Source organism: Streptomyces sp. NPDC000941 (assembly GCF_053599555.1).
Genome location: NZ_JBSFMM010000006.1, coordinates 1 through 110,399, shown reverse-complemented (window position 1 = coordinate 110,399; position 110,399 = coordinate 1). Strand labels below are relative to the sequence as shown.

Below are 110,399 nucleotides of genomic sequence, written 5' to 3'. Positions count from 1 at the left end.
TGGCGGGTGTTGCTGTGTGACCGTGCCCCGCTGCCGAGTCCCGCTGTCTCGACCCACTTCTTCGGCCCGTCTGTCCTGGCCTTCCTCGATGACGAACTCGGGGTTCGGGAGGACGTCGAGGCCAGCGGCGCCCCCCGGCTCGCGCACTGGCATCTGCAACTGGGGGACAACTACTACGGCGGGCCGATGCTGCCGCGTGCCCGACATCCGTACAACCTGTGCGTACGGCGCGAGACCCTGGACGGGATCCTGTTGCGACGGGCCGCCACCGAGCGGCAGGTGGAGATCCGCGACCGCTGCTCGGTCAAGCGCCTGCTGGTCGAGGGCGGCCAGGTCGTCGGCGTAGCAGGCCATGGTTGGCAGGAGAAAGCGCGGGTCGTCGTCGGAGCCGACGGTCGTGGGTCGCTCGTCGCCCAGCAGGCTGGAGCCGCCACGCTGTTCGACGCCGGGGTCCTGCGCGCCACCTTCCACGCATACTGGCGCGGCGTGCGCCCTCTCCCCGAACCCTCGTTGGAACTGTGGCACGACAACGGCGACATCATCCAGGCAGGGCCCTGCGACGACGGCCAGTGGGTGATCATGCTGTCCTGCCCTCCCGACACCTTCGGACCGCTCCGCCACGACGGCGTCGCCGGATACGAACAGCGGCTGCGCTCCCTGTCCTCAATGGCCGCACGGCTGCGCGACGCGGACCGCATCTCTCCGGTCTACGGCTGTGGCACGCTGCGCAACTACCACCGCACCGCCGCAGGCCCCGGCTGGCGGCTCGTCGGCGATGCGCTGTGCCACAAGGATCCCCTCTTCGGAGCGGGCATCGGCGACGCCCTCACCGGAGCGCGGGCCCTGGCCGACACCCTGGACGCTGCGCTGAGTGGAACCAGCGGCTGGGAGGAGTCAGCCATCGCGTACGGCGCGCGGGTGGAGGAGAAGATCGCCGGAAGGATGCGCGCGGGGCTGGAGGAGGTGACGATCCAGCCGCCGGAACCCGGCCAACTGGCTTGGATCCGGGCAGTGCTCAGCCACCCGGGCCTCGCCTTCGACCTCGCTCGCTACTGCTCTCAGCTCTTCGCCGGGCTGCCCGAGGACCGGCAGGCGTTCTGGCAGCGGGCAGCCGACACCACCGCGGACGTGCTCGGTCTCCCTGCCCCGGCCAGGCTGGGGGAGTGAGACGGTGAACACGGTGCTGCCGGACTACCTGACCGACCACGCTGCCGACCTGGCCGCTCTGCAACGGCAGGTCGCGCACGACCGCTGGCTCGCCGCCACAGGCCAGGACAACGGCACCGACGCCGTGGCCCTCAACCGGTACGAACGCTTCCGGCACGTCACCGACGGCCACCTCTTCCACACCGCGCTGGACCGGGGAGACGTGGCTTTCGCCCAAGAGCTGGCCTTGTGGTACTTCCGCACCAACCTCGCCGCGCCCACCCTCTCGTTGCGGCAGGCGCAGCGCGCCACCACGGCCCCATGGCGCGGCAACGAGCTCAGCCACTCCCAGCTGCTCGCCGCCCACCGAGCTGCGGACTCCCCACAGGACCGGGAAATACTCGGGCAGGCTCTGGCTGCGGTCAGCGCACAGCTGGGTGAGCATCGGCTGCGCTGGCTTGACGCATACGCCGAGGCCCGGCAGCGACTCGGCTTCCCCACCCACGGCCACCTGGTGCGCGCCCTGCACCCGGACGTCGACCTGTGGGTGGCCGACGCCCGTGGCTGGCTGGCCAAGACCCGCGAGGACTTCTTGCGGCGCTGGCGCGACTGGCAGCGGACCGACGGTCTGGTCGAGCCACGCCTGCTGGATACCAGGCTGGTCGCTGAACGGGCCGGATCGGCTGGACTCACCAGGGACCCGATGGCCGCCGTCGTGGACACCGTCGCGTCATGGGGCATGTCCGGCGCCCTGCGACGGGTCACGATCGACACCACGGCCCGGGCGGGGAAGCTCAGCTTCTCCTTCTGCTCGCCGGTCGACCCTCCGAGGGACGTACGCGTGTCGGTGGGCACCGGCCGCTCGCTTCGCGATCTGCCAGTCCTGCTGCACGAGTTCGGGCACGCCTTGCACTTCACCGTGGGAGTGAACGGGCCCGCCGACTTGTGGCGGACGTCGCCCGCGCTGACTGAGGGATTCGGCTTCGCCCTCGAGCAGATCGCGCATCAACCCTCGTGGCAAAGAGAGTTCCTTGGCCGGGAGGTGCCGCAGGAAGCCCTGGCGCGGCTGCGGTTCAGCCGGGAAGCCGTACAGCGCCTGGTCGCTGCGGGCCTGTGTTACGAGATGGCGGTCCACGACGGATGCCCGGACCCGGAGGGCGAATACACACGTGTCTTCAGCGCCGAGTTCGAGGTGGCAGCGCCCGGGGCGGAAGCGTTCAGCCGGATGCAGTCATACCTTGAAGGGCAGCCGTGCTACCCCCTCGTCTACCACCAGGCCTTCCGACTGCGGGCGCCGCTATGGGAGTTTCTCTGCCAGCGCGGAGGCGGGGAGTGGTACTCGACGACCCACGCGAACAGCGCGTTGCAGGCACTGTTCCGGCAACTGGAAGCCACCACCTTGGAGGACTGGACGACTGAACTGCCAACCTCGTGAACTGTCGACCTGACCGTATACACATGGGACCATCAGGCGATGGGGACCAACGAGCTTTACATCGTGGACGAGGTCGCGGACCGCCGCCCCCCGATGGCAGGTATCCCGCTGTCCGAGGAACGGTGCAACGAACTCGCGCGCCGTTACAAGGCCATCGGCGACCCGGTACGGCTACGGCTACTCTCCTTGATCGCCTCCCATCTCGATGGCGAGGTATGTGTCTGCGAACTGGTCGGCGCTTTCGATCTTTCACAGTCCACCATCAGCCACCACTTGAAAATCCTGCGCGACGTGGGATTGGTGGAGTCCGAGCGGCGCGCCTCATGGGTGTACTACCGCATTAGCCCGGCTGCACGTGAATCGCTCGGGTGCCTACTGGAACATCCCCAGGCCGCAGAAGCACAGTGAAATGATATTGAAACGCACTTCACGAAGGCACCATTGACCGCAGTCCGCCACGCGCCCTACCGTCAATGGCATGATTCGATTCATAGCACTGAGTGGTTTCCTGGGGGCAGGTAAGACGACGACACTTCTGGCCGCGTCCAGGGAACTGGAGAAACGAGGCCGTCGGGTCGCTGTCATCACCAACGACCAGGGCGCTGACTTAGTGGACACCCAGCTCATGAAGTCGCAGATGGGAGCCGTCGGGGAGGTGACCGGCGGCTGTTTTTGCTGCCGGTTCGAGGATTTAATGGAGGTCGCCCAGGACCTCATCGACAGGGGTGCCGCCGACACCTTGCTCGCGGAGTCGGTGGGCAGCTGCACGGACCTCCAGGCCACAGTGGTCCTGCCGTTAAAGAGATATTACGGAGATCGTTTTCTGGTCTCACCGCTCACCACCGTCGTCGAACCCGACCGCTATCAGGCATTCACCTCGTCGCTGCCTGTGGGAGAGAAGAACGCCGACCTTTCCTACCTCTTCGGAAAGCAGCTCGAAGAAGCCGACATCATCGCCCTGAACAAGACCGACCAGCTGCCACCGAACGCCCCTGAAAAGATCACGTCTCAGCTCGGCCTGCGCTTTCCAGAGGCAACGGCGATCATCCCCTATTCCGCGACAACCGGAAGCGGAATTCCAGATTTAGTAGACGCCTGGCTGAGCACCCCCGCTGCTTCCGCCCCCGTCCTCAGCATCGACTACGACCGCTACGCCAGCGCCGAGGCCCATCTCGCATGGCTGAACCAGCGGTTCGACACTGCCGCAGTCAAGGACGCACACGGCTTCGCCTCGGAGACATGGGCGACCACGGCCCTGACACACCTGTCGGCGGCAGCCGCCGAGCACGGCTGGACCGTGGGACACGCCAAGGTCACTCTGACCTCCGGCGCCGCCCTGGCCAAAGCGAGCCTTGTCGCGGCGGGCGCAGAGCCCATCGCCTACAGCACGGCGACCGACACCATGCGGTCGGCCGAGGTCCGGTTCAACGCCCGGGTGGCGTGCGATCCGTTGGAACTGGACGAGGCAGTCCGGGCGGCCGTGCGCACAGCGGACGAGGCATGCGGCTGCGCCTCGGTGGCCACAGCTGCCGCCACCGCTTTCCGCCCCGGCTATCCGCGCCCGGTGCACAGGCTGGAAGCGTAGTCCGGCCCTGGCGAGAGCCGAGGAGGACCCCGACGAGGTAGCTGCCCCTGCTGGTATTTGATCTCTCCCGAGAGCCTTGATGTGGGGTGTGATCCGGTCGTCGGCCAGGGGGAGAGGAAGCCGCCAGCTATCTGTGAGCGCCCGGCGTTATGGACGCACACGAGCAACACGGATCCTGTGGGAGCGGTGGCGGACATCGTTCTTCTCTCTGTCGGCCGGACTTCCGATGACGCAGTCCATCCAGCCCGGCGTAGAGGCAAACGGATGCACCAGCAGGCTCATGCGGCGTTACCGGCTCAAGCTCAGCATCATCACCCACACTGGCGGCGCGCACCCTCGCCGTTGCCCGTGCCACCGCTGGGAGCGGGATCACCTGATCCTTCCTGAATGAGGAGCCCCTTTGAAGATCGACACCGGATCCCAGTCCACGGACGCCGTTCCCCAACCCGTGGTTGGCGCGACGCCGTCACGCGCCCCGCTGGCCCGCCGGGCCGCCGCTGAGCTGGTGGGGACTGCCGCGCTGGTGGCCGTCGTGGTCGGCTCCGGCATCCAGGCGACCGAACTGAGCCGGGACGTTGGCGTGCAGTTGCTGGCCAACTCGACTGCCACGGTCTTAGGTCTCGGCGTGCTGATAGCTCTGCTCGGCCCGGTTTCCGGCGCGCACTTCAACCCCGTGGTCACACTTGCCGAGTGGTGGACCGCCCGGCGTGGCGGCCCAGGTGCCACCGGCCGCGATGTCTTCGCGTACATTCCCGCCCAGGCTGCGGGAGCCATTGCGGGTGCCGTCCTGGCCAATGTCATGTTCGCCGAGCCGGTGGTGAAGTGGTCTGCCCACGACCGGGCGACCGGCCACCTGCTGGTCGGCGAGGTGGTCGCGACCACCGGGCTCATCCTGCTGGTCTTCGGACTCCTCCGCACCGGCCGGACGCATATCGCGCCGGTGGCCGTGGCCTCGTACATCGGTGCCGCCTACTGGTTCACCTCCTCCACGTCCTTCGCCAACCCGGCGGTCACGGTCGGCCGGGCGTTCTCCGACACCTTCGCAGGCATCGCCCCCGGTTCGGTGCCTGGCTTCATCGGCGTGCAACTGATCGGCGCCATCGTCGGCTTGGCCCTGGTGGCGCTCCTCTTCGGGCGAGGCCAGGGTCCGTCCTCGGCGGACGGCTGATCCAGGAGCGAGGCAGCCCTGAGCGACCCCTCGCCGCGCGACTCCAGTGTGAGCGCCCGCCGCCTACTGACCGACCGACGGGGCCATGACCGGTCCCCCAATCCGGTTGCGGCCCCGCGTGCGCAAGCGTTGAGGCTGGTCACGAGCCGCAGCAGCCTCCCGTCGGAGCTTCCTCGGAGACGGCTGGTGCGCCGAGCTGGACGAGCTGCGGTTCGGGGGCGACGCAGCAGCCTCCGCTGGACGCCTCTTCGGCTTCGGGCGCGTCGAAGAGGCCGGCGCCTCCGCAGACCCCGGTTTCGGGCAGGGTGAGCTCGACACGGTCGGCCGCTTCGAGGTCGCCTGCGATGGCGGCGACGACGGAGCGGACCTGTTCGTAGCCGGTCATGGCCAGGAAGGTCGGGGCGCGTCCGTAGGACTTCATGCCGACCAGGTAGATGCCCTGCTCAGGGTGGGACAGTTCGCGGTGGCCGTGAGGGTAGACGGTGCCGCAGGAGTGCTGGTTGGGGTCGATCAGCGGCGCGAGCTCGGTCGGCGCCTGGAGGCGCTCGTCCAGGCCGAGGCGGATCTCGGAGAGGAAGGACAGGTCGGGTCGGAAGCCCGTCAGCACGATCACCTCGTCGACCGGCTCCAGCCGTCGGCCGTCCTCCCCGACCAGTACCAGGTGTCCGGCGCTGTCGCGTTCGATCGCCTCGGTACGGAACCCGGTGACCGCGTCGGCGTGGCCCTCGTCGACCGCGGCCTTCGCAGCGAGGCCGAGAGCACCGCGGGCGGGCAGCTGATCGGCGGTACCGCCGCCGAAGGTGGAACCGGAGATTCCCCGACGCAGAATCCAGATGGCCCTCGTGCCGGTGTCACCGTCGGACTTGGCGAGGTCGGCCAGGCAGGCGAGCGCCGTGAAGGCGGAAACGCCGGAGCCGATCACAGCGGTGCGCTTGCCGGCATACCGGGCCCTGGCGGCGGGGTCCTTGAGGTCGGGGATGCGGTAGGTGATGCCGTCGGCAGCCGCCTTCTCGCCGAGCGCGGGCAGCCCGCAGCCGCCAGCCGGGCTCGGGGTGGTCCAAGTTCCGGAGGCGTCGATCACAGCGCGGGCGAAGACGCGCTGCTCGGTGCCGTTGTCGTACTGAACATGGACGACGAACGGCTGGGCCTCACGGTCGGCATCCACGATCCGGTCGCGGCCGGATCGGGACACCCCGGTCACCCGGGCGCCGAAGCGCACCTGGTCGCCGAGGGCATCGGCGAGTGGCTGCAGGTACTGCTCGGCCCAGTCCCCGCCGGAGGGGTAGGTGCTCGCGTCGGGCTTGGTCCAGCCGGTCGGGGCGAGCAGCTTCTCCGCGGCCGGGTCGGTGAGCTCACCCCAGGTGGAGAACAGCCGCACGTGCGACCACTCGCGCACCGCCGCCCCTGCAGCGTCACCGGCCTCCAGGACCAGCGGCTCGAGGCCGCGGTCGACCAGGTGGGCAGCGGCGGCCAGACCGGCGGGTCCGGCTCCGATCACGACGACGGGCAGTTCGGTGGTGGCGGGCGCGTTCACGGCGACTCCTTGCGTGTTTCGACGTCTGTCGATGTCTTGCGCAGCCAGCATCCCAGCTGATTCGATAAGCGTCAACATAGACATTTATCGAATCGAGGTTCGTTTATGGAACACGTTGACGTGGTGGTCATTGGCGGCGGTCAGTCGGGGCTGGCTGCGGCGCACATGCTGTTGCGGGAGGGGTTGAGCCCGGTAGTTCTGGAGGCATCGAAGCGGGCAGCAGGGTCGTGGTCGCGGTACTACGACAGCCTCACCTTGTTCTCGCCCGCCCGGTACAGCTCCCTGCCTGGGATGCCGTTCCCCGGTCAGGATCCGGACCGATACCCCCACCGGGATGAGGTAGTCGCCTACCTCACCGCTTACGCAGCCCGCCTGGACGTCGACATCCGCACCAGCAGCCGCGTCACGGACGTGCGTGCGGACGGATCGGGGTTCGTCGTGGATCGGGAGGGTGGCGGGAGCCTTGCGACGCCGGCCGTGGTCGCGGCGTCCGGCACCTTCGGTCACCCCTACCGCCCGGCGCTGCCGGGCCTGGACCGGTTCGCCGGCCAGGTGCTCCACGCCGCCCACTACCGGAGTCCCGAGTCATTCGCCGGGCAGCGGATCGTCGTGGTCGGCGCGGGAAACTCCGCGATACAGATCGCCACCGAACTCGCCGCCGTGGCTCGGGTGTCCCTGGCCAGCCGGGGGCCGGTGAAGTTCGCGCACCAGCGCCCCCTCGGCCGCGATCTGCACTTCTGGTTCAAGTGGACTGGCATTGACTCGGCGCCGGTCGGCCACTTCCTGCGTACCCCGCCGACCCAGCTGGTCATCGACGAGGGCCGCTACCGCGCCGCCCTCGCCGCGGAGGCGCCGGACCGCCGGGAGCTGTTCACCGGCATCGAGGACGGCAAAGTCACCTGGGTGGACGGGAGCGTGGAGCAGGTCGACACGATCCTGTTGGCCACCGGCTACCGGCCGGACCTGCCCTACCTCGGAGGCCTCGGCGCCCTCGATGCCGCAGGGCACCCACTCCATCGCGACGGCGCTTCCTCCACGCATCCGGGCCTGGCCTTCGTCGGGCTGGAGTGGCAGCGCAGCCTGTCCTCCAACTCCCTGCGCGGAGTGGGCCGGGACGCCGCCCGTGCAGCCCGCCGCCTGGCCGCTCACGTGTCCCGGAGCTGACTCCGCACGCGGCCCTCGCCGCACTGCTTCGACATGTGTCAACATAGACGCATGTCGAATGCCAAGGTGCTGCCGCTGCTGGACGCCGCCCCTGAGGCCGTGGTGCCCTGCTGCCCGCCCCTGACCGAGCGCCCCATGACCGCCGAGGAGGCCGGGACGGCCGCGCGGATGTTCAAGGCGCTCGGCGACCCGGTACGGCTGCGGCTGTTCTCCGCCGTCGCCTCGCACAAGGGCGGCGAGGCGTGCGTGTGCGACATCTCCGACGTCGGCGTCTCCCAGCCCACCGTCTCCCACCACCTGAAGAAGCTTAAGGAGGCCGGGCTGCTGACCTCCGAGCGGCGCGGCACCTGGGTGTACTACCGCGTTGAGCCGTCCGTGCTGGCTGCGATGGGCAAGCTCCTGACGGCCGCTGCCGCCTGACAGCCGCACTCAAGGGGATCCAGCGCATACCCAGCACCACAGGCCCATCGAGCGCGACCGTTGGCCCGCTGACCGCCGAGCACGCCAATCAGGTCCTGGCGATCTACCAAGCGGGCATCGACGAGGGCAACGCCACGTTCGAGACCGCCGCCCCGACCTGGGAGACGTTCGATGCGGCCAAGCTGCCCGAGCACCACTTTGCCGCCCTCGGCGAGAGGGGCGGTGCTCGGGTGGGTCGCGGCGACCAAGGTCTCCGACAGGTGCGCGTACGACAGGCGTCGTCGAGTACTCCGTCTACGTCCACCTCGCTGCCCGGGGGATCGCTTCCGCCTGCTCAAAGCCCGCATCGAATCCGCCGAGGCGGCCGGGATCTGAGCCATCCAGACCGGGATCTTCCCGGAGAACACCGTCAGCCTTGCCGTCCACGCGCGCGCCGGGTTCCGTGTCATCGGCACTCGGGAGCGCATCGGCCACCGCCACGGCCGCTGGTGTGACGTCGTCCTGGTCGAGCGACGCAGCGGGGCCACCCGCTACCGGGTGGGATGGGCTTTCACAGCAGTTCGGCGATCTGGCGTGCCGCTTGGCGAGCCGGGCGGCCTACCCCGATCAGCGTGGCTGAGGCGGGGCCGGTCCAGTCCCCGTAGCCGAGCAGGTGTAGCCGCGGCTCGCCGATCGCCCGTGTGCCGACTGTGGCGATGTGGCCGCGCGCTCCACGCAGTCCGAGCGGGGCGAGGTGGGCCAGGGCGGGCCGGAAGCCGGTGCACCAGATGATCGTGTCCGTCTCGGCGCGGGTGCCGTCAGCCCATGCGACACCGGTCGCACTGAGCCGGTTGAACATCGGCTTCGCCGTGAGTAGCCCGGCGTCCCGGGCGGCGCGCACCGGCGGCACGGCGACGATGTCGCCAAGCGAGGCCACGCCGCCGGTGTCGGTGCGGCCTTCGTCGAGGGCACGGCGTCGGGCGGTCGCGGCATCGAACAAGGCCCGGCCGTCGATGTCGTCGGCCAGGAACCGCGGCGGACGCCGGGTCACCCACGTCAGCTCGGTGTCGTGCGCAAGGTCGGTGGCGATCTGCGCGCCGGAATTGCCACCGCCGACGATGATGACGCGCTGGCCGGCGAAGTCGGCTGGGCGTCGGTAGTCCACGGTGTGCAGCTGACGGCCGGTGAAGGTGTTGCGGCCGGGGACGGCGGGCAGGAAGGGGCGTGACCAGGTGCCGGTGGCACTGATGACCGCATGTGCCTGCCAGGCGCCGGAGTCTGTCTCCACCCGAAGCCACGCACCGTCGCGGTACACGGCCTGGACTTGGACGCCGTGCTGGACCGGCAGCTCATACCGCTTCTCGTAGTCGGCGAGGTATTCCACCACGTGTCCGGCGTCCGGGTAGGTCTCGCCGGGCTGGGGTGGCATGAGGCGGCCGGGCAGCGAGGAGTGGGCGGCCGGGGAGAACAGGTGCAGGGAGTCCCACATGTGCTGCCAGGCCCCGCCAGGCGTGGACTGGGCGTCGAGGATGACGAAATCCACGCCGTGGCGGCGCAGGTGGTATCCGGCGGCGAGCCCTGACTGGCCGCCGCCGATCACCACCACATCTGTCTGCTGCGTCACCGCGCGGCCGTGAACTTCTTGCGCCAGGCCAAGGAGACGTACACCAGCGCGACCAGGACGGGAACCTCGATGAGCGGGCCGACGACGCCGGACAGGGCCTGGCCGCTCGTGACGCCGAAGGTGGCGATGGCGACCGCGATGGCCAGCTCGAAGTTGTTGCCCGCGGCGGTGAAGGCCAGTGTGGCGGTGCGGTCGTAGTTCAGGCCGATCGCTTTGCCGAGCGCGAAGGTGCCGAACCACATCAGCGCGAAGTAGACCAGCAGCGGCACCGCGATCCGCACGACGTCCAGAGGCTGCGAGGTGATCGTCTTTCCCTGCAGGGCGAAGAGGATGACGATCGTGAACAGCAGCCCGTACAGGGCCCAGGGGCCGATCTTGGGCAGGAACTTCTGCTCGTACGTCTCGCGGCCGAGTTTCTTCTCGCCGGTGCGGCGGGTGAGGAAGCCCGCGAGGAGCGGGATGCCGAGGAAGATGACGACGTTCAGGGCGATCTTCCACATGGAGATGTCCAGGTGTTCGCCGTCGCCCAGGCCCAGCCAGCCGGGCAGCAGGTCGAGGTAGAACCAGCCGAGCAGGCCGAAGGCCAGGACCTGGAACACGGAGTTCAAGGCGACGAGTACGGCGGCGGCTTCGCGGTCGCCGCACGCGAGGTCGTTCCAGATGATCACCATGGCGATGCAGCGGGCGAGGCCGACGATGATCAGGCCGGTGCGGTACTCGGGTAGCTCGGGCAGGAAGATCCACGCCAGGGCGAACATCACCGCAGGTCCCAGGATCCAGTTGATGACAAGTGAGGAGATCATCAGCTTCCGGTCGCCTGTGACGGCATCCAGCTTGTCGTAGCGGACCTTCGCCAGCACCGGGTACATCATGATCAGCAGGCCGAGCGCGATCGGCAGCGAGATGCCGCCGATCTCTACCTTGGCCAGAGTGTCGTTCAGGCCGGGGATCAGGCGGCCGAGCCCGAGGCCCAGAGCCATCGCAGCGAGGATCCATACGGCGAGGTAGCGGTCGAGCGTGGAGAGCTTGGCGACGACGGAGGTTTCGTCGGTGGTCGCGGCTGCTTCGGTGCGGGTCACGGGCAGGCCCTCTTGGTGTCGGCGGCCGCGGTGGCGCGGGCGGTGGCTGCCAGGTCGGCGAACTGACCGGCCAGGGTTTCGATGACGTCGGGCTTGAGCCGGTAGTAGGTGAACCGGCCGCACGGCTCGGTCTCCACCACCCCGGCCTCGCGCAGCACCCTGAGGTGGTTGGAGAGGTTCGTCTGGCGCGCGCCGGTCTCCTCCACCAGGTGCGTGGTGCACAGCGTTTCGCGGGCCAGCAGGGTCACGATCTGGAGCCTGAGCGGGTCGGCCAGCACCCGGATCAGGTCAGTGTCGACTGACGTCATCATGGGCTGATACTGTCACATCACCTGGAGCTGATACCAGTCCAGGCTGACCTATAGGCCCCGTCGGAAGGGTCTCGCCATGTCCGCCTCCCCGCTCGCCCTCCCCGACGAGCGCCTTGCCGCCGGGGCAGCCCGGCTCGCCACCCGGCACGCCGGCCGTTTCGCAGCCGAGACCGTACAGACCCTGCTCGCCGACTCCTACCGGCGCCTCGCTGCGACCGCCCGAGTGCACACGCACCTCGTCGTGCTGGCCGAACGCCTGACTGCCGAGCGCCTGGACGCCCTGTCACACGTCCAGGGCGCCCCGGGTCCCGGGCTGCCGCGCGTGCTGTTCGTCTGCAGCCACAACGCCGGACGCTCCCAGCTGGCTGCGGCTCTCCTCGAGCACCGTGCCGCTGGTCGGGTGACCGTCTCCTCGGCGGGGACACACCCGGTGGCCGAGGTCGAGCCGCATATCGCGCAGGTCCTTGGTGAAGCGGGCGTTGAAGTGGCCGGGGCCTTCCCCAAGCCGCTGACCGACGAGGTCGTCCAGGCCGCCGACATCGTGATCACCATGGGCTGTGGGGACGCCTGCCCTGTCGTGCCCGGCCGCCGCTACCTGGACTGGCCCGTCGCCGATCCCGACGGCGCGCCGATCGCAGAGGTGCGGGCCGTCCGCGACGACATCGACGCCCGCATCACCGACCTGCTGACCTCCCCGGCCACCTGAACCACCCCGCGCCCCCGCTGCTGATCCATTTCGCGAAGGAAGAACCCATGCCTGCCGCCCCGCTCGCCTCCGTGCTGTTCGTCTGTGTCCACAACGCAGGCCGATCCCAGATGGCCGCCGGTTTCCTCAACCACCTCGCGGGCGACCGGATCGAGGTCCGCTCCGCGGGCTCTCTGCCCGCCGATCAGGTCAACCCGGCCGCTGCCGAGGCGATGGACGAGGTCGGCATCGACATCGCAGCCCAGAAGCCGAAGGTCCTGACCACCGAGGCGGTACAGGCGTCCGACTACGTGATCACCATGGGCTGCGGCGACGCCTGCCCGATCTTCCCCGGCAAGAAGTACCTCGACTGGGCCCTGGAAGACCCCGCGGGCAAGGGCGTTGAGGCTGTGCGCCCGATCCGCGACGAGATCAAGACCCGCATCGAAGCCCTCATCGCCGAGATCGACGCCAAGCAGGAGGCATGACCCCCATGCCGCAGACCGACGACGTCCGCGACGTCATCGTCATAGGCTCCGGCCCCGCCGGATACACCGCCGCCCTCTACACCGCACGAGCTCAGCTCGAGCCGCTGCTGTTCGGCAGCTCCATCTTCGTCGGCGGCTCGCTCACCACCACCACCGAAGTCGAGAACTTCCCCGGCTTCCCCGAGGGCGTCGACGGCCCGGTCCTCATGGAGAACATGCGGGCCCAAGCGGAGAAGTTCGGCGCCGAGATGATCGACGACGACATCACAGCCGTCGATCTCACCGGCGACATCAAACTGCTGACCGACTCGTCCGGCATCGTCCACCGTGCGCGGACCGTGATCGTGGCGACCGGTTCCGGCTATCGCAAACTCGGCCTGTCGCGCGAGGACGAACTGTCCGGGCGCGGGGTGTCCTGGTGCGCGACGTGCGACGGTTTCTTCTTCCGTGACCGGGACATCGTCGTGGTCGGCGGCGGGGACACCGCCATGGAGGAAGCGACCTTCCTCACCCGCTTTGCCCGCTCCGTCACCATCGTGCACCGCCGCTCTACCCTCCGGGCGTCGAAGGTCATGCAGAACCGGGCCTTCGCCGACGACAAGATCTCCTTCGCCTTCGACAGCGAGATCGCCGAAATCAAGGAGAAAGACGGCATGCTCGCCGGCATCGTCCTGCGGGACGTCTTCACCGGCACTACCCGCAACCTGGACGTCACGGGGCTGTTCATCGCGATCGGCCACGACCCGCGCACCGAGCTGTTCCGCGGCCAACTCGACCTGGACGACCAGGGCTACATCAAGGTCGCTTCCCCGTCCACGCGGACGAACCTTCCCGGCGTCTTCGCGGCCGGGGACGTCGTCGACCACACCTACCGGCAGGCCATCACCGCTGCGGGCACCGGTGCGGCCGCGGCTCTGGACGCCGAGCGCGACCTTGCCGCGCGGAAGTCCGCGGAGGCCAAGCAGGAGCAAGCGACCGTCTTGCTGCCCTGAGTACGCGACACCGCGCGGGCTCGCCCCGAGGCAGTTCCTTGCCTCCGGCTCGGGCCCGCGCCGGTGTTGGCCAGCGCCCGCAGGCCGTTGTGGCGGGCCGGGCGGTGCTTTCGGGGGCGTGGACGCCGATGCAGATACAGGCCACCTCCCTCAAGGGTGATTCCCCTGGTCGCTGGTGGATCAACGCTGAGCTCATTGAAGATATAGGTGACATTATTTCAAGTGTCTATGCTTTTCGTGTTGGCCTCCAGCACAGCGCCCGGCCTGGCACTTGTCAGGTCGGTCGCTGTTGTTCCGAACGGCCGCGCATCTAGGAGGCGAGAGATGTTCCAGGGCACCATTCCGGGCCCCATGCGCTCTATCGTGAGGGAGACCGCCAGCAGCTGGCCGCGCGGTGAGGTGTACGTCCCGTGTTGCGGCAACTTCACCATCGAACGCAGCGTGGCTGGCATGGGCTTCGAGCTGCACTCCTCGGACGTTTCCATCTACACCAGCGCCGTCGGCCGATGGCTCACAAAGCAGCCCGTCGGCATCCGCCTCCGCGAGGAGAGTGCGGAGCAACTTCATTGGCTCGCACGCTCATTGGACGACGGAGTAGGAACCGTGGCCACATTGATGCTCGGCACGCGGTTCCTTGCAAGTGTCGGTCGCGAAGGACTCTGGAACGCACGAGTCGTGCGTTCCTACCGGGACCAGTGGAAGGTCAAGCACGCCGAGACTGTCCAGCGACTGTCCGCCGCCGACGTCGAGCTGGCCTCGTACACCGTTGAGGACGTTCGCTCCTGGCTGCTGAGGGTACCTCGCGAGGCTCCGGTCTGTTCCTTTCCTCCCTTCTACGGCGGCGGATACGAGAAGCTCTATGAGCCGCTGGATACGCACTTCACCTGGGACGCACCTGAGTACGAGCCACTGTCCGACGCTGACGTCGTCGACGTCCTCGGCGCGATCACCGACCGTCCGTACTGGCTCACCGCCTCGAACCACGATTTACCTGAGCTGCACCGATACCTGCGCGGCGTAATCAAGGCCACCCCGCGCGCAGCACCCTTCTACGTCTACGCCAGCGATGCGCCGACGCGCATCGTGGCTCCACGCCAGCCGATAGAGCCGGTCAAGGCGCCACGGCTGCGCGTCGGTGATGAACTGGTCGGGCCGCTGAAGCTCGCGATGCTCAAGCCCGGCCAGTTCAACGCCCTGCGGTCGCAGTACTTGAACCCGCGCATTACCCCGGGGGCAGCCAACCTCGCCGTCGCGGTCAAGGACGGTGCAGGCAGAGTGCTCGGCGTCTTCGCGATGGCGCCGAGCAGCTACACGCCCGACGAGGCTTACCTGCTCTCCGACTTCGCAGTTGCGCCGACGGACTACCCGCGGTTGTCGAAGCTCATCGTGCTCGCGGCAACGTCCAGCGAGGCGCGACTGCTGTGCCAGAGGGCCTTTTCGCGGCGCATCAGGGCGGTGTCCACCACGGCATTCAGCAACAACCCAGTGTCCATGAAGTACCGCGGGCTGCTCCGGCTGACGAAGCGCGGCCCGTCGAACGAGGGCGGCTGGAAGTACCAGCTCCAGTACCAAGGGGCCATGGGTGAGCACACGCTTGCCGAGGCCTTGGAGAAGTGGGCGAAGCGGTGGGGCGCCCGAGTGTCGACGATGAAGACGGGAGTCTGACCATGGAGGAGACGACGCAGCTTGCCCCGCCGCAGATGGTGCAGGGCGACCCGCGCGCGCTGACCCTGCTGGACCTGAACGCCAGGTTCCTGCCGCACGAGCAGTTCCAGCAGCTGGTCGCCAACATCAAGCGGGACGGGTGCCTCACCTCGACGCCCCTGGTATGGAACGACGCTGAGAACGGGCGGCTGATCGTGCTGTCCGGAAATCACCGGACGCTCGCAGCGATTGAGGCCGGCCTGACGTCGATCTGGTGGATGCAGATGGACGAGCCGCTTCCCCGGCAGCGGCAGATTGCGCTCCAGCTCTCGCATAACGCCATCGCAGGCCAGGACGATCCGGCGATCCTCAAGGAGCTGTACGAGGAGCTGGAGTCGGTGGAGTGGCGCCAGTACACGGGCCTGGACGACAAGGCTCTGGACCTGCTGGAGAAGGTCGACGTTTCCAGCCTCGGTGAGGCGAACCTCGACTTCGCCAGTGTGCAGCTGATGTTCCTGCCCGACGAGTTGGAGCGCGCGGAGGCGGCCTTCGATGCTGCTCGGGCCACGGGCTCGGCGGACCAACGGTGGCTGGCGGGGCTGGAACAATGCGCTGGAGACCTCCCGGGCCACGTACAAGATCGGCAACAGCGCGACGGCGCTGGGCGTGATTCTCACCGTGTTCGAACGGCACCTGGGCGAACTGGCCGAGGGTTGGTTCGACGCAGCCTCGGGTGAGCCGAACCGCAAGGGCACAGCGCCGCTGGAGACGGTGTTTGGCGTACGGGAGATCCCGGTGGAGACGGCGGCCGTCGTACGAGCTGCGATCGACCGGCTCGTGCAGGACGGCACCGTGCCAGAGAACGAGCCGTGGCGGGCGTTGGACGTGTTTGCTGCTCGGGTCCACTAGAGCCGGCCGTTGGCAGGAGGTGAGCGGTGGCTGAGGGCCCCGTGGAGCCCTGGGAGCGGCAGGCAGCAGAGTCGGTCCAGGCGTTCGAGGCGTTCGCTGTGTATCGCGATCTCGGCCCTGTGCGCAGTGTCACGAAGGCGGCACAGGAGTTGCATAAATCGCGCACTCTCCTGGGGCGGTGGTCGCGGCAGTACGCGTGGGTGATGCGGGCGACGGCCTACGACCGCGAGCTGGACCGTGTGTTCCTCGCCGAACAGCATCAGGCCCGCCGCGACATCGCCCGTCGGCACGCCAAGCTGGCGCAGGCGTTCCTGGGCAAGGCTGTGGCACGGCTCCAGGCCCTCGACCCCCGCGAACTGTCCCCCCCGACCTGCTGCGCTACTTCCAGGTCGCGGCCGAGATCGAGCGGCGGGCGGTCGGTGAGGTCCCAGTGGTGGCCGACGCGGCGGTGGAGGGGCAAGGGGCTGATGTAGCTGCCCTGACGGATGAGGAGCGTCGCGCTCGGATGAATCAGCTGCGGCGTGAACTGGAGCGGCGGCTGACGGAGGAGGGGCCGTGAGTCGGGGCCGGGCGAAGCGGCGGCTGATCGAGAACTTCGCCGATCCGAGGATGATGACCCTGGAGCAGCTGAAGACCGAGGTGGCTGATCTGGTACATGCCGATGAGCTGTCGGCGCGACGCTGGGCGTGCGGAGTGCCGGAATGCGATGGGTTGCCGCACGAAGGGTGGCTGCATCACCACGCACGTGCGGCACAGCGGCAGCCATTGTGGCTGTGGACGGTGTGGATGCTGCTCACCGGGCGCGGGTGGGGTAAGTCGCGGACGGCGGCCGAGATGGTGCGGGAGTGGGCCAAGGCACCGGGGTTGCAGATCGCGGTAGTGGCGAGGAACGCCACGCTGGTGCGTGACATCTGTTTCGAATCCCCGAAGTCTGGTCTGTTGTCGGTGATCCCGCCGGAAGAGGTGGCGAAGTACAACTCCTCGCTGGGTGAGACCACGCTCCGGCTGAAGAACGGCACGTTGTTTCGTGGGTTCGGTGCAGAGACGCCGGACAATCTGCGCGGTTGGGCCTTCGACAAGGCGTGGTGCGACGAGTACGCGGCTTGGTCGCGGCACACCGCACAGGAGGTCTACGACATGCTGTGGTTCTGTCTGCGCGAGGCGGAAACCCCGCAGGTCGTGATCTCTACGACGCCGAAGCCACTGCCGCACGTGAAGCGTCTCGTGGAGCGCGGTCGGGCACAGGAGAAGGCGCACCGGGAGGGCGGCGAACCGCCGCGGATGGTGCTCACGCGGGGGCACATGCGGGAGAACGACGCCAACTTGTCCGCGGCGGCGCGTGCGGAGTTGGAGGAGGAGTACGCCGGCACTCGGCTCGGGCGACAGGAACTGTCGGGCGAGCTACTGGAGGATGTCGAGGGCGCGCTGTGGCAGGGCTGGATGCTTGAGGTCGAGGGCTTCCGGCCTCGGCCGGAGCACCTGCCCGACCTTCAGCGCCTGGTGGTGGCCGTGGACCCGGCGACCAAGAGCCACGAGAACGCAGACATGACGGCCTTCACCGTGGCCGGGCGCGGGTATCCGGTGGAGTCGATGTTCGGAGACGATCGGCCGCGTGGCTACCTTCTGCACTGCGAACAGGCTCGGCACACGCCCACACAGGCCATGCAGCGTGCGGCGAAGCTATACCACGAGCACCGGGCGGACTGCGTGGTCATCGAGGCGAACAACGGTGGCGACTACCTGCCGGCGTTGTTAGAGCAGGTGGACCCGACAGTGAACTGGCGAATCGTCCATGCGACCCGCGGGAAGCGGGCACGGGCGGCTCCGGCTGCGCAGCTCTACGAGCAGGCTCGCGTTCACCACGTCGGCCCGGCTCGGGCGTTCGCCGAGCTGGAGGAGCAGATGACGACGTTCGTTGGCCAAGGGGAGACGGAGGACTCGCCGGACTTGCTGGACTCGGCGGTGTGGGCGCTGTGGGACCTGTTCCTTGACCCGACGATGCCACCTCCTCGTGGGGGCGATGACAAGCGACTCAGCGGTCGGCGGTGAGCGCGCCACCCGCTGGTGGGAATCGGTATCTGGACTGTGGTCTGGCGGAGCCTTCCGTTTGCCGGGGCCCGATCCGGAAATGGGCCCCGGCATCGCGGTTCAGACGGAGGTGGGGTCGTCAGGGTCGCGCATCAGGTGGTGCAGGGTGCGGCGGAGCCGCGCGCGTACGCGCCGTTTCAGGGCTCGCCATGCGGTCCGCATCTTGCGGATGTATCGCCTTCTGTACCAGTCGGCGATTGGGATGAGTACCACGATGGCCAGCAGGATCGCGAGCGGGAGATGCCAACGCGGTGGAAGCGGCAGGTGCACTTCTTGGGTACCTCGCTGAGTGATGGCGGCAGCCTGCCGCCTCTTACTCGGTGAGGTCAGGCGGCAGACACACGCGTGTGGGGTAGGGCCAGGGGATCGCTGGCCAATGTGGGAGCACGAGGAACCCGCGGCGCCGCGAGGCGGATCACTCCGCATGGTGACGTATCTACGCGGGGGATGGTGCTGGTGAACTCGTAGTGGACCACGCCCAGAATCAGGTCCAACAGATCGCGCAAACGGACGATCCGCTTACTGAGGGCTACTTCCTGCTTCCACAACAGTGGATCGATGCATTGGCCCTCATCGACTGGCCGCAGACGTGGTTGTCGACGGTTGAGGGTGGTAGTGATGCCGGGAAGCCCTGAATCGGCCTCTAGCCTGGCAAGCAGGCGTTCAGTCAGTTCGTCGACAGAGATGCCGTAGTTTCGCTGCGTCTTGATCTGCTGCCAGACCCCGCTGCGCTTTCGGTCGGCGTCAAGCAGCTGAAGTATCACTTGGCCAGCAACTGCGGTCTTCCCCAACCCGGTGGCCATGGTCAGGGTGCTGTGGGGATCGATGCCAACATCCATGAGCGCGGTTGTGGCTAGGACGTTGTTCGAACGGGCGCTGACCTTGGCCAGGGAGTCCGAGTATCGGAGTCTCGGGGGGTGCGCAGGCGGCTCACCCGAGACGGTCACGGCCGCCCCACGACCGCTCCAGTGGTGGAGTGATCGTGTCGGAACGGTCTCATCGGACATGTGCGTCATGGTACTGCAGGGCTCACATGCTGCCTGGCGCGTTCGATGTCACTGATGGTTCCGGCGTTGTACAGCGTGAACGAGTGCTGATCACCTTTTGGTTCGGAGCTACGCTGTGCGGTGGCGTGGGGGCCGAACTTCCTGGAGCGGACGTGGGCCTGCGCCAATTCGTTATCGACGCCTGGTCATGGCTGAACTACAAGCCGGTCATGGCCGATGCCAGCCGCCAAGCGAGCCGATCATTTCCCGAACTTGCGGCATCGTGGCTACCCCCGCATGAGATGCGACGGCTCGCGGCGTACAAGGTCTTGGCGAGTTATGACAACAACCAGGCCGGGCAGCTCGCGGCGGCCTCGGGGGACGAATTGGCGCTGGAGCGGCGCGAGCTCGGCGACGCGGCGAACTTGGTCGATACGGCGCTCGGCTACCTGCTCGGCTCGGACCAGCAGATTGCCGTGGCGGGAGCTGAGCGCGCCGACGAGGAGGTCCCCGAGCCGGGCGCGACAGAGGCCGCGGCCGCGCAGGAGCGGTTGCGGAAGTGGGCAGATCAGGAGCTGCTGACGCTCCGGGTACAGCAGGCGGAGCGCGCTGCTGTGCTGCTGGGCGACAGCGTGTACGCGCGGGCATGGAACCCGGAGAAGCAGCGTCCAACACTGAGGGTGTACGACCCCGGTTTCTACTTCCCGCAGTGGGAGGACGACCGGGACCAGGACTTTCCGAGCAGGGTTCATCTGGCGTGGGAGCTACCGGAGGACGAGGAAGCGGGGCTGAAGGCCAGGGTGCGCCGTGTGACGTACGAGCTGGGGCCAATCTCTGAGGGCGACGTGCATGTTGTGCGTGAGTACCCATGGCAGCCGGGCCAGTCGTCGAACATGACGTGTTTCCTGACGGATGCCGAGTGGCTGCTGGAAGACCTGAAGCGTGGGGAGACACTGGATCGGTTGCCGATGGACAAGGCGGCGTTTCGGGTGCGGCCAGACGGCACGGAGCTGAACCGGCTGGACCTGCTGATCGACTTCTTGCCGGTCATCCACATCACGAACACTGTCCCGGAGAGCGGGGAGCACTGGGGCCGGTCGGCGATCGCCCGCGTGCTCCAGGGCTTGGACGAACTGGCCGCGACCGACTCGGATAGCTCGGCCGCTTCCGCGACGACGGGCACCCCGATCATCGGGCTTGCCGGGGCTCGGCTGCCGGTCGACCGGGCGACGGGCAGGCCGGAGAAGTTGAAGGTGGAAGCGGGCGCGGTGTGGCAGCTCGGTGAGTCCGGGCGTATGGACGCGCTGGACACGTCGCCCCAGCTGGCGGAGCTGCGCGCGCGGGTGGAGCATCTGTTGGACCGGATCGCGTCGAACTCGCGGATCACAGCAGCAGGATTGGGCATGCTGGATGCCTCGGAGGTGCCCTCGGGGTACGCGTTCAAGCTGGCGCTTGCGCCGTTGGATGCACTGGTGGGCGCCATGCGGCTGGTCAGGGAACACAAGTACCGGCTGTTGTTCAAGTTCGTACAGCGGCTGTACCAGGCCGGCCGAGCCGAGGGGTGGACGGCCAGGGAGTCGTTCTCGGTGCGATTGACGTGGGCACCGCACACGCCCACCGACCGCGCCGCAGTGCTGGACGAAGTCGTTAAGGCGTACGGGGCGGGGGTGCTCTCGTTGGAGACGGCGGTGCAGACGCTCTTGGACGCGGGCTATCGGATCAACGACGCGTCGCAGGAGGTGGCGCGTATCCAGGCGGCGGTGCGGCAGGATGTGCAGGTTCCGAAACTGGAGCAACCTGCTGCGGCCACCACCGACGAAGCGTCTGAGGTTACGAGGGTGCTTCCGGATCCCTGACCCCCAACGAGCGTTAAAGGATGGGGCGGCGATGACGCGTAAAACTCAACGGGCCCCCGTTGGATCGTCTAGGCTTTCGGTGTCCGTCAAGTTATAAGCGTCAGTTGTGCCGCCACACGATTGACCGAAGGTGGGGGCCGACCGCCAACGGCCCGACCACATTGCTCCAAGACGCGAGCCAGTCGCGCCCAGCGTAGACAGCGGGGCCCTGCTCCGTGACCAGAGCAGGGCCCCTTGGGGAGCGGCCTTTCAGCGGCTGGCGACCATGGCGATTAGAGCGCCATGGTCGCCAGCTACAGCGCCATGTCCAAAAGCTTGGCCGTCACCGCTGAGGCGATTGCTCCAACGATGATCAAGGCCAACTCGCGTCGCCCGAGCTTCTCGACCAGTTCCCCTAAATGCCGTCGCATCGGCTACCTCCACTGAATCGCGCCGGACCTGGTGTCCGGGGGCAGGTGCGGCAGAGGAGGCGCCGTGCCGTGGCACGCGGTCAGAGTACGCGTAGTTGCTGCCGCCCGGTGGCCAGTTCGGCAATTGTGCGCTAAGGGGTTGGCCTTCGTGCTGCGCAGGAGAGCTACACTGATCGGCAGCGCGGGGGCGCGCACCAGGAGGAGTTGCATGGTCTGGCCCTTGCCGACTCGCCGTCCTGTCGGCTACCGCCGCGATGGGCGGCCGATCTACCCGATTCTCGGTGCCTCCTCGGAGGACGAGGCGAGCGAGCGACTGGACGATGCGGGCGATGTGGAGCCCGCCCAAGTGACGGTAACCCAGGAACGCCTCGGCAAGTTGTTGACTCGGGAGAAGCAGCAGGGCGAGCGGGCCGCGATCAAGCGTCTGCTGGCGACTCTCGGGTTCGAGAATCCGAAGGACCTCACGCAGTTCGTGACGGCACAGCGTGAGGCCGAACAGGCTGCTCTGTCGGAAGTCGAGCGGCGAGAGCAGGCCGCAGCGGAGAGAGAGTTGCAGGCCACTCAACGCGAGGAGGCCGCTGCCGAGCGGGAGCGTGCGGCGATACGACGCGCGGTGCTGGTGGCGCTGGGAGCCAAGGGCGATGACCTTGCAGACGCCGAGCGGCTGCTGGCAACAGACGATGAGGCCGACGAGGCCCAGGTCGCGGCGGCAGGGGAGGCGCTGCGAGTACGACGTCCCGAGCTGTTCGGTGATGTACGCACCCCGGTGTCGGCGGCGCCGGACGGTGCCCCAGCTGGTCGGGGGCCGTCACGTACGGCGCCAGCACGTCGGCCGGGTTCGTCCGGGCTGGAGATGGCCCGGCGACGGGGCCTCGTCGCCACCGAATAGCAGAGGACCGGCCTGCTGAGCAGCAGGTAGAGGGGACCACGCCCCTGACTCCCGTGGACGGCACCGCCCTCATGTGCGGTGTGCGGACAGTAACCCGCATTCGTCCATAGGAGACGGCATGACCATTCAGCCCGTGACGACTTCGGAAACCCTGATCGCCAACCGCGAGTGGCTGGCGGCACTGCACGGGACCGACTCGACCGACAGCATCACCCTCGATCTGAACCTGTTCACCGAGGGCGTGCACTACCAGTGTGGTGATGGGTGCGAGCCTTATGGCCGGGTGCTCTCCGGTGTGCCGGTCGGGAAGGTCACCGAGAGCAAGCTGTACGGGCCGTACGATCCGGATGCGGTGTGCGGCCGGCAGGTTCTCCGCGGCTTCGTGTTCGCCGAGGTCCCGTTCGCACCGGGGCAGACACGGATTCCGGCCGCACTGCTGTGGCACGGGTCGGTGCGCTCGGCGAAGGTTCCGGGCGGCATCGACGTGTCTCAGGTCGCCTGGCACCCGCGGGGTGCGCAGATCCGCTTCGTGTAAGCGGGGGCGTGCGCTGTGACGATCCAGGACCTGTTGAAGGACGTCTCGGTGGCGGACCTCACGACGTTTGCGCGTGCGGTCCCCTCGCCGAAGGACTTCCTCCTTACGCAGACGATCTTCCCAACACGGGAACTGCCGGAGGTCAAGTGGCGGGTTAGGGACTCCGGCCGGTACGTGAACGTCGCGAAGTACCGCAGCTTCGATGCCAGCGTTCCGTTCGCGACCCGCGAGGCGTGGCAGACCTCCCGCGAGGGCGCGCTGCCCGCGCTCGGGCAGAAGCTCGTGGTGGGCGAGCAGGAGCAGATCCTGCTCGAAGCCTCGCGCGGCTCGGATCAGGATCGGCTGATCGAGCTGCTGTATGACGACGTCGAACGGCACGTCGAGGCGATCCGCTCTCGGCTGGAACTGGCCGCCGGTGATGTCCTTGCGGACGGCCGCTTCTCGCTCGTGCAGGAGAACGGCCTGACGCTGGAGGTGAACTGGAACGTCCCGGCCGAGAACATGCCGGTCGCCGCCCGCCCGTGGTCCGATCCTGCGTCCGATCCGATCGCCGATGAGCTGCGGTGGATTCAGCACCTGGACGACATCGGCGCCCCGGAGCCGGAGCTGGTGCTCACCAGCCGGAAGGCGTTCAGCTACCTCGCGGCGAACAACGCCTATCGGGCCGCGTACTACGGGTCGGTGAACCCGTCGACGACGCCGACGGCCACGCTGACCCCCCAGCAGATCAACGTGGTGCGCGGCAACTACAACCTGCCGCCGATCCAGTTCTACAAGGCGCAGGTCAGGGTCGACGGCAAGCCCCGCAAGGTGCTGCCCGAGGACCTGTGGATTCTGGTGCCGCCGGAGCGGGAGAAGTGGGCGCAGACCATGCTCGGTGTGACGGCCGAGGCGCTGGTTCTCTCTCGCGGCACCAACCCGGAGATCATCAGGGAGGACGCGCCGGGCTTGATCATCACCCGTGGTGTGCAGGATGACCCGGTTCAGATCTGGACCAAGGGCGCCGCGGTCGGCATGCCGGTCATGCACACCCCGGACGCGCACATCGTCGCGAAGGTGCTGTGATGCCGGTGCGCCGTCTGGTCGCCGCTGTGTATGTGAAGGACCCGTCCACGTGGAAGGACTTGGTCCTGCTGCCAGGCGAGAGCCCGGCCCCGGAGATCGCCGCGCTGGTGACGAACCCGGATGCCTGGGATACGCCGCCAGAAGAAGCGGAAGAGGCTGAGCTGCGGTCGGTCGCTGTCGGCGAGCCGGACCCGACTGCGGGCGTGGCCGAGGTGGCGGACGAGAAGGGCGAGGCCGACGGAGGCGGCGCGAAGAAAGCACCGTCGCGGCGGCCGCGCTCGTCCGCTTCGTAATACGCTCGCCCGCACGGCCCGGAGCCGGTCCCCCGTTCTGGCTCCGGGCCGTGCCTCACGTGAGGGATGTGAACCTGGTGGACGAATTCCAGCGGTCCTGGCTGCTCGCCCAGCTCGGCCCGGAGACCGACCCGGCGGACCTGGAGCGCCGGTTTTTCCGGCTGCGGTCGGTACGCGCGGTCGCGCTGGAGGTACTGGGCGAGCGGCGTGCGAGGCTGCTCGCCGACCCGCTGAAGGTCTCCGTAGACGGCGTGGTGACCATGGACCTGCAGGAGAACCTGCGCGGAATCGAGCGGCAGATCGACGCCGTACGACAGGCGCCAGGCCCAGATGACCCGGAGGGCGAAGTCGCCGATGGCGCCACCCTGGCGACCACGTTGATGGTGTCGACACGCCACTACCGGTAGAAGGAGTTCTTTGTTCAGCGGAGATCGAGCACCATGACGTCATATAGTGGGGAATCCGGGAACGGCAACCTTTCCCCAGCGTGCCGATAGCCCCACTTCTCATACATTGTCCTGAGTCGCGGGCGCTCCCGACGGACCAACAGTTGTGCGCACTGCTCTTGACGATGACTTATCAGCTCAGAGTGCATCACCTGGGAAATACCTCGGCGACGCCACTTCTGTCGAAGCATGTTCTCGCACAACTTGAACGTGACCCCATCACGGTCCGCAAACCCGTAGGTGAAACCTGCGACCTCTTCGCCAACCTCGGCGATCACGCAGGCCCAGCCTGGAGCGGAAGTATGGCCCTCCAGTCGCTCTTCAAAACGTTCCATCGAGAAGAATGGATTGGTTTCGATATCGTCCGCATACGCCTCGGAATACACATCCAGTATGGTGTCTCGGATATCCTGCAACCGTTCGCGGGTGTAATAGACAGTCGTCAGCAGGTCTGCGGACATTTCGCCACCGCCTCGTATCGGTCGGAGAACTCCGCAGCCCCTACCGGGCTGCGGACGAGCAGGTCATCGCGGAGTTGCCGCAGTCGCTGGCCGATGCGAGGGCTTCGGACCTCAGACAAGAGGGCAAGCGCATTGTTCCCGGCGGCGATAGCCGCTTCGAGCTCGCCAGCAGCAACCAAACTCCGGCCTAGGCGTACATGGGCCGCCAGGTGATTCCTCCTCAGTGAGGTTGACTGGACAAAGGTCAGAGCCTCGCGGGCTGCATCTACCGCACTTCCGTACTGACGCAGGTCCATAAAGCACAGTGCTGTGGCGCTGGATACCTCGCCAGCGTTGAAAAAGCCTAGCCAGCGTTGTGGCTCGGCGGGCTCGCGGTCCAGGTCTTGCTCGGCCCGGAGTAACGAACGGCCGCACCAGCCCCTCTCGCCAGATACTGCATGCCCTTGGGCGACGCGGGTGTGCAGCAGTGCCGAGAGCTGCCCATCTCGACGTCCTCTGGTTTCATCCAATGCCGTCCGAGCAATTGCTACCGCTTCGCTCCCGTGGCCTAGCATGTATGCCTGATGAGACATGGAAGACCAGATCCGGGCCTGGAGTAGCTTATTCCGGGCCAGAATGGCGTAGCGCAGCGCCGTGTTCCACCAACTTCGGGCTACGTCATGTTGGCCGGCATCGAACGCGAACCAGCCAGTACTGGTGGCTATCTCGCCCAGCGCCTGGTAGAGGCGTTTTTGGACGTTGCCGCTGCAGGTGCAGCGATGGGCGTTGTTTTCGACGTATTTGATGTAGCGGGTCGTGATCTCGACTAATTGGGCCCCCCCGTGCCGGTCGTCGATCTTGTGGAGCTTCGCAGTTGCGGCCTGGATGCGGTGGACGTCGGCCATGCCAAGTCGGCCAGCGTCAGGCATGGGTGGGAGGGCGAGGACGCCTCCGGTGAGGCCGAGGACGAATTGCCGGCGGAGCACGGGCGGTTCCTGGAGCTGGAGGGGTGTTGATGGTTGAACCGTAACCCCGGCGAGCCCTGTTGCGGGAGGGAGGAACCCCAGTTCGGCAGCTGATCGGCTGAAGATGGTCTCAAGTGCGAGGCGGCTGTGGTCGCGTGGCCAGGTCACTTGTCCTGATAACCATCGACGCACATGACGTGCAGCGCATTTCCCCGGCGTGCCACTGAGGCGTTCCACGGCGGTGTTCACCGCCTCGGCCAGGCCCTCGTGTGTGAATCCATACTCAGCCATGAGCTGTCGAAGGATGGCGTTCGGTAGGAGTTGGTCGGGCATCGGCTCTCCCTGCGGCGACGCCAGACACAGTAGCCAAGTGGTGGCAGAACGTGAAGAAAAGTGTCCTCGTCGCGTGAAGTAGACGGCGCCTGACTGTCCTTTCTCAGGTAAGCCCCACGGCGAGACGCTGGGTTGGCCGCAGGGTCACCTCCGTGGTCCTGAACAGCCGTGGAGCGCAGCATGACTACCAGAGCCGAATCGTGGACGCCGCCCAGGAGACTCCCGTGATGGCATCCACTTGGCCTCCGAGCCTTCGTGATGGGCCGGGAATGGCGCACGTGTACGCATACCTGCTTCGATGGCCGATCTGGATCGAGTCCCAGCGAGTTGGACCTGAGCAGGTCGCCAACGTGGTCGCGGAGCACCGACATCCGTCCCTGACGTCGGCCTGTAGGGGATTCGATGCCGTGCGGGTCCCGTATGCCGCGGGAAGGCACGCGCTTATGACCGCCGAACGGAAGGGGGCGGTTCCGTGTTTTCGCGTCGGCCGCCACGCCTTCACTTTCCTCGTCGAGCCCGGCACCGGGGACAGCGTTGCCGACCTGGTTGGTTCCGGTCTCGAGGTTCTGTCTGGCGACAACGCCAGGATTGAGCTGCCTCCGACTGCTGGAGTGCACTGGGACACGCCCCCGTGGCGCGTCGAGGCGGCGCAAGCTGTGGAACTGCGTGCCGCTGGCGATTTGCGCAAGACCCTGGTCGACGCGTTGCACCTGTACCCCGCCCAGGAGGTGAGTGGTGACAGGCACGGCTCTTGACGGCACTGGAAGGCGTAGAACACAGAAAGTCGTCCCCTGGACACCTCCACTGGACACGGAATCCCCCGAGCGCATCCTGACCAAGCTGCAGACCTGGACGCCTGTCGATTGGGAGGCGGCCTTCGAGGACCTGGCCAGCTTCCTGTATTGCCAGGCGCCTGAGGGCAGCAAGACGGGGGAACTCGCTGCTTCACAGACCTGCGGCTGCACTGGTCTCCATACCGCGATGCCTCTCACGTGGTCGAGTGGGGTGAAGTGGCGCCCACGTGTGGCGAAGCCGTTCGCAACTGCTTCTACGGCTACAGCGACACCATGAGATCGCCTATCTCCTCCATCGCGGCCAAGCGCAGAACCGAGATTCCCTCTTCGACGTGGCCTTTCCGGTCCCCCGCTGGTTGTGGCCCCGTCGAAGAGGGGCCGTACCCGCCCCGACAGATCTGAGAGGAGAGCGGCCATGTGCCGGCACGATCCCCCATGCCCCACCGGCGAGGAGCCCGATCATCAGGCGGCTCGACTCGTAGCGCATCACCCGGAGCAGGGTTGGAGCCTGTTCTCCAACGGTGTCGTGAGTTTCGACGACACGGGCGCCCTGGGTCCGGGTGGCGAGATTATCCTTCCTCACCGCCCGGTCACTTCCGAAGAGGCAACCGCGTGAGCTTACGCCAGTTCTACTGGAATGGGTTGCATGTGCCTTTCATCTCGCCCTGGTCGGGCGAGACGGTGCTTCCGGGCACCATCGTTCGGGGTCGCAGTATCGGTGGTGAGGGGATCGGCTACCAGGACGAGGACAGCAGGGTCGACCGCAAGGCGGGTGTCTTGTGGGTCAGGTATTCGGCCGTGCGCGGAGTCGGCCAGCCTTTGCTCGCCCGTGTGCACGCCTTGCGGCAGAGGCAGGCGATGAATCGCATGCTGTGCCAAGTCTGCGGCAGGTCCACTGTCGGCCGACACGATGAGCGGCATCTGTTCTTGGTGCGCGCCGCGACAGGGCAGCCTGTAGGGAAATTTCCAGGCTGCTTAAATGCTAGACACCCGCCTCTGTAGGACCGCCGATTTCAGCGATTTCCAAGCGGGTCCGCCAGTGGGCGGGACACCTAGCACGGGTGAAGTCGAGAGCTCGCGTCCGGCGTAACGGACCTCGGCGGGCCTCAATCGCACCATCCAGAGAGAATTGAGGAAGATGGAGAAGCTGAAAAAGGGTGCCCGAATCACAGGTGGCGACCGCGAAGAACTCGCGAAAGAGATGAAGGGGAAATATGACTTAGGTGCCGGTATGCGGGAATTGGCTAAAGAGTACGGTCGCTCTTTCGGCTTTGTGCAGAAGCTGCTTGACGAAGCCGGTGCGGATCGTCGCCACCGTGGTGGGGCAGCGCAGGCGAAAACGCCCTCACTCACAGCCCCTGGATACCCCGGCATCGAGGGGGCCTACCTGGCTCTGCTGAGGCAGGTCTCCGAGGGGCACGAGCACCGCATCGCCCCGCGAGGCAACACGGCCCACGAGGTGATCGGCGTGGGCTTCCGCCTGCCGAACCCGCGCGAGCGGCTGCCCTACCTTGCACAGCGCAAGATCAACCCTGTCTTCCACTTCGCTGAGGCACTTTGGTACCTGGCTGGCCGCCGGGACCTGGAGCTGATCGGCTACTACGCGCCCTCGATGAGTTCCAGCTCCTCCGATGGTGTCCACCTCGGCGGGTCGGCGTACGGGTACGCCCTTTTCAACCCTGCCGAGGGCGAGACCGTCTCGCCCTTCGACCGTGTCCTGGAGCTGCTGCGCACCGAGACGGACAGCAAGCGCGGATACCTCCCGGTCTTCGCCGCCCGCGAGCTGGCGATCCCCGACAACCCGGACATGGCGTGCCTGGCCGGTCTCCATCTCCTTCCACGCGACGGACACCTGCACATGGTGTGCAACATGCGGGCCAACGATCTGGACTGCGGGCTGCTGTCGGACGTGTTCTCCTTCACCACTCTCCAGGAGTACGCGGCCATCCAGCTCGGCCTGGAACTGGGCACGTACACGCACTTCATCGGCTCAGCGCACGTCTGCGACCGCAACGCCGAGCGCGTCAAGCGGGTCCTGAACGAAGCGCACATCCAGCGCAGCCGTCCGCACTTCCCCTTCCCTGCGATGCCGACGAACACCACGCTGGCGACACTCGCGCGCGTCCTCGAGCACGAAGAGGTGCTGCGTACGAACAAGGCCCACTACAGCGCCGCCCGCATCAAGGGCTCTGGCCTGGAGCCGTACTGGCAGCAGATCCTCCTCCTGTTCGAGGTCTACCGGCAGATCCAGCACGACCAGGCCGACGTCGTGAGCCCGGACGTGCTCGACGCTCTGGAGCCGGGCTTTCGCTGGCTCGTCCGCCACCGCTGGCCCGCCTGCGCTGGGGGCGACCGGTGAACAGGAAACCGCCGAGCGGCGCCGTTGTAGCGGGCATCGACTTCGACCGGTGGGCCGTCATCTTGTGCAAGCCGGATGCCGTCGAGCGCGGCCTGGTTGACGCTGTCCTGGACCGGATCGCCGCAGATGGTGTCACCGTGTCGGGCCGCCTGGATGTCACGGCCCAGGCGTGGCAGGCGCACGTCGTCTACCGCGACCTGCTCGCGCATGCCAAACACGCGCCCCGCGACATCCCCTCCTGGCTGGACGACATGTACACCGACCGTCCCGTGGCTGTGGCGCTCGCGCACGGCGAGCCAGGCATCCATGCGCGGCTGCGTCAGCTCATCGGCCACACCGACCCGACCCGGGCCGCGCCTGGCACGATCCGCAGCGACCTCGGGGAAGACAGTCTGGCGGCCGCGCTCGCCGAGAAGCGCCTCGTGCGCAACCTCGTCCACACCAGCGACGACCCAGAAGCCGCCCGCCGCGACTTCGGGACTTGGAACCGCAGTGCGCACCGCAGCACCGACGCCCCCGACTTCGACCGATGTGTCGTCATCTTATGCAAGCCAGATGCTGTTGAGCGCGGCCTGGTTGACGCCGTCCTGGACCGGATCGCCGCGGCCGGTGTCACGGTGTCGGGCCGCCTGGATCTGACCGTCCAGGCGTGGCAGGCCCACATCCACTACTGGGACCTGCTCGTGGATGCCGACTGGTTCCCCGACCGCGACATCCCCGCGTGCCTGGACGCGATGTACGCCAGTCGCCCCGTCACGGTGGCACTGGCCCACGGGGAGCCGGGCGTGCATGACCGCCTTCGACAGCTGCTTGGGCACTTCGACCCGACCCGGGCCGCGCCGGGCACGATCCGCGGCGACCTCGGGGAGGACAGTCTGGCGGCCGCACTCGCCGAGAAGCGCCTCGTGCGCAACCTCGTCCACACCAGCGACGACCCGGATGCCGCCCGCCGCGACTTCGGCACCTGGTTCGGCGCCAATCGCCGCGCCCTGCTCACCCTGCCAACCGCCCCGCGCCAGCGCACGTCCTTCGAAAACTGACCGCAGCCGTTAGCCAGGCGTAGAAAATCGCGCGACTGACCGCTGCTGCGTGCCCGTCCCCTTGCTTGCCTGCGGTACGAATTATCCAACAGAGCCCCCCCCACCCCGGTTAGCTGCTTGGGAATGCGAGCGACCGGGATGGGCGCAATCACCAGAATAAGAAAGGAAGAGAAAGTCAAGATGAGGAACCTGATCAGGAAATTGACTGCATTGTCGTGCGCCGGTTGCTCGTGGTGCGGCGGCTCGTGCTGGGTGACGGACCCCAGCGGCACGCGGTGGCCCTGCATTGAGTGTAACCCTCAGTAGCAGGGAAGGCTTTCGGTCGAGCCCGGCCAGTTATCCGGATGCGGCGGACAAGAACACGTCCACGAGCTTGTCCGCTGCATCCGGGCATGCGTGAGCCCTGATCGCGGTCACCATCGCCTCCCGCCGCGCCGAAGGCTCTGGCGCCTGGCTGACGTCCGCGCTCGTCGCCCCCGCATCCGCCGATATCTCGCTGCGGCCAAGCGGGCGTCGCGGCGCTCGCCGAGGAGTTCGGGGTGCGCTCGCGGGGTCAGTAGCAGCGGAGCCCGCTCAGTGCGCTTAACTTTGGTTTGGCCGACACCAAGAGAGCATGCCCAGATTTGCGACCTCGTTTCGACCGAAACAAAGTCACAGGCCGGTTTTCTCCGGCTCGCCTACGTGCCTGAAGACCCTTTGGATAATTTCAAGGCACGGCCCCTCGGGGGCACTTGACGAATTTACCTTCGCCCGATTCCGGACCGTAAATACCCCTTCCTCTCGAACCGGAGGCCGCCATGAGCGAACCTGTCCCGTTTCAGCACCGCTCCTTACCGATCCTCGCCCCGGAGAAGATCGGTGAGCTGAAGCCTGCCCTGGCGGACGTGATCGAGTACCGCAAGTCTGGGCTCTCCCTGAACTGGATCATCGGCTGCCCGCTGGAGTGCGGGTACTGCGTCCGGCATCTCTTCGACAACTTCGAGATGAAGTTGCCCCGTCGGCTGATGAGCGATCAGGCAGCGGTCAGCGCATTGGTCGATCATCCCTACTTCCGGCCGCACAAGACGCCCATCCAGCTCCTCAACCGGGCGACGGACCCCATGCTGCCGGCCGTCAAACCGCACCTGTTCACCGTGCTGCGGAACCTGGACGACCAGGGCCTGACCAACCACGTTCTGGTCATCACCCGCTGGCGCGTCGAGCCCGAGGACTGCGCCGTCCTCAACAGCTTCAAGCACCTGCGCCTGACCGTCCTGGTCACCCACTCCGGCATCGACAACGAGGCCATCGAGCCGGTGGACTCCGACATCGCGGCCGCGAGCCTGCGCATCCTCTACGAGCACGCCGAGCGGTACCGCACCATCTTGTACTGGCGCCCGATCGTGCCCGGACTCAATGACAGCGATGCACACCTGGCGCGGGCACGCGAGTTGTCGGAGCACGCCCACGCCACCGTCTTCACCGGCCTGTTCTTCCGCCAGGAGATCGCCGCGTACTACCAGGTGCACGGGCTGCCCATGCCGTACGAGGACACGGCCCGGCGCAAGATCATGCCCGCGGCAGCCGAGCAGCGGGTACTCGACTACTTCCACACGCCCGACAACGTCTCCGCTCCGTTTGGGGCACTGTTCCGCAAGACGTCCTGCGGCGTGGCCTACGCCCACCAAGAGGCCGACTACAACGGCCACTACGGCATCAGGGAACTGTGCGACATCTGCCCCCGGGACCAGCTCGCGCTGTGCAAGGCGGCCTGGGTCAAGCCCGACCTCGCCCACGTCACCGAGGAGGCCCGAGCCCTTGGCGCGGCCGGGCCCGTTGAGATCGCTGACCGGGCCATCATCGTGGAGGGCCTGGACGAGCCGCCGCGCTACTACCTCCAGCACGGGTTCGGCTTCCAGTGCCACGACCGCGAGAAGCCTCACCACTACCGCCAGCACGGCCGCGCCCCCATCGGCTGGCCGGCGGGGAACGGAACACCTGCACCATGAACTTCGCCACCTGGCCCGCACTGCTCGTCGTCGATGTGGAAGGCAACGGCACCACCCCGCCCGACCTGGTCGAGGTCGCAGCCCTTCCCATTCGCGGCGGCGGGCCGGACACGAGCACGGCCGGGGCGTGGCTGATCCGCCCGCCCCGGCCCGTCACCCCCTTCGCAGCCCGGGTACACGGCCTGACCAACGAGACACTGGCGAACTCACCCAGGTGGGAGGAGATCGCCGACAAAGTCCACGAGCTCCTAGGAGAGGCGTGGATCTGCGCCCACAACGCGCATATCGACTACCGCGCGCTGAAAGCGCACCTGCCGAAGTGGGAGCCGACCGGAGTCCTGGACACGCTCCGCCTCGCCAAGGCCACGTACAAGGACCTGCCCGGCTACCGCCTCGACGACCTGATCAAGCACACCAAGCCGGACCTCACGGCCGCGCCTGCCCAGCGGCACCGTGCCACCTACGACGCCTACGCCACAGCACAGATCCTCATGGCCATGGCCGCCCACTACGAGACCTGGGATCAACTCGTCGCCGCGGCCGTACCCCCCGGCCTGCCCGGCGCCCCCGAACCCGAAAAGGACCCCACTCTGTGGTGACCCCACCCATCCGTATCGGGGTGCTCGGCACCCACTCCACCGGCAAGACCACCTTGCTCAAGCGAATCCAGATGGAGCTGCGCGGCCACGGTCTCACCGTGGCCCGCACGGGCCGACTCGCCAAACGTGCCGCCGCCATCGGCCTCCCGAAGATGCAGCACCACACCACGGCGTCCACCGAGTGGATCATCACCCAGGGCATCGCCGACGAGATCACGGCCGCGGCCCAGGGCGCCGAAGTCATCCTCGCGGACCGCGCCTCCTTCGACGCCCTCGCGTACTACCACGCCGCCCTGGAGTACCGCGGTGAGCACCCTCACCGGCTGGAAAGGGAACGGCTGCGGCTGCTGGCCTCCACGCAGGCACCGAAGTATCACCTTCTCCTCGCCACCGTGCTGGACACGGACGTACCGGTCGATCAGAGCCACGACTACAACCCCCGCTACCGCACACTGGTCGACCGCCACGTCCATGCCCTTCTCTCTGACGACGCGATCCCGCACCAGCGGGTCACCAGCGACACCCACAGTCAGGCACACGCCATCGAACGCGCACTCCAGCTCTGCCTCCAGGAGGCCCCCGTATGACCGTCGCGCCGCCCGCGGGCACCATCACCATCGCCGGGAAGACCGTCTCCCGCCTCGGCTTAGGCACCATGCGCCTGACCAGCCCCGGCATCTGGGGCGACCCAAAGGACCGCGACACCGCGATCAGCGTGCTCCGTCAGGCCGTCCACACCCACGGCATCACACACATCGACACCGCGGACGCCTACGGCCCCCACACCGTCGAGCACCTGATCCACGATGCCCTCCACCCCTACCCCGAACACGTCCTGATCGCCACAAAGGTCGGCCTGCTCCGCCCCGCCCCGAACGTGTGGACCCCGCACGGCCACCCCGCCTACCTCCGGGCCTGCGTCGAAGCGAGCCTGCGCCGCCTCGGCCTCGAACGGCTGGAGCTCTGCTACCTCCACCGCATCGACCCACAGGTGCCGCTTGACGACCAAATCGCCGTCATGCAAGCCCTGCAGGACGAGGGCAAGATCGGGCACATCGGCCTGTCGAAAGTGACCCCGGAGGACATCCGCATGGTGCGCAAGAAGCTCACCATCGCGGCCGTGCAGAACGTCCTCAATATGGCCGACCGACATGACCCGACCCTCGAACTGTGCCGAGATCTCGGGATCCCGTACGTGCCATACCGCCCGCTCAGGGCCGGGAACCTCGCACATCAAGCGGATATCGGTGTTGCTCTGCACTGGTTGTTGCAGCTTGGTGACCACATTGCACCGATCCCTGGTACCAGCTCGCCCAAGCATTTGCGTGAGCTCGTGAGTGCTGTAAGTAGTGCGTGGGCGTGATGCACGCGCCCATGTCGTCCAGGTCCACCACCATCCGGCTGGCTCGCCGCACCGAGCCGTCAAGCTGGAGTCCGGGCGAAGACCGTGCCGTATGAGAACTGGCGGCCACCGGTGGTTGGGGTGGCCTTACTCGTGCCCGTCGAAGGCGACCAGTTACTCGTCACCGACATGACCGGGCGAGGTGACATCCTCCTGCCCGCTGGCCCGGTCTACGACAAGCAGACGCCGGAGCAAGCCGCGCAAGCGGTCTTGCGCGGAGCATCGAGCGGTCTGGTCCATCGGCAGGTCGCTGTTGACTGTGTTCAGATGCGCCGTCGAAAGGTGATCACACACATCGTGGCGACCAAGTACCTCGCCCGCACCGACGTGGCCCATCTCACCTACCGCGACGGACGAGCGATCATCCGGGCACTCCCCATCGCACCCGTCACTGCGAACCTCTCAAAGCGGGCACAAGCATGGGTCTTTGCCGGGCTCCAAGCCCTTGCAGACGATGAGATGGTCAGTCTTGAAGCGGGAGTCGTATGCCGCACCAAGCCTACTTCGATCTTCGCGTCAGGCTGGCAATGAGGGGGCTCTGGTGCTGAGTGCGCACAATCGGTACTAGGGCGTGTGCCGAGTTCAGATCTTTAGACGGGCTGGAGGCTGCGGAGCCAGATGACGGCTCCGCGTAAGTCGAGTCCGGCCAGGTAGCTGGCCGGGGTCTTGTCGTAGCGGGTGGCGAGCCCGCGCCATTCCTTGATCTTGTTGATGCAGCGTTCGGCCGTGTTGCGCTCCTTGTACAAGGCCGCATCGTGGCTGACGGGGCGTCCGCCACGTGAGCCGCGCTTCTTGCGGTTGGCGGCCTGGTCGGTCTTCTCCGGGATCACTGCCCGGATCTTGCGTCGGCGCAGGTAGGCGCGGTTGGCGCGGGACGAGTATGCCTTGTCCGCGGCGACCGCGTCGGGGCGGGTGCGGGGGCGGCCCACCGGCCCGCGCACCTTGATGCGTTCCAGAACGGCGGTGAAACGGGGACTGTCGGCGGGCTGGCCGGGCGTGAGGACGAAGGACAGCGGACGGCAGCGGCAGTCCGCCGACAGGTGCACCTTGCTGGTCAACCCGCCACGGGAACGGACCAGTTTGGCAGCGTGGAGACGGCCTTGCGACGCCGGCGCAGACGCTGACGCTTCTCACGGGCCTCGTCCGGCGCCTCGTCGCGGTCGACTATCGAGGCGTTTTGCCCCTTTGGAGAAGCCCCTTTTCCTCGGCGACGGCCTTCTCCAGCGTCTCCAGCAGTTCCGGGTCCAGCATCATCCCCGCCGCGTGGTGGTGAGCCCAGGCAGACGTGGAGTCCACGCTCACCAGCCCGAGCTCCGCCTGCCCCCCCGGGCGGCGGCCTCAGCGATCACCGCTTCCATCAGCGCCTGGAAGACCCCCGCACCGGCCCACAGGTGGAACCGCCCGTAGACGGTGACCAGGACCCGTGTTGCTGGGGCATGTCCCGCCACGGACTGCCCGTACGGAACCGCCACATCACGCCGTTCACCAGTCGCCGCAGGTCAGGAATCGGACCGCGCTCGCCCAGCGGCAGCAACGGCTCAATCACCGCCCACTCGTCGTCCGTGAGATCACCCCGAGCCATCCCGCCTGTTTACCGCCCCGGATCCAGCCAGGGCAGCAGAACGTCCAGACTCGTGATCCGAACTCGGTAAACGTCTAAGAGTGCGCGCGGACCCACACCTGCCTATCCTGAATCTGCGGTGTCTTCCTCGCGTCCAGAAGAAGGGGATGCGGCGCATTGGCAGCGGCGTATGGCTATCCCGAGACCCGAGACACCCGCACAGCCGAGACGCCTACTGTCAGGAGCGGGCATGGCTGATCGCGCAACGATGGAGCATATCTGGGAAGCCCACACCGCCGGCGAGTTCGTGGCGCAGGACGTGGAGGCTACGATGGCCACGATGGACGACGACCCCATCGTCGTCCATGTGCCGACCGCCATGGGCGGTAGTGGGTACGACGGCGTCAAGGACTTCTACGCACGCTGGTTCATTGGACGGAACCCGGACGATTTCACTGTGCGTTCGATATCCCGCACGGTGGGAGACGACAGCCTCGTAGACGAAATGATCGTGTCGTTCACCCACGACATCGAGGTGCCCTGGATTCTGCCCGGATTGGCACCCACCGGGCAGCAGGTCCGTATACCCGTCATCGCCGTCGTGGACTTCCGAGGCCCGCGTGTGCGGAGCGAGCGCATCTACTGGGATCAAACGGCGGTGCTCGCGCAGACGCAGTTGCTGAACGACGACATCGTCCGGCGCCTGCCCGTGGTCACCACACCGTTGGACGTACTGGACGGCAGGGTCCCCCTCAACCAGCTGACGTCGCCCCGCCTCGATGTCGAACCGTGAAGGTCAATCCTCTCGAACCCGGAACCGGTCGTAGATCGTCGACCAGCATCCGTACCGGCGCGGAACGTCGCGCCAGGGCTCCCCGTTCGGAACCTCCACATCACCGCATTGAAGTAGGTAGCTGCGCAGGTCAGGGATCGGCCCACGTTCGCCCAACGGCAGATGCGGCTCGATCAACTCCCATCGGCATCAGCCACATCACCACGCGTCACAGATCGTTCCTGCAGCAGCCGGAAGCCTCCCGGGAGCCGAAGCAACCCACCAGTGATCTGAACTCAGAACAGGCCCTAGGGGCACCTTGCTGCTGCCATGCGGTACGGCGTCGCGCACGCCTGAGGTGTCCGACAGCGGTTCTAGCGTCAGCTGAATGGACCACCACGACTCTGGCAAGCACCACGTACGGATCACCGCCCATGGCGACGAAGCCACCGTCGAGGTCGACGGCGAACAAGTAGATCCGCGTGTCCTCGGTGCGTACACCATCACCCAAATCCTGGGCGAGCCCGCACACGTTCTCCTTCACGTCACCGATGGCGGCAGCAACCGTTGGTCCGGGATGGCCCATGTCTCCGTCGCTGATGGGACGGACCCCGGTCCGGCAGCGGCCGTGTTCCTCGACGCCATCGATGCGGAGGAGCTGGAGTCTGCCGCGCTCGCCCGCTCCGATCTTGGCACGGGACCGCACTCGCTGACGAAGGCCATGCTCACCCAGCTCGGGGAGTGGGCTCGTGGCGTTTGACGTGGGCGGGGTGCGGCGCGTCGTCGGCCGCATCCTGGACGACAAGCTCGAAGTTTGGCGCGACAGCGCGGGGCGCGCGGACGACTACCTGGACGAGAACACGGGGAAGCTCGTGGCGCCGACACCGGATGAGGCGCTGATCTGGGATGGGCTCGGCGCGGTGATGCCGCTAGGGCGACCCGCGATCACCAAGCCGCTCGGCAGTGCGGTTGCCAAGGAACCACCGACGACGGACTACCAGGCGGTGCTGCCCGTGCAAGCCCCCGAATTGCGGCCTGATGACGTGATCCGCGTCGCCGGATCGGTACGGCCGGGTGGTCCCCGAGATCCGCAGCTCGTTGACCGACGCTTCCGCGTCTCCGACAAGGCCATCGGTACGCACAGCGTGGTGCGCATCGTCCGGGTGCAGGTGATCGACTGATGGCCCCGGCGAACCCGCACCCGAACGCACACCCAGACGCGACCGCGTTCCGTGATCCGATCGCGTTGGCTGCCGCACTGACCCGCATGGGGCCGGCCGCGCGAGCCCGTACGCGCACCATCGCGCGGCACCACGCGATGCTGCTGCGCGTCCGTATCCAGCGCAACGCCTCCGGCCGACCGGGTCCACGAGTGATCACTGGTCAGTACCGTGCTTCCTGGGACGTACGGATGCGCATCGGTGGCAGTCAGGTGACGGCGGAGGTGTTCTCCGACGCTCCGCAGGCCCGAAGGTTGGAATACGGCTTCGTCGGTGTCGACTTGCTCGGCCGCCACTATCGACAGCCGCCCTTCCCGCACGTCGAGCCCGCCTTCCGACAGACACAGCCCGCCTTCGCTCAGGCTCTCGTAGACGGGGTACTGCCATGAGTGCGGCGCGCCTGCCGGTCACCCGCGCGCTTGCCGCCCTCATCGCCAAGACCACCGATCGTCCCTGCGGTATCGGGGAACTTCCCCGTGTCCAAGGGGACTTAGGGGAGTGGGCGCCCTCCTCTGTGCCGTACACCATCCTCGATTCGCTGCCAGGCGACTTCAGCGGCCCGCCTCTCTGGGACTGGCACGCGGACGCTGCCTGGTCCTACCAAGTGACCTCAGTTGGAGAGCGTGCTGACCAAGTGCAGTGGCTCGCCGATCGCGTACGCGCCGCAGTCGTCGGTCGGACCGACGATGGATGGGCCAATGACCTGCACGTCCATGAAGCACGCGTGGCCGACAGGGAGTTGTACTACGACGCCGCAGGAGACCAGTCGGTGTCGGCGGCAGGCGCGATCGTGTCCTACGTGCAGCGGTTCACGATCACGGTGACCCCTGCGTAGGAAGCGCATCTGCTGATCCTCACCGCGGAGGCCCGCGCGGACGCTAGGCCCCAGGCCAGGCGAACCCCCTTTGGAACCTCAAGGGGCAGGGCCTCGGCACGGGACGCTGCCCCAGAAGCGGGAGCGGACCTGTGTCCCTGAAGAGGTCGTCTACCACCCACACCCGATTCCTCCGGCGTGGCATCTCCAAGATCTACTGGCTCAAGAAGATCAATGATCCGAAGTGGCCGACCCGCTCGGAGATCTCCGAGCCCAACCGGTTCGACCTGACCAACGCCGTCTCGGACATCGAGGGCTGGGCGCTGGAGAACGACCCCATCGAGACCCCCGACATGGGCAGCACCTTCAATAGCTCAATCCCCGGCAACGACAAGGCCGAGAACTCCAGCCTGACTTTCTACGAGGACCGGCACTCCGACGAGATCGAGCAGCACCTCCCCAAGGGCGCGAAGGGCTACGTCGTCCTGCTCCGCAAGGGGGACATCCCCGGCTCGCGCTCCGTCGACGTGTTCCCCGTCCAGGTCGCGACCCGCGCGGCGACCTACTCGACCGGCAACGAGGCCGCCAAGTTCAAGGTTGACTTCACGATCACCGACGAACCGTCGCTCGACTCCGTGGTACCCGAGGCGTTCCACACTCTGCCCGAGCCGGTGCCGCAGGAGGACTGCGACGACAATCACGAGCACGGCCACCACGATCACAACGGTGACCACCTCGACGTCACCGTCACGAGCACCACCAAGACCGCTGCCACGGTCCGCGAGCACAGCGACGAGGAGTGAGCATGACTCGCCCCTCTCCGGCCAAGCGCCCGCCGTCCCTCTCCACTGCCTCGTCGGCGGAGGGGGCCTGGGAAGCCAAGATGGACCGCCTGCGCCACCGCGCCCGACCGCAGAACAAACTCCGAATCTGCGACGACGACCGGCTGCGCCAGCGGTTTGCGGAGACCGAGCAGGCTGCCAGGAGTGCCCGTTTCGTGGCCGAGGCCAATCCCGGTGATGAGCAGGCCGTCCAGCAGGCTGATGTCACTGCTGCCGCGTACGAAGATGCCAAGGCCGCACTGGATGCCGCGTCGGACTTCCTCACCTTCCGTGCCCTGCCGCGTCCGGTGCTCGAGGAGCTGATTGCTCAGCATCCGCCAACCGAGCAGCAGAACAATGAGGGCGCGGTCTTCAACCCGGACACCTTCCCCGCGGCGCTGGTCGCGGCTGCCTCGGTAGACGGCATGAGCCGTGAGGAAGCTGAGGAGCTGCTGAACACCTGGTCGGCGCCGGACGCCAACGCGTTGTGGGACGCGGTCTGGCAGGTCCAGCAGGAAAGCCGGGTGGAGTTGGGAAAAGACTGAGCCGCGACCCGCAGCTGCGTACCGAGCTGGAGCTGTGCGAGCGGTTCCGGATCCCCCACTCGCAGTTTCTCGGCGGCGACGGTCGGTGGACGGAGCTGGACCGGGCCAAGGCGGTGGCGTGGGTGGAGTGGCAGCGGTCGGTGTGTCCTGAGTGCCACACCCGGCTGGAGGAGTGGGACCACAAGCGCGGTGGTGACCCCCACGCCTATGTCACTGACACCCTGCGCTGCCCCGGCTGCGAGCTGATCGAGCAGGAGCGTGACCACGTCCCCCAGGACCGATCCGGCTACGGCGTGAAGATCCAACTCTTGCCACGCGCGCAGTACCGCGAACTCCCCTGATCAACCCCCGCACGACTATGTAAGGAGGTCGACCTGCGGTGGCCGGGTTCACCCTGACCGTGGCGATGCGTGCCGAAGTCCGCGACCTGATCGCGGGAACTCGCGCTGCCTCCGGCCAGATGCGGACCCTCGCCGACCGTACCGACGCCGCCCACCGGTCCCTCGCCCGCCTGGACGCGAGCGGGGTCCGGCTCGCCAGCCAGTTCGCCGCGCTCAACCGCTCTGTGCGTTCGGCTGTCGGCGAGCTGAACCGGATCTCCGCCCGCGCCTCGGCCGCTCGTGCCAGCCTTCGAGCAACCGGAGACGACGGGGCACGCTCCATGTCCCGACTCCAGCGCGCCATGGCTGGCGTGGGCAGACGCGGCATCTCCACCACCAACCTGCTCGCGGGTGGCGGCCTGCTCCTCGGCGCCGGCGAGATGGTGGAGGAGGGCAACCGCTACCAGCGGCAGATGAACCTCTTCCGCGCAGTGAACGACGCCACCGCAGCGCAGATGAAGCGCGCCGCCGTGGTCGCCCAGGAGCTTGGCAACGACCTGAGGCCGCAGCGGCTTCGCCGGCGGCCGCCTCGGCTATCTCGCCGTCATGCGCTGGGCCGGGTGGGGCGTGATCACCGTGCCGCTCCCCGGCGGGCTGTGGGCTGCCTGCCACCCCGACTACCGGGACAAGCCCCCCTCCTGACCCCTCCGCACCCGGACCGCCCTCCGCGAGCCGGGTCAGCCGACTCTGAAAGGCCAACTGCACCGTGAAGTTCCCGGTAGACGACACCACACTCAGCGCCTGGGCCTCCCTCCTCAATCTCACCGAAGAGCAGACAGCAGCCACGCTCGAAGAAATCGAACAGACCCTGCGCGTTGGCTACGTACACCGCCCCACCGACCTCCGGCACTTGAGCTTCGAGAAGCTGACCGCAGAGATGGACATCGACGAGTTGGCCCTCATGTTCCTCGTCACCGGCCTTCGGCAGGCCGGGCACCCCGAGGCAGCCAATGCCGTCGAGATACGTGGCCTCGTGGCCCGCCTCGAGGCCAAGCCTCCATCCGACTGATCGCCACCTCAGCACCCCACGCCGCCCCGGCAGCGCACCGCGCACCGGGGCGGCTCCATGCGCGCACCCAGAGGAGACTCCGTGTCCGATGATGACATGGCCCTGCCACGGGCCGCCGCGCCTGCTGAGGCCCGGCCCATACCGAGCTGGGCGAAGAAAGCCCCGCCCAAGTCGAACACCGCCGTACGAGCCCCCGTCAAGACCACCTGGCGCAAGGGCTTCGCCCCGCGCGACCCCCACGACCACGCCCGCGAGATCGCGGAGAGCGTCATCGACGCCTGGTACCAGAGCTACGGCGGCAGCAGCATCGACATCCCCATCGGAACCGTCGCCGCGCTCGCGCTCCTTCGCCAGCCTGCAGAGATCGGCAACGGTCTGGCCGACTGGATACTCAACCGCCAGCCGCACGAACTGCCCCAACTCTTCAAAGAGATCTACCTCGGCCACTGGGTCAAGCGCCCCGACCTGATCAACCGCGCCCTGCGTTTGCACGACTGGGCCTGGAACCCCGACCCCGACACCCAGCAGCTCCAGGCCGTCCAGGCCGTCACCCACCGCGTCATCAACCAGGGCCTGTTGGACCTCACCGGCCACGACGACCCATACATGCGCGCGGAGTCCGATGTCCTCAGCCCGCTCCTCACCGGCCTGCGCCACAAGAGCGACAAGAAGTGGCGCGGCGAGTACCACACGCCGGCGTGCGTCGCAGACCTGATGGCCAACATGCTCGTCGACAAGGAATTCGCCCGGCCCAACCTGGCCATCCGCGACCCGGCCGTCGGCTCGGGCACGATGTTCCGCTCCGTTGCCCAACGTCTCCGCGACTTCGGCCTCAACCCACACGACTACCACTGGTACGGCAACGACGTTGACGCCCTCGCCGCAGCCTGCGCCGCCGTCAACACGATCATCTGGGACCTCGGCCCGCGCGCCCACATCGGGTGTGCCGACTCCATCGCCCTCGAAGACGGCGGCTACGCCAAGACGCTCGCCGAAGCCAAGGACGCCTTCGAGCAACGCGACAAGTACGTAGGCACCGCCACCGCCATCGTCGCTTCCCGCCGTGCCTTCCGTCTCCTGGACGAGCTCATGGAGACGGCCGCCGCATGACCGATGAGCACGACCTCGTACGACCCCGAGCCACCCCCGCACGACGACCCCGCAGGCCCTCGTTCGTGCAGGCCAAGACCGCCAGTGCCGCCTATCCGATAGACGATCTCGCCCCCTACCTGGAACCGCCCTGGATCAAGGAGGACACCGACACCCCCGACCGCACCGCCATTTACACCCACCCCGAAGGCCACCACATCGGCCTACGCCTCCAGTCCGGCGACCTGATCATCCAAGCCTGGATCACCGCAGGTCCCAATCTGCCGCCGCTCCCGACTGGCACCGCAGAGGAGAAAGCCGAAGCCCAGGCCGCCAACGACGCCCGCCTACAGCCGGGACGCACTTGGCACCGCACCATCCCGACCCGCCACGCCAAGGACCTGACGACGGCGGTTAGCAGCCTCCTGCACGACCAGCTCATACCTGCGCTCACCAAGAAGCCCAGGTTCGCGCGCACCGTCAGCTACGCCGCCAAGGCCCAGCCGAACGCCCAGGACTCGGCACCCGGAACGAAGAAGGGGCGCTCCACCGACAAGAACCCCCATCCGACAAGACCGGCACGGCCCCAAAGAACAAGGAGACCGAAGAGTGATTCCTCCCCAGCGCAAGCTCACCATCCGCAGCATGGCCAACGTCGCCGAGGTCCTGCCATTCATACTCGGCCACTACCCCGACGACAGCATCGTCTTCCACTGTCCCGGACCCCGCTTCATCGATGGGCCGAGTATGACCTGCCCACTGCCTGAGGACCCGACCCACTGGCTTGAGATTGCCCACATTGCCGCACGAAAGTTCATGCGCTACGCCCTCGCCAAAGGCAAGGGTTTCTACTGTGACGTCATCATCTATCTCTGCCGTGACCCTCGGCCTGGCCAGAACGCGGAGGACACTGCCGAACTCCTTCGCAGCATGGCCGACTGGCTGGTCGATGCGATCGCCGAACACCGTGGCACCCCGCAGCTGACTCTCGGACTTGTTGAGGGACGCTGGTGGGCATACAGCTGCGATCTGCCTGGATGTTGTGAGGGCGAACCCCTCCCTGCTCTCGATGACCCCAACAGTGCCGCTGCACAGCTCATCCGACTCGGCTTCTCACCTGGCCGGCGGACCTCGGAGATCGCGAAGGAGTTCCAGCCAGACGATGCCGATCGCACTGAGCAACAGCGCCGTGCGCTCGACAACGAGGCCGCGGCATGGAGCTCTCAATGCCTCACCGACGAAGGGCAAGACGTCGTACTCCGTGCCACGAATGCCTTGCTCGAATCTGCGATGAGCGCCTTCCGCGACGGTGCCACGGAACTCGCGGACGACATAGCCGCCCGGCTCATCCACGGTCTACACGATGAGTTGGCGCACGACCACGGCATGGAATTCGCCGAGGACGACGACCTTCCCCATGCCCGGCGTCTCTGGGCCTTCCTCGCCCGCCGGTGCATCCCGCCCTACACCGAGGCCGCGGTGCCCGTTCTCACGTTGTTCGCATGGATCGCATGGCGGCAGGAGGACATCCTCGCCGCACGACTTGCCCTTACGCAGGCCCTCACCGCCGACCCTGACTACGAACTGGCCGACGTACTCAACTACGCCATCAACAGCGAAGTCGATCCGCGGGGGCTGCTTGAGACTGCGCGTAAGAACCGGGCCCGACGGTTGAAGGACACATAGCGCACCGGCATCCAGACGAACTGAACAATTCGCGGCCCCGGCATTCTGCCGGGGCCGCCCCAAGCAGAGGTACCAGGTATGCCTCCAGAAGAATCCGCCGATGCCGTCACGCGGCAGACCTCCTACCTCCCGAGGCGCCAGAACCAGGCGGTCCGCGCACTCCCTCGCTTCGCCGCCATACGCCGCAATGTCCGATCCTTCAGCTTTGGCGGCGGCTGGCAGTCCATGGCGGCCCTCGTGCTCGCTGCCCGTGGCGAGCTGGACTACCGCACGTTCATCATGGCCAACGTCGGCGACGACTCTGAGAATCCCGGGACCGTCCGGTACCTGCACCAGTACGCCTTGCCGTTCGCCGTCGAGCACGGCCTTGAACTGGCCGTGGTGGACCGTGTTATGAAGCGCACCGGAGAGGTCCGTACGCTGTACCAGGACCTGACTCGAGAAGGCTCCCGTTCGCTAAAAGTCCCTGTGCGGATGTCCAACGGGGCGCCGGGCACTCGCTCGTGCACGGTCGAGTTCAAAATCAAGGTTGTTGGTGACGAACTCAAGCGGCGCGGTGCCAGCGCAGAGTATCCCGCCACGGTTGGCATTGGCATCACCCTGGATGAGATCCACCGGGCGAACACACGTCACTGCGAACCGCATGAGCGGATCGAGTACCCGCTCTTGGAGCGCGGTATCCGTCGAATCGACTGTGCTCGGATCATCCGCTCAGCAGGTCTGCCGGTGCCGCCCAAGAGCTCGTGCTGGTTCTGCCCCTTCCATCGTCCTGAGAGGTGGCAGGAGATGCGCCGTACGGAGCCTGAGCTGTTCGCGAAGGCGTGCCAGCTTGAGGATCTGCTCAACGGTCGACGTGACGAGCTCGGCAAGGACCACGTCTATCTGACCGCCTTCGGCAAGCCTCTGCGAGAGGCCATCGGCGATGGCGCGGATCCCCTGCCGTTCGATGCATACGGCATGGGCTGTGATTCTGGCTGGTGCATGACCTGATCACGCCCCGGGAGGCGGCTGGGACGTGCGAGGTGGTGCCCTCGAAGCAGAGTGGTTTGAGTTAACGGTCGGCGAAGACTCCCTGGCGCATGCCGGTGGCCTGGCCGACCTCGATGAGGTAACCGTCGGGGTCGCGCATATAGCAGCGCAGTTCGGCCTTGCGGTCGAGGGGTTCCGTGAGGAACTCCGCTCCTCTGGCCACAGCGGCGGCGTAAAAGGCGTCGATGTCGGCGACACGGACGTTCAGGAAGCTGGCCACGGTGTCACTGTTCTCCGGCGGCGCAAGGGTCACACCAGGCTTGTCCGGGGTGGGCCCACCTCCAGGGTTCATGATGATCCAGCTGTTAGCCACCTTCACGATGGTTGGGTTCTCCTCCAGCACGACCTCGCCGCCGAAGATGTCGGCGTAGAAGCGCCTCGATCTCGCGACGTCGCGCACGGTCAGGAAGTGGGTGAGGAGGAGCCCCTGCTCAGGGGCAGGCAGGTTGCCGGGAGTCGTCATCGCCGTCGCCCTTTCTTGCAAGTGGAGAGCCAGACCGACCACACCGGGCTGCACTCTGCTCATACCCTGTTCGTTTTCCCTGGGTAACCCAGTGGGAGTGGGATATGCGCCCGAATGGAGTAATGACGCACTACGCTCTTACTAGGCGGCTGACCTGTGAAAACGCCGTCCGGCTCCTCCCTCGGGCGAAGAGGGTGGAGCCCTTTTCGTCGGTAAGGCACTCCGCTGCGCTCTTGTTCGGTATGCCCCTGCTCACAGCAGTGGTCGGCCTCCAGGAGCCCGGCGAGAGGGGCCTGTAGGGGCCCAAGAGGGGCCCAGGGGCCAGCCAGGGGCCGGAAGGACCAGGAAAGATCAGGAAAGGGCGGGTCTTTGCCGGACGGAAATACGGCGCTGACCTGCGGAAAAGGGAAGCATGAGGCAGGATCGGGAAGATCACGGACGATCGTCAAAGGACTCATAATCCGTCGGCCGTGGGTTCGAGTCCCACCCGCCCCACCGCGACAGGTCTCTGACCTGCGGAAACATCGCAGCGGGGGTGCGGATTCAGGGCTTTGGGCCAACGGACTGAATCCGCTGCTCGCGAGTTCGACGCCGTGGCATGGCCAGCAGACTCCCGCTCAGCACGAGCTGACCGGTGTCCGGTTGGGGATCCCTTACATACACGGCCGATCCGGCAGGGGTATCACGATCGCCTCGGAAGACAGCGCCGCGAGATCCTTGGGTGGCCCGAAGCCCGCGCCGATCCGACGTCGAGCGCTCAGCGCTTGGTCTCGTACCTGGTCAGCACCACGCCGTCGGGAAACGTCCGGGTCTCCACCAGGCTCAGGTTCACCCATTTGTCCAGGGCTGTGAAGAACGGCGTGCCGCCGCCCACCAGGGCCGGATGGGTGACGATCGCGTACTCGTCGATCAGCCCGGCCCGCATGGCCGCCGCGGCGAGTGTGGCACCGCCGATATCCATGGGGCCGCCGTCGTCGGCCTTGAGCCTGGTGATCTCGGTTACCGCGTCGCCGGTGACCAGACGGGTGTTCCAGTCGACCGTGCTGGTCGTAGAGGAGAACACCACCTTCGGCATGTCCCGCCAGCGGCCGGCGTACTCGATCGCCGCCGGTGTGGCATCCGGCTGCTTGTCGGCGGTCGGCCAGTGGGAGCTCATCGTCTCCCACAGCTTGCGCCCGTACAGCGCCAGGCCGGTCGCGTCCACCCGGTCGGACCACCACTGGAACAGCTCGTTGCTCGGCACGCTCCAGCCGAGGTCGTCGCCGGGCGCGGCGATGTAGCCGTCCAGGCTCATGTTCATGGCAAAGGTCAGTTTCCGCATGGCGTCAGCCTCCCGTGAGTCGGTATTCGACGTACAGACCAGCACGGCCCCGGTGTCCTAGCTCAGACACCAGCCGCAAAGTAGCGGCGTGATCACGTACTCGCCGCCGTGGCGGCCTGCTCGCTCGCGAAGCATCCGCCGGCCGAGCAGATCGCACACCTAAGGGTGACGGGGGCGAATGCGGCGTACGTCGTTGCTGATGGTCTGCGGCTGCTTCTGCGTATCGGCCCAGGTCGCCAGCAGGGTGAGAGCATCAGCGCTGGGCGTACCGGGATCTGCGGTGTAGGTGGTGATGGAGACGTGCGGGTCGCCGGGCAGTGCGAAGTCGTCGTACGCGAGGTTCATCGTTCCGACGGCCGGGTGGTGGACGACCTTGCGTCCGCGTGAGTGGCGGCGCACGTTGTGCTTGGCCCAGCGGGTGCTGAAATCGGGGCTGCGGGTGGTGAGTTCGCCGATGAGTTCGGTCACCTGCTGGTCCAGCGGGTCACGCCCGGCGGTCGCGCGCAGTATCGCGACCACCTGGTTCTTCGCCTCGTCGATGTCGGCGTAGAAGGCCTGCGCGCGCGGGTCGAGGAACACGTACCTGGCGAGGTTCGGTGGCTGCTGGCCCCCGGTGAACAGGTCGGCGTACAGAGCGCGGCCCAGGTCGTTGGCCGCGAGGAGGTCGAGGCGGCCGTTCTGCACCACGCCGGGAACGCTCATGGAGTCGAGGACCTGCTTCACCGACGCGGTGATGGAGGAGGGGCGCTTGGGGCGCTTGCGGAGTGAGCCGGGGCCGATGCTGCGTGCCAGGTCGTAGAGGTGGGCGCGCTCGTCGTCGTCGAGCTGCAGCGCACGGGCGATCGCGTCGAGGACGCTCTCGGACGCGCCGCCGAGCCGGCCGCGCTCGATGCGGGTGTAGTACTCGACGCTGAGGTCGGCGAGCATCGCGACTTCCTCGCGCCGCAGTCCTTTGACGCGGCGGTTGCCTCCGATGTAGGGCAGCCCTGCCTGCTCGGGTGTGATCCTCGCCCTGCGGCTCATGAGAAAGCCCCGGATCTCCTGCTGGAACTCCATGACGTCAAGGCTAGGACGCCTGTTCCTGATGAGGGGGTCCCTGAGAGTGCCTGGCAGGCACCCGCGAGACGAGGGACGGTGAGGAGGAACCCCAGAAAATCTGTGTGAAAAGGAATGCCGCAAGTGCGTGGAGCTGTCATTCATGCCCCGGGCGATGTCCGGGTGGAAGAACGCGAGAATCCCACGATCGTGGCGCCGACGGATGCGATCATCCGCGTGTCGGCCGCCTGCGTGTGCGGTTCGGACCTGTGGGACTACCGCGGGATCAACGAGGTGACACAGCCGACCCCGATGGGTCACGAGTACGTCGGCGTGGTCACCGAGATCGGCGACGAGGTGCGGAACCTCGCGGTCGGGGACTTCGTCGTCGGTTCGTTCTTCGCCTCGGACAACACCTGTGAGATCTGTGAGGCCGGCTACCAGTCACGGTGCGCTCACGCCGAGTACGTCGGCGCCGGCGGGGCACAGGCGGAGTACCTGCGGGTGCCGCTGGCCGACGGCACCCTCGTGGCCACCCCCGGGACGCCGGACGACGACCTGATCCCCTCGCTGCTGGCCGCCTCCGACGTACTCGGGACGGGCTGGTTCGGTGCCGTGGCCGCCGAGGCCGGGCCGGGGAAGACCGTGGTCGTGGTCGGTGACGGTGCCGTGGGTCTGCTCGCCGTTCTGGCCGCGAAGCAGCTGGGCGCGGAGCGGATCATCGCGATGTCGCGGCACGCGTCGCGGCAGAAGCTCGCCCTCGAGTTCGGCGCCACCGACATCGTCACCGAGCGCGGTGACGAGGGCGTGGCCAGGATCAAGGAGCTGACCGGCGGATACGGCGCCCACAGTGTGATCGAGGCCGTCGGCACCCAGGAATCGATGATGCAGGCCATCCGCTCCACCCGCCCCGGCGGACACGTGGGATACGTGGGTGTGGTCCACGGGGTGGAGCTTCCCGGTGAGGAACTGTTCTTCGCCGACGTTCACCTGCACGGCGGCCCCGCCCCGGTGCGCCGGTTCCTGCCCGAGCTGATCCAGCTCATCTGGGACCGCAAGATCGACCCGGGCAAGGTCTTCGACCTCACCCTCCCGCTCGATCAGGTTGCTGAGGGATTCAAGGCGATGGACGAGCGCCGCGCCATCAAGACCCTGCTGAAGCCCTGACCCACCCCCCTGACCCTCACTCTTCGGATTCGACGGGAGAACCCTCATGAACCCCACCTACGACTTCTCCGGGCAGGTGGCTCTGGTCACCGGCGCCGCCTCCGGCATGGGGCTGGCCGCCGCCCGCGCCTTCGCCGCCTCCGGCGCCGCCGTGGTCCTGGCCGACCTCGACCCCGACGCCGTCCACAAGACGGCCAAGGAGATCACCGGCCGCGGCGGGCGGGCGATCGGTGTCGTCTGCGACGTCACGGACGAACAGCAGGCGGAAGCGGCGGTGCGGGCCGCGGTGACGGAGTACGGCCGCCTGGACATGGCGTTCAACAACGCCGGCATCCAGGTGCCGCCGACCGACGCGGCCGACGAGACGGCCGAGAACTTCGACCAGGTCAACGCCGTCAACCTGCGCGGTGTCTGGGCGGCGATGAAGCACGAACTGCGACAGATGCGTGAGCAGGGCAGCGGCGCCATCGTCAACTGCTCCTCCCTGGGCGGGCTCGTCGGGCTGCCCGAGCGCGCCGCCTACCATGCCTCCAAGCACGGCGTCGTCGGCCTGACCCGCAGCGCCGCGGTCGAGTACGCGCCCCGCGGCGTCCGCATCAACGCCGTGTGCCCCGGCGTCATCAACACCCCGATGGTCGCCGACATGGTCGAAAACCAGGCCGAGGCCATGGCCGGGATCATCAAGGAACAGCCCATCGGTCGCCTGGGCAGCGCGGACGAGGTCGCAGCAGCCGTCCTGTGGCTGTGCAGCCCCGGCGCCAGCTTCGTCATCGGAACGGCTCTCCCCGTCGACGGCGGCTTCACCGTCCACTGATACGGTGCCGGACAGGCCCCCGTCGCCGACGGCGGATACACCGCGTAGTGACCCCTTGGGTTGCGATCGCCTTCACGAGCGCGTCCGGGCCGTCTCGCGGGAAGCGGGGTTCGTCCGGCTGCCCGAGACCTACTTTGCGGCTGGTGTCTGAGCTAGGACGCCGGGGCCAGCGCGGCGCGCAAAAATCATCGGTGGGTCCACACTGCCGCAGTAAATACCGGATTTACTGCGGCGGAGCCCCTACCGTGATCATCGCGATCTGCGGCGGGTTCTCCGGCCGCCGCAGGCGAGGTGTACGCATTTACTGCGGCAGTGCCGGAGGGCGGGGCGAGCGTGGCGATCGAACCGGTGACCGAACTCGGAAGCGGGGGCGCGCTCCGGCTGCCGCGCGCCCGGGTGGTGCCCCTGTCCGCCCCGCCCTCGTCGTACACCCCGACCCGGCGCTGCCGGAAGTGCTGGCCGAGCTGGCGGCGGCGCGGGCGGACGAGATGGACGCCGATACCGTCAACCGGGAACTGTCCATCGCGCGCAAGGCGATCGGCTGGTGGCAGCGCCAGGGCTGGATCGACGGCAACCCGACGATCGGCATCGAGCGGCGGCCAGCACCGCCGGACCGCACCAAGGCCCTGGCCGAGAACCAGACCGCCGCCCTGTGGCGCCTGGACGTCGCAGTCCGGCACCGCCCAGCTCCTGCCCCGCCTCATCGCCCGCCGCACCCGCGGCCCGCTGTTCCTCACCGACCGGAAGGCCCCAGCCGGAACGCCGACACTCGACGTGTGCCCCGAGACCGGCCGGGCCCGGCTCTCCTACCGCCGGGCCGAGGAGATCTTCGAGGAGAACACCCGGCTGCTGGCCAACCCCCTCGCCTCACCCGAGGACATCGAGCACCTGGAGGCTGGACGCTCCACCGGCTCCGCCACAGTGCCCTGACGCACGACGCCGAGGACGGCATCTCCACCCCGATGCTGCTGGCCCCGCTCCCGCCACGCCTCCGTCCGCTCCCTTGAGCGGTACGCCCGCCCCGGCGTCGACGCCGTCGCCCGGCACGTCGCAGAACGCGACCCCGCCGCACGTCGCCGGACGTGAAACCCCTCGTTTGCGGCTGGTGACAGCGTTCTTACCGGCACCCCAAATCGCAAGCGCCGGTAGGGGAACTGATGTCAGGCTGCCTGGTAGTCGTACATGGGTGGCAACCCGAATACGCCGGAAAGGGGCCGTGAAGCCGCGGAATTGCTGTTCGGGGTTAGTGTCGGGCAGCTGGTCCGCGGTGGTTAGGCTGCTCGGGTCTTTGTCGCGTCGTGTTTCTTCGGGGTTGACGCATGGCCACCGGGATCGGTGCACGTCCGGCGCCCGCCTTGCGGCGGTACGTCGACTCGTATGTCAGTTTCGACCTTCGCGGGCTCCCGGCGGGGGTGCACTGCGGCCCGCCGAGTCGCGTTCTCACTGCGGTGATCAGCCTGTCAGCCCCTTTGGAGGTGGCGGCGGGCGTTGGCGACGGGTCACCGGTCACCCGATTCGGCAGTGTGGCCGGCGGTCTGATGTGCCGGTCCGTCGCGATCCACCACGACGGACGCCAGCAAGGTGTGAAGGTGGCGCTGACACCGCTCGGGGCTCGGGCCATCTACGGCATGCCCGCCGCTGTGCTCGCCCACCGACTGGTCCCACTGGACGAGCTTCTCGGAGCGCTTGGCGTCGAACTGGCCGACCGGCTCCTAGCGGCATCGACATGGGCGGCGCGGTTCACCGTACTGGACGAGTTGCTCCTGCGAGCTGTCGGTCGTGGCGCCTGCAGCGACCGTGTGCGGCGGATGCGCCCCGAGGTGGCCGAGGCCTGGCGCCGCCTCGTCGCCGCGCGGGGCTGCGTCCAGGTCGGTGCAGTCGCCGCGGAACTGGGCTGGAGCCGCCGGCACCTCACCGAACGGTTCCGCGGCGAGCTGGGCCTGTCGCCGAAAACCTTCGCCCGCGTTCTCCGCTTCGAGCACGCGCACGACCTGGCGACGGCGCGGGACCCGCTCCCGTGGGCCGATGTGGCGACCATCTCCGGCTACGCCGACCAGGCCCACCTCGTGCGGGACTGGAGCGAGTTCACAGGCCGAACGCCGACGGCCTGGCGTCACAGCGAGGTCCTCCTCGGGACCGGGTAGTCGCCGACCGACCGCCCGTCGCGTCGGCTTGTGTTCCCATTCCTTCAAGACCACCCGATCGCTGCGGTGTGACGATCGTCGGCATGAGACTCGTCAACGAACACAACGCCATCGACCTGCGGACCACCCCCGTGCACCTCGGACTGGGATCGACAGCGAAACCCGTCGAGGGCTTCGCCTGGGACCCGGAGGCGCTCCAGGCCTACAGCGCCGCGGTTGCGGCAGACGGCCCCGAGGGCCGGATGGTGATGATCTTCGACGGCGACGGCCCCGGCGACCATTGGGAAAACCACCCCGCCGGCGACGAACTGGTCGTCTGCCTCAGCGGGTCGGTTACGGTCACCCGCGACCTGGACGGAGTGCCCGACCGCGTTCTGCTCGGGCCCGGCGAGTCCACCATCAACCCGGCCGGGGTATGGCACGCGGTCGACATGACCGGGCCGACGTCCATCCTGACCATCACCGCCGGCCTCGGCACCGACCACCGTCCTCGCACCGACCCCCACCCGACCGAACGCGTCGGCGTGCCGGGACCGGAAGCATCATGACGACGCGCATCGCCTGCCTCGGCGACAGCCTCACCCGCGCGCTGATCAGCGTCGACTACCTGGACGTCCTCGGACGACGCCACCCTCCTGGTGATCTGCAGCTTGCCCGCTTCGGCGCCAACGGTGACTTCGCCTACAACCTCTTGCGGAGCCTCGACGCCGTCATCGCGAACCCGCCCGACGTCATCACCGTGTTGATCGGGACCAACGACGCCCGAGCGAGCCTTGCCGGCTACCGCGTCGATAAGGCCATGAAGCGCAAACAGCTCCCCGAACGCCCGTCAGCCGGCTGGTTCCAGCAGTGCCTGGGAGCCGTCGTCGAACGACTGCGAGCGGAGACCGACGCGACGATCGGTCTGCTGTCGCTCCCGGTTCTCGGCCAACAACTCGACGGAGCAGCGGCGCAGGCATCGCAGCGGTACAGCCGGATGATCGCCGAAGTCGCCACCACCAACAAAGTGACTTACCTTCCACTCCACGAACGCCAGATCGAGGAACTGCGCCAAGCGGACCCACCGCCGATTCCCTACCGGGAGGTGACCCCCGCAGCGGGCCTCGGCGTCCTCGTCCAACACGCCGTGCTTCGCCTCAACCTCGACACGATCTCGCGGCGCCGAAACCTCGTGCTCACGACCGACCACATCCACCAGAACAGCCGCGGCGCCACCCTGATCGCTGAGGTCATCGACGCCGGTCTCCTGACCCAGAACGCGTAGCTGGTTCCGGAGCCGCAGCCAGATGGATGCCAACTACCGCGCGGAGGTGACGTGCGATCCAGACGCCGGTGCCGGCGGCGAGCACGCCAGCACCGGCGATGCAGCCCCTTCCCGGCGTATTCGGTTCCCACCCCTACATGGTCCGCAACGACTGACAGAGCCGAGGCCCAGCCATCGCCGCCGTTGTTCACACTCACGGACAGCACAGCCTCGGGGCGAAGAACGGGCGCCGCCGCCGGCCTCTGGCGGCCGCGAGGGCGTAAGGCCGAACGGGGCGGCGGGAAAAGGGCAGGCTGGACACCCTCCGGGGCGGCCACCGAGACCGACAGACCGTGCGGCGTGATCATCGCAGTTCCTTGAGGGCTGCGATCAGGCGGGCGTGTCCGGTGCCGGGGGTGAGACGGGCCGCGTACAGCCGGTTGTCGGGGCCGCCGCCGTCGTAGCGGACCCGCCAGTTGCCCGCCGAGCCGACGATCAGGCCGTCGAACGTCAGCGGTGGTGGGGTGGCGCGGAGCAGGCGGTTGAGTTCGTGGACGGTGAGCAGGGTGCTGTCAGGGGCAAGTCCCAGTTCGTGGTGGCGCACCGGCCGCCGTCGGCCGTCCGGACCGTCGGGTGTCCACAGGTATCCCTTGGAGGAGCCGGAGTACATGCCCCAGGCGAACGGTCGATGCGGGGCGCGTCGCACGCCCCACAGGACGAACAGGGCGAGCAGCACGAGTGCGGTGCCCACCTCGATGATCTGGAGCCACACAGTGGCCGTCCTTCCCCGCGCCCGGTCAGAGCAAGTCGGCGTGCTCGTAGACCGAGACGTGGTACGTACAGCTGCCATCAGGTCCAGTTCGCCGAACCCGGCGTAGCGGAACCGGACATGCAGATGGTTCAGCTCCTGGCCGTCAGCGATCAGGTAGTGGGATTCGTATCGCTGCGCCGCCCGGTCCACCTGCCGGTGCCGCACGACCAGCGAGCCGTCGGAGGTGGGCAGTACCCGGCCGGCGGCCGACTGCGATGCGGACAGTGTCTCCGGCAGCAGGGCGTCGAAGACGAACACCCCGCCCGGTGTCAGGTGCCGCGCCGCCGCTTCGAAGCAGCGCAACTGTGCTTCCTGAGAGGGGATTTCGAAGAATGTTCCGCCCGCGAGGTAGATCAGCGAGTAGCTGCCGTCGACTGGTACCTCGGTGAAGTCGCCGATCGTCAGCCGGATGTGCTCGCCACCTGGCCGGGAGCGCAGTTCGGCGGCCATCGCCTGTGAGCCGTCGAAGACGGGTTCCCCGCGCCCCCCGACTTCGCTGGAAGGGAAATCCGCTGCGGCAGGGTTCGAGTCATCTCGCCGAGCTGGTGTGACGTCCCCGTCAGGCCGGTGGCGTCGTCCAATCAGGGCGGTGTCGGGACGCGGTCGGGACACAAGGATAGGAACAGACCGACAAAGACGAAGGGGTGCCGACACGGCTCACCCATCCTGACCTGCGAAAGCGTCACGAATGAGCATGGACAGGCAAGGGCCGCCAAGATCCTCGAAGGACTCATAATCCGTCGGCCGTGGGTTCGAGTCCCACCCGCCCCACCGAGCGCAGGTCAGGGCAACTTTCTGACCTGCGCAAATGTCTCTTCGGGTGGTCGGTCGGCCTTCACCGGATCTGCCACGTGGAGGCCCGTGAACCGGCCCTCCGGGGGACAGCTACGACCCTAGGAACCGGCTCTCCAGAGCGAGCCCAGCAAACAGAGAGCGGCAGACCAGGAAACGACCAATGTTTCGCAGCACGGCGGCTGTCTGCGGCACGGCGGCTGTCTGCGGCACGGCGGCTGTCCGCGCCCGGCCCGGGCCGCAGCCGGCTACGGCCCGGGCCGCAGCCGGCCCGTAGCCCGATGGTCAGGTCGTACGGGGCAGCCTGACCCGGAAAGCCGCGCCGCCACCCGATGCCTGCCCCACCACCAGCGTCCCGCCGTGGCGCTCTATGACATCGCGAGCGATGGCCAGGCCAAGCCCCGCTCCACCGTCGTCCCGCGTGCGAGCCTCGTCGAGGCGTACGAAGCGTTCGAAGATCCGCACGCGGTCGGCCTCGGCCACACCGGGGCCGTCGTCGGTGACGATGAGCACCGCGTCCGCGCCGTCGGCGCGGACTTCGACGCCGACCGCAGACCTCGCGTGGCGTTGGGCGTTGTCGAGGAGGTTGCCGAGCACACGGGCCAGCTGCCCTCTGCTGCCGCGAACGTCGAGCGGTGCGCCGCTCATGCTGAGGCTCGGGGCGATGCGGTCCGTCGCCGTGCGTTCCGCGAGCTCCTCGCGGACGAGAACCGCCAGGTCGACCCGGGCCTCCGCCGGACGTTCCCCGGCGTCGAGGCGGGCCAGCAGGAGCAGATCGGTTGCCAGGTGCTGGAGGCGGATGACGTCCGCGAGCACCTCCTCGACGTCCAGAAGCTCGGAGTGCGCGACGGCGACCTCGAGTTGGGTGCGCAAGGACGCGATCGGGCTGCGCAGTTCGTGGGAGGCGTCGGCGACGAAGCGGTGCTGGCGCTCGACGGACTGCTCCAACGCGGTCAGGGTCTCGTTGGTGGTGGCGGCGAGCCGGGCGATCTCGTCGTACGAGTCGGGCTGGGGCACGCGGCGCGAGAGATCGCCGCTGGCGGTGATCTCGGCCATCTCCGTACGGATGCCCTCGACGGGGCGCAGCGCCCGCCGGGTGACCAGCCATGTCACCCCGGCGACCACGACCAGCAGGCATGGCAGGCCGATCAGCATGACCCTGGTGACCTGGTCGAGGGTGGCCTGTTCGTCCTCCAGCGAGGTGCCCGCGTAGACGGTGTAGGTGCGGCCGTCGTAGGCCGTTCCCTGTACGGCGGCGAAGCTGTAGTCGTGGGTTTCGTCGCCGACCCTCACGGCGAGGTCCTTGCGGTCCGCGTCCGTGCCGACCTTGCCCCGGGCCGGGGCGCTGTCGTGGTCGTCATCGTCATCGTCGTCATGGCTGCTGTCATCGCCGTGAGAAGAGACCTCTGGCGCGGTGCCCTTGGGGGCGGGCGAGTAGTTCGTGACAGGCGCGCGTCCGTCCAGGTCGTCACTGGCGGCCAGCACCTTGCCGGCGGAGTCGACGATCTGGACGGGCCGGTCCTCGTCGTCGGGCAGGGGCACGGAACCGAAGTCTCCGTTCAGCGCGGCCTGCGCGCCCGCCACCGTACGGGCCGCGACCTCGGACTCCAGGCTCGCCCGGTCGACCAGGTTGTGGCGCAGTACGACGACCACGGCGACGCCCGCGGCGACCAGGGCGACGGAGACGACCAGGGTCGCGGCCAGCGCGGCGCGGGCGCGGACGGAGGCGAACGGTCTACGCATGGCGGCCGCCGTCGGCTTCCAGGCGGTACCCGGCGCCTCGTACGGTCGTGATGGAACGCCGTCCGAACGGGAGGTCGAGCTTGCGGCGCAGGGCGCTCACATAGACCTCGACGATGTTCGGATCGCCGTCGTAGGCGAAGTCCCACACATGGGCGAGGACGTCCGCCTTCGACACGACCCGGCCCGCGTGCAGCGCGAGGTGTTCCAGGACCGCGAACTCCTTGGTGGTCAGCGGGACCTCCGCGCCCGCCCGCTCCACGCGCTTGGCGCCGGGATCGACGGTCAGGTCGCCGATCCTCAGCACCTGGACGGCGGCCCGGGTACGGCGACGCAGCAGGGCGCGGATGCGGGCCTGGAGGACGACGTACGAGAACGGCTTGGTGAGGTAGTCGTCCGCGCCGGTGTCCAGGCCCTCGGCCTCGTCGTACTCGCCGTCCTTCGCGGTCAGCATGAGGATCGGCGTCTCGTCGCCGGCCGCCCGCAGCTGGGCGCAGACGCGGTAGCCGTTCAGGCCGGGCAGCATGATGTCCAGCACGATCAGGTCGTAGTCCTGCTCCTGCGCCATGTGCAGACCGCTGACACCGTCGTGGGCCACGTCCACGGCGAACCCCTCGGCGGCCAGACCCCGGGCCAGGGCGGTGGCCAGGCGTTTTTCGTCCTCTACGATCAGCAGGCGCATGCCCCTCAGCGTCGCATGCCTTCCTGAAGCGATCTTCAGGAAGCTTCAGCGTGGCTTCAGGATCGCTCGCGCAGGGTTGTCCATGTCAGGCCGACCCCGGTCGGCACCCCTGCGGCTCGGCCGCAGTTGAGGAAAGGACCACCCACGATGAAGTCCCTCAAGCGCTCGCTGACCGGCCGTCGCCGTACCGTCGCCGCCGTGCTCGCGGCCACCGTGGTGCTCGGTGGCGCCGGTGCCGCGACCGCTGTGGCCTTCGCCGACGACGGCAGCCACGACAGCACCCGCGACAGCACGTACGACAGCACGTACGAAAGCGCCCACGCAGCCGCGGGCGCCACCTACGAGGACCGCGACGACGACGGTACGCCCGCCACCAAGACCAAGATCGACCTGAAGCAGGCGGCCGACGCGGCCGTGGCGTCGGTCGCGGGCAAGGTCACGTCCGTCGAGCTCGAGGGACACCGGGGCAAGACCGTCTGGAAGGTCGACGTCCTCACCGCCAAGGGTGTCGAGCACGAAGTCACGGTGAACAGCACCAGCGGCAAGGTCACCGCGAACAGGACCGACCACGACGACAACGACGACGAGGCAGCTCTGGCCAGGTCCGCCAAGATCGGCCTCGGCCAGGCGGTGGACGCCGCGCTCAAGAAGATCCCCGGTACGGCGACATCCGCCGAGCTGGACGACGACAACGGTCGGTCGGCCGCCTGGGACATCGAAGTCACCGACACCAAGGGCGCCGAACACGAGGTCACCGTCGACGCCCGGTTCGGCAAGGTCACGGCCGTGCGGGCCGACGACCACCACGACCGCTCGGGCGACGACGACAGGGGCGACGACCGCGAGGAGGACTGACCTACTGAGGGGCGGGCGCACGAGCCGCCTTCGGTAAGCCCTGCGGGCGTGCGTGAATGTTGGCGATGTACACTGACTATGTACATCGCCAACTCGACTCCGGATGGTGGAGATGTCCGTAACGCAGATCGATCTGGACGACGAGGCACTCGCCGAGGCGATGCGTCTCATGGGCTCCACCACGAAGAAGGACACCGTCAACGCCGCTCTGCGGGACTATGTCGCGCGTATCAAGCGGCTCGAAGCCGCCGAAAAACTGGCCGCACGAGGTGAGCGTGGCGAGTTCGAGGCCGCGGCGGCCGCGCACGACGCTGTGAAGCGCGCGCGGTGGGCGGCCTTCGAATGATCACGTACCTCCTGGATACGTCGGCGCTGTGGTACCTCTTCCGCACACCGGGGGCCCTGCAGCCGTGGGAGGGGCATATCTCTGCCAACGTGTTCCATATCTGCGAGGCCACGCGTACCGAGTTCCTCTACTCCGCGACCAGCCCAGCCCACCGCGACGAGCTGGCTGGGGAACTGGACGCCTTGTGTCAGCTTTCACCGGTCCCGAAGAACGCGTGGCGCTGGATCGACACCGCCCAGTACAAGCTCACGCAGCGCGGACAGCACCATGCCGCGGGAGCCATTGATCTCCTCGTGTGCGCGACAGCGGTCCACCACGGTCACACCGTGCTCCACGTGGACAACGACTTCGTAGCTGTGGCCGCTGTCCTGAAGGACGTGGACCAGCGAGATGTACGCTCCTGACCTTTACTGAGCTCGGCGCGCTTGTCTCCGGCTTATTCGGGTGTGGCCGGCTGGAGCAGCACGGGGTTTGTCGTCAGCTGGTTCACCCCGGCCCAGCACCCCTGCCAGTCGATATGTAAAGGTCTCGCAGGGGAGGTCACGGCCGTGACAACCGGGGTGTTCCGGCAGTGGTTACGAGGACACGCCTCCGGTGCAGGCAGCCCCCGGCTCGGGGGTCTGTGCGCCCTGGACGTACTTCTCGAGGAACGCGTTGACCCGTGCGTCGGACGCGTTCTGGACGTCGAGTTGGTGTCCCCAGGCCGTCAGCGTGATCGGTGACGACTGGTTCTTGTAGGGGCTCATCAGCGTGTACGGCGTCTTGGCCACCTTGGCCTTCAGCGCCGTGACGTCCGCGTCGGCGGCCTCGTCGTTGTAGGTGACCCAGACGGCGCCGTGCTCCAGGGCGTGTACGGCGTTCTCGTCGTGGATCTCGCTGCTGTAGACGTCACCGTTGCAGTCCTGCCAGGCGGGGTCGTGGTCGCCACCGGCGGGAGGCGTCATGGGGTAGGTGACCGGGTCGGTGGTGTGGTTCCGGCTCAGATTGGGCCACGTCTTTTCACCGGTGACCGAACTCCCCGAATCCCCGTTCCCTGAATCATCCCCCGAATCCCCCGAATCCCCCGAATCCCCCGAGTCGCCCTGGGGCGGGGTTTTTCCCGGCTGCGCTGTCTGTTCCCCCTGCGCTTCAGAGCTTGTGCCCTGGCTGGACTCGTCCTTACTGGAGTCGTCTTTGAGGAGGAAGAAGGCTCCGGTTCCCAGGAGAATCACCATCACCGCCGCAAGGGCGATCCACATGACTGTTTGGTTCTTCGCGCCGGGTGCGGGGGCCGCGGGGTGGGCCGGTGGACCGTACGGCATGGGGTTGGGCGGGTAGTGGACCTGGGCGTGCTGTCCGATGACGGTTGGGTGGCTCGCGAAGGTGGCCTGGGGGGAGTGTGCCGGCGGAACTGACGGCGTGTGCGGTGGCATGGACGACGGCGTGTGTGGCGGCATGTGCGGTGGCGCGGTGGTGGGGCTGTCACTCGTTGCCTGGCCGGGGCGGGGTGGTTCTGCCGCGGGCGGTGTGGTGGCGGATGGGAGCAGGGCGGCGGCCTCCTCGCCGGCCATCCGGTCGGTGGTGGCGCGAGTGAGGAGCCCGGTGATCAGTGTGGAGAGCGGAGGCTGGCAGTTCAGCGGCGGCAGGTCGTCGTTGAGGATGGTGTGCAGGGTGGCGGCGGGGGTCTGGCGGGCGAACGGATCGCGTCCCTCAACGGCGTGGAACAAGGTCGCGCCCAGCGACCACAGATCCGTCGCGGGAGAAGGATCAGCGCCCTGGAACAACTCCGGGGCCATATAGCCGGTCGAGCCCGTGATGCCGTCGCGGGTCAGGCGGGTGTCGTCCATGGCGTGGGCGATGCCGAAGTCCACGAGCTTGACGTGGTCGCCGGGCAGCACCACGACATTGCTGGGCTTGATGTCCCGGTGGACGAGTCCGATCGAGTGCGCGGCGTCCAAAGCGGCCAGCAACTGCCCGGCTATATGGACCACTCGCTCCTGCGGCAGGGCCCTGTACCACTCCAGGAGTTCCGCCAGCGACGGCCCCTCCAGCAGCTCCATGACGATGTAGGCGGCGTCGTCCTCAGGCGTCGCCGGCACGAGATCGTAGATCGCCACAACACCGGGATGGTTGAGCCGGCCCGCCGTACGGGCCTCGCGCAAGGCCCGTTCACCGAACATCGACCGCTCCTCGGCCGACAGCCCCGGCGGAGTACGCAACTCCTTGACTGCCGCAGCCCGTCCGATCAACTCGTCGGTCGCCCGCCAGACCACCCCCATCCCACCCTGGCCCAGCACGCCTGCCAGCCGATACCGGCCGGCCACCAGCCGCCCGGCCCCCTGGGAATCCGTCCCCACAACCGTGCTCCTCACGCAATCGCCCACCGACCGGCGCCGCGCGCGCCGGCCTTACAGCAGGTTATCCAGTGATGCCATCACGTAGAGATCTCACGGGGGAGGTCACGAGCCGATGGCGCCCCAAGGTTCCTGCGCAGACTCACCGACCGGGCTCCAAGAAGGCCGCAGCACGTGTGCAACACCGAGAGGAGACACTGCGGGGAATGAGCGAAATCGAACTCCTGTGGGCGGATTACACCCTTCCCATCCGGGACGCCCTGCACTTCGTCGACGGGCATTCCTATGATGTCGCCCCCGCACCCGACGCACCGGGCGGACTGAAAGTGCTCGATCCCTTCGACCTGACCGAGGTACTGGCCGACGACCCGGACTGGACGTCCGAGGTCGACGGGCTGACAACGGTGGAGCTGCCGGGAGGAGGGTTCCTTTGGGGCGGGGACGGCTCGTACGGCTCGGAAGGGTTCGCGGCACGTCTGACTGCCGATCGCTCCCTGGTCTGGGCGATCTTCTTCACGGAGTCGAACCCGTTCGAAGAGATCGAGCTGTCCCGCAACGTTGCCTCCTTCACCTCGACGTCCGGCATTCGCATCACGGTCCATATTGACGATCCGAGACGTCCTGTCGCCGCACGCCCGACTGAGCCCGCTCTCGACCTCCTCGCCCGCGACGCGGCTCATCCCGCCCCGCTGCTCCGGGCGGAAGAGACGCGCGGGCAGCGTGCGGTACGGCGAGCCCGTGGCACCGCGAACAACCCCGAGACCCGGGGCATGTCCACCGACGAACTCATGGAGTTGCTGCGCGGTGAGTGACGTCCCAACTCTGGTCGACTCCTGCGTCCTGCTCGACATGCTGGGTGACGACCCGAGGTGGGCCGAATGGTCCGCCCAGAAGATCGCTGAGGCCACGGCTGCTCGGCATCGGCAGCGCCGCCGCCTTCAGCCGGGTACGGTCCGGAGCGGAGCGGGCGGTGGCGGATTCCGGGGTGCCGTGAGGTTCACTGGGCCGCATGCACCACACCGAGCTCCGTCAGCTGCTTGACCAGACCCTCACCGACCTCCGGCCGCACTGCCCGCTGCCCGGGCATGGCGAAGGACACGTCTGTATCGTCCGCGCCGGATGGGATCTGGCGCAGCTGGAGCAGGCCGTCCTGGAGGTGCTGCCCTGGACCTGTCAGCCCGTTCGGCGGCTGGTCACCGGTGGCGTCCCCATCCCGGCGTTCGGCGGTCCGCCCACCGGGTCGGGCGAGGGCGAGGTGCTGGAGTTGCGCGGCTGGGCCCTGAGCGAGCACTGGTTCGGTTACGGCCTGACGGCTGCGGCGGACGGCCCGCGCGGGGTGATCGTCGTCGCGCGCCGGGGCGCCTTCCCGTCCGATGTCGGGTGGCCGCAGCGTCTTGCGGTCCTCACCGGATGGGAGGCGCTGCGGCCGGTCCGCGACGACGGCGCGATCGACTGGGCGGCCGCGGAATCCGCGCTCGGTACGGCCCTGCCCAGCGGCTACAAGGAGATCGTCGACCTGTTCGGGGCGGGCAGCTTCGACGAGTATCTGAATCTGCTGGTGCCGGGCGTCCGGGCGGCGGATCTTGTCAGCTGGGGCCTGGACATGCCGAAGTACGCCGAGCTGTACCGGCCCCACCCGGTGTATCCCGCGCCCGGCGGCCTGCTGATGTGGGGCACCTCGGAGCAGGAGGTGACGTTCCATTGGCTGACCGGCGCCGACGACCCGGACGACTGGCCGGTGCTTGTGCAGCACGATTTCGACGAGTGGCAGCGCTTCGACTGCGGCACCGGCGAGTTCATTCTGCGCATGCTCACCGACCGGCAGGAGCCGTTCGCCTTTCCGACCGCGGCGCGGGTGGCCGCCCACTGGTTCGAGGGGTGGGGCCCGCCCGAGCCTCAGTAGAAGATCAGAAAGACCAGTTGCGGTATTCGCTCGGCGATACGCCATAGGCGCTGCGGAAGGCGCGGGTGAAGTCGCCCGGGCGGGAGAACCCCCACGTCGCGGCGGTGGCCTGGATCGGCCGCCCGGCGAGCCGGGGGTTCGCGAGGTCGCGGCGGCAGCGTTCGAGGCGCTGGTGGCGGATCCAGGACGCCACGGTCAGGCCGTGCCGCTGGAAGAGGCGGTGGAGCGAGCGGGGGGACATGTGGTGGGCCGCGGCGACGGCGGACGGGGTGAGGGCGGGGTCGGGCAGGTGCCGGCGGATGAACTCCTGCACCCGGAGGAGCAGCGCGCGCTCCCGGCTCTCCGGTGGCAGGGCGGACATGGCGTCCAGCCGCTGCGCGATGGTGTGGGCGAGCAGATCGACCAGGGTGGTGGACAGCCGGGGCGCGTCCTGAGGGGCGAACTGCCGCGGATGGCGGGCGACATGCGTGAGGAACTGGGAGAGCAGCGAGGCGAATCCCTCGCCACTGGGTATCCGGGTGGCCGCGAGGCGGTCCACCTGCCGCCCGGTCAGCGGCAGCGCCGCCCGGGGCAGATGCAGAAGTAACTGGCGGACCGGCGCCGCGCCCTCGGGGCTCGCCCAGCCGTCGAACGGCTCCGAGGAGCTGTACACCGCCAGATCCCCGGCGCCGAGCAGGGTGTGCCTCCTGAACTGCGTCAACCCCATGTTCCCGGAGAGCGTGAGCGACAGCTGCACATAGCCGGGGTCGCTGCGCTGGATCAGCCGCGGGGTCCGGGTCACGGTCAGCATGGGGTAGGCCATGTCCGAGACCTGGACGTCACCGAGGTTCAGCACCCGGGCCGAGGCATCGAAGTCCGCCGCCCGGTCGCTGCCCATGGCGGTCGGGATCAGCGTCGAAGCCGTCATGTCATGCCACCAGCCGAACCGTTCTTGCGGTGTCAGCCACTGCGTCGTCATGGTCGCGATGTCCACGGTTCCCCCTCGACCCCGCCCCGTTCAGTTGGTCGCTTTCCATACTGCTCCCGCCGCACCGGCCCGTTGTCAGTGCCGCGCCCTACCGTGGAAGACGTCCTATCCACGCTGCGGGCTGCGCGTGACTCGGACGCGAGAAGGCCGGACCCATACAGCGCGGGTCCGGCCTTCGCATGCCCCCAGACCTTGTAAAACCTCGTTGCCCGATCCGTCGCGTACGGCATAGAAAGAATTCCGTGATCCGCAAGTACCCGAGGACCCCGCATCTCCAGGGCTCCCGACTCCAACCCGGCGACGAGGACCTGGCCGCCGTACCGTTCGCCGACATCGCGGGCCGGTACCTCGTGGTCGAGGAGAAGCTCGACGGCGCCAACGCGGCGATCAGCTTCGCACCGGACGGGGAGCTGCGGCTGCAGAGCCGTGGCCACTTCCTCACCGGCGGGCCCCGGGAGCGTCACTTCTCGCCGTTCAAGGCGTGGGCGGCGCTGGTCCGGGATCTGCTGTGGCCGCGGCTGGGGAGCCGCTATGTGCTGTACGGCGAATGGCTGTACGCCAAGCACACGGTGTACTACGACGCCCTGCCGCACTACTTCTGCGAATTCGACGTACTGGACCGCGACGAGGGCGTGTTCCTGTCCACCGCCCGGCGCGGTGAGCTGCTGGAGGGGCTTCCCGTGCACTCGGTGCCCGTGCTGCACACCGGGCCGCTGAGCGGCCTGGACGCGCTGACCGCGTTCGTCGGGCCCTCGACATGCCGTACGGAGGGGTGGCGGGCGGCGCTGCGGGAGACGGCCGGGGCGGGCGGGCTCGACCCCGAGCGGGTGGCCGCGGAGACCGACACCTCGGACTTCATGGAGGGCCTGTATGTGAAGGTCGAGGAGGACGGTGTGGTGGCCGGCCGCTACAAGTGGGTGCGGGCCGGCTTCCTGACCAGCGTGCTGGACTCCGGTACGCACTGGCTCGGCCGCCCGATCGTGCCCAACCGGCTGCGGGACCCGGCGGTGATGTATGCGCGCGCTTGAGGGCCCTTTCCAGGACGAGGGCCGTTTCCAGGACGAGAGCCCTTTCCAGGATGCGGGCCCCTTCCGGGAACTGCTCGATCTGTGCCCCGCGCCGCCGGACTGGACGGTCCCCTGGGAGGGGATCGTCGCGGCGTACCCGTGGATCCGCCGCCTGGAGGGCGTACCGCAGGACGCCGTCCACCACGGTGAGGGCGATGTGGCCACCCACACCCGGATGGCCGCCGAGGCGCTGGCGGGGCTGCCCGAGTGGCGGGCCAGGACCGCGGCCGGGCGGGCGCTGCTGTTCGCCGCCGTGCTGCTGCACGACGCGGCGAAGCCGGACTGCACCGCCACCGACCCCGACGGGCGGATCACCGCCCGCGGCCACTCCCGGCGCGGCGAGCTGATCGCCCGCAGAGTGCTGTGGGAGCTGGGGGCGCCGATCGCCTGGCGTGAGCACGTCGCCGCCCTGGTCCGGCACCACCAGGTGCCGTTCTGGGCGCTGGAGCGGCCGGACCTGGAGCGCATCGCCTTCCGGGCCTCCCTGCTGGCCAGCAACGACGACCTGGCGGTGCTGGCGCGGGCCGATATCCTCGGCCGGATCTGCGGCGATGCGGACGTGATGCTGGGACACGTCGACCTGTACCGCGAGTACTGCGCCGAGCAGAAGTGCCTGACCGCGCCGCGCCGGTTCCCCTCCGACCACGCCCGCTTCGAGTACTTCCGCACCCCCGGCCGGGATCCGGACTACGCCGCGTACGACGACACCCGGATGACGGTGACCGTCCTGTCGGGGCTGCCCGGCGTCGGCAAGGACCACTGGATCGGTGCCCACCGTCCCGGTCTGCCCGTGGTCAGCCTGGACGCGCTCCGTGCCGAGCTGGGCGTGGATCCGGCGGCCGACCAGGCCCCGGTGGTGGCGGCCGCGCGGGAGGCGGCGCGGGGGCATCTGCGCGCGGGCGAGCCGTTCGTCTGGAACGCCACCAACGTCTCGCGGCGGCTGCGCGAGCAGTGCGTGGGGCTGGTGGCCGCGTACGGCGGGCGGGTCGAGCTGGTGGCGCTCGAGGCGCCGCCCGCGGTGCTGCGCGCCCGTAACGCCGCCCGGCCCAGGCCGGTGCCCGCCGCGGTCATCGACCGGCTGATCCGCCGCTGGGAGACCCCCGACCCCACCGAGGCACACCGCGTCACCTGGATCGACACGGCGGAGACCACCTGAGGTCACGGCCGCCTGATGCCATGAATCGCCGCAGGTCACGGCCGCGAGAGCACGGCGGGAATACCACCTGAGGCGACCTGGTTGACGCGGTCCGGGCCACTGCGGATCGCAGGCTGGGCCCACTGCCGACAGTATGGAAGCAGGTAGCGCAGGCATGAGCAGCACCGTTGAACTCACCAAGGACAACTTCGACGAGATCGTCTCGGGAAACGACTTCGTCCTGATCGACTTCTGGGCCTCCTGGTGCGGTCCGTGCCGAATGTTCGCACCTGTCTACGAGCGGGCCGCCGACAAGCACCAGGACCTGGTCTTCGCGAAGGTCGACACCGAGGCGCAGCCCGAGCTCGCCGCCGCGTTCGACATCCAGTCCATCCCGACCCTGATGATCGTGCGCGAGAACATCGCGGTCTTCGCCCAGCCCGGCGCCCTCCCCGAGCCGGCCCTGGAGGACATCATCGGCCAGGCCCGCGGCCTCGACATGGACGAGGTCCGCGCCTCCGTCGCCGAGGCCCAGCAGAAGGCGGTCCAGGAGAAGGCGGAGGCGGGCGAGGCGGGAGCGCCGGGCAGCCATGGGTGAACTGGTGCTGATCCGGCACGGCGAGACCGAGTGGAGCCGGTCGGGCAGACACACCAGCTGGACCGATCTGCCGCTCACGCCGCGCGGCGAGGAACAGGCCCGTTCGCTGCGCCCGCTGCTCGCCGACCGCAAGATCGCGCTCGCCCTCGTCAGCCCCATGAGCCGGGCCGTCGCCACGGCCCGGCTCGCGGGGATCGAAGGGGCGCGGATCGAGCCGGACCTGCAGGAGTGGGACTACGGCGGCTACGAGGGCATCACCACCGACGAGATCCACCGCACCAGGCCCGACTGGAACCTGTGGACCGACGGGGTCGCCCCGGGCGACCCCGAGCACCCCGGCGAGACGCCCGAGCGGATCGGCGCCCGCGTCGACCGGGTGCTGGCCGCCATCGAGGCCGAGCTGCGCGCCGACCGCGGCGATGTGGTCCTCGTCGCCCACGGCCATGTGCTGCGCGTCCTCACCGCGCGCCGCCTCGGACTGCCGCCCTCCGGCGGTGCGCTCTTCCGGCTCGACACGGCGACCGTCAGCCGCATCGGAACCGAGCACGGCCGACCGGCCGTTGTCGCGTGGAACGTGGGTTCCGGGTCGTAGGCTCAGGGGTGATCATTGGCGGCTCCTGGAAGCGAGCCGGCAGCAGCTCACAGAAGGCAGGAAGCATGGCTACGACGCGCACCGCGCACACCGTCTGGCACGGCAATCTGACCGAGGGCAAAGGGGCGGTGACCTTCGACTCCTCCGGGATCGGCGAGCAGCCGGTCTCCTGGCCCTCCCGCGCCGAGCAGGCGAACGGCAAGACCAGCCCGGAGGAGCTGATCGCGGCCGCGCATTCCAGCTGCTTCTCGATGGCGCTGTCGCACGGCCTCACCCAGGCCGGGACCCCGCCGACGCAGCTGACCACGCAGGCCGACGTCACCTTCCAGCCGGGCACCGGCATCACCGGTATCCACCTCACCGTGGAGGGCACGGTCGAGGGCGTGGACGAGGACGCGTTCGTCGCGGCGGCCGAGGAGGCCAAGAAGAACTGCCCGGTGAGCCAGGCGCTCGCCGGTACGACGATCACTCTGACGGCGAAGCTGTCCTGACGGCGTCAACACGCTGCAGCAGCCCCCAGGTGAACTCCGCCACACAGTGGTGGAGTTCACCTTCTCCGTCCGGGGCCGTGAAGGCCAGCCGCCAGCGGGTGGGCGCCGAGCCCTCCATCGGCCGGGCGGGCGCGAAAGCCTTCGCCACCTCGTCCACCGTGCAGGACCAGGGCGTCAGATCCTCGACCGTACGCGGCCGGGGCCCGGCGGCGCCTGGCATGCGCACCAGCCACTCGTTCCACACCCCGCCGCCCGGCACGGTCAGCACCTCGAACCGCAGATCCGGCCACAGCGGCACCGGCCAGCTCAGCGCCTCGCAGGTCAGATCGCCGATCCGGCGGGTGGCCGAGGTCTCGGGCGTGCCGAGTACGGAACGGTAGTGGGTGACCGCGGACCGCCGCCGCGGTGACCGCCGCATGGCCTGCCAGCGGCGGTTGGCCTCGCGCATCACGGAACGGCTGAAGCCCAGCTCGCGCAGTGCGCCCTCGACCAGGTCCGGGTGATAATCGGCCATTCTCCGCAGCAGCACCAGGACGAAGGGGAAGGGTGTGGGGAAGGAGTCGGCCGAGGGGTCGAGCGCGGAGTTCATGGCGTCATCGTGACGCACCCGGACGTTACCCAGGGGTACCAGTGCCTGGCCAATGCCTGGCCATTGCCTGGAGAAGTCACCCCTGCGTAATCTGTTCGCGATACCGGCCGCTGGCCGGAATCTCGAACAGATGGTGCCAACTGGACCAGAAGGGGTGGGTGAGCCACATGGGACGCTTGGTGCCCGCAGTGACCCGGGCCCTGGACATACTCGAGCTCTTCCTCGACGGGGACGGCACGCTCTCCGCACCCGAGATCACCCGCAAGCTCGGGCTGCCCCGTACGACGGTCCATGAGCTGGTGACCACCCTGGCCGCCCGCTCCTACCTCGTGCAAGTCCCCGACCAGCCCGGTCGCTACCGTCTTGGGGTACGCCCGTACCAGCTGGGCAGCCGATACGCCGAGCAGCTCGACCTGGCCGCCGAGGGGCAGCAGGTGGCCCGCAGCGTCGCCGAGACCTGCGACGAGACCGTCCATGTCGCCATCCTCGAAGGCGCGGATGTGATCTATATCGCCAAGGTCGACTCCACCCACGCCGTACGCATGGTCTCCGCCGCCGGCCGCCGGCTGCCCGCCCACTGCACCTCGGTCGGCAAGATGCTGCTCGCCTCCCTCTCGGAGGAGGACCTGGCCGCCCGTATCCCGGAGGACAAACCGCTGGCCGCGATGACGGACAACAGCATCACCTCCTCGCAGGAGCTGCGCCGCCACCTCGTCGCCATCCGCGAGCGCGGCGTCGCCGTCGAGCAGCGCGAGTCCAACCCGGACGTGAGCTGCGTGGCGGCCCCGGTGCGGGACTCGGCGGGCAAGGTCGTGGCGGCGCTGTCCATCTCGGTGCCGATGATCCGCTGGAGCGAGGAGCGGCAGGAGGAACTGGCGGAGCTGGCCGCCAAGGGCGCGGGCGAACTGTCGGCCCGGCTCGGACACCGGAGGCGTGGAGCATGAGCGAGACGAATGGCGTGACCGGCGTCGGCGCTGGTACCGGTGGCGGACTGGACGTCGCCGTCCGGGCGGCCGCCGAGCTGGGCGAGGGCCCGACCTGGGACGCCGCCGCGCAGCGGCTGATCTGGGTCGACATCCTCTCGTCCCGCGTGCACACCTACGACCCGGCCGGCGGCCGGCGCACGGTCCTGGCGACCGAACAGCACGTCGGCGCGGCCAAGCCCCGCGCGGGCGGCGGTCTGGTGGTCAACCTCCGCGACGGCATCGGCCTGTACGGAGCCGACGGCGCATTCTCCTGGCTGGTCCACGAGCCGGTCCCCGGCCGTCGCGGCAACGACGCCGCCGTGGCGCCGGACGGCTCGCTGTGGGCGGGCACCATGCGCTATGACGAGGCGACGGGCGGCGGCACGCTGACCCGTATCGCCCCGGACGGCGCCCGTACGGAGATCCTGCCCGACGTCACGGTCAGCAACGGCACCGGCTGGAGCCCGGACGGCGGCCTCATGTACTACGCCGACACCCCGACCTGCCGGATCGACGTCTTCGACGTGGCGGGCGAGGGGGTCACGGGCCGCCGCCTCTTCGTACGGATCGAGGACGGTGCCGGTTTCCCCGACGGGCTGTGCGTGGACGCCGACGGCTGTGTCTGGGTCGCGCTGTGGGACGGCGGCGCGGTCCGCCGCTACACCCCGGACGGCACGCTCGACCGGGTGGTCGAGCTGCCGGTGCGCCGCCCGACCGCGTGCGCCTTCGGCGGCTCCGGTCTGACCGACCTGTATGTGACCTCGGCCAGGGTCGGGCTCGGCCCCGCCGAGCAGCCGCTCGCCGGGTCGGTGCTGGTTCTCGCGGGGGCGGGGCAGGGGCTTGCGCAGCCGGCGTTCAAGGGCTGAGGGCTGCGGAGATCTGAGGCAGCGGCGCTGCGTGGGCTGAGCCGCCGAGGCGGACAATTTCGGCCAAGCGGAAACAGGCGCGGCGCGGATCCGATCCTTGCACAGGATTCTCACAATCCGCGGTTCCTCCGCTACCCGCCGGGCACATAACCTGCCCGGCGAAATGGATTACTGTCCTGCCTGTCGCCGCCACCTCAACGGCGCTCTCGCCTGCCCCGGTTGCGGCGCGTACGCCGAGGAGTCTCCGTACCCCGCCGCCGAAACCGCCGCGGTCGACTACGGCTGGGCCGACGGCGGGACAGGCCGCGCGCCCTACAGCGGCGAGACCGAAGCCGAAGCCCTGGGCGAGGTCATCGGCAGGGACGGGACAGTCGGCGAGGCCGGCAAGGGTGACGTCGTCGGAGAGGACGTCGACGACGAGCTCTCCGCGGCCCCCGGTGCCGCCTCGACCCGCGCGGACCGGCGCAAGGCGTCCCGCAGAAAGCCGAAGCCCCGCGGCCTCGTCGGCGGCCGGGCGCGCCGTGCGCGGCGCGGGCGGGGGCGCCGCGTGACGATCATGGCGTCGGTGCTCGGCCCCGTGCTGGCCGGGCTGTTCGTGGCGGAAATCGCCACGGAGGGCGGCATCTTCCATGAGCCCTCGTCCTCGTCCAGCCCCGATACGTCGCCGGAAGCGGACCACAGCCCGGGCGAGGGGGACTCCAGCGGACCGCGTACGCGCCAGAGCGGAGCGCCGGGCGAGGCGCCGTCCGCGGGTGAGGACGGCGCGAGCGGCGCGGACGAGGGCAAGGGCGACGGCGAGGACGGCTCGGGCAAGGGCAAGAAGGAGTCCAAGGACGGCAAGTCGCCCAGCGCGGACGGCTCCTCGTCGGCCGACGGCGGTACGGGCGGTTCCTCCGCCACGCCCTCCGCCACGGGCGGCGGGGGAGGCGGGGCCACCCGGCCCCCGACCTCGCCCTCCGACCCAGGCCCCACCACCTCGTCCCCGTCCCAGCCAACACCCTCGCCCACGGAGACCTGCGACCGCTTCCTGTGGTGGTGCACCTGAGAAGGGCCGCCGACCTGGCATGGCCCGGAACTGGGCGGGACCCGGGACCCGGGACCGAGCCCGGCCCCCGCCCGTCCCGGGCGGGGGATCAGACCGAGTCCGTCCCGAGCATCCGCTTGAGCAGGTCGCGCAGTACCGTGCGCTCCTGCTCCGACAGCCCGGCCAGCGGCGCGCGTGCGAAGTCGAGTGAGCCGCGCAGCCGGTCGGCGGTCTCCTTGCCCCGGTCCGTCGCGGCGGCGAGCTTGACGCGGCGGTCGGCCGGGTCCAGGCGGCGCTCGGCGAGGCCGCGGGCCTCCAGGCGGTCGATGATCCCGGTGACGTTCGACGGCTCGCACTTCAGCTGCTGTGCGATATGGCGCATGGGCGTCGGGCCCCGGGACAGCAGTCCGAGCACCCGCGCCTGCGCGCCGGTCAGGGAGTGCTTCCCGGCGGCCGTCTCGTATTCCTCGTGATAGCGAGCGACGATGGTGCCGATGAGTTCGACGACTTCGAGCGTCAGCGGATCAGGAGGTTCGGTACTGGAGGTCATGGGGACCAGGGTACCCATTTATTTGACATCATGAAATATGCAGCAGCATGATTGTTTCATCACCTGAAGCAAGTAGGAGGACCCCATGGCCCCCAAGCCCGCGATTCCCGCCACCAGCCGCGAATGGCACCTCGTCGCCCGTCCCGAGGGGTGGCCGAAGCCGGAGGACTTCGCGCTGCGCGAGACCCCCGTCACCGAGCCGGGCCCCGGCCAGGTGCTGGTCCGCAACCTGTACATGTCGGTGGACCCGTATATGCGCGGCCGGATGAACGATGTGAAGTCGTACGTCCCGCCGTTCAAGCTCGACCACCCGATGGACGGCGGCGCCGTGGGCGAGGTCATCGCCTCGAACGCGGAGGGCATCGCCGTCGGCGACCACGTCCTGCACTTCGCCGGCTGGCGTGAGTACGCGCAGGTGGAGGCCAAGCACGCGGTCAAGGTGGACCCGGCCGCGGCCCCCCTCTCCGCCTACCTCGGCGTCCTCGGCATGACCGGCCTCACCGCGTACGCGGGCCTGCTCGAGGTCGCGTCCTTCAAGGAGGGCGACGCGGTCTTCGTCTCCGGCGCGGCGGGCGCGGTCGGCAGCGAGGTCGGCCAGATCGCCAAGCTCAAGGGCGCCTCGCGGGTCATCGGCAGCGCGGGCTCCGACGAAAAGGTCAGGCTGCTGACCGAGGAGTACGGCTTCGACGCGGCGTTCAACTACAAGAACGGCCCGGTCGCGGACCAGCTCAAGGAGGCCGCGCCCGACGGTATCGACGTCTACTTCGACAATGTCGGCGGCGAGCACCTGGAGGCCGCCATCGGCCGCCTCAACGTGCACGGGCGCATCACCGTCTGCGGCATGATCGCCCAGTACAACGTGACCGAGCCGCCCGCCGCCCCGCGCAACCTCGCCCTTGTCATCGGCAAGCGGCTGCGTATTCAGGGCATGCTCGTAAACGACCACCAGCACCTCCAGCAGCAGTTCGTGGCGGAGGTCGGCGGCTGGCTGCGCGAGGGCAAGCTGCACTACCGGGAGACGGTGGTCAAGGGCATCGACAACGCGGCGGACGCGTTCCTCGGCATGCTGCGCGGTGCGAACATCGGCAAGATGATCGTCGCGCTGAACGACTGACAGTGCCCGGGCCGCTCAGGTGCTCGGGCCCGGCCTCGGGCTGTGCCCGCTGGACGGCATGGTCCGGTCGCCGGGTGCGGTTATCGTTTCGCGCCTTCGGAGCAAAGCAGCCAGCAGCGGGAAGGGGGGAGGGGGCCGGAGGCATCGTCGCCATCCAGCCCAAGAGGCCGTCACCGGCCGACGGGGCGGCGGAACGGTGGATGATCGCCCGGAGCGGTAGGCGCCGGTCCGGTTGGGACCTCCCCCACTCTCCTCTTAAAAAAGTGCTTGCTCTGCATCAAGTACTGCATCAAGCGGTTTTCTGAGAGGGGGTGGGAGGAGAGCCGAGTGACCGGCTCGCCACCGCGCTGCAGCAGCCGCAGCGGAGCCTGAATTGCGCTCGGCCGCCCGCCGGGCCAGGGAATCGGGACACCTGGGCCAGCCGCCCCCTTCCCCTCCTCCTGCTGGCGCTTTGGCCCCGGAGGGTCCGAGGCGAAAGCCGCACCCGCGTGAGCTGAATGTCGCGAGACGGCGCACAGGCACGGCGTAGCGGAGCGCTCAAGCCGCGATGTCGAACGCCTCGTGGTGTCGGGTGAGAGGGTCGGGTGGGGTGCGAAAGGGGCTGGGGATGTGTGGGTTGGGGTCCCAGACGCTGACCCGGAGGCGTTGTTCTTCCATGTTGCGGAGGCGGAGCTGTGCTGGGCCGTCTGAGTAGTGGAGGGCGTTGGTGACCATTTCGCAAGTCGTCTGCGCAAGTATGTTTTCTCGGACCCTTGGACGGCGCGCTGATCTGCGGTGATGGGCATGTCCTGGTGTTCATGGGGTCAGCCGAGATACGGCCGGTCACGGTGTTCCAGGAAGTGACGGAGTCGGAGCCGCTGGGTGTGGTGCATGTGGAGGTCGGCAAGCTCCTCCGGCAGGGCGAAGCGGAGTTCAGTGGACTCCTCGGAGATCGCAAGCTGTCCCCCGACGACGCGGGCGGTGAAGCAGACGTTGAACTGTCGGCGGACCTCGCCGTCCGTGTAGGCGATGACATGGCGGGGGTCGGTGTACGTGCCGACGAGCCCGGTGATTTCTACGTCGAGTCCGGTCTCTTCCTTGACCTCGCGGACTGCTGTTCCCGGTAGGGAGTCGGTCATCTCCAGCCCGCCGCCGGGGAGTGCCCAGAGGTTGTTGTCCCGGCGGCGCTGGAGGAGGATGCGTCCGTTCTCGTCGGTGACGACGGCGGACGCTGCGACAACCAAGCTGTTCGGCTCGGGGGCGTCGGGGTCGTTGTAGTACTCGGTTCGCGCCATGGGTCAGCCTTCCTGTACTGGCGTTGCAGTCGCCCATACGGCGTCGAAACTCTGGGCGTAGGTGTCGAACATCCCGCCCTCGCTGTGTCGGCGGAGGTGCCAGACGGGTGCGCCGTACGCGTTCACGCCCCATACGTGGGCGTTGACCATGAGTTGATCATCTGCCCGGTAGAGCGAGTTGTAGAGGGTCGTTCCGTGGGTGCGGACCTCGATGCCCGGGGTGTCGAGCAGGGGCCGGTAGTGCATGAGGGCGAGTCGGCAGCGCGACTCGATACCGTGACCGAACTTCTCTTCCTGGCCGCGCTGCTGGACATTGGGGCTGTCAGCGTCGCCAACGGCGATACGCACGGCGCAGCCTTCGGCGGCTCGCTCCCGTAGAAGGTCGTTGAGGCGGGGGTACGCCTCGTGCAGAAAGACGGCGGCGTACACGAGCACGTCAATCCGTTCGCGGGCCTGCGTCAGCATCTCCACGAACGCGGATACCGGGATGTCCGCGCGCTGCTCGTAGAGCGCCACGAGCTCGGGACTGACCGCGCGGGCGGCGCGCGCTTGGCGGAGCGCTGGCCATAGGGCGTGCACGTCTTCTCCTAACGTTTCCGCTGCCACCATGGCCGTGGTGCGTCGCGGCGTACGGTTCAGATTGACCCATCTCTCAACGGATTTGGGATCTACCTCGACCTTTGCCGCGAGGGTGGCGTACGTCCAGCCTCCGGCTGCCATGGCGGCGCGTAGCCTCTCGTTCGGCATCAGAGTCTCTCCCCACGTGTCGGGACGGCACTAGGGACGTTGTACCCGACGCGGGACGTCCCGAAATGGGGTTTAGGGGAGGTTCCTACGTCCTGATCACAGCGCAATGATCGCGAAAAGACTCCCGCGACCGTTGCAGGCGGCCCGGGAGCGCGGTCAACGCTGTGAGGAGCGTCAACGTGACGAAGACTATCGCTCGATTCGTGGAATGGCTGTTAGAGCTGGTGCTGCCCGCTCCAGGGCGGCATCGGGCCGCTGAAATCCGGCGACACATCCGGTGTACGGATGCGCCGACGGTTCGTCTGGCTGGTGTCCCCCTGGCTCACGCATGGCTGCCGCATGGTGCGGACGTCCCCGGGACCGGGCTAGTCCGGCCCTACGTCGTCGCGCACGAACAACGGCGTCGTGAGGCCGTCGGGCTCGGTGTGAAGGCGGCGGCGACATGAGCGCGCCGCCCCGTTTGCTGCCGTGGCCGAACGAGGCCGGGCAGCGCTGCTATCTGGTGACTGATGACGACGGCAACAGCCGTTTGTCGAGGATCGCCGATGAGATGGAGGCAGCACAACTCAGCGCTGGTGCTCAACTCCTCGGACACGCGGGCGAGATGCTGGGAGATCGCAAGGTCGGCGTGCGGGAACTCCGGTTCCTCGCCAAGTGCCTGTGTGAGGCGCTGAGCGACGCGCTGCGGGTTGCCGAGAGTCGGGGCGGGCGGCTGCCTGTCGCCGACGGTGCGCCGCAGGACGAGCCGGAAGACGAACCGAAGCCTGAGAGGGGAGCGCGCGGATGAGCCGAACTCGGACAGGTGGGGCAGAGGGGTGGCAGGTCGGGCCTGTCCCGGGTCGCGGTCTGCGCCGTGAGGGGGATGGACACCTCGCGCTGCCGCTTCAGGTCGTCCGCTCCGGACAGCACGTCGCCTTTGCCTCGCTGGTGCTGAGCGTGGCCGAGGCGGAGCAGCTGCACGCGGCCTTGTGCTACGCACTGGGCGGCGAGCCTGCGCCTGCTGACGCGCCGGAGTGCCGCGAGCCGATCCACTACCCCGGGGGCCGAGAGAGGTACTGACACCTCGTCCCTCACGACAACAGCAATCGCAGAAGCGATGGCGGACCACCCCTCCGCCTGGGGGCAAGTGGGGTGGTCCGGCTGGGGATTGATCACAAACCCCGGTGCCGATGGTACTGGGGCCGCTGGCGTGTTCGGACGCGTTGATCGGAAGTTCGGTCAGTGCTCATCAGGAGAAGGGGGACGTGCACACGATGAGCGGCCTTGAGGGCGGCGCGTTCGACGGCAGGGAGACGGACCCTGACGCGGTGATGTGGGTGCGCGGGGTGGACTACATAGCGGGCTGGAGGGGCGCGAAGGAAGCGGTGGCCAAGCTGGACGGCGCGCTGCGGCTGGTCTGCGTGGACACGGAGGAGGTGCGGTTGCGGGCGGCGACGGCTGCGGACGGCTCGGGGGTCGTGCGCTTCGAGCTGTCGGCGGCTACGGCGCGTGAGGTGGCGGCGTTGGCGCGGGCCACCGCGCGCCTAACGGCTGAGCAGGGCCACCGCGCCCGACCACTCCGGGGGCCGCTGCCACCGCAGCCGACCCCCGGCGAGGGAGAGCGCGCCGGTGCCGTCGGCGAGGAGCGAGGCGTCCAGGGCCCATGCCGCGCGCGCATCGACCCCGCTGCCCTCGACGCCCTCGTCCGGGAGCGTCACCGACAGCGACTCGTCCGGGTCGGCGAAGGCGTGCAGCACGACCAGGGCGCGCCGGCCGTCGGGGGACAGCCGTACGACGGACTGCCAGCCGACGGCGTTGCGCAGGGCGGCCCCGCGGGTGCCGCCCTGCCGCGTCGTCCCGTCGTCGATGAGCGGCGCGGCCCGCCCGTACAGGTCCAGCGCCTCGCGCACCAGCGCCCACTGGCGCTCGTCCAGCCGGTCCGGGTCGCCGGACAGGCAGATCCGCCCGAGGAACCCTGCGGCCAGCTTGTGGACGAGCGCGGCGTCGGAGTCGTCGGCCCGTACGGTCGCCCACACCAGCGACTGGCGGGGGAGCAGCACCCGCTGGAGCCCGGCCGCGATCGCCGGGGCCTCGCGGGTCTCGAAGGCGTCCGAGCCCGAGGAGACCGCGGTGAGCGCGGCGTACGCGGGGTCGATGCGGTGGCCGCCGCCCGCGCAGTTCTCGATGACGAGGTCGGGCAGCCGGGCGGAGAGCCGGGCGATGAAGCCGCGGGAGGCGGCGGTGAGTTCGCGCAGGCCCTCGCCGTCGTCGCCGGGGCCCAGATGCGCGTTGTAGTCGATCTTGAGATAGCCGAAGCCGCCCTCGCTCAGCAGCGCGGTCATCCGGTCCAGCAGCGGTTCGGCGACCTCGGGGCGGCGCAGGTCCAGGAAGCGGCGGGCGGACACATGTACGGGGACGCCGTCGTATGCGAGGTGGCGCGACGCGTCCTCGTACGCCCGCGACAGCTCGCCCGTCGTCTCCGGCTCCCACCACAGCCCGGGTACGAAACCGCGTTCGCGCAGCTGCCGGGCGGTCTCGGCGAGCCCGTGCGGAAAGCGTTCGGCGCTGGGAGTCCAGTCGCCGTGGCTGCGGCCCCAGTCCTCCCCGGGCTCGCTGAACCAGCCGCAGTCGATGACGAAGTACCGCACGCCGGAGCCCTGGAGGCGGTCGGCGAGGGCCAGGATCCGGTCGTGGGTGGGGTTGCCCCAGGTCGTCGCGTACTCGTTGAACATCGCCGGCAGCGGTGACGTCCGCTCGGGGCCGGGCCGCGGATGGTCGGCCCAGGCGCGCGTGAGCCGGGCGCAGAGCGCGTCCAGGTCGCCGTGGACGGCGGTGACGACGGCCTCGGGCGCCTCGTACGACTCGCCGGGGGCGAGGGTACGGCGCCAGTGGCCGAAGTCGTGGTCCGCCGGGCCGCCGCCGATGGCCAGCCCGTCGCGGGAGCGCAGCAGCTCCAGCTGCCAGGGGCCGCCGGCCGCCAGCTGGACGCCCCACACCACCCCCGCCTCGGTGTCCTCGACGGCCAGCCAGGGCATCCAGCCCGCCGCGGGCATCGACCCGGGCGCGCCGAAGCGCTCCGCCACCGTGCCGATGTTCACCCAGGGCCGCTCCAGGTGCAGTTGCTCGGCGGTCGCGCTGACCAGCCGGGCCTCCGCGCTCCAGGCGGAGCGGATGCGGTGGACGACGAGGCGGCCGGGGGCGTCGTCGGCGGCGAAGGGGGTGATGCCGCCGAGGGTGAAGGACGAGATCAGGTCCAGGGCGAAGGGGCGGTCGCCCTCGTTGGCGGCGCTGGTGCGGATCCGTACGAAGGGGTCGCCGGGGCGGTGGGTCAGCCGGTGGACGACCAACAGGCCCTGCCCGTCGGACAGTTCGGTGACGATCTCGGTGGCGGTGTCTGTCGTGGTCTCCGCCGTGGTCTCCGCCGTGGTCGCCGTGCCGGTGTCCGTCGTGGTCGCCCGCTGCGCCCGCAGCCGCAGCGCCGCCGTCGTGGCCGTCCGCCGCAGGGTGCGTACGCCCGCGAAGGGCTCGGGTACGGGGTCCCCGGCGCGGGCCACCGCCGCCAGCGGTTCGAGGTGGCAGGCGGGGCCGGTGTCGGGGTGGTGGCGGGCGGCGTCCTCCGGCAGGCGGTCGCGGGGCGGCGCCAGGCGGTCGGCGAGGGCGGTCGGGAAGATCTCCAGACCGATCACGGCCCCGGCTCCGGCCCCAACCCCGACCGCGGCCCCCGCGTCGCCGTCGCCCGCCGCGTCGTGGCGCGGATACCGGACGGTCAGATCTCCCAGCTCAAACATGAATTGCCCCGCCTCATCCCCGCCTCGCATGTCCGACGGCCGGACGGTAAGCGCTTGCTCCGATATGGGTCAAGGGGTGGGGCGAGTCGTGTTCAAAGCGTTGACGCGCACTCCTCGGCGCCTTATGTTCCCTGTCCGAAGTTACGAGCGGCATTCGAAATAGCGAACAGCGCTGCCTGTGCAGCAGGAATGAGCCGCAATGCAACGATCCTCCCCAACCCGCCGCGGAGTGCTCACCGGGCTCGGTGCCCTCGCCGCCGTCGGCGCCGTGGGCGGGGGCGCCGCCGGTTGCGCCGCGCCATCGTCCGTCGCCTCGGGCAAGACCCGGCTGCGCTACTGGCATCTCTTCGGCGGTGGCGACGGCGTCAACATGAAGGCGATGCTGGACGCCTACAGCGCTGCTCATCCCTCGATCGGCCTGGAGGCCGCCACGCTGCAGTGGGGCTCCCCGTACTACACCAAGCTCGGCATGGCGGGCGCGGGCGGACGCGCCCCCGAGGTCGCGGCGCTGCATCTGGCCCGGCTCGCCGGTTTCGCGCCCGGCCGTCTCCTCGACGCCTTCGATCTCGACCTGCTCGCCGACCACGGGGTGACCGCCGACGACTTCCCCGAGGACATCTGGAAGCGCGGCGCGGTCGACGGCAAGCAGTACGCCATTCCGCTCGACACCCACCCCATGGTGCTCTTCTACAACACCGAGGTGTGCGAGAAGGCCGGGCTGCTCGGCCCCGACGGCAAGCTCAAACCCATCAACGGCGCCGAGGAGTTCACCGCCGCGCTGCGCACCGCCAAGAAGGTCACCGGAGCGCCCGGGCTGGTCACCGAGACCATCGGCGGCGATGTCGTCGGCCCCTGGCGGGTGTTCTCCACCCTCTACTCCCAGACCGGCGGGAAGGTCCTGTCCGCCGACGGCCGCCGTCTCGCCCTCGACGACGCCAAGGCGCTCAAGGCGCTCGAGTACATGGCCATGCTCGTCGACGAGGGACTGTGCCACCGCCGCGTCGACTACCCGGGCTCCATCGCCGTCTTCAACGGCGGCAAGACCGCCTTCTACCTCAACGGCGAATGGGAGATCAGCTCCTTCCGCACCACCAAGCTGCCGTTCTCCATGACCCGGGTGCCGGCCCTCTTCGGCCGCCCCACCGCCCAGGCCGACTGCCACTCCTTCGTCCTGCCCCACCAGAGGGACCGGGGCGGCGAGACCAATGAAGCGGCCCATGGGTTCGTGGCCTGGATGCTCAAGCACACCGTGGAATGGGCCAAGGGCGGGCATGTCCCGGCGTATCTGCCGACGCTGGAGAACCCCGCGTACCTCAAGCTCCAGCCGCAGTCCGAATACCGCTCGGTCGTCAACGATGTCGCGCTCGACGAACCCGCCTGGTTCGCGGGCTCCGCCTCCCTCATGTGGATCGAGCTCGGCTCGGTCTTCTCCGGGGTGTTCACCGGCTCCCGTACGCCCCAGAGCGCGCTGAAAGAGGCCAAGTCCCGGCTGCGCGACCTCCTCGACACCCCCAACCCCTTCGGAGGTGCGAAATGAGCGCGCCGACCGTCACCGCGCCTCCGCCCCGCTCCTCCGAGAGCAAGGCCACCACCTCGCCCAGCACCGTACGCCGCCACTGGACCGAGCACGGGCTGGTCTTCGTCGCGCCCTTCCTCCTCGTCTACGCGCTGTTCCTTCTCTGGCCGCTGCTGTACGGCGTCAAGATGAGCCTCGGCGACGACAACATCGCCGGCACCGACAGCCACTTCATCGGCTTCGACAACTACGCCGAGGCTCTTCAGGACCCCGACGTCTGGTCCTCGCTGTGGAACACGGTCTGGTTCACCATCCTGTCCACGGTCCCCCTCGTCGTCGTCGGCCTGGGCCTGGCGCTGCTCGCGCACCATCTGCGGGTGGTCCAGTGGCTGTGGCGGCTGAGCTGGTTCGCGCCCTTCCTGCTGCCGTCGGGCGTCGTCGGGCTGCTGTTCCTGTGGGTGATCTTCCCGTCCGACTTCGGCTTCGCCGACCAGGCGCTGGCCTCCCTCGGCCTGCACCCCGGTATCGGCTGGCTCACCGATGAGCGCTACGCGATGCTGTCCATCGTCCTGACCACCGTCTGGTGGACCGTCGGCTTCAACTTCCTGCTGTATCTCGCCGCGCTCCAGGCCATCCCACAGCATCTGTACGAGGCGGCGGAGCTGGACGGCGCGGGCGCCTGGGCCAGGCTGCGCAACATCACCCTGCCGATGCTGCGGCGCACCACGGGCGTCGTGGTCGTGCTGCAGATCCTGGCCTCGCTGAAGATCTTCGATCAGGTCTACATCATGACCGCGGGCGGCCCGGACGACTCCACCCGCCCGATCCTCCAGTACGTCTACCAGGCGGGCTTCACCGGCTACCGCATCGGCTACGCCTCCGCCGTCTCGTATCTCTTCTTCGCCCTGATCGTGATCGTCTCCCTGATCCATCTGCGGCTGACCCGCCGCGCGAGTGAGGAGGGCGCGCGGATATGAGCGCGGAGACAGCTGTGACACGGACGAAAACGGGCGCGAGCGCGGACGCCGGCGCGGGCCGCAGGTTCCGCTGGTCCCCGGGCCGGATCGCCATGCTGCTGATCGCGCTCGCGCTGGTGGCGCTGTGGGTGCTGCCGCTGGCGTGGGCGGTGGCCACCTCCCTCAAACCGGAGGGGGAGACCACCACGACGCCGCTCAAGTGGATCGGTTCGACGATCACCTTCGACGCATACCGCGAGGTGTGGAAGTCGGGCGACATCGGTCAGTGGATGTTCAACTCCGCCTATATCTCGGTCATGACGACCCTGCTGACGGTGGTGCTGTGCGCCATGGCCGCGTACGGCTTCTCGCGCACGGAGTTCCGCGGCCGCAAGGTGCTCTACGGTCTGGTGCTGGCCGGGATCATGGTGCCGCCGCAGGTGCTGATGGCCCCGCTGTTCGCGGAGATGGTCTCCATGGGGCTCGTCGACACCTACTGGGGCGTGATCCTGCCGCAGGTCGCCGTGCCCGCGATGGTCTTCATCCTGGTCAAGTTCTTCGACGGGGTGCCGCGTGAACTGGAGGAGGCGGCGTTCGTGGACGGGGCCGGGCGGTGGCGGGTCTTCTGGACCATCGTGATGCCGCTGTCCCGGCCGGTGCTGGCGGCCGTGGCGATCTTCACCTTCATCTCGACGTGGAACAACTTCCTGTGGCCGTTCCTGGTCACGACCGACCCGAACGGGATGACGCTGCCGGTGGGGCTGGTCAACGTCCAGTCCTCGTACGGGCTGCGGTACGCCCAGATGATGGCCTCGGTCGTGATCGCCGGCCTGCCGCTGCTGGTGGTCTTCACGCTCTTCCAGCGCCAGATCGTCCGCGGCGTGGCCCATACGGGGCTGGCGGGCCAGTGAGTGTCCCCCCACGGGGTGGAGTCGGTCTGCCCGGCCCGGCAGTACGCCGGGCAGACCGAACCCACCGGCGACGCTCAGCTCCCCAGCACCACCGTGGTCAGCGACCGCGCCGGCAGCTCGACCCCCAGCTTTCCGCCTCGGACGTCCGCCGTGCCGACCCGGCTCAGCGAATGCGTCTCATCGGTGCGGTACACCGACCCGCGCGCGGAGCCCCCCGCACCGCCGCCCGTCAGCGCGTAGTCCGCCCGCACCGCGTCCGTCCCCGTGTTGAGGATTTCCAGCACCCGCTTCCCGTCCTGGTTGCGGAACGCCGTGATCTTGACGCCCGGCGCCTCGGTCGACGCGGCCACCCGCACCGCCCCCGGCCGGATGAACCTGCTGTACGCGGCCAGGGCCCACAGCCGCTTGGAGACGTGGTAGTCCGCCCCGTCCAGCTGGATCAGCCCGCGCGTGGCCCCGATCGAGGCGCCGAACCAGTACACATACGCGCTGGCGCGGGCGTCCGCGAGCGTGGTGTGGATCGCCTCGGCGACGGCCAGTCCGTCGTAGCCGGAGCCGTCGTCCCACGCCTCGTTCCAGGTCGCGCCGTTCGGGCTCCACTCGGACATCCAGGTGCGGCGGCCGGTCGGCAGCGGCTGGTCGGAGGGGGTGATGTACGGATGGCCGGTGTGCACCCCGACCAGCGCCGCGGCCCGCGGATCCGCCTCGATCGCCGCGCTGAACGCCGCCTGCTGGTCCCATCCGGCGGCGTCGCAGCACACCAGGTCGATCCCGGCCCGCCGTACGGTCGGCCCGAGCGCCTTGACCGTCTCCACCGCCTGCTCGGGCGTGAACTGCATGGACGCGTACGAGGTGGAGAGGTCCGGCTCGTTGGTGAAGCCGACGTCGGTGATGCGGACGCCCTCCTGGCGGTAGAACTTCGCGTACTGGACGAGGTAGTCGGCGTACGCCTGCCGCCACTCGGGCTTGAGCGTCCCGCCGTTCGCGTCCGTGCCGTTGGTCTTCATATAGCCGGGCGCGCTCCAGGCGTCGGCGTAGAAGCGCTTGACGCCGTACGCCTTCGCCTCCTTCGCCAGCCACACCTGGCCGCCGTCGTCGCCGTCCCACTCATAGCGCGGCGTCGCCTCGGGGCCGCCCGGGTCGGTCGGCTGGATCGACTTCATATGGTCGTACACCTCGTCCGAGGACGAGCCGACACCCAGCCGCAGAATGCTCAGACCGGCCCCGGACTTCCGGTCCAGCAGCAGGTCCAGGACCTCCCGCTGGTGTTCGGGGGTCAGCCCGCGCGCGCCGTGCATGACGTCGGCGCGCTGGAAGGCCTGCGAGAAGCCGAAGCCGTCGATGGGCTGGAGACGTTGGCCGAAGTCCACCCGCCCCGAGTCCACCCGGCCGGTGGTCCCCGCCGGGGTCCCCGCCGCGGTGCCGTCCCCGGCATGGGCCTTTGGCGCGGTCGCCGCCGTGCCCAGGAGGGCGACGGCCAGTGCGCCCGTCACAGCGGCGCGCATCACCTTGATCACAAGAGCGTCCTTTCCCCTGCCTCCGAAAAACTTCCGGAACGTCACCGAAACGTTCGAGGGAACGTAGAGGCAGCTGAAAGGCGAGTCAATCCCCTGGGAGAGGGGAGGTGTTGAGGCCACCCATCGCGTCGCGTACCGCCATGTGTTTCGGAGGGGCACCGAAAACATTCCGAAGGAGAGCCGAATGATCCACGCCAAGTCCGCGCGCACGCGCCCGGGCGGCCGCGTCCGCAGGGGCCGGCGACTCGCCGTCCTGGCGGCCGCCACGGCCTTCGCCCTGTTGCCGACCAGCGCCTCCGCCTACCCCGATCCGGGCCGGGTGACGGGCGACATCGTCGTGCACGACCCCACCATGATCCGTGCGAGCGACGGCACCTACCTGCTGTACTCCACCCACGGCGGTCTGGAGGCCCGTACCTCCACCGACCGGATCGCGTTCAGCCGCTCGGGGAACGCCTTCAACACCCCGCCGTCGTGGTGGAAGAACTACTCCTCGAGCAATGACCCCTGGGCGCCCGATATCTCGTACCAGGGCGGCAAGTACCTGATGTACTACGCCGTCTCGTCCTTCGGGTCCAGCAACTCCGCGATCGGATTCGCCACCTCGTCCAGCGGCAAGGCGGGCACCTGGACCGACTACGGAATCGTGCACTCCACCACCGGCAGCAGCAACTACAACGCCATCGACCCCAACCTCTTCGTCGACGGCGACGGCAAGTGGTGGCTGTCCTTCGGCTCGTGGTGGTCGGGGCTGAAGATGATCCGCATCGACCCGTCCACGGGCAAGCAGTACTCCGGCGACAAGACCGTCTACAGCATCGCCTCCCGGCCCACCGGCACCAAGGCCGTCGAAGCGCCCACGGTCGTCAAGCGCAACGGCTACTACTACCTGTTCGCCTCGTACGACACCTGCTGCGCGGGCACCAGCTCCACGTACAAGATCAAGGTCGGCCGCGCCACCAGCCCCACCGGGCCGTACCTCGACAAGAACGGGGTCAACATGATGAACAACGGCGGCTCGGTGGTGCTGGAGTCCCACGGCCGCTACATCGGCCCCGGCGGGCAGTCGGTCATGAGCGACGTCGACGGTGACCTGCTCGTCTACCACTACTACGACGGCCAGGACAACGGGACCCCGAAGCTCGGCGTCAACCTGCTGAGCTGGAGCGGGGGTTGGCCGACCGCGTACTGATCATGACCTGACATGAACCTGACGGTTCGGGGAGGTGTACCAGGGGCAAATCTGGAGACGGATCACGAAGATCCTACGCGCGTAGCGCCCCCGCCCCTCGGCGACGAGAGGTGGGGGCGCTACGGCACATCACCGACAGAAAGCAGAGATCCATGACGCAGGACCGCACCCGCACCTGGAACAGACGCCGGTTACTGATGCTCGGCGGCGGCGCCACGGCGGGCGCCGCGCTCGGCCTGGGCGCCAAGGTGGCCACCGCGAGCGAGTCGGCCCCCACAGCCGTACCGACGTCCTCGCGCTTCGATCTGACCGAGCCCTCGTACGACCTCTTCCGCCATGCGCCGCTGCACGACGCGAGGGTCCAGCAGTCGTTCTGCTTCGACAACGTCAACCGGCGCCTGTTCGTGGCCCAGCTCAAAGACGGCTCCGCCGACAGCAGCGGCGATCTGTGCATCACCCAGCTGGACTTCTCCGGCAATGAGCTCGGCTATATGTATCTGCTCGGATTCGGACACGCCGTGTCCATCGGCGCGCAGGCGGTGGGTAGCAGCACCTATCTGTGGACCGAAGTGGACGTCAACAGCGGCGCCCGCGGCAAACGACTGGCCCGCTTCCGCTGGAGCAGCGGAACGACCCTCTCCAACACCTCCTCCGCCCTGACCAAGCACTCGCCCGTCTCCGACGCGACGGAGACCACCTGCGCGATCGACCCGGTGAACAACCGGATGGCGATCCGCTATCTGAACACCGCGGGCAGCAGGCGGTACGCGATCTTCAACGTGAACGAGGTCGCGGCCGGCAACTACTCCAACCGCCTGGCGGACTTCGCCCAGCCCAGCGACTCGGCCGTCTTCCAGGGCTACACGCTCTACGGCTCCTACGTCTACCAGCTGACCGGCACCGCCTACGGCGCCGACAACCCGTCCCCCGGCAACGCCTACACCTCCAGCGTCAACGTCAACACGGGCGCGCTCACCCAGCGGGCCTTCACCGGCGCGGGCTCCACGCTGACCTACCGCGAACCCGAAGGCATGGGGGTGTACCGGACGGCCGCGGGGGAGGTCCGGCTCTTCCTGGGCTTCGCCTCCGGTGAGGCGGGCGACCGCCGCAGCAACATCTTCTACAAGAACGTCCTCGTCTGAGCCGAGGCCCAGCGGGCCGTGCTCCCGCCCGGCGACTCGTATCGGTGGTCGCCGGGCGGGAGCCCGTATGCGCCGTCGGCGTAGTTCCGGGCGCTCCGGGTACCTGAGAGGGGTCCGTCCGCCGACGAAGGGAACCGGCAGTGACTGACCGACGACTGGAAGCCCCCGGGGACCACATCGACGCCGTACCGCGGGACCTGCCCGACCAGCAGGCGCACGACGGCCCGGACCCGCTGGATGCGGGCGGCCTGGACGTGGGCGGTGCCGCAGGCCGGTACGGCGCCCCGGGCGGCAGCGACGACGACGTAGACCACCCGATTCCGGATGAGCCATCCGGGTTAAACAGCGCAAAATCCGCAAAAGCTGCGAACATAAAGGTAAGGACAACCGCACGAACCGCTCAGCGAAGAAGGTGCCCGCCATGGCCAGCCTGGAATGGCACGCCGAGCACGTAATGGTGAACCTCACCGGAATCTCTCGGGACGACGCCGACGTGGTCTTCGACGTACTGCACCGGTGCTACCGCTCCGACGACGCGTACGCCGGTCTGCCGGAGCATCCGCTCGAAGGCCACCCGGTGGTGTGGACCTCGACCTTCGAGGTCACCCCGACCCACCCGGAGCCCGAGCCCACCGCACTGACCGCGCCCATCACGGCCGATCTGCAGGGCTGCCCGTGCCAGGTGGAGCTGATGCGCGAGGTGCTGGCCCGGGCCTTCGCCATCGAGGACCACGGCAAGGTGCCGGGCGACCAGGAGCGGGAGGTGGAGCTCCGGCTGGTGAGCCGGTAGGACGGCGCGGTACGAGGGCGGGGGCGGCGCCTCAGACCCCGACGGTGCCGTCGACGCCCTCGCGCAGAAAGTCGGCGTGGCCGTTGTGCCGTCCGTACTCCAGGATCATGTGCAGCATCACCGTGCGCAGCGATACGTCCTGCCCCCACCGCTCGGCGTGGACCGTCACCTCCAGCGATTCGGCCGCCGCCTCGATCCGCCGTGCGTGCTCCACCTCCGCCTGCCAGGCATCGAACGCCTCAGCCCGCGTGGCCTCCCGCGCGTCGTAGGCCACCTGGAAGTCGAACGAGTCCGACCAGACGAGCGGGATGTCCTCGCCGCCCAGCACCCGGCGGAACCAGTTGCGCTCCACCTCGGCCATGTGCCGCACCAGCCCGAGCAGCGAGAGCGTCGAGGGCGGCATCGACTGACGCCGCAGCTCCTCGTCGGACAGGCCGTCGCACTTCATGGCGAGGGTCGCCCGGTGGAAGTCGAGGAAGCCGCGCAGTGTCTCGCGTTCGTCCGCGGTGGTGGGTACGCGGGGGCGTTCGGTGGTCATGGGTGGGTCCCTTTCGTACGGGCTGATGCTCGCTCGTATGGGCTGATGCTCGCGGAGGTTTTCAGTCCAGCTCCACGAACCGGCTCGCCCACGTCTCGAACTGTTCGTAGGGTTCCTTGAGCCCGGCCCGGAGCGCGTCGAGGTCCGGCGGTCGCAGCCCGAAGGTCTCGTTCAGCCAGGTGAGGTATTCCTGGTGGCCCTCGGTGTGCTGCTCGACGAGGTCGGGGTTCAAGGTCTCGTCGTCGATGGTCAGGAGCTGGAACAGCTCCAGCAGATTCCGCGCGACGATGTAGAGGTCTCCGTCGTCGCCGACGAAGACGACGGGCAAGGTGGCGAGGTCGGTCCGATCGTCACAGCGCCAGAGGGCGTAGTGGGAACCGGAGCGGGTGGCCAGCGCGAAGGGGATGAAGCCGTCCAGGAACTCCGGATCCTCCGACCAGGTGTGCAGACCGGCGTTCACGCCGTACTCGCGCAGTTCGAACCCCGCCGAGTACCAGACCCGGCCGATCCGGTTTTCGAACTCTTTGAGCAGGTTCAGTTCCGGTATGGGTGAGTAGACGTCACTCATGATGCGAATTCCCCGTTGTTGAGTCGCCGCGACAAACGCTCTCTGGCCGAGGCAAGTGAATCATGGGGCCGTCGGGTGGCGGTCGTCGAGCCAGTTGCCGTGGAAGCCGAACGGCACCCGGGCCGGCAGCTGGACCGTGGCGACGGGGCCCGCGGAGGACGGCGAAGCCGGCGATCTGGACGCAACAAGTGGTCGTCGGGCGGAGGTGGGCGCTGATGTAGGGGCCCGGCACCCTGGGCCCGTACGGGGCGGCCCAGGGGCGGATCGGGGCTCGCCCCGATGCGTGGTCCGGGCCGACTGGCGGAGGGTGGGCGTTGTCACGCCGGTTCGGGCCGCGACGCGGCCCCGTAGGACAAGGAGGCCCCGCCCCATGGCCACGCTCAGGATTTCTCGCTCCGCCGTCACCTCGTCGCCGTCCCTGACCCGCCGTCGCGCCCTGCGCGCTGCGGGCGCGGGGGCGGTGGCCGTCGGGGCCGGGCTCGCGTCGGCGCCCGGCGCCTCGGCCGATACGAAGCGGAGGGGCAAGGGCGGGCCGCCGACGGAGGGACGGATCGACACGCACCACCACGCATTACCGGACGCCATGCGCGAGTGGGCCGTCGAGGCCGGGCTGCTCCCGCCCGAGGGCGGGCCGGACTGGGCGCGTTGGACCCTCCACGAGACGCTGGAGGTGATGGACGCCAACCGCATCGCGGCCGGTGCCGCCTCCGCCCCGGTGCCGTCGATGGCCTTCCGCGACCGGGCGGTGGCGGAGGCGGGGGTGCAGGTGTGCAACGAGTCGCTGGCGGAGCTGGTCGCGGACCATCCGACCCGGTTCGGCTTCTTCGCCAACGTTGCGATGGCGCATATCGACCTGGCGGTCGAGCAGGCCGCGTACGCGCTGGACGAGCTCGGCGCCGACGGCGTGATCATGATGACCAGCACGGGCGGCCGCTACCTCGGAGACCGGGCGTTCGACCCGCTCTTCGCCGAGCTCAATCGCCGCCGGGCCGTGGTCTTCGTCCATCCCCAGGGGCTGCCCGAGGGCGGCACCGAGCTGCCGGGGGTGTCCGAGGCCATCGCGGACTTCCCGCTCGACACCACCCGGGCGGCGCTGAACCTGATCGCCACCGGCACCCTCGACCGCTACCCCGACCTGTCGATCATCCTGTCCCATGCCGGCGGTTTCCTGCCGTACGTGGCCGGGCGGGCCATCTCCGCCGGGCGGCAGGGGGAGGGCCCCGACCCGGAGGCGGTCCGCCGGGCACTGCGCCGCTTCTTCTACGACACCGCCCTGCCGCTGTCCCCGTACGCCACCCCGACCCTGCTGGCCGCCGCCGACCCGACCCGCATCCTGTACGGGAGCGACTGGCCGGCCAGGCCCGCCCGCGAAGTGGGCGCCATCACCGTGGACTTCGACCGAGACCCCGCCCTCGACCACCGCGCCCGTCGGCGCATCAACCGCGACAACGCCCTCCGTCTGCTGCCCCGCCTCGCCGCCCGGCTGAGGCGCTGAGGTTCAGGATCCCGAGTCACCGTTGAAGATCATGTACAGCGCCTCGTGCGGGCCGACGACCAGGAGCCGTCGGGCATCCTCGTACACGTCTATCGAGTGGCCGTCGGCCCGCCAGAATCCGCCGTCCCCGTCGGCGTCGGCCCATACGAGCATCCGGCGCTCCGGGCCGCCGACCCGCTCCAGGGGGCGGGCCAGGAGCTCGTCCAGGAGGGCATCGACCAACGGGCCGGACGCGTCGGACGTCTCGCGGCACTGGTGGCGGCAGGCGCGGCGGAACGCCTCGACCTCGGTCAGGAAGGCGGCGGTGTCCAGGGAGTGCAGCCGGTCACCCAGCATCCACAGGCTCGTGGCCGATTCGCCGGGAGCGCCGAGGGTGGTGCAGTACTGGGCCGGGTAGCCGTCCGGGTCCTCGCTGTCCAGCTGTTCCTGGGTCGGGATCAGATGGGCCGGGCCGAACCAGGCGCCTGCCCCGTAGTCGTAGTAGACCCCCAGGTAGGTGTCGTCGTACTCCTCGCACCATGACGTGCTCTCCCACCAGTCCCGCACCTCGTCGAGGTCGGCGGCCTGCTCAGGATCGAGTCCGTGGGGCCGCCGGCCGACGCTGAACGCGGCGCGCCCGTCGCATTTCAAGAGGGCCGCGAGAACCGTCCCGGCGCACAGGGAGCGCACCTTCGTCTCGGCGGCGTCGTGCTCCTCGGGGGCGACCCGGACGCCGTCCGGGCAGGCGGCGAAGGAGCATGCGGCGTGGCGCGGTTCGCCACGCCCCTCCCGCTCCTGCTCCTGCTCCCGACGAGGTACGACGCTGATGCGCAGCGCCGCGTCGTACTCGGTCTCCCATGCCAGCACCACATGCGTCTCGTCGGGAACGACTGTCACGAGCACCGCTTCCCGCCCCTGGGAGAGGATCAACTCGCGCAGGTCGGCGATGAGCAGTTCAACGCGCCGGGATGGAGCACTGCCGCCCGCCAGCAGGGCCCGCTCCACGGCGGCGGCCGCCTCAGCCACGGCAATGGCGCTCGTGTGCGCCACCGCCGGGAAGAGTCCGGTCTTCACGATTGCGTCGGGTCGCGTCATCCAAGGTTCGTTCGGCTCCGGCCGGATGTCCGTGAGAACCATAGGAACCATGAGTGCGTCAGGGGCGTCCTCGCTCAGCCAGCGGTCGAGCAGATGGACCCGCACCGCGACATCGAGCTGCCCGTTCCAGTCCTCGGCGAGAAGGTTTTCTTTCTGGGCGTCGTGCTCGGGATGGTCGAGGAACTGCTCGATGGTGGGGTTCAACACGCGGACCTCCTGGGGCAGATGGCAGCACAGAAAGTCTCTCGCGCGCCTCTGACAGCCGGGCCGGGCACTTCCGGGCCGCACGAGGCGTTGACGCGCGGGGAACGGAGATCTTACCGTCTCGTTCGAAGTTGCGATCGGTATCCGAGATATCGGACAAGCGCGCGCCAGCGCAGGAGAGAGACGCCGCCATGCCGCCGACGACCCCCAGCAACCGCACCGCCGCCGACACTGCCGCCACCCCCGCAGACACCGCCGCCGACACCCCCGCTCCCGCCCCACCAGCCCGCTTCACCCTCGACCCCGCCTTCGCCGTGGGCGACGTCGACCCGCGTGTGTTCGGGTCGTTCGTCGAGCACCTGGGCCGCTGCGTCTACACCGGCATCTACGAACCCGGCCACCCCACCGCCGACGAGGCCGGTCTGCGCACCGACGTCCTGGAGCTGATCCGCGAGCTGGGGGTCACCGTCATCCGCTACCCCGGCGGCAACTTCGTCTCCGGCTACAAATGGGAGGACGGCGTCGGCCCCGTCGACGAGCGCCCGCGCCGACTCGACCTGGCCTGGCGGTCGACCGAGACCAACCGCTTCGGCCTCGGCGAGTACATCGACTTCCTCCGCAAGGTCGACGGCGAGCCGATGATGGCCCTCAACCTCGGCACGCGCGGCGTCGCCGAGGCGCTGGAGCTGCAGGAATACGCCAACCACCGGTCCGGCACCGCCCTGTCCGACCGCCGTGCCGCACACGGCGACAAGGACCCGTACGACATCCGGCTGTGGTGCCTGGGCAACGAGATGGACGGCCCCTGGCAGACCGGCCACAAGACGGCCGAGGAGTACGGGCGGCTAGCCGCCGAAACCGCCCGCGCCATGCGGCAGATCGACCCGCACGTGCAGCTGGTGGCCTGCGGCAGCTCCTCGCAGTCCATGCCGACCTTCGCCGAGTGGGAGGCGACGGTCCTGCAAGAGGCATACGACCTCGTCGACTACATCTCCCTGCACGCCTACTACGAAGAGCTCGACGGCGACCGCGACTCCTTCCTCGCCTCGGCCGTCGACATGGAGTCCTTCATCGAGAACGTGATCGCCACCTGCGACCACGTGGGCGCCCGGCTCAAGTCCAAGAAGAAGATCAACCTCTCCTTCGACGAGTGGAACGTCTGGTACCTGACCCGCTTCCACGGCGCCGAGCCGCCCAACTGGGACGAGGCGCCGCGGCTCCTGGAGGACAACTACTCCGTCACCGACGCCGTCGTCTTCGGCTCACTGCTCATCGCGCTGCTGCGCCACGCCGACCGGGTCACCGTCGCCTGCCTCGCCCAACTCGTCAACGTCATCGCGCCGATCATGACCGAGCCGGGCGGCCCGGCCTGGAAGCAGACCACCTTCTTCCCGTTCGCGCAGGCGTCGCGTCACGGGCGCGGGCGGGTCTTGCAGGTCAATGTCGACAGCCCGACGCACGAGACGGCCAAGTACGGCGAGGTGCCGCTGCTGCACGCCACCGCCGTCGCGGACGAGGAGACCGGCGAGGTCACCGTCTTCGCCGTCAACCGCGACCAGACGCGACCGCTGCCGCTGACGGTGGACCTGCACGGCCTGTCGTCCGTATCCCGGATCGTCGAACACAGCGTCCTCGCGGACGCCGACCCCGAGGCCCGCAACACCCTGGCCGAGCCCGAGCGCGTCACCCCGCACGCCGCGACCGGCACGGCCCTGGACGGCGAGGGCGGGGGCGGGGTGCTGCGGGCCACGCTGGAGCCGATGTCCTGGAACGTCATCCGGCTGGCGTGAGCGGGGCGGTCAGCGCCGCGCGGTAGGCCTCCTCCGGCTGCGCGCCTTCGAGGACGGTCCCGTCCTCGAAGGCGACGTACGGTACGGCGTCGACCTGGACGCCGAGCGCGCGTACGCGGTCCAGTTCGGCGCGCAGCGCGGCCGTCTCGGCCGCGTCGCCGGCATCGGTGGCGGCGGGCCCCACCCCGGTCTCGGCGGCCAGCCGGGCCAGGGTGGTGCGGTCGGAGATCAGCAGCCCGTCCGTGAAGTACGCCCGGAACAGGCGCTCCGCCATCCGCTCCCCGAGTCCCTGCGCGGACGCGCGGGCGACCAGCCGGTGGGCGTCAAAGGTGTTGGTGAACAGGGCGCGTTCGAAGTGCAGCTCCAGACCGTCCGCCACGCCGAAGGAGGTGTCGGAGGTGACCTGCCGTACGAACGCCTCGCCCTGGGTCCGCCTCCAGACCTCGAACAACGGCTCACCGGCGGCGGAGGGCGCGTCGGGCTCGGCCTGGAACGGGCGGATGGTCAACTCGGCCTCGCCGCCGGCGGCCCGGGTGAGGCGGGTGAAGCCGAGGTAGCAACGGACACAGGCGAGGTCGAGGGCGATCTCAACACGGCGTTTGTTTTGCATGTCCACCAGCCTCGGCGCGGCGCGAGGGAACAGGAAGGGCAAGCCTCTTCCTGGTAAAAGCGATACCAGGCTGGGTGAGGGACGCCCGCGGCCCCCGGCCGGATACTGGAGCGATGAGCGGGACGGGGAGCGGCGACGGGAACACCGGAAGCCTGGCCGGGGACGACGGACACCCGGGCGGGAACTCCGGAAACCCGGGCGGGGGCGAGACGGCCGGGGACGATGCGGCGGGGGACGACACGGTGGGGGACGACAGGGCCGGGGGCGACGCGGTCGGCGACCTCGCGGGCGCGCTGCGCCGTTGGCGCGACCGGCTGGACCCGGCGACGGTCGGCCTGCCGACCGGACGCGTACGCCGCGCGCCGGGGCTGCGGCGCCAGGAACTGGCCCAGCTCGCGGGGATGTCCGTCGACTACGTCATCCGTCTCGAACAGGGCCGCGCGACCTCCCCGTCCCCCCAGATCCTCACCGCCCTCGCCCGAGCCCTACGGCTGTCCGAGCCGGAACGCCGCCACCTGTTCCTCCTCGCGGGCCGGCCCGCGCCCACCACCGACCGCATCTCGTCCCACCTCACCCCCGGCGTCCAGCGCATGCTCGACCAGATGCGGGCCACCCCGGTCGGGGTGTACGACGCGGCGTGGACCCTGATCGCCTGGAACCAGCTGTACGCCGCGCTGCACGGCGACCCCTCCGGGCGCTCGGAGCGCGAGCGCAACGTCCTGTGGCGCCACTTCACCGGGCGCCCCGACCGCGTGACCCACACCCCCGAACAACAGGCCCGCTTCGAAACCGCCACCGTCGCCGACCTGCGCTCCGCGACCGCCCACTACCCCGCCGACCGGCCCCTGCGCACCCTCGTCGCCGACCTGCGCCGCACCAGCGACCACTTCGCCCGGCTCTGGGACTCCCACGCGGTGGGCAGCCACACCATGGACACCAAGACCGTCCACCACCCCGACGTCGGCCCGCTCGTCCTCGACTGCGACGTCCTCAACGCCCCCGGCAGCGACCTCCACGTCGTCATCCACACCGCCGCCCCGGGCACGGACGCGGCGGACAAGCTGAGCCTGCTCGCGGTGATCGGTACGCAGACGATGACAGGAAACGTGTGTGCCTGACCCCACCGGGGCCAGGCACACACGTCCGTCCTGCCGCGGTACCCGCTAAACGACCAGCCAGAGCAGACTCGTCAGCAGGAAGCCCGCCACGCCCATCGCCGTCGTCAGGACGGTCCAGGTGCGCAGGCCGTCGCCGACCTCGAGGCCGACCAGGCGGGTGAACATCCAGTACCCGGCGTCGTTAATGTGCGAGACCGACAGGCCGCCCGCGCCCATCGCCAGGCAGACCAGGGCCAGTTGCTGCGGGGACAGGTCGGTGCGCTGGAGCAGCGGGGTGATCAGGCCGGCCGTGGTGACCAGGGCCACCGTGGTGGAGCCCTGTACCGCGCGCAGCAGCATCGTCATCGCGAAGGCCAGGGCCAGCAGCGGCAGGCCCGTACGGTCCAGGACGTCGGCCACGGCGTCGCCGATGCCGGTCTTCACCAGCACCTTGCCGAAGACACCGCCCGCGCCCGCCACCAGGATCACCATGGCCACGCCCGGCAGCGCCGAGCCCATGACCTCGGAGATACGGGCGCTCGACCAGCCGCGCCGGGCGCCCAGGAAGTACGCGGCGAGCGCCGCCGCGACGAGCAGGGCGACCATCGGGGCGCCCAGGACGGTGAGGATGGCGCGGAGGGTGGAGCCCTCGGAGAGGAAGTTGGTGCCGATGGTGCCCAGGAGGATGAGGACGATCGGGGTGACGATCAGGGACACCACCATGCCGAACGACGGCGGGTTCTCCGCGCCCTCGACCGGGCCCTTGGGCGCGGACTTGGCCTCGGAGTCGGCCTCGGCCCCCGCCCCGTCCCCGTCGCCGAACACCTTCGCGTACACATCCGCCGTCATCGGGTACTCGCGGCGCGTCATCCGCTTGGCGAGCAGATAGCCCAGCAGGATCACGACCGCCGTCACCGGAATGCCGAACAGCAGCACCCAGCCCTGGTCGGCCCCGATCGTCGTGGCCGCCGCCACCGCGCCCGGGTGGGGCGGCAGGAAGGCGTGCACGGTGAGCATCGCCGCGCCCATCGGCAGGGCGTACACCAGCAGCGGCTTGCGCGACGCGCGGGCCACGCCGTACGCGATCGGCATCAGGATGATCAGGCCGACCTCGAAGAACACCGGGATGCCGAGCAGAAACCCGGCCGCGGTGAGCGCGAGCGGGGTGCGGCGTTCGCCGAAGCGGTCCATGAGCGAGTGCGCCAAGGACGCGGCGCCGCCGGACAGTTCGATGATGCGGCCGATCATCGCGCCGAGGGCGATGATCGTGGCTATGTGGCCGAGCGTCGAGCCCATGCCCTCTTCGATGGTGGCCACCAGCTCCGCGGCCGGGACGCCCGCCGTGAGCGCCACACCGATGGACACCACGACCAGGGCGACGAAGGGCTGGATCTTCGCCTTGATGATCATGAGCAGCAGGAGGGCCACGCCCACCGCCGCCACCGTCAGAAGCGCGCCGTGGCTCATCGGCCTTCTCCTCTCGGGGACAGGACGGTCACGATGGAGGAGTCGTCGCGGGCCGCGAGCCCGGCCCGCTCGCCCAGCAGATACAGCTGCTCGGCGGCGGAGGCCAGCGGCACCGGCACATGCGCGTTCTTCGCGATGCCGGTCACGATGCCCATGTCCTTGACGAAGATGTCGAGGCGGGAGCGGACCTCGACGGAGTCCGCGCCGCCATCCCCGTACACCTGCGCCATACGCGGCCCGCGGTCGGCGAACATGAACGAGCCCGCCGCGCCCTGGCTCAGGCTGTCGATCACGGTCTGCGGGTCGAGGCCGAGGCCGCGCGCGAGGGCGACGGCCTCGGCGGCGGCGGCGATGTGCACGCCCGCGAGCAGCTGGTTGATGGCCTTCAGGGCCTGGCCGTCGCCGGGCTTGTCACCGATGACCGTCAGGGTGGAGGCGAGCCGGTCAAGCACCGGGCGGGCCACCTCGAGGGCGGCCGGCTCCGCGCCGACGACGATCAGCAGATCGCCGTTCCCGGCGCGGGTCGGGCCGCCGCTGACCGGGGCGTCCACGAGCCGTACGGCCGTGCCCCGCTCGGCGAGCGCGGCGGCGGTCGACCGGGCGGCCTCCGGGCCGACGGTGCTGGTGAGCACCACCACGGCCCCGGCCTTGAGCGTCTCGGCGGCGCCCGACTCGCCGAACAGCGCGCCGTCGACCTGGGCCTGGTCGCGTACGGCCAGCACGACGACGTCGGCGTCGCGGGCCGCGTCGGCGGGGGTGGCGGCCTCGGCGGCCCCGTGTTCGACGGCGAGCGCGCGGCGCTCGGCCGCGATGTCGAACACGGCCACCGGGAACGCACCGGCCAGCCGCTGCGCCATGGGCAGCCCCATGGCGCCCAGGCCGATGACGGCGGTCCGGGGTGTGGATGTCGCTGGGGAAGCGGATGTGGACATGCGGGTTCCTTGGGAGGGAGGGGGAGGGAAGGGGAGGGGGAGGGGAGGGGGAGGGGGACGAGAAAAGGCATGCGAGGGCACAGCGGGGCTGTCGCCGCCGGCGGACGCCCACGCCCAGCGGTGACCGGGGGAGCGGGATCCGTGAGGAGGGGGCACCCGGGCCGGCGCGGGTCGCGCCCGGCCCGGGCTACGTTGCCCGGGCTACGTTGCGGAAGGGGGCGGGGTTACGTCGGCTGCGTCGTCGAAGGGGGCGGCGACAGCTTCTGCGTGATCCGGAGCGCGGTCGCCGCGACCGCATCCCGCCCCGCGGCCCACGTCGACACCACGTCCGAGCCGGGCAGCGCGCCGGGCAGCGCCGAGGACACCGCCTCCAAGTACGCCCGCCGCAGCTCCGCGTTGACGTTCACCTTCGCCACGCCGCGCCGTACCGCCCCGAGCAGCTGCTCCTCGGGCAGCCCGCTCGCGCCGTGCAGTACGAGAGGCACCGCGACCGCGGCGTTGATACGCGCCAGGCGGTCCAGATCGAGTCGTACGGGCGCGGCCGTGAAGCCGTGGACGTTCCCGACCGCGACCGCCAGCGCGTCAACGCCGGTCGCGGCCACGAACTCCGCGGCCTGATCCGGGTCGGTCATGGAGCCGCCGGTCGCGCGAGCGTCGGTCGAGACGTCCTCGTCGCCCGCCAGCGCGCCCAGTTCTGCCTCGACCCAGACGCCCGCGGCGTGCGCCCGCTCGACGGCCTTGCGGGTGAGCGCGACGTTCTCCGCGAAGGGGAGGTGCGAGCCGTCGATCATGACGGAGGTGTAGCCCGCCTCGACGCAGGCCGTGATCTCCTCCAGGTCCCGGCTGTGGTCCAGATGCACACCGAGCGCGGCGTCCGAGCGCCGGGCGGCGTCGAGGGCGAGGGCCATCAGGGCCTCGCGGCCCGCGTGTTTGAAGGCGCTCGACCCGGCCTGGAGCAGCACCGGCCGCCCGGCGGCCTCGGCCGCGGCGACGATGCCCTGGACGGTCTCGAGGTTGTAGGCGACGAAGCCCGGTATCGCCCGGCCCTCGCGGGCGGCGGCGGTCAGGGCGTCGGTTCCGTGCAGCAACATCATCGGCTCCGGAGCAGGTCGATGGCGTCGGCGAGGGCGTTGTCGTCGCCGACGTTGCCGGCGAAGACGATGTACGGGATGCCGACGCTGGGGCCGGACTCGGGCTCCCACAGCGAGACGATGCCGGGGAGCAGTGTGCCGCGCGCCCAGGCCCGGCGGATCTCCAGGCCCTCGGTCGCGATATCGCTTGAGGTGATGCCGCCCTTGGCGACGACGAACGCGGGCCGCCGCTCGGCGGTGATCGCCCGTACGGTCTCGACCAGCGCGGCGGACACATTGCGGGCGATGGCGAGCGAGTCGTCCGCGTCGGCGCCGGTGACGAGCGAGCGGGTGGTGCGCACCACGACCTCGCTCTCCTCCAGCGCCCGGGCGCAGGCCCGCGCCACCTCGGCTATATGCGCGGCGCGGCGCTCTTCGTCGAGCAGGGCGTGGACGTCGAGTTCGAACTCGGCGATCCCGCCGCGCTCGCGCAGCCGGTCCAGCTGGCGGGTGGTGAGCCCGACGTGCGAGCCGACGGCGATCAGGCCGTGGCGGCCCGCCGCGTCCCGACCCGCCGCGTCCCGCCCCGCCCGCAGCTCCTGCGCCGTCAGCGGGGCGCGGGCGGCCTGGCCCGCGCGGGCTCGTACGAAGGAGGGGCCGCAGCGGTACAGCAGCCGGGCGCCGGTGGCCTCCGCCGTGGCCGAGGCGAGGGCGAGTACGCGCAGATCGTCGTCGGTCAGGGCGTCCGCGACGGCCGTCCGGCCCTCGCGCAGCGAGCCCAGCAGTCCGGCCACATGCTCGGGGCCACGCACCCGCAGGTCCTCCAGGGTGATGCGCAGCACGTCGGCCGCGGCCACCCGGCCGCCGGTCTTCTCCTCGATCCACTCCGGGAGGCGGGAGTTGGCGTAGCCGAAGGTGGCGTCGCGCGCGAACTCGCTCTGCCCGACCGGCAGCATCCCCTCCGCCGTACGCATCCAGTGGACCGAGTCGGCGGTGAGCCGCCCGGCCTCGATATACGCGGGGACGAGGACGACACCGTCCACGGGCACCTCGTCGGCCAGGACGTCCGTCTCCAGCGGGAAGTGTCCGCGCAGTGTGGAGTCGCCGCGGCTGGCCAGTACGTAGCCGATGCCCTCGGCGGCCGACGCCTGCGCAAGGGCGCGGACGACCTCGCGGTTGCGGGTGGCGGCGGCGTCCGGGGCGAGGCTGCGGGTGTTGGTGAGCACGAAGAAGGCCGTGCTGTCCTGGCGCAGCGCCCACCGCAGGTCCTCGACCGTCCAGGTGGTGAGGACGGGCACGTCGGCCACGGTCTGTGTGCCGGTCGGGTCGTCGTCGAGCACGACCAGGCGGCGGTCCGCGGCGAGCGCGGCGGTCACCTCGGCGGGGGTCACTTCGCGGGGCGGGGGCAGCTCGTGAGCCTCGGGGAAGCGGAGGGTCTGGGACATGGGTGGATCAACTTTCGTGCGGGTGTCCGGGCAGGCCGGAGCCGTGGCGTGGCGCCCGCTGGTGTGGTGGTCAGGGCGCGCCCGGGGGAGTGGTGCTTGGGCTCGGGGCGGAGCGGGCTCAGGCGTCCGGTTGCTCGGCGACCCGCGTGACATGCGTACGCAGATCGTCCGTCGTCTGCGCCATGTGGTCGTCCATCGCGCGCCGGGCCTTCTCCGGATCCGCTGTGCGCAGCGCATCCAGGACGGCCTCGTGGTGCTGGATGGCGTTCGTACGGATCTGGGGCACGGCCGAGGTCTGCCGCCGGCCCTCGACGAGCAGCCTGCCGAAGGGTTCGAAGAGCAGGGGTACGAAGGCGTTGCCGGAGGCTCGCATCACCACGTCGTGGAAGGCGATGTCCGCCTCGACGAACTGCTCGGTGTCCCCGGCCCGCGCGGCGGTCCGCATCTCCTCCAGCAGCTCGTCGAGTTGCGCCAGGTCGTCTTCCGAGCGCCGGGTGGCGGCCAGCTGGGCGGCCCCGACCTCGATCATCCGCCGTGCCTCGATCAGCTTCTCGGAGACCGCGCCGCCCGTCCGGGGCCCGGCGGCCGCGGCGCGGATCATCGGCTCCAGCGCGGTCCACTGGTCGGGCGTGTTGACGTAGGTGCCCCGGCCGCGGTGGATGCGGACGATGTTCTGCGCCCGCAGAACCTTGATCGCCTCGCGGAGCGTGAGCCGGCTGGCCTCGTGCTGCTCGGCCAGCACGGCCTCCGGGGGGAGCGCGGTGCCGGGCGGGTAGTGGCCGTCGATGATCGCGGACAGCAGTCGCTCGGCGATGTCGTCGGACAGCGGCATTGCTGTCGGCCTCCTTGCCGTATCGCATCAGACATCAGACATCTGATGTCTCAGCGAAGGTAGGCAGGGTTTTGGTCGTCGTCAACCCCCTGCGGCGAAAAAGACGGCCCCCGCCGGGCGGGGGCCGGAGTGCGGGGGCGGGCCGGTCAGGCGTCGGGGTCCACGCCGACCGTGAGGGTGCCCTTGTAGCCCGCCGAGGGCGAGGAGCCCAGCGCGGTGAGGGTCAGCAGGCCGGAGGCCGCCCCGCCGCCGTCGTAGATGCCGTCGGCGTCGAGGGTGGTGCGGGGGACGGTGTTGGTGGAGTACGGGGAGAGCTTCGCGACCGCCTGGGTGTCGGTCTCGGCGAAGAAGAGCTGGCCGGTGTGGATCTCGTTGCCACCGGTGAACGAGCCGTCGGAGGTGAGCGTGACGTCGGTGTGCACCTTGAGGTGGATGTGGACGCAGCGGCCTCGGTACCAGCCGGGGTAGATGCCGGTGAGCTTGGCGATCCCGTCGGTGCCGGTGAGCACGCCGCCGCGGAGGAACTTGCCGTTGTCCGGCTCCTGGTGGCCGTTGTTGCCGACGAAGCCGGAGTACTCGCCGAGCGCGTCGCAGTACCAGATCTCCGCGAGCGCCTTGTCGAGGGGCGCGCAGGTGGCGTTGTCGACGACGGTGAGGGTGAGCTGGAGCGGGATTCCGGGCTTGCCCTCCGAGACGTCGGAGCGGACGAGTGCGTGCTCGAGGTAGTAGGGGCCTTCGGTGAGCTCCTTGGTGAGGGTGCAGACGGCAGCCGCGGCGGCCTGGGGGTCGGCTTCGGCTTCGGCGCGGCCGGCGGTGGCGACGGCCGCGCCCAGTCCGACGGCCGCGGCGGCGGCGCTACCGGCGATCAGTACTCTGCGGCGCCCGATGGGGGCGAGGGAATCTGTCATGAGCACGCAAACTAGAGAGGTTTACTGTGCGGCCGCTGTGGGTTCGGCAAAGTCTCCGCGCGTCAACAGGTCTTTAACGCCAACTACTTGTGGCGTGAGTGATGCGATGGGCGTTGGGTGAAGGGTTGTTGACGGTGATGACAAGAGCGTTGACATCAATACAAGCGCTTACTAGCTTCGTTCCCGGTAGCTGCCCTCTGCTGGCACGGACCGACCACCCGCTTGGCAGCAGAGTCGAACACGTCAAAGAACACGTCAGAGCCGCACCTTTGGCGATCTCCACCGGCCCTAGCGACCAGCGTGCTTGCCGCTCTTCAGCAAGCGCTTGCCTCCCCTCCCGCGTGGAGATCTTCTCGGAATGAGAGGACTCCCCCCATGACAGAACAGCGCACCATCCTCCGCAGGCGCCAACTCACCGCCCTCGCCGCGGGTGTCGTGGCCGCGCTCACCCTCGGCACCGTCTCGGCCGTCTCCGCCCACGGCGCGCCGTCCGGCGACACGGCCAGCACAGCCACCACGGCCAGCACAGCCACCACGGCCAGCACAGCCACCACGGCCAGCACAGCCACCACGGCCAGCACAGCCACCACGGCCATCACGGCCGAGAACTCGCCGATCGGCTTCGGCGCGGGCACCACCGGCGGCGGCAACGCCTCCGCCACCACCGTCACCACCCTGGCCGCCTTCAAGAGCGCCGTCGCGAGCGACAGCGCGAAGGTCGTCAAGGTGTCCGGCCTCATCTCGCTGTCCGGGCAGGTGGACATCGGGTCCAACACCACCGTGCTGGGCGTGGGCTCGTCGTCCGGGTTCACCGGCGGTGGGCTGCGGCTGAAGGGGAAGACCAACGTCGTCATCCGCAATCTGAACATCAGCAAGCCGGTCGCCCCCGCTGACGGGATCACCGTCCAGAAGTCCACGAAGGTGTGGATCGACCACAACACCTTCTCGGCCGACCGGGACCACGACAAGGACTACTACGACGGCCTGTTGGACATCAACCACGCGTCCGACAACGTCACGGTGTCCTGGAACAAGTTCGCCGACCACTTCAAGGGCAGCCTGGTCGGGCACAGCGACAACAACGCCAGTGAGGACACCGGTCACCTGAAGGTGACCTACAGCCACAACTGGTTCTCCAACGTGTACTCGCGGATCCCGAGCCTGCGGTTCGGCACCGGGCACTTCTACGACAACTACGTACAGGGCGCGGAAACCGCCGTGCACTCCAGGATGGGCGCGCAGATGCTCGTGGAGAACAACGTGTTCCGCGACACCAAGGTGGCGGTGACCACCAACCGCGACAGCGACGTGGACGGATACGCGGTGCTTCGCGGCAACGACCTGGGTGGCGCCGCCACCGAGATCTCCCAGGCCGGCAGCTTCACCAACCCGCCGTACTCGTACACCGCCGAGCCCGCGTCGTCGGTCGTCTCGACGGTGACCGGGCAGGCCGGGGCGGGCAAGATCTGAGCACCACCCCGTACCTCCGCACCTCGCACCCGTACCGCCCCGCCGGAGCCGACTCCGGCGGGGCGGTACTCCCCGTAACCCTCCCGGGAGAGGACCCCACATGAGACGGGCCACACGGCTGGCAATCGCACTGACGGCGGCGCTCACCGCGGCGGCGGCAGCGCTGGGCGGCGGCACATCGGCCGCGGCGTTGGACACCCCCTCCGCCGCCGCGAACGTCCCTACCGCCGCGCCCGACAGCGGCTCGTTCAATGTGCTCAGCTACAACGTGGCCGGGCTGCCCGAGGGGTTGTCCTCCGGCCACCCCGAGAAGAACACCCCGCTCATCTCGCCCCGCCTGGGCCCGTACGACCTCGTCAACGTCCAGGAGGACTTCAACTACCACGCCGCGCTGTACGCCGCCGACGACCACGCGTACCGCACCCCGACCAGCGGCGGAGTGCCCTTCGGCGACGGCCTCAACACCCTCTCCGACCTGCCGTACGACGACTTTGAGCGGGTGAAGTGGGCCACCTGCAACGGCACCGACTGCCTCACCCCCAAGGGCTTCACCCTCGCCCGCGCCCGCCTGGCCGAAGGCGTGTACGTCGACCTGTACAACGTCCACACCAACGCGGGCACGACCGCCGCCGACCTCGCCGCCCGCCGCGCCAACATCACCCAGCTCTCCGACTTCATCGCCGCCAACTCCGCCGGCAACGCGGTCATCGTGATGGGCGACACCAACACCCGCTACACCCGCGCCGAGGACAACATCCGCGACCTCACCGGCCGCAACGGCCTCACCGACGCCTGGGTCCAGCTCATCCGCGGCGGCTCCGCCCCGCCCGCCGGCTCCGACGCCCTGGTCTGCGACCCCGACCATGTCACCAACACCTGCGAGGTCGTCGACAAGGTCCTCTACCGCGCCGGCCCGCTGCTCACCCTCACCGCCACCCGCTACAACAACGAACACCCGGACTTCCTCGACGCCGCCGGCGAACCGCTGTCCGACCACTACCCGCACACCGTCGACTTCTCCTGGAAGCTCCCGCAGGGCCTGCGCGCCAGCGACCAGTTCGGCGGCCCCGGCGGCACGGCCTTCAACGACGCCGACGACCTCCCCGCCACCCTCGCTCTTCCCCGTACCCTCACCCTGCGCGGCGCCTCCCGCCTCGACGCGGTGTCCCTGACCCTCGACGGCGGCACCACCCTCACCCACGGCGGCCCCGGCGGCACCCCCGCCTCGCTCACCCTCGCCCCCGCCGAACACCTCACCTCGGTCACACTCACGCAGGGCACCAAGGACGGCCGCACCCGCCTCTTCTCCGCCGCCTTCACGACGGACTCGGGACGGCGGCTCGCCGCCGGAACGCCGACCACCGACGCCGTGACGTACACCGCGCCCGCCGGGTGGCAGATCACCGGCTTCACGGGGCGTGCGGGCGATGAGATGGACAAGTTGGGAGTCGTGTACGCGCGGAAGTAGGGGTTCACCTGCTGTTACCCGGTCCAAGTAAGCTACGGCCCCATGCGTGATCTTGCGGCCGGGTTCGGCTATCTGATGAAGGGGCAGCGCTGGGTCGCCCGGCACGGACGGTGGTGGTGGTTCGGGATGATTCCCGCCCTCATCACCCTCGTCGGGTACGCGGCGGCGCTCGTCGCGCTCTTCTTCTGGACCGACGACATCATCGATTGGTCCACCCCCTTCGCCGATGGCTGGCCCTCGCCATGGCTCGACGTCTTCCGGGGCGCGCTCGCCGTCCTCTTCGTCGGCGTGTCCCTCTTCCTCGCCATCCTCACCTTCACCGCGGTCACGCTGCTCGTCGGCCAGCCCTTCTACGAATCCCTCTCCGAACAGGTCGACCTGTCCGAGTCCGGCACCGCGCCCGAGTCCGGCCTGCCGCTGTGGCGCGAGCTGTGGATCGGCCTGCGCGAGGCGATCGCGCTGGTGTTCCGGGTAGCGCTGTGGGGCGTGCTGTTCTTCGCGCTGGGCTTCGTACCGGTGATCGGCCAGACCGTGATCCCGGTGCTCGCCTTCTGCGTCACGGGCTTCTTCCTCACCGAAGAGCTCGCGTCCATCGCGCTGCTGCGGCGCGGGGTGCTCCTCAAGGAGCGGCGTCGGCTGCTGAAGGGCCGCCGGATGTTCACCCTCGGCTTCGGCGTCCCGCTGGCGCTGGCCTTCCTGCTGCCGCTGGTCGCGGTCTTCCTGATGCCGGGGGCGGTGGCGGGGGCGACGCTGTTCGTACGGGATCTGATGGGGGAGGAGGCGCGGGCGGATGACGGTGACGATGAGGACCGGGACGACGACCGTACACAGCCGGGCTGCCCTGCGGCGCCTTACCGCTCCTAAGGACTGAGCGGTAGTGAGTCCTGTTGCCAGGGCTGATGCTCAGCCGAACACCCCGAAGCTCGAACGACGAGGCTGAGACAAGAGGCTCATTGGCGAGGAGCGGCCTTGACCAGGGACCGTCTTGGCTGGTCGGCTTGGAGGTTGAGGAGTCGGACTCGGAGGTTGCTTTCGTGCCCAGGCCGGTTGTGGGTGCGCTGTTGTGGGTCAACGGCGGTGGAGCGGGCACGAGGGGTTCTGGCAGCCCCGAGGAGGCGCGGGCATGAGGCTGCGGCGGGGCATCGCGATTGCCGGCGTGGCCGGTGGTGTTGCGGTGACGACGATGCTCGTGGGGCTTGTAACCAACGCGGTGTCGGATCAGTCCCGGTGGCCCGGCTGGCTGGGGTGGTTTCAGGAACATGCGTGGTTCTCGTTCGTCCTGCTGGGTGTAGTGATGGCTGTCGGGAGTGCGCTGCTGGCGGCACTGTCCGAGAACCAGGCACCAACACCGTCTGCTGACCCGCCACGTCGACCGGAGGGCGGGGCGGAGCCACCAGGGGCCGCGTTGGTGTTGCGGTCGCTGCCGCGTGACACTGCGGCGTTTACGGATCGGACCGCCGAGCTGGATTCGCTGATGCGTTCGGTGCAGGCGTGGCAGGAAAGCGGTGAGGCGCTTCCTGTCCATGTGGTCGACGGCATGCCAGGGGTGGGGAAGACCACCTTCGCGGTACATGCTGGGCATGTGCTCTCGGAGTGGTTTCCGGACGGGCAGCTCTTCGTGAACCTGAACGGGTACACGCCAGGGCAGAGCCCGGTGCAGGCGACCGAGGCGCTGGCCTCCCTGCTGGCGGCCACCGGAGTGCCGACACAGCAGATACCCACGGGCGATGACGTGGGGGCGGTGATCGAAGCGCGGGCCGCCATGTGGCGGGGTCGGCTGGCTGACAAGAAGGCGTTGCTCATCCTCGACAACGCGGCAAGTTATCGCCAGTTGGAGCCTCTGCTCCCTGGCGGGGGCGGGTGTCTGGTGCTGGTGACCAGCCGGAAGCGGCTGGCGGCGAACGAGGAAGTGGTGCTGCCGGTCGAGGCGCTGCCGCCGCATCATGCGGTCGGCCTGTTTGTACGGCTCTGTGGGCGGCCGGCTGACTCGCTCGACAGGACCGTGGTCGGGGCGCTGGTGCGGATGTGTGGATTCCTGCCGCTGGGGGTGTCGCTGCTCGCGGCCAAGCTGCGGCATCATCCGTCCTGGAGCGCTGAGGACCTTCGGGAGCGGTTGGTGGCGGCGCGGGATCGCCTCGGGGAGCTGCGCGCCGGGGAGCGCGCGGTGACCGCGACGTTCGATCTGTCGTACCGGGATCTTCCACAGGAGCGGCAGCGCTTCTTCCAGAGCCTTGGTCGCTATCCCGGCACGGATCTCGATGCGTATGTCGGGGCCGCTCTCGGCTCGGTTTCGGTAGCGGAGGCGCGACGCCATCTCGACGCGCTCTACGACGATCACCTGATCGATGAGCACCCAGGTGGCCGATATCAGCTGCACGACCTCTTACGCGACTACGCCCACGGTCTCGCGACTGGGGAGAGAGTCAGTATGGATGACGTCCAGAGCATCACGCGGATCTGCACCTACTACCTGGCCGCCCTCTCGGGTGCGAACAGGCACATTGTTCGCACCGGAGCGGTCGCGCACCCTGCCCCCGACGACGCTCTGAGGGCTGAGACGCCGCCTACGGAGTCGCGTGCCGCTGCCCTGGAGTGGTTGGCGCATGAGCGGCCCAACATCTTGGCGTGTATCCGTCGGGCCAACAGCCTCGACCTGCACGGATTGGTGATTCGCCTGGCTGCGGCCATGGCTCCCTATCTGCGTCAGGCCGGGCCCTGGGACCAGGCAGTGGGGTTGCATCGGACCGCCGCCGACGCAGCCCGGCGGACGGGCGACCGGCAGGCCCTGGCCGGCGCGCTCGCCGAGCTGGGCGTTGTGCGGCGTTTCATGGCCGACTACCCCGAGGCGACCGAGAGCCTTAACGGGGCTGTGACGGAGTACGAGGCGGTCGGCGACCGGCAGGGCAAGGCCGCCGCTCTGAACCAGGCGGGCATCGTCTGGTACCTGACTGCCGACACCGAGGCGGCGGCTCGAGCCCAGACCGAGGCCCTCGCCCTCTATCGCGCAGTCGGAGACCGATTGGGACAGGCCAATGCGCTCGCGGACCTCGGCATGGTGCGTCGGCAGACGAGCCAGTTCGATGCCTCCGCGGACGCGCAGACGGAAGCCCTGTCGATCTACCGCGAGCTGAACGATCGATACGGTGAGGCGAACTCACTGCGCGATCTGGGCGTCGTGCACTGTCTCATGGGTGAGTACGAGCTGGCCTCACGGCGACATCGCGAGGCGTTCGACATTTACCGGGAGCTCGACGACCGAGTCCACCAGGCATACGCTCTCAATGAACTCGGCCTGGTGCGGCGGCTGACTGGTGATCTCGACGGAGCGCGGGAAGACCACGCTCAGGCGCTGGAGCACTACACCGAACTCGGCGACCGCTTCGGCCGAGCCAACAGCATCCGTCACCTCGGGGTGCTGGAGCGCGTATCCGGTAGCCATGCGGAGGCGGTCCGGCTGCTGGAAGAAGCCCTCAGCGCCTACCGCGATCTTGGCAGCCGCGGTGGCGAAGCCGCCGCGCTCAGCGAGCTGGGTGTGTTGCGCGGCCTGGTCCGAGACCGGGATGGCGCGGTTGAAGCGTTCCAGCGCAGCCTGGAAATCCTGCGTGACCTGGGTGACCGATGCGGTGAGGCCGAGGTCCGCAACCACTGGGGAGCACTGCTGCGTGCTCACGATGATCCATCAGCCGGACGAGGCCACTTCGAGCAGGCGCTGAGCCTGGCCCGGGACATCCGCTGTCTGTTGGAGGAAGCCCGGGCATTGGAAGGCATTGGCCGCTGCGACTGGGCGGTCGCAGGGCACGCTCAGGCTGAGCCGTCGTTGCGGGAAGCCTGCACTGTGTACCGGCGGTTGGGCGTGACGGCCGAAGCCGATGAGATTGAGCAACTGTTGGCGTCCCAAGCGCGGTGAGTCAGCCATGTGACCGGTTTCCGTATGCCACGGTGAGTGGTGGTGCTGCTACGTTGAGCCGACTTGCCATTTCAACCGCCATCGCACCGTGCCAGCACCCGGTACACCTCACCACGAGGAGCGTTGAATGCCGTCTCCCACGTCCGTTCCCGCACCGCACGGCACAGCATCCTTCGCCCCGGAGGTCGCCCAGGGCAATCCGGTCCTGGACCGCGTCGCGGTCCGCGTACGGCAGCGGCTGGAAACCGAGCAAGCCGCGACCAACCGCACGGGCGACGGCACCCATGCGGCTTCGCTCATCTGGCCCTGGCCCCTGTGAGCATCCCCGCTTGATGACAAGGTCCGAAGACTTCGCCCCACTGCGCACATTCATCTTCAAGGTCGCCAATCGGTGCAATATCGATTGCGACTACTGTTATGTCTTCAATTCGAAGGACCAGACGTCACGGCACCTGCCCGCCCGGATGAGCCTGGACGTGGCCCGGGCCGCGGCCCAGCGGATCGGCGAGCACGCCACGACCCACGGCCTGCGGGACGTTGATGTCGTCCTGCACGGCGGCGAGCCGCTGCTCGCCGGTCCGCAGCACATGGCAGACCTGCTGAGCACCGTGCGGGACGGCATTCCGGCGGAGACGACGGTCCGCTTCGAGCTTCAGACCAACGGCACGCTGCTGACCGAGGCATGGCTGGACCTCTTCGAGCGATACGAGGTCGCCGTGGGTGTCAGTCTCGACGGGCCGCCGGCCGCGAATGACCGGCACCGGTTGACCCATAGCGCGCGGTCGAGCTCCGCCTCAGCTGTGCGAGGCATCGAGTTACTGCGCTCCCGGCCGCGCCTGTTCGCCGGCCTGCTCGCCGTCGTCGACCTGGCCAATGATCCGGTCGAGGTCCACGACTACCTGGCGTCGTTCGAGCCGCCGGTGATCGACTTCAACCTGCCGCACGGAACGCACGACGACCCACCGCACCGCGACGACCCGAGCGTCCCCGAGTACGGGCGGTGGATGAGCCGCGTCTACGACGCCTGGCTTGCCCGGCCCGAGTACCAGCACACCATCCGGATGCTGGAGGACATCGTGGCACTCAGCTCCGGTGTACGAGGTTCCGTCGAAACCCTCGGCCTGGCCCCGCCCACCAGCGTCGTCATCGAATCCAACGGCACGGTTGAAGGCGTGGACACTCTTCGCTCTGTCGCAGAGGGCGCCTCGTGGCTGGGACTCGACCTCGTCAGCCAATCCTTCGACGAGGTCATGCATCATCCGAAGCTCCTGCACCGACACACCGGCAGGGCAGCGCTCGCTGAGCAGTGTCAGAAGTGCCCGCTGGTGGAGGTGTGCGGCGGCGGCTACCTCCCCCATCGCTTCAGCACCGACCGCGGCTACCGGAATCCCTCCGTGTACTGCGCAGACCTGCAACACCTCATCCGGCACGTCCAGGGCTCCTTGAGTCGTCACGGCTGGAGTGCGCACGCACCAGCCGCTCCGTCCCCTTAGCCAAAGCAAGCAAGCGAGCGAAGCGATCATGTACGACAGGAGATACCGATGAGCGTGACGATCCGCCCCGCCGACAAGGGGGACATCCTGGCTCTGGCCGAGCTGATCGAGGAGATCGAGCGCTTCTACGGCTCGACGCAGTTCCAGCCGCTCGCGGAGCGCCAGTCCCAGGTGGAGCAGGCGCTCTTCGGTTCACCGCCCATGGCCTCCGCCCTCCTCGTCGAAGACGAGACCGGCAGCCTCGTCGGTCTCGCCGCCTACTCATTTCTCTGGCCGGCCGCAGGCTCCTCCCACTCGCTCTTCCTCAAGGAGCTCTACGTCCGCGACACGCTGCGCAGGCAAGGCGTCGGGGCACAGCTCATGAAAGAACTCCAGGCCCTCGCCGCCGCACGTCCCGGATGCAGCCGTGTCGAGTGGATGACGGACCGCGACAACCCGGGAGCACGCGCCTTTTACAAGTCTCTCGGCTTTGCCGAATTCGACGGGAAGATCATCTACCGGATTGACACCAGCACGACGTAAGGATCATGTGTGACGGCCAAAGAAGTGCGCTGCGAACGCTGCGACACAGCATCGGGCTGGGGTGTCCTGCTGGAGTACTAGGGGCTGAAGCGAACCGTCACGTTCGCCCAGCCGTCCGGACTCGCGTAGTGCCAGGTGCCGGTTTCGTCGGCTGAGAGCATTGCTTCGGAGTACAGGGCTGCGACGAGGAGTTTCCAGGGCTTGTCTCGCTCGGCGGTTTCCTCGTGGGCCAGGTCCCGTAGCGATGCGTCGGCCGCTTTGAAGATGGCGGTGCGGATATCCATATACCGCGTGCGGTCGGCTTTTCCTGTGGTGACGCCGGATGTGCTGATGAACGTCCATTCGGCGTGCCAGGGGCCATCTGCCATGGGGCTCACTCCGGCGAAGTGCTCTGCGTCATGATTTGTGGTGAGTATGGGACATCGACACGCCGACGCCACGGCGAGTGGAAGTAACAAAAACAACACAAAAAGCGAAAATGTGCGGGACCCGCCCAGCCAACGATGAGGTGAG

The 110,399-nt window shown here is 68.9% G+C and carries 114 protein-coding genes and 3 pseudogenes (1 of these 117 running past the window's edge); 83 read left to right on the top strand and 34 right to left on the bottom strand.

Translation table 11 applies throughout. From position 1 onward, the window contains the following. From ACWDSL_RS04120 to ACWDSL_RS04100, 5 genes are all read left to right on the top strand, one after another. Positions 1-1,167, top strand: the 3' portion of a protein-coding gene (locus tag ACWDSL_RS04120) for an NAD(P)/FAD-dependent oxidoreductase (RefSeq protein ID WP_450481505.1). Its footprint begins 63 nt before the window's first position; 1,167 of the gene's 1,230 nt are visible here — the last part of the coding sequence; the start codon falls outside the window, past its left edge; its stop codon occupies positions 1,165-1,167. Between the two features lie 4 nt (positions 1,168-1,171). Next, on the top strand, positions 1,172-2,581 hold the full coding sequence (locus ACWDSL_RS04115; RefSeq protein WP_450481503.1) for a hypothetical protein: 1,410 nt from the start codon (positions 1,172-1,174) through the stop codon (positions 2,579-2,581). A gap of 39 nt (positions 2,582-2,620) precedes the next feature. Continuing rightward, positions 2,621-2,989, top strand: coding sequence for an ArsR/SmtB family transcription factor (locus ACWDSL_RS04110; RefSeq protein ID WP_450481501.1), 369 nt, complete (start codon positions 2,621-2,623; stop codon positions 2,987-2,989). A 70-nt stretch (positions 2,990-3,059) separates the two neighbouring features. After that, on the top strand, positions 3,060-4,166 hold the full coding sequence (locus ACWDSL_RS04105; protein WP_450481499.1) for a GTP-binding protein: 1,107 nt from the start codon (positions 3,060-3,062) through the stop codon (positions 4,164-4,166). Between the two features lie 400 nt (positions 4,167-4,566). After that, positions 4,567-5,334: an aquaporin gene (locus ACWDSL_RS04100; RefSeq protein WP_450481497.1), complete on the top strand. Its 768-nt coding sequence runs from the start codon at positions 4,567-4,569 to the stop codon at positions 5,332-5,334. 139 nt (positions 5,335-5,473) lie between these two features. On the opposite strand, the gene ACWDSL_RS04095 is transcribed toward ACWDSL_RS04100, so the two are convergent. Next, entirely contained in the window at positions 5,474-6,868 is a 1,395-nt protein-coding gene (locus ACWDSL_RS04095) for an NAD(P)-binding domain-containing protein (protein WP_450481495.1), read from the bottom strand. Positions 6,869-6,973: 105 nt separating this feature from the next. Between ACWDSL_RS04095 and ACWDSL_RS04090 the strand changes: the two genes are divergently transcribed. The 3 genes and pseudogenes from ACWDSL_RS04090 to ACWDSL_RS04080 form a co-directional block, all read left to right on the top strand. Then, complete coding sequence (locus ACWDSL_RS04090; RefSeq protein WP_450481493.1) at positions 6,974-8,032, top strand: flavin-containing monooxygenase; 1,059 nt, start codon at positions 6,974-6,976, stop codon at positions 8,030-8,032. Between the two features lie 51 nt (positions 8,033-8,083). Continuing rightward, positions 8,084-8,452 carry an ArsR/SmtB family transcription factor gene (locus ACWDSL_RS04085; protein ID WP_450481491.1) on the top strand — a complete coding sequence of 123 codons (369 nt, stop codon included), beginning with the start codon at positions 8,084-8,086 and terminating at the stop codon, positions 8,450-8,452. A gap of 26 nt (positions 8,453-8,478) precedes the next feature. Then, positions 8,479-8,971: pseudogene (locus ACWDSL_RS04080) on the top strand (N-acetyltransferase family protein); the annotation flags it as partial. A 31-nt stretch (positions 8,972-9,002) separates the two neighbouring features. Here the strand turns inward: ACWDSL_RS04080 and ACWDSL_RS04075 are convergent. From ACWDSL_RS04075 to ACWDSL_RS04065, 3 genes are read right to left on the bottom strand one after another with little or no spacing between them, the layout of a single operon-like run. Next, positions 9,003-10,055, bottom strand: a complete 1,053-nt coding sequence (locus ACWDSL_RS04075) for an ArsO family NAD(P)H-dependent flavin-containing monooxygenase (RefSeq protein WP_450481489.1) — start codon at positions 10,053-10,055, stop codon at positions 9,003-9,005. Then, positions 10,052-11,134 (bottom strand): ACR3 family arsenite efflux transporter, encoded by a 1,083-nt coding sequence (gene arsB / locus ACWDSL_RS04070; RefSeq protein ID WP_450481487.1) that lies wholly within the window; start codon positions 11,132-11,134, stop codon positions 10,052-10,054. Before arsB ends, ACWDSL_RS04075 begins: the two co-directional genes overlap by 4 nt. Further along, positions 11,131-11,445: an ArsR/SmtB family transcription factor gene (locus ACWDSL_RS04065; RefSeq protein WP_450481485.1), complete on the bottom strand. Its 315-nt coding sequence runs from the start codon at positions 11,443-11,445 to the stop codon at positions 11,131-11,133. Before ACWDSL_RS04065 ends, arsB begins: the two co-directional genes overlap by 4 nt. Before the next feature lie 76 nt (positions 11,446-11,521). Here ACWDSL_RS04065 and ACWDSL_RS04060 point away from each other — a divergent pair, with 76 nt between their 5' ends. The 7 genes from ACWDSL_RS04060 (at position 11,522) to ACWDSL_RS04030 (ending at position 18,212) form a co-directional block, all read left to right on the top strand. Continuing rightward, positions 11,522-12,151 carry an arsenate reductase ArsC gene (locus tag ACWDSL_RS04060; protein WP_450481483.1) on the top strand — a complete coding sequence of 210 codons (630 nt, stop codon included), beginning with the start codon at positions 11,522-11,524 and terminating at the stop codon, positions 12,149-12,151. 47 nt (positions 12,152-12,198) lie between these two features. Next, complete coding sequence (locus ACWDSL_RS04055) at positions 12,199-12,618, top strand: arsenate reductase ArsC (RefSeq protein ID WP_450481481.1); 420 nt, start codon at positions 12,199-12,201, stop codon at positions 12,616-12,618. A gap of 5 nt (positions 12,619-12,623) precedes the next feature. Next, the gene (gene trxB / locus ACWDSL_RS04050; RefSeq protein ID WP_450481479.1) at positions 12,624-13,610 is read left to right on the top strand and encodes a thioredoxin-disulfide reductase; all 987 of its coding nucleotides are present in this window, start codon (positions 12,624-12,626) and stop codon (positions 13,608-13,610) included. Positions 13,611-13,934: 324 nt separating this feature from the next. After that, positions 13,935-15,275: a putative antirestriction adenine methyltransferase gene (locus ACWDSL_RS04045; protein ID WP_450481477.1), complete on the top strand. Its 1,341-nt coding sequence runs from the start codon at positions 13,935-13,937 to the stop codon at positions 15,273-15,275. Positions 15,276-15,277: 2 nt separating this feature from the next. Further along, positions 15,278-15,991, top strand: a complete 714-nt coding sequence (locus ACWDSL_RS04040) for a ParB/Srx family N-terminal domain-containing protein (RefSeq protein ID WP_450481475.1) — start codon at positions 15,278-15,280, stop codon at positions 15,989-15,991. A 198-nt stretch (positions 15,992-16,189) separates the two neighbouring features. Beyond that, positions 16,190-16,636: a hypothetical protein gene (locus ACWDSL_RS04035; RefSeq protein WP_450481473.1), complete on the top strand. Its 447-nt coding sequence runs from the start codon at positions 16,190-16,192 to the stop codon at positions 16,634-16,636. A gap of 82 nt (positions 16,637-16,718) precedes the next feature. Beyond that, positions 16,719-18,212: a terminase large subunit domain-containing protein gene (locus ACWDSL_RS04030; RefSeq protein WP_450481471.1), complete on the top strand. Its 1,494-nt coding sequence runs from the start codon at positions 16,719-16,721 to the stop codon at positions 18,210-18,212. 365 nt (positions 18,213-18,577) lie between these two features. On the opposite strand, the gene ACWDSL_RS04025 is transcribed toward ACWDSL_RS04030, so the two are convergent. Continuing rightward, complete coding sequence (locus tag ACWDSL_RS04025) at positions 18,578-19,090, bottom strand: hypothetical protein (RefSeq protein ID WP_450481469.1); 513 nt, start codon at positions 19,088-19,090, stop codon at positions 18,578-18,580. A 251-nt stretch (positions 19,091-19,341) separates the two neighbouring features. Between ACWDSL_RS04025 and ACWDSL_RS04020 the strand changes: the two genes are divergently transcribed. From ACWDSL_RS04020 to ACWDSL_RS03995, 6 genes are all read left to right on the top strand, one after another. Beyond that, on the top strand, positions 19,342-21,093 hold the full coding sequence (locus ACWDSL_RS04020) for a hypothetical protein (protein WP_450481467.1): 1,752 nt from the start codon (positions 19,342-19,344) through the stop codon (positions 21,091-21,093). A gap of 618 nt (positions 21,094-21,711) precedes the next feature. Next, a complete protein-coding gene (locus ACWDSL_RS04015; RefSeq protein ID WP_450481465.1) occupies positions 21,712-22,392 on the top strand; it encodes a hypothetical protein in 681 nt (226 codons plus the stop codon). Positions 22,393-22,510: 118 nt separating this feature from the next. After that, a complete protein-coding gene (locus ACWDSL_RS04010) occupies positions 22,511-22,927 on the top strand; it encodes a head decoration protein (protein WP_450481463.1) in 417 nt (138 codons plus the stop codon). A gap of 15 nt (positions 22,928-22,942) precedes the next feature. Next, a complete protein-coding gene (locus tag ACWDSL_RS04005) occupies positions 22,943-23,992 on the top strand; it encodes a major capsid protein (protein ID WP_450481461.1) in 1,050 nt (349 codons plus the stop codon). Next, complete coding sequence (locus ACWDSL_RS04000; protein WP_450481459.1) at positions 23,992-24,285, top strand: hypothetical protein; 294 nt, start codon at positions 23,992-23,994, stop codon at positions 24,283-24,285. Before ACWDSL_RS04005 ends, ACWDSL_RS04000 begins: the two co-directional genes overlap by 1 nt. Before the next feature lie 59 nt (positions 24,286-24,344). Continuing rightward, complete coding sequence (locus ACWDSL_RS03995) at positions 24,345-24,692, top strand: hypothetical protein (protein ID WP_450481457.1); 348 nt, start codon at positions 24,345-24,347, stop codon at positions 24,690-24,692. 14 nt (positions 24,693-24,706) lie between these two features. Here ACWDSL_RS03995 and ACWDSL_RS03990 read toward each other — a convergent pair whose 3' ends face one another. Both ACWDSL_RS03990 and ACWDSL_RS03985 read right to left on the bottom strand, forming a co-directional pair. Beyond that, positions 24,707-25,192 carry an N-acetyltransferase family protein gene (locus tag ACWDSL_RS03990; RefSeq protein WP_450481455.1) on the bottom strand — a complete coding sequence of 162 codons (486 nt, stop codon included), beginning with the start codon at positions 25,190-25,192 and terminating at the stop codon, positions 24,707-24,709. Beyond that, positions 25,174-26,076 (bottom strand): hypothetical protein, encoded by a 903-nt coding sequence (locus ACWDSL_RS03985; RefSeq protein WP_450481453.1) that lies wholly within the window; start codon positions 26,074-26,076, stop codon positions 25,174-25,176. Before ACWDSL_RS03985 ends, ACWDSL_RS03990 begins: the two co-directional genes overlap by 19 nt. Before the next feature lie 836 nt (positions 26,077-26,912). On the opposite strand from ACWDSL_RS03985, the gene ACWDSL_RS03980 reads away from it, so the two are divergent. From ACWDSL_RS03980 to ACWDSL_RS03930, 11 genes and pseudogenes are all read left to right on the top strand, one after another. Further along, complete coding sequence (locus ACWDSL_RS03980) at positions 26,913-27,224, top strand: hypothetical protein (protein ID WP_450481451.1); 312 nt, start codon at positions 26,913-26,915, stop codon at positions 27,222-27,224. 198 nt (positions 27,225-27,422) lie between these two features. Next, positions 27,423-27,665 (top strand): DUF6302 family protein, encoded by a 243-nt coding sequence (locus ACWDSL_RS03975; protein WP_450481532.1) that lies wholly within the window; start codon positions 27,423-27,425, stop codon positions 27,663-27,665. A 13-nt stretch (positions 27,666-27,678) separates the two neighbouring features. Next, entirely contained in the window at positions 27,679-27,879 is a 201-nt protein-coding gene (locus ACWDSL_RS03970) for a DUF5999 family protein (protein WP_450481449.1), read from the top strand. Positions 27,880-28,401: 522 nt separating this feature from the next. Further along, positions 28,402-28,581 (top strand): annotated as a pseudogene (locus ACWDSL_RS03965) (helix-turn-helix domain-containing protein); the annotation flags it as partial. A 54-nt stretch (positions 28,582-28,635) separates the two neighbouring features. Next, a complete protein-coding gene (locus ACWDSL_RS03960; protein WP_450481530.1) occupies positions 28,636-29,622 on the top strand; it encodes a thymidylate synthase in 987 nt (328 codons plus the stop codon). Continuing rightward, on the top strand, positions 29,619-30,662 hold the full coding sequence (locus tag ACWDSL_RS03955) for a nucleoside-diphosphate kinase (RefSeq protein ID WP_450481447.1): 1,044 nt from the start codon (positions 29,619-29,621) through the stop codon (positions 30,660-30,662). Before ACWDSL_RS03960 ends, ACWDSL_RS03955 begins: the two co-directional genes overlap by 4 nt. 797 nt (positions 30,663-31,459) lie before the next feature. Further along, positions 31,460-32,650 carry a radical SAM protein gene (locus ACWDSL_RS03950; RefSeq protein WP_450481445.1) on the top strand — a complete coding sequence of 397 codons (1,191 nt, stop codon included), beginning with the start codon at positions 31,460-31,462 and terminating at the stop codon, positions 32,648-32,650. Next, the gene (locus tag ACWDSL_RS03945) at positions 32,647-33,249 is read left to right on the top strand and encodes a 3'-5' exonuclease (protein ID WP_450481443.1); all 603 of its coding nucleotides are present in this window, start codon (positions 32,647-32,649) and stop codon (positions 33,247-33,249) included. The genes ACWDSL_RS03950 and ACWDSL_RS03945 overlap by 4 nt, the downstream gene beginning before the upstream one ends. After that, positions 33,246-33,836, top strand: coding sequence for an AAA family ATPase (locus ACWDSL_RS03940; protein WP_450481441.1), 591 nt, complete (start codon positions 33,246-33,248; stop codon positions 33,834-33,836). Before ACWDSL_RS03945 ends, ACWDSL_RS03940 begins: the two co-directional genes overlap by 4 nt. Continuing rightward, entirely contained in the window at positions 33,833-34,612 is a 780-nt protein-coding gene (locus ACWDSL_RS03935; RefSeq protein WP_450481439.1) for an aldo/keto reductase, read from the top strand. Before ACWDSL_RS03940 ends, ACWDSL_RS03935 begins: the two co-directional genes overlap by 4 nt. 132 nt (positions 34,613-34,744) lie before the next feature. Further along, complete coding sequence (locus tag ACWDSL_RS03930; protein WP_450481437.1) at positions 34,745-35,182, top strand: hypothetical protein; 438 nt, start codon at positions 34,745-34,747, stop codon at positions 35,180-35,182. 59 nt (positions 35,183-35,241) lie between these two features. Here the strand turns inward: ACWDSL_RS03930 and ACWDSL_RS03925 are convergent. Beyond that, positions 35,242-36,233, bottom strand: a pseudogene (locus ACWDSL_RS03925) (IS5 family transposase). A 229-nt stretch (positions 36,234-36,462) separates the two neighbouring features. Here ACWDSL_RS03925 and ACWDSL_RS03920 point away from each other — a divergent pair. Further along, positions 36,463-37,005, top strand: coding sequence for a nuclear transport factor 2 family protein (locus tag ACWDSL_RS03920; protein WP_450481435.1), 543 nt, complete (start codon positions 36,463-36,465; stop codon positions 37,003-37,005). A 3-nt stretch (positions 37,006-37,008) separates the two neighbouring features. Here ACWDSL_RS03920 and ACWDSL_RS03915 read toward each other — a convergent pair whose 3' ends face one another. Further along, on the bottom strand, positions 37,009-37,182 hold the full coding sequence (locus ACWDSL_RS03915; RefSeq protein ID WP_450481433.1) for a transposase: 174 nt from the start codon (positions 37,180-37,182) through the stop codon (positions 37,009-37,011). 190 nt (positions 37,183-37,372) lie between these two features. Here ACWDSL_RS03915 and ACWDSL_RS03910 point away from each other — a divergent pair, with 190 nt between their 5' ends. The 12 genes from ACWDSL_RS03910 to ACWDSL_RS03855 all read left to right on the top strand — a co-directional run bounded on the left by ACWDSL_RS03910 (position 37,373) and on the right by ACWDSL_RS03855 (position 45,538). After that, on the top strand, positions 37,373-37,744 hold the full coding sequence (locus tag ACWDSL_RS03910; RefSeq protein ID WP_450481431.1) for a hypothetical protein: 372 nt from the start codon (positions 37,373-37,375) through the stop codon (positions 37,742-37,744). Continuing rightward, the gene (locus ACWDSL_RS03905; protein ID WP_450481429.1) at positions 37,734-38,165 is read left to right on the top strand and encodes a DUF6093 family protein; all 432 of its coding nucleotides are present in this window, start codon (positions 37,734-37,736) and stop codon (positions 38,163-38,165) included. Before ACWDSL_RS03910 ends, ACWDSL_RS03905 begins: the two co-directional genes overlap by 11 nt. Next, on the top strand, positions 38,165-38,593 hold the full coding sequence (locus tag ACWDSL_RS03900) for an HK97 gp10 family phage protein (protein ID WP_450481427.1): 429 nt from the start codon (positions 38,165-38,167) through the stop codon (positions 38,591-38,593). The genes ACWDSL_RS03905 and ACWDSL_RS03900 overlap by 1 nt, the downstream gene beginning before the upstream one ends. Then, positions 38,590-39,039, top strand: a complete 450-nt coding sequence (locus ACWDSL_RS03895) for a hypothetical protein (RefSeq protein ID WP_450481425.1) — start codon at positions 38,590-38,592, stop codon at positions 39,037-39,039. Before ACWDSL_RS03900 ends, ACWDSL_RS03895 begins: the two co-directional genes overlap by 4 nt. 131 nt (positions 39,040-39,170) lie before the next feature. Further along, entirely contained in the window at positions 39,171-39,821 is a 651-nt protein-coding gene (locus ACWDSL_RS03890; protein ID WP_450481423.1) for a phage tail tube protein, read from the top strand. Between the two features lie 2 nt (positions 39,822-39,823). Further along, positions 39,824-40,384, top strand: coding sequence for a hypothetical protein (locus ACWDSL_RS03885; protein WP_450481421.1), 561 nt, complete (start codon positions 39,824-39,826; stop codon positions 40,382-40,384). Beyond that, entirely contained in the window at positions 40,327-40,725 is a 399-nt protein-coding gene (locus tag ACWDSL_RS03880) for a TFIIB-type zinc ribbon-containing protein (protein ID WP_450481419.1), read from the top strand. The genes ACWDSL_RS03885 and ACWDSL_RS03880 overlap by 58 nt, the downstream gene beginning before the upstream one ends. A 38-nt stretch (positions 40,726-40,763) precedes the next feature. Continuing rightward, positions 40,764-41,474: a hypothetical protein gene (locus ACWDSL_RS03875; protein WP_450481417.1), complete on the top strand. Its 711-nt coding sequence runs from the start codon at positions 40,764-40,766 to the stop codon at positions 41,472-41,474. Further along, positions 41,471-41,773 carry a hypothetical protein gene (locus tag ACWDSL_RS03870; RefSeq protein ID WP_450481415.1) on the top strand — a complete coding sequence of 101 codons (303 nt, stop codon included), beginning with the start codon at positions 41,471-41,473 and terminating at the stop codon, positions 41,771-41,773. The genes ACWDSL_RS03875 and ACWDSL_RS03870 overlap by 4 nt, the downstream gene beginning before the upstream one ends. Before the next feature lie 81 nt (positions 41,774-41,854). After that, positions 41,855-42,883 carry an N-6 DNA methylase gene (locus ACWDSL_RS03865; RefSeq protein ID WP_450481413.1) on the top strand — a complete coding sequence of 343 codons (1,029 nt, stop codon included), beginning with the start codon at positions 41,855-41,857 and terminating at the stop codon, positions 42,881-42,883. Between the two features lie 588 nt (positions 42,884-43,471). Further along, positions 43,472-44,548, top strand: a complete 1,077-nt coding sequence (locus tag ACWDSL_RS03860; protein WP_450481411.1) for a DUF4192 domain-containing protein — start codon at positions 43,472-43,474, stop codon at positions 44,546-44,548. A 78-nt stretch (positions 44,549-44,626) separates the two neighbouring features. After that, positions 44,627-45,538: a phosphoadenosine phosphosulfate reductase gene (locus ACWDSL_RS03855; RefSeq protein WP_450481409.1), complete on the top strand. Its 912-nt coding sequence runs from the start codon at positions 44,627-44,629 to the stop codon at positions 45,536-45,538. Between the two features lie 61 nt (positions 45,539-45,599). Here the strand turns inward: ACWDSL_RS03855 and ACWDSL_RS03850 are convergent, their stop codons facing one another. From ACWDSL_RS03850 to ACWDSL_RS03840, 3 genes are all read right to left on the bottom strand, one after another. Beyond that, positions 45,600-46,040, bottom strand: coding sequence for a VOC family protein (locus tag ACWDSL_RS03850; protein WP_450481407.1), 441 nt, complete (start codon positions 46,038-46,040; stop codon positions 45,600-45,602). 757 nt (positions 46,041-46,797) lie between these two features. Next, on the bottom strand, positions 46,798-47,361 hold the full coding sequence (locus ACWDSL_RS03845; protein ID WP_450481405.1) for a dihydrofolate reductase family protein: 564 nt from the start codon (positions 47,359-47,361) through the stop codon (positions 46,798-46,800). Positions 47,362-47,520: 159 nt separating this feature from the next. Beyond that, a complete protein-coding gene (locus ACWDSL_RS03840; protein ID WP_450481403.1) occupies positions 47,521-48,417 on the bottom strand; it encodes a helix-turn-helix transcriptional regulator in 897 nt (298 codons plus the stop codon). Positions 48,418-48,540: 123 nt separating this feature from the next. Here ACWDSL_RS03840 and ACWDSL_RS03835 point away from each other — a divergent pair, with 123 nt between their 5' ends. The 6 genes from ACWDSL_RS03835 (at position 48,541) to ACWDSL_RS03810 (ending at position 53,785) form a co-directional block, all read left to right on the top strand. Continuing rightward, positions 48,541-49,563 (top strand): zinc-dependent alcohol dehydrogenase family protein, encoded by a 1,023-nt coding sequence (locus ACWDSL_RS03835; protein ID WP_450481401.1) that lies wholly within the window; start codon positions 48,541-48,543, stop codon positions 49,561-49,563. Positions 49,564-49,609: 46 nt separating this feature from the next. Continuing rightward, on the top strand, positions 49,610-50,377 hold the full coding sequence (locus tag ACWDSL_RS03830; RefSeq protein WP_450481399.1) for a glucose 1-dehydrogenase: 768 nt from the start codon (positions 49,610-49,612) through the stop codon (positions 50,375-50,377). Positions 50,378-51,151: 774 nt separating this feature from the next. Continuing rightward, positions 51,152-51,307, top strand: a complete 156-nt coding sequence (locus tag ACWDSL_RS03825; RefSeq protein ID WP_450481397.1) for a hypothetical protein — start codon at positions 51,152-51,154, stop codon at positions 51,305-51,307. 389 nt (positions 51,308-51,696) lie between these two features. Further along, entirely contained in the window at positions 51,697-52,521 is an 825-nt protein-coding gene (locus ACWDSL_RS03820) for a helix-turn-helix domain-containing protein (protein ID WP_450481395.1), read from the top strand. Positions 52,522-52,604: 83 nt separating this feature from the next. After that, positions 52,605-53,069 (top strand): cupin domain-containing protein, encoded by a 465-nt coding sequence (locus tag ACWDSL_RS03815; protein WP_450481393.1) that lies wholly within the window; start codon positions 52,605-52,607, stop codon positions 53,067-53,069. Then, the gene (locus tag ACWDSL_RS03810; RefSeq protein ID WP_450481391.1) at positions 53,066-53,785 is read left to right on the top strand and encodes an SGNH/GDSL hydrolase family protein; all 720 of its coding nucleotides are present in this window, start codon (positions 53,066-53,068) and stop codon (positions 53,783-53,785) included. The genes ACWDSL_RS03815 and ACWDSL_RS03810 overlap by 4 nt, the downstream gene beginning before the upstream one ends. A 343-nt stretch (positions 53,786-54,128) precedes the next feature. Here the strand turns inward: ACWDSL_RS03810 and ACWDSL_RS03805 are convergent, their stop codons facing one another. The 3 genes from ACWDSL_RS03805 to ACWDSL_RS03795 form a co-directional block, all read right to left on the bottom strand. Continuing rightward, positions 54,129-55,025: a hypothetical protein gene (locus tag ACWDSL_RS03805; RefSeq protein WP_450481389.1), complete on the bottom strand. Its 897-nt coding sequence runs from the start codon at positions 55,023-55,025 to the stop codon at positions 54,129-54,131. 627 nt (positions 55,026-55,652) lie between these two features. Further along, a complete protein-coding gene (locus tag ACWDSL_RS03800; RefSeq protein WP_450481387.1) occupies positions 55,653-57,110 on the bottom strand; it encodes a sensor histidine kinase in 1,458 nt (485 codons plus the stop codon). Continuing rightward, the gene (locus tag ACWDSL_RS03795; protein ID WP_450481385.1) at positions 57,103-57,789 is read right to left on the bottom strand and encodes a response regulator transcription factor; all 687 of its coding nucleotides are present in this window, start codon (positions 57,787-57,789) and stop codon (positions 57,103-57,105) included. Before ACWDSL_RS03795 ends, ACWDSL_RS03800 begins: the two co-directional genes overlap by 8 nt. A 147-nt stretch (positions 57,790-57,936) precedes the next feature. On the opposite strand from ACWDSL_RS03795, the gene ACWDSL_RS03790 reads away from it, so the two are divergent. From ACWDSL_RS03790 to ACWDSL_RS03780, 3 genes are all read left to right on the top strand, one after another. Then, positions 57,937-58,644, top strand: a complete 708-nt coding sequence (locus ACWDSL_RS03790; RefSeq protein ID WP_450481383.1) for a PepSY domain-containing protein — start codon at positions 57,937-57,939, stop codon at positions 58,642-58,644. Between the two features lie 112 nt (positions 58,645-58,756). Further along, positions 58,757-58,990 (top strand): type II toxin-antitoxin system VapB family antitoxin, encoded by a 234-nt coding sequence (locus tag ACWDSL_RS03785; protein ID WP_450481382.1) that lies wholly within the window; start codon positions 58,757-58,759, stop codon positions 58,988-58,990. Next, on the top strand, positions 58,987-59,394 hold the full coding sequence (locus tag ACWDSL_RS03780; RefSeq protein ID WP_450481380.1) for a PIN domain-containing protein: 408 nt from the start codon (positions 58,987-58,989) through the stop codon (positions 59,392-59,394). Before ACWDSL_RS03785 ends, ACWDSL_RS03780 begins: the two co-directional genes overlap by 4 nt. A 171-nt stretch (positions 59,395-59,565) precedes the next feature. Here the strand turns inward: ACWDSL_RS03780 and ACWDSL_RS03775 are convergent, their stop codons facing one another. Next, positions 59,566-61,326, bottom strand: a complete 1,761-nt coding sequence (locus ACWDSL_RS03775; protein ID WP_450481378.1) for a DUF3105 domain-containing protein — start codon at positions 61,324-61,326, stop codon at positions 59,566-59,568. A 203-nt stretch (positions 61,327-61,529) separates the two neighbouring features. On the opposite strand from ACWDSL_RS03775, the gene ACWDSL_RS03770 reads away from it, so the two are divergent. Next, positions 61,530-62,135, top strand: a complete 606-nt coding sequence (locus ACWDSL_RS03770; RefSeq protein WP_450481376.1) for a hypothetical protein — start codon at positions 61,530-61,532, stop codon at positions 62,133-62,135. Positions 62,136-62,332: 197 nt separating this feature from the next. Then, positions 62,333-63,226, top strand: coding sequence for a hypothetical protein (locus ACWDSL_RS03765; RefSeq protein WP_450481374.1), 894 nt, complete (start codon positions 62,333-62,335; stop codon positions 63,224-63,226). 4 nt (positions 63,227-63,230) lie between these two features. On the opposite strand, the gene ACWDSL_RS03760 is transcribed toward ACWDSL_RS03765, so the two are convergent. Beyond that, positions 63,231-64,199 (bottom strand): AraC-like ligand-binding domain-containing protein, encoded by a 969-nt coding sequence (locus ACWDSL_RS03760; RefSeq protein WP_450481372.1) that lies wholly within the window; start codon positions 64,197-64,199, stop codon positions 63,231-63,233. Between the two features lie 236 nt (positions 64,200-64,435). Between ACWDSL_RS03760 and ACWDSL_RS03755 the strand changes: the two genes are divergently transcribed. The 5 genes from ACWDSL_RS03755 to ACWDSL_RS03735 all read left to right on the top strand — a co-directional run bounded on the left by ACWDSL_RS03755 (position 64,436) and on the right by ACWDSL_RS03735 (position 68,076). Continuing rightward, the gene (locus tag ACWDSL_RS03755) at positions 64,436-65,221 is read left to right on the top strand and encodes an RNA ligase family protein (RefSeq protein WP_450481370.1); all 786 of its coding nucleotides are present in this window, start codon (positions 64,436-64,438) and stop codon (positions 65,219-65,221) included. Further along, entirely contained in the window at positions 65,208-66,416 is a 1,209-nt protein-coding gene (locus ACWDSL_RS03750; protein WP_450481369.1) for an AAA family ATPase, read from the top strand. Before ACWDSL_RS03755 ends, ACWDSL_RS03750 begins: the two co-directional genes overlap by 14 nt. A gap of 154 nt (positions 66,417-66,570) precedes the next feature. Next, the gene (gene trxA, locus ACWDSL_RS03745) at positions 66,571-66,993 is read left to right on the top strand and encodes a thioredoxin (RefSeq protein ID WP_450481367.1); all 423 of its coding nucleotides are present in this window, start codon (positions 66,571-66,573) and stop codon (positions 66,991-66,993) included. Next, complete coding sequence (locus ACWDSL_RS03740) at positions 66,986-67,585, top strand: histidine phosphatase family protein (RefSeq protein WP_450481365.1); 600 nt, start codon at positions 66,986-66,988, stop codon at positions 67,583-67,585. Before trxA ends, ACWDSL_RS03740 begins: the two co-directional genes overlap by 8 nt. 65 nt (positions 67,586-67,650) lie before the next feature. Continuing rightward, positions 67,651-68,076 carry an OsmC family protein gene (locus ACWDSL_RS03735; RefSeq protein WP_398532546.1) on the top strand — a complete coding sequence of 142 codons (426 nt, stop codon included), beginning with the start codon at positions 67,651-67,653 and terminating at the stop codon, positions 68,074-68,076. On the opposite strand, the gene ACWDSL_RS03730 is transcribed toward ACWDSL_RS03735, so the two are convergent. After that, entirely contained in the window at positions 68,051-68,665 is a 615-nt protein-coding gene (locus ACWDSL_RS03730) for a hypothetical protein (protein ID WP_450481362.1), read from the bottom strand. The genes ACWDSL_RS03735 and ACWDSL_RS03730 overlap by 26 nt on opposite strands. 167 nt (positions 68,666-68,832) lie before the next feature. Between ACWDSL_RS03730 and ACWDSL_RS03725 the strand changes: the two genes are divergently transcribed. The 3 genes from ACWDSL_RS03725 to ACWDSL_RS03715 all read left to right on the top strand — a co-directional run bounded on the left by ACWDSL_RS03725 (position 68,833) and on the right by ACWDSL_RS03715 (position 71,541). After that, positions 68,833-69,609, top strand: a complete 777-nt coding sequence (locus ACWDSL_RS03725; protein WP_450481360.1) for an IclR family transcriptional regulator — start codon at positions 68,833-68,835, stop codon at positions 69,607-69,609. Continuing rightward, the gene (locus ACWDSL_RS03720) at positions 69,606-70,496 is read left to right on the top strand and encodes an SMP-30/gluconolactonase/LRE family protein (protein ID WP_450481358.1); all 891 of its coding nucleotides are present in this window, start codon (positions 69,606-69,608) and stop codon (positions 70,494-70,496) included. Before ACWDSL_RS03725 ends, ACWDSL_RS03720 begins: the two co-directional genes overlap by 4 nt. A gap of 163 nt (positions 70,497-70,659) precedes the next feature. Further along, positions 70,660-71,541, top strand: a complete 882-nt coding sequence (locus ACWDSL_RS03715; RefSeq protein WP_450481356.1) for an SCO2400 family protein — start codon at positions 70,660-70,662, stop codon at positions 71,539-71,541. A gap of 88 nt (positions 71,542-71,629) precedes the next feature. Here ACWDSL_RS03715 and ACWDSL_RS03710 read toward each other — a convergent pair whose 3' ends face one another. After that, positions 71,630-72,088 carry a MarR family winged helix-turn-helix transcriptional regulator gene (locus ACWDSL_RS03710; protein WP_385614484.1) on the bottom strand — a complete coding sequence of 153 codons (459 nt, stop codon included), beginning with the start codon at positions 72,086-72,088 and terminating at the stop codon, positions 71,630-71,632. Positions 72,089-72,155: 67 nt separating this feature from the next. Here ACWDSL_RS03710 and ACWDSL_RS03705 point away from each other — a divergent pair, with 67 nt between their 5' ends. Beyond that, positions 72,156-73,184, top strand: coding sequence for an NADP-dependent oxidoreductase (locus ACWDSL_RS03705; RefSeq protein ID WP_450481355.1), 1,029 nt, complete (start codon positions 72,156-72,158; stop codon positions 73,182-73,184). An 803-nt stretch (positions 73,185-73,987) separates the two neighbouring features. Here ACWDSL_RS03705 and ACWDSL_RS03700 read toward each other — a convergent pair. Both ACWDSL_RS03700 and ACWDSL_RS03695 read right to left on the bottom strand, forming a co-directional pair. After that, positions 73,988-74,458: an NUDIX domain-containing protein gene (locus ACWDSL_RS03700; protein WP_450481353.1), complete on the bottom strand. Its 471-nt coding sequence runs from the start codon at positions 74,456-74,458 to the stop codon at positions 73,988-73,990. Positions 74,459-74,461: 3 nt separating this feature from the next. Further along, entirely contained in the window at positions 74,462-75,205 is a 744-nt protein-coding gene (locus ACWDSL_RS03695) for an XRE family transcriptional regulator (protein ID WP_450481351.1), read from the bottom strand. Between the two features lie 442 nt (positions 75,206-75,647). On the opposite strand from ACWDSL_RS03695, the gene ACWDSL_RS03690 reads away from it, so the two are divergent. Together ACWDSL_RS03690 and ACWDSL_RS03685 are read left to right on the top strand one after the other, a co-directional pair. Next, the gene (locus ACWDSL_RS03690) at positions 75,648-75,992 is read left to right on the top strand and encodes a hypothetical protein (RefSeq protein ID WP_450481349.1); all 345 of its coding nucleotides are present in this window, start codon (positions 75,648-75,650) and stop codon (positions 75,990-75,992) included. Further along, on the top strand, positions 75,989-76,264 hold the full coding sequence (locus ACWDSL_RS03685; RefSeq protein ID WP_450481347.1) for a hypothetical protein: 276 nt from the start codon (positions 75,989-75,991) through the stop codon (positions 76,262-76,264). Before ACWDSL_RS03690 ends, ACWDSL_RS03685 begins: the two co-directional genes overlap by 4 nt. 464 nt (positions 76,265-76,728) lie before the next feature. On the opposite strand, the gene ACWDSL_RS03680 is transcribed toward ACWDSL_RS03685, so the two are convergent. Further along, entirely contained in the window at positions 76,729-78,972 is a 2,244-nt protein-coding gene (locus ACWDSL_RS03680) for an alpha-galactosidase (protein WP_450481345.1), read from the bottom strand. Between the two features lie 199 nt (positions 78,973-79,171). Between ACWDSL_RS03680 and ACWDSL_RS03675 the strand changes: the two genes are divergently transcribed. From ACWDSL_RS03675 to ACWDSL_RS03665, 3 genes are read left to right on the top strand one after another with little or no spacing between them, the layout of a single operon-like run. After that, on the top strand, positions 79,172-80,509 hold the full coding sequence (locus ACWDSL_RS03675) for an extracellular solute-binding protein (protein ID WP_450481343.1): 1,338 nt from the start codon (positions 79,172-79,174) through the stop codon (positions 80,507-80,509). Next, positions 80,506-81,465, top strand: coding sequence for a carbohydrate ABC transporter permease (locus tag ACWDSL_RS03670; protein ID WP_450481341.1), 960 nt, complete (start codon positions 80,506-80,508; stop codon positions 81,463-81,465). Before ACWDSL_RS03675 ends, ACWDSL_RS03670 begins: the two co-directional genes overlap by 4 nt. Continuing rightward, positions 81,462-82,355, top strand: coding sequence for a carbohydrate ABC transporter permease (locus tag ACWDSL_RS03665; protein WP_450481339.1), 894 nt, complete (start codon positions 81,462-81,464; stop codon positions 82,353-82,355). The genes ACWDSL_RS03670 and ACWDSL_RS03665 overlap by 4 nt, the downstream gene beginning before the upstream one ends. Before the next feature lie 74 nt (positions 82,356-82,429). Here ACWDSL_RS03665 and ACWDSL_RS03660 read toward each other — a convergent pair whose 3' ends face one another. Continuing rightward, positions 82,430-83,860: a glycoside hydrolase family 30 protein gene (locus ACWDSL_RS03660; RefSeq protein WP_450481337.1), complete on the bottom strand. Its 1,431-nt coding sequence runs from the start codon at positions 83,858-83,860 to the stop codon at positions 82,430-82,432. A gap of 196 nt (positions 83,861-84,056) precedes the next feature. Here ACWDSL_RS03660 and ACWDSL_RS03655 point away from each other — a divergent pair, with 196 nt between their 5' ends. The 3 genes from ACWDSL_RS03655 (at position 84,057) to ACWDSL_RS03645 (ending at position 86,996) form a co-directional block, all read left to right on the top strand. After that, positions 84,057-85,064, top strand: a complete 1,008-nt coding sequence (locus ACWDSL_RS03655; protein WP_450481335.1) for an arabinan endo-1,5-alpha-L-arabinosidase — start codon at positions 84,057-84,059, stop codon at positions 85,062-85,064. Between the two features lie 152 nt (positions 85,065-85,216). Next, on the top strand, positions 85,217-86,206 hold the full coding sequence (locus ACWDSL_RS03650; RefSeq protein ID WP_450481333.1) for a phage baseplate protein: 990 nt from the start codon (positions 85,217-85,219) through the stop codon (positions 86,204-86,206). 421 nt (positions 86,207-86,627) lie between these two features. After that, a complete protein-coding gene (locus ACWDSL_RS03645) occupies positions 86,628-86,996 on the top strand; it encodes a hypothetical protein (protein WP_450481331.1) in 369 nt (122 codons plus the stop codon). Between the two features lie 31 nt (positions 86,997-87,027). Here ACWDSL_RS03645 and ACWDSL_RS03640 read toward each other — a convergent pair whose 3' ends face one another. Both ACWDSL_RS03640 and ACWDSL_RS03635 read right to left on the bottom strand, forming a co-directional pair. Beyond that, positions 87,028-87,534: a DinB family protein gene (locus ACWDSL_RS03640; RefSeq protein ID WP_450481329.1), complete on the bottom strand. Its 507-nt coding sequence runs from the start codon at positions 87,532-87,534 to the stop codon at positions 87,028-87,030. A 61-nt stretch (positions 87,535-87,595) separates the two neighbouring features. Next, positions 87,596-88,102 (bottom strand): hypothetical protein, encoded by a 507-nt coding sequence (locus ACWDSL_RS03635; protein ID WP_450481327.1) that lies wholly within the window; start codon positions 88,100-88,102, stop codon positions 87,596-87,598. 370 nt (positions 88,103-88,472) lie between these two features. On the opposite strand from ACWDSL_RS03635, the gene ACWDSL_RS03630 reads away from it, so the two are divergent. Beyond that, positions 88,473-89,597, top strand: a complete 1,125-nt coding sequence (locus tag ACWDSL_RS03630) for an amidohydrolase family protein (protein ID WP_450481325.1) — start codon at positions 88,473-88,475, stop codon at positions 89,595-89,597. Positions 89,598-89,600: 3 nt separating this feature from the next. Here ACWDSL_RS03630 and ACWDSL_RS03625 read toward each other — a convergent pair whose 3' ends face one another. Next, positions 89,601-90,878 (bottom strand): hypothetical protein, encoded by a 1,278-nt coding sequence (locus ACWDSL_RS03625; protein ID WP_450481323.1) that lies wholly within the window; start codon positions 90,876-90,878, stop codon positions 89,601-89,603. A gap of 188 nt (positions 90,879-91,066) precedes the next feature. Here ACWDSL_RS03625 and arfA point away from each other — a divergent pair, with 188 nt between their 5' ends. Beyond that, entirely contained in the window at positions 91,067-92,665 is a 1,599-nt protein-coding gene (arfA, locus tag ACWDSL_RS03620) for an arabinosylfuranosidase ArfA (RefSeq protein ID WP_450481321.1), read from the top strand. Here arfA and ACWDSL_RS03615 read toward each other — a convergent pair. Continuing rightward, complete coding sequence (locus ACWDSL_RS03615; protein WP_450481320.1) at positions 92,649-93,275, bottom strand: DsbA family oxidoreductase; 627 nt, start codon at positions 93,273-93,275, stop codon at positions 92,649-92,651. The genes arfA and ACWDSL_RS03615 overlap by 17 nt on opposite strands. A 113-nt stretch (positions 93,276-93,388) precedes the next feature. On the opposite strand from ACWDSL_RS03615, the gene ACWDSL_RS03610 reads away from it, so the two are divergent. After that, complete coding sequence (locus ACWDSL_RS03610; protein ID WP_450481318.1) at positions 93,389-94,393, top strand: helix-turn-helix transcriptional regulator; 1,005 nt, start codon at positions 93,389-93,391, stop codon at positions 94,391-94,393. A gap of 45 nt (positions 94,394-94,438) precedes the next feature. Here the strand turns inward: ACWDSL_RS03610 and ACWDSL_RS03605 are convergent, their stop codons facing one another. The 6 genes from ACWDSL_RS03605 to ACWDSL_RS03580 form a co-directional block, all read right to left on the bottom strand. Next, complete coding sequence (locus ACWDSL_RS03605; RefSeq protein ID WP_450481316.1) at positions 94,439-95,839, bottom strand: GntP family transporter; 1,401 nt, start codon at positions 95,837-95,839, stop codon at positions 94,439-94,441. Continuing rightward, positions 95,836-96,771 carry an NAD(P)-dependent oxidoreductase gene (locus tag ACWDSL_RS03600; protein WP_450481314.1) on the bottom strand — a complete coding sequence of 312 codons (936 nt, stop codon included), beginning with the start codon at positions 96,769-96,771 and terminating at the stop codon, positions 95,836-95,838. The genes ACWDSL_RS03605 and ACWDSL_RS03600 overlap by 4 nt, the downstream gene beginning before the upstream one ends. Positions 96,772-96,995: 224 nt before the next feature. Beyond that, positions 96,996-97,862 carry a class II fructose-bisphosphate aldolase gene (locus ACWDSL_RS03595; RefSeq protein ID WP_450481310.1) on the bottom strand — a complete coding sequence of 289 codons (867 nt, stop codon included), beginning with the start codon at positions 97,860-97,862 and terminating at the stop codon, positions 96,996-96,998. Then, a complete protein-coding gene (locus ACWDSL_RS03590; protein ID WP_450481308.1) occupies positions 97,862-99,286 on the bottom strand; it encodes a four-carbon acid sugar kinase family protein in 1,425 nt (474 codons plus the stop codon). Before ACWDSL_RS03590 ends, ACWDSL_RS03595 begins: the two co-directional genes overlap by 1 nt. Before the next feature lie 118 nt (positions 99,287-99,404). After that, the gene (locus tag ACWDSL_RS03585; protein ID WP_450481306.1) at positions 99,405-100,118 is read right to left on the bottom strand and encodes a FadR/GntR family transcriptional regulator; all 714 of its coding nucleotides are present in this window, start codon (positions 100,116-100,118) and stop codon (positions 99,405-99,407) included. A gap of 146 nt (positions 100,119-100,264) precedes the next feature. Then, positions 100,265-101,026, bottom strand: coding sequence for an intradiol ring-cleavage dioxygenase (locus ACWDSL_RS03580; protein WP_450481304.1), 762 nt, complete (start codon positions 101,024-101,026; stop codon positions 100,265-100,267). A 375-nt stretch (positions 101,027-101,401) separates the two neighbouring features. Here ACWDSL_RS03580 and ACWDSL_RS03575 point away from each other — a divergent pair, with 375 nt between their 5' ends. The 7 genes from ACWDSL_RS03575 to haaN all read left to right on the top strand — a co-directional run bounded on the left by ACWDSL_RS03575 (position 101,402) and on the right by haaN (position 109,886). After that, positions 101,402-102,496: a pectate lyase family protein gene (locus ACWDSL_RS03575; RefSeq protein ID WP_450481302.1), complete on the top strand. Its 1,095-nt coding sequence runs from the start codon at positions 101,402-101,404 to the stop codon at positions 102,494-102,496. Positions 102,497-102,596: 100 nt separating this feature from the next. Further along, the gene (locus tag ACWDSL_RS03570; protein WP_450481300.1) at positions 102,597-103,964 is read left to right on the top strand and encodes a jacalin-like lectin; all 1,368 of its coding nucleotides are present in this window, start codon (positions 102,597-102,599) and stop codon (positions 103,962-103,964) included. A gap of 42 nt (positions 103,965-104,006) precedes the next feature. Beyond that, positions 104,007-104,828, top strand: coding sequence for an EI24 domain-containing protein (locus ACWDSL_RS03565; RefSeq protein ID WP_450481299.1), 822 nt, complete (start codon positions 104,007-104,009; stop codon positions 104,826-104,828). Positions 104,829-105,087: 259 nt separating this feature from the next. Next, complete coding sequence (gene haaT, locus ACWDSL_RS03560) at positions 105,088-107,871, top strand: cyclophane-containing RiPP biosynthesis TPR protein HaaT (RefSeq protein ID WP_450481297.1); 2,784 nt, start codon at positions 105,088-105,090, stop codon at positions 107,869-107,871. Between the two features lie 127 nt (positions 107,872-107,998). Beyond that, on the top strand, positions 107,999-108,190 hold the full coding sequence (gene haaA, locus ACWDSL_RS03555; protein WP_450481295.1) for a HaaA family cyclophane-containing RiPP peptide: 192 nt from the start codon (positions 107,999-108,001) through the stop codon (positions 108,188-108,190). Between the two features lie 13 nt (positions 108,191-108,203). Next, positions 108,204-109,364 carry an FxsB family cyclophane-forming radical SAM/SPASM peptide maturase gene (locus ACWDSL_RS03550; RefSeq protein WP_450481293.1) on the top strand — a complete coding sequence of 387 codons (1,161 nt, stop codon included), beginning with the start codon at positions 108,204-108,206 and terminating at the stop codon, positions 109,362-109,364. Between the two features lie 48 nt (positions 109,365-109,412). After that, positions 109,413-109,886: a cyclophane-containing RiPP N-acetyltransferase HaaN gene (gene haaN, locus ACWDSL_RS03545; RefSeq protein ID WP_450481291.1), complete on the top strand. Its 474-nt coding sequence runs from the start codon at positions 109,413-109,415 to the stop codon at positions 109,884-109,886. Between the two features lie 77 nt (positions 109,887-109,963). On the opposite strand, the gene ACWDSL_RS03540 is transcribed toward haaN, so the two are convergent. Continuing rightward, positions 109,964-110,254, bottom strand: coding sequence for a hypothetical protein (locus ACWDSL_RS03540; RefSeq protein ID WP_450481289.1), 291 nt, complete (start codon positions 110,252-110,254; stop codon positions 109,964-109,966). Between the last annotated feature and the right edge of the window lie 145 nt (positions 110,255-110,399).

Bases quoted from the DNA above. Each gene is read 5' to 3' on its own strand.
- ACWDSL_RS03615 (WP_450481320.1), bottom strand. From the start codon at position 93,275: ATGCAAAACAAACGCCGTGTTGAGATCGCCCTCGACCTCGCCTGTGTC.
- ACWDSL_RS04000 (WP_450481459.1), top strand. From the start codon at position 23,992: ATGCCGGTGCGCCGTCTGGTCGCCGCTGTGTATGTGAAGGACCCGTCC.
- ACWDSL_RS03815 (WP_450481393.1), top strand. From the start codon at position 52,605: ATGAGACTCGTCAACGAACACAACGCCATCGACCTGCGGACCACCCCC.
- ACWDSL_RS03630 (WP_450481325.1), top strand. From the start codon at position 88,473: ATGGCCACGCTCAGGATTTCTCGCTCCGCCGTCACCTCGTCGCCGTCC.
- trxA (WP_450481367.1), top strand. From the start codon at position 66,571: ATGAGCAGCACCGTTGAACTCACCAAGGACAACTTCGACGAGATCGTC.
- haaT (WP_450481297.1), top strand. From the start codon at position 105,088: ATGAGGCTGCGGCGGGGCATCGCGATTGCCGGCGTGGCCGGTGGTGTT.
- ACWDSL_RS03595 (WP_450481310.1), bottom strand. From the start codon at position 97,862: ATGTTGCTGCACGGAACCGACGCCCTGACCGCCGCCGCCCGCGAGGGC.
- ACWDSL_RS04085 (WP_450481491.1), top strand. From the start codon at position 8,084: ATGTCGAATGCCAAGGTGCTGCCGCTGCTGGACGCCGCCCCTGAGGCC.
- ACWDSL_RS03725 (WP_450481360.1), top strand. From the start codon at position 68,833: ATGGGACGCTTGGTGCCCGCAGTGACCCGGGCCCTGGACATACTCGAG.
- ACWDSL_RS03830 (WP_450481399.1), top strand. From the start codon at position 49,610: ATGAACCCCACCTACGACTTCTCCGGGCAGGTGGCTCTGGTCACCGGC.
- ACWDSL_RS03695 (WP_450481351.1), bottom strand. From the start codon at position 75,205: ATGCCGAACGAGAGGCTACGCGCCGCCATGGCAGCCGGAGGCTGGACG.
- ACWDSL_RS03855 (WP_450481409.1), top strand. From the start codon at position 44,627: ATGCCTCCAGAAGAATCCGCCGATGCCGTCACGCGGCAGACCTCCTAC.
- ACWDSL_RS03845 (WP_450481405.1), bottom strand. From the start codon at position 47,361: ATGCGGAAACTGACCTTTGCCATGAACATGAGCCTGGACGGCTACATC.
- ACWDSL_RS03550 (WP_450481293.1), top strand. From the start codon at position 108,204: ATGACAAGGTCCGAAGACTTCGCCCCACTGCGCACATTCATCTTCAAG.
- ACWDSL_RS03805 (WP_450481389.1), bottom strand. From the start codon at position 55,025: ATGGCCGCCGAACTGCGCTCCCGGCCAGGTGGCGAGCACATCCGGCTG.
- ACWDSL_RS03895 (WP_450481425.1), top strand. From the start codon at position 38,590: ATGAGTGCGGCGCGCCTGCCGGTCACCCGCGCGCTTGCCGCCCTCATC.
- ACWDSL_RS03540 (WP_450481289.1), bottom strand. From the start codon at position 110,254: ATGGCAGATGGCCCCTGGCACGCCGAATGGACGTTCATCAGCACATCC.
- ACWDSL_RS03920 (WP_450481435.1), top strand. From the start codon at position 36,463: ATGGCTGATCGCGCAACGATGGAGCATATCTGGGAAGCCCACACCGCC.
- ACWDSL_RS03705 (WP_450481355.1), top strand. From the start codon at position 72,156: ATGGCCCCCAAGCCCGCGATTCCCGCCACCAGCCGCGAATGGCACCTC.
- ACWDSL_RS03780 (WP_450481380.1), top strand. From the start codon at position 58,987: ATGATCACGTACCTCCTGGATACGTCGGCGCTGTGGTACCTCTTCCGC.
- ACWDSL_RS03610 (WP_450481318.1), top strand. From the start codon at position 93,389: ATGAGCGGGACGGGGAGCGGCGACGGGAACACCGGAAGCCTGGCCGGG.
- ACWDSL_RS03885 (WP_450481421.1), top strand. From the start codon at position 39,824: ATGACTCGCCCCTCTCCGGCCAAGCGCCCGCCGTCCCTCTCCACTGCC.
- ACWDSL_RS03900 (WP_450481427.1), top strand. From the start codon at position 38,165: ATGGCCCCGGCGAACCCGCACCCGAACGCACACCCAGACGCGACCGCG.
- ACWDSL_RS03730 (WP_450481362.1), bottom strand. From the start codon at position 68,665: ATGAACTCCGCGCTCGACCCCTCGGCCGACTCCTTCCCCACACCCTTC.
- ACWDSL_RS03935 (WP_450481439.1), top strand. From the start codon at position 33,833: ATGACCGTCGCGCCGCCCGCGGGCACCATCACCATCGCCGGGAAGACC.
- ACWDSL_RS03785 (WP_450481382.1), top strand. From the start codon at position 58,757: ATGTCCGTAACGCAGATCGATCTGGACGACGAGGCACTCGCCGAGGCG.
- ACWDSL_RS04055 (WP_450481481.1), top strand. From the start codon at position 12,199: ATGCCTGCCGCCCCGCTCGCCTCCGTGCTGTTCGTCTGTGTCCACAAC.
- ACWDSL_RS04065 (WP_450481485.1), bottom strand. From the start codon at position 11,445: ATGATGACGTCAGTCGACACTGACCTGATCCGGGTGCTGGCCGACCCG.
- ACWDSL_RS03970 (WP_450481449.1), top strand. From the start codon at position 27,679: ATGTGCCGGCACGATCCCCCATGCCCCACCGGCGAGGAGCCCGATCAT.
- ACWDSL_RS03575 (WP_450481302.1), top strand. From the start codon at position 101,402: ATGACAGAACAGCGCACCATCCTCCGCAGGCGCCAACTCACCGCCCTC.
- ACWDSL_RS03715 (WP_450481356.1), top strand. From the start codon at position 70,660: ATGGATTACTGTCCTGCCTGTCGCCGCCACCTCAACGGCGCTCTCGCC.
- ACWDSL_RS03980 (WP_450481451.1), top strand. From the start codon at position 26,913: ATGACCGCCGAACGGAAGGGGGCGGTTCCGTGTTTTCGCGTCGGCCGC.
- ACWDSL_RS03990 (WP_450481455.1), bottom strand. From the start codon at position 25,192: ATGTCCGCAGACCTGCTGACGACTGTCTATTACACCCGCGAACGGTTG.
- ACWDSL_RS04105 (WP_450481499.1), top strand. From the start codon at position 3,060: ATGATTCGATTCATAGCACTGAGTGGTTTCCTGGGGGCAGGTAAGACG.
- ACWDSL_RS03910 (WP_450481431.1), top strand. From the start codon at position 37,373: ATGGACCACCACGACTCTGGCAAGCACCACGTACGGATCACCGCCCAT.
- ACWDSL_RS03580 (WP_450481304.1), bottom strand. From the start codon at position 101,026: ATGACAGATTCCCTCGCCCCCATCGGGCGCCGCAGAGTACTGATCGCC.
- ACWDSL_RS03700 (WP_450481353.1), bottom strand. From the start codon at position 74,458: ATGGCGCGAACCGAGTACTACAACGACCCCGACGCCCCCGAGCCGAAC.
- ACWDSL_RS03820 (WP_450481395.1), top strand. From the start codon at position 51,697: ATGGCCACCGGGATCGGTGCACGTCCGGCGCCCGCCTTGCGGCGGTAC.
- ACWDSL_RS03765 (WP_450481374.1), top strand. From the start codon at position 62,333: ATGCACCACACCGAGCTCCGTCAGCTGCTTGACCAGACCCTCACCGAC.
- ACWDSL_RS03850 (WP_450481407.1), bottom strand. From the start codon at position 46,040: ATGACGACTCCCGGCAACCTGCCTGCCCCTGAGCAGGGGCTCCTCCTC.
- ACWDSL_RS03985 (WP_450481453.1), bottom strand. From the start codon at position 26,076: ATGGCCGACGTCCACCGCATCCAGGCCGCAACTGCGAAGCTCCACAAG.
- haaA (WP_450481295.1), top strand. From the start codon at position 107,999: ATGCCGTCTCCCACGTCCGTTCCCGCACCGCACGGCACAGCATCCTTC.
- ACWDSL_RS03770 (WP_450481376.1), top strand. From the start codon at position 61,530: ATGAGCGAAATCGAACTCCTGTGGGCGGATTACACCCTTCCCATCCGG.
- ACWDSL_RS03720 (WP_450481358.1), top strand. From the start codon at position 69,606: ATGAGCGAGACGAATGGCGTGACCGGCGTCGGCGCTGGTACCGGTGGC.
- ACWDSL_RS03740 (WP_450481365.1), top strand. From the start codon at position 66,986: ATGGGTGAACTGGTGCTGATCCGGCACGGCGAGACCGAGTGGAGCCGG.
- ACWDSL_RS03590 (WP_450481308.1), bottom strand. From the start codon at position 99,286: ATGTCCCAGACCCTCCGCTTCCCCGAGGCTCACGAGCTGCCCCCGCCC.
- ACWDSL_RS03650 (WP_450481333.1), top strand. From the start codon at position 85,217: ATGACGCAGGACCGCACCCGCACCTGGAACAGACGCCGGTTACTGATG.
- ACWDSL_RS03635 (WP_450481327.1), bottom strand. From the start codon at position 88,102: ATGAGTGACGTCTACTCACCCATACCGGAACTGAACCTGCTCAAAGAG.
- ACWDSL_RS03795 (WP_450481385.1), bottom strand. From the start codon at position 57,789: ATGCGCCTGCTGATCGTAGAGGACGAAAAACGCCTGGCCACCGCCCTG.
- ACWDSL_RS03570 (WP_450481300.1), top strand. From the start codon at position 102,597: ATGAGACGGGCCACACGGCTGGCAATCGCACTGACGGCGGCGCTCACC.
- ACWDSL_RS04060 (WP_450481483.1), top strand. From the start codon at position 11,522: ATGTCCGCCTCCCCGCTCGCCCTCCCCGACGAGCGCCTTGCCGCCGGG.
- ACWDSL_RS03685 (WP_450481347.1), top strand. From the start codon at position 75,989: ATGAGCCGAACTCGGACAGGTGGGGCAGAGGGGTGGCAGGTCGGGCCT.
- ACWDSL_RS03690 (WP_450481349.1), top strand. From the start codon at position 75,648: ATGAGCGCGCCGCCCCGTTTGCTGCCGTGGCCGAACGAGGCCGGGCAG.
- ACWDSL_RS04045 (WP_450481477.1), top strand. From the start codon at position 13,935: ATGTTCCAGGGCACCATTCCGGGCCCCATGCGCTCTATCGTGAGGGAG.
- ACWDSL_RS03665 (WP_450481339.1), top strand. From the start codon at position 81,462: ATGAGCGCGGAGACAGCTGTGACACGGACGAAAACGGGCGCGAGCGCG.
- ACWDSL_RS03735 (WP_398532546.1), top strand. From the start codon at position 67,651: ATGGCTACGACGCGCACCGCGCACACCGTCTGGCACGGCAATCTGACC.
- ACWDSL_RS03670 (WP_450481341.1), top strand. From the start codon at position 80,506: ATGAGCGCGCCGACCGTCACCGCGCCTCCGCCCCGCTCCTCCGAGAGC.
- ACWDSL_RS03645 (WP_450481331.1), top strand. From the start codon at position 86,628: ATGGCCAGCCTGGAATGGCACGCCGAGCACGTAATGGTGAACCTCACC.
- ACWDSL_RS04015 (WP_450481465.1), top strand. From the start codon at position 21,712: ATGGTCTGGCCCTTGCCGACTCGCCGTCCTGTCGGCTACCGCCGCGAT.
- ACWDSL_RS03710 (WP_385614484.1), bottom strand. From the start codon at position 72,088: ATGGGTACCCTGGTCCCCATGACCTCCAGTACCGAACCTCCTGATCCG.
- ACWDSL_RS03585 (WP_450481306.1), bottom strand. From the start codon at position 100,118: ATGCCGCTGTCCGACGACATCGCCGAGCGACTGCTGTCCGCGATCATC.
- ACWDSL_RS03810 (WP_450481391.1), top strand. From the start codon at position 53,066: ATGACGACGCGCATCGCCTGCCTCGGCGACAGCCTCACCCGCGCGCTG.
- ACWDSL_RS03800 (WP_450481387.1), bottom strand. From the start codon at position 57,110: ATGCGTAGACCGTTCGCCTCCGTCCGCGCCCGCGCCGCGCTGGCCGCG.
- ACWDSL_RS03750 (WP_450481369.1), top strand. From the start codon at position 65,208: ATGCGCGCGCTTGAGGGCCCTTTCCAGGACGAGGGCCGTTTCCAGGAC.
- ACWDSL_RS03675 (WP_450481343.1), top strand. From the start codon at position 79,172: ATGCAACGATCCTCCCCAACCCGCCGCGGAGTGCTCACCGGGCTCGGT.
- ACWDSL_RS03605 (WP_450481316.1), bottom strand. From the start codon at position 95,839: ATGAGCCACGGCGCGCTTCTGACGGTGGCGGCGGTGGGCGTGGCCCTC.
- arfA (WP_450481321.1), top strand. From the start codon at position 91,067: ATGCCGCCGACGACCCCCAGCAACCGCACCGCCGCCGACACTGCCGCC.
- ACWDSL_RS03655 (WP_450481335.1), top strand. From the start codon at position 84,057: ATGATCCACGCCAAGTCCGCGCGCACGCGCCCGGGCGGCCGCGTCCGC.
- ACWDSL_RS03790 (WP_450481383.1), top strand. From the start codon at position 57,937: ATGAAGTCCCTCAAGCGCTCGCTGACCGGCCGTCGCCGTACCGTCGCC.
- trxB (WP_450481479.1), top strand. From the start codon at position 12,624: ATGCCGCAGACCGACGACGTCCGCGACGTCATCGTCATAGGCTCCGGC.
- ACWDSL_RS03840 (WP_450481403.1), bottom strand. From the start codon at position 48,417: ATGGAGTTCCAGCAGGAGATCCGGGGCTTTCTCATGAGCCGCAGGGCG.
- ACWDSL_RS03565 (WP_450481299.1), top strand. From the start codon at position 104,007: ATGCGTGATCTTGCGGCCGGGTTCGGCTATCTGATGAAGGGGCAGCGC.
- ACWDSL_RS04010 (WP_450481463.1), top strand. From the start codon at position 22,511: ATGACCATTCAGCCCGTGACGACTTCGGAAACCCTGATCGCCAACCGC.
- ACWDSL_RS03640 (WP_450481329.1), bottom strand. From the start codon at position 87,534: ATGACCACCGAACGCCCCCGCGTACCCACCACCGCGGACGAACGCGAG.
- ACWDSL_RS03950 (WP_450481445.1), top strand. From the start codon at position 31,460: ATGAGCGAACCTGTCCCGTTTCAGCACCGCTCCTTACCGATCCTCGCC.
- ACWDSL_RS04110 (WP_450481501.1), top strand. From the start codon at position 2,621: ATGGGGACCAACGAGCTTTACATCGTGGACGAGGTCGCGGACCGCCGC.
- ACWDSL_RS03660 (WP_450481337.1), bottom strand. From the start codon at position 83,860: ATGCGCGCCGCTGTGACGGGCGCACTGGCCGTCGCCCTCCTGGGCACG.
- ACWDSL_RS03680 (WP_450481345.1), bottom strand. From the start codon at position 78,972: ATGTTTGAGCTGGGAGATCTGACCGTCCGGTATCCGCGCCACGACGCG.
- ACWDSL_RS03945 (WP_450481443.1), top strand. From the start codon at position 32,647: ATGAACTTCGCCACCTGGCCCGCACTGCTCGTCGTCGATGTGGAAGGC.
- haaN (WP_450481291.1), top strand. From the start codon at position 109,413: ATGAGCGTGACGATCCGCCCCGCCGACAAGGGGGACATCCTGGCTCTG.
- ACWDSL_RS04040 (WP_450481475.1), top strand. From the start codon at position 15,278: ATGGAGGAGACGACGCAGCTTGCCCCGCCGCAGATGGTGCAGGGCGAC.
- ACWDSL_RS04025 (WP_450481469.1), bottom strand. From the start codon at position 19,090: ATGGATGTTGGCATCGATCCCCACAGCACCCTGACCATGGCCACCGGG.
- ACWDSL_RS03600 (WP_450481314.1), bottom strand. From the start codon at position 96,771: ATGTCCACATCCGCTTCCCCAGCGACATCCACACCCCGGACCGCCGTC.
- ACWDSL_RS04090 (WP_450481493.1), top strand. From the start codon at position 6,974: ATGGAACACGTTGACGTGGTGGTCATTGGCGGCGGTCAGTCGGGGCTG.